Below are 113,755 nucleotides of genomic sequence, written 5' to 3' on the forward strand. Positions count from 1 at the left end.
GGTTGAAGAAGGACAGGCCCTCCTTCAACCCGGCGGCGGCGTCGGCGGAGAGCTGCTCGCCGGTCTTCACGTCGTAGGCGTCGCCGACCGCGGCGGCCACCGCGTCACGCAACTGCTCGTCCGAGACGCCGGTGGCGGCGGTGGCCACGATGTTGGTGTAGACGTCCGGCTCGCCGAGCATCAGTTCCTGCGCCGCCGGCGTGGTGAACATGATCTCGTTGGCGCCGCCCATGGAGTCCCGGTCGCCGCTGTAGCCGAAGATGCCGACGATGGTGAAGTCCTTGCGCGGCTGGAGGGTGAGCACGCCCACCCGGTCGCCGACGGCCACGTCGGCCGTGGTCGCCAGACCCTTGTTGATCACGATCTCGTCGTCGGTCTGCGGTTCGCGGCCCTCGCGCAGCTGCACCAGGTCGCTCTCGCCGACCCAGTTGCCGCCGAGCTGCGGCGGACCGAACGAGGCGACCACCTTGCCGTTGCTGCCGATCAGTCGGGCACCGTCGGCGGCCACCACACCGGTCGCCTCGGCCACCCCGTCGACCGACTGCACCGTCTGCAGAGCGGCAGCCGGCACCGGCCCGGCGAGCTGCGGGCCCTCGAACTCGTTGCCCTGCACCTTCGGCTTGGCGGCGACGCTGACGTCGACCTCTTCGTAGGCGTCGGCGAAGATCTGGTCGAAGGTGCGACCGAGGGTGTCGGTGAGCACGAACGCACCGGAGACGAACATCACGCCCAGCACCACGGCCAGGCCGGACAACATCAGCCGGACCTTGCGGGCCAGCAGGCTCTTCAGTGTCGCCCGAAACATCAGGGAGCCACCTCGGTCAGGGTGTCCAGCTTCTTCATCGTGTCCAGCACCGTGTCGGCGGTCGGCTCGATCAACTCGGAGACGATCTGCCCGTCGGCCAGAAAGACCACCCGGTCGGCGTACGCGGCGGCGGTCGGGTCGTGGGTGACCATGACGATGGTCTGACCGTGCTCGCGTACCGAGTTGCGCAGGAAGTTCAGCACCTCGGCGCCGGCCCGCGAGTCCAGGTTGCCGGTCGGTTCGTCGGCGAAGATGACCTCGGGGCGGGCCACCAGGGCCCGCGCGCACGCCACCCGCTGCTGCTGGCCGCCGGAGAGCTGCGCCGGCCGGTGGTCGAGCCGGTCGCGCAGCCCGACCGTGTCGATGACGATGTCGTACCAGGCCTGGTCGGGCTTGCGGCCGGCGATGGAGAGCGGCAGCAGGATGTTTTCCTTGGCGGTCAGCGTCGGCAGCAGGTTGAACTGCTGAAAGATGAAGCCGATTTTGTCGCGCCGCAGCTTCGTCAGGCCGGCGTCACCGAGGCCGGTGACCGTGGTGTCGCCGACGTGCACGGTGCCTCGGGTGACCGTGTCCAACCCGGCCAGGCAGTGCATGAGCGTCGACTTGCCGGAGCCCGAGGGGCCCATGATCGCAGTGAACCGTCCGCGCTCGAACTCGGCGCTCACCCCCTGCAGCGCGATGACCTGAGCCTCGCCGCTGCCGTACACCTTCCACACGTCGCTCGCCCGGGCTGCGGCCTCTGCCGACCGGCCTGTCGTAGCGGTCACGTTATAACCTCTCCGTCGCTGTTCAGATCGTGCCGCCCTCCCGTGGATCTCGGCACGAGTTCCATCATCTGCGCCGTGTGCCGGCGATCCCTACGACTCCTGGGGGAGTGGGTGCGGATTTCCGGCTGCGGGTAGTCCCCCACCCGGGGTCAGGGTTATCCCGGATCAGCGCTGTGAGCAGCGACGAAGCTCGTCACCACACGATAGTCCGCGACTCTGGCCCCCGCGAGAGACAACCGTTCTCGGTGCAGACCGTCACGGTAGGTGACGGATGCAACGGTCACGTTACGCCCCCGGCCGGACCAGACCCGACTCGTACGCCAAGACCACCGCCTGCACCCGGTCGCGCAGCCCGAGCTTGGTCAACACGTTCCCGACGTGGGTTTTGATGGTGGTCTCGCTGACCGACAGGGCGCGGGCGATCTCGGCGTTGGACAACCCGCGGGCCACCTGCCCCAGCACCTCCCGTTCCCGGTCGGTGAGCGTGCTCAGCGCCTTCGGCGGTGAGGCTGCGGGATCGGGCAGCACGTCGGCGAAGCGGTCCAGCAGCCGCCGCAGGATGCGGGGGGCCACCACCGCGTCGCCGGCGGCCACGGTATGGATCGCGGTGATCAGATCCTCGGCGGGCACGTCCTTGGACAGGAATCCACTCGCCCCGGCCCGCAGCCCACCCACCACGTACTCGTCGAGTTCGAAGGTGGTCAGGATGAGCACCCGGACCGGCAGCCGGGCGTCGACGATCGCCCGGGTGGCGCTCACCCCGTCCATCCGCGGCATCCGGATGTCCATCAGCACCACGTCGGGCAGCAGCCGGCGGGACAACTCCACCGCCTCCGCGCCGTCGCCGGCCTCCGCCACGATGTCCAGGTCCGGCTCGGCGCCGAGCACCATCCGGAAGCCGGTACGCAGCAACGGCTGGTCGTCGGCGAGCAGGATGCGCACCGGACGGGTCGTCGACGGCGTCGGATCGGTCATCTCATCCTCCGGGGTCAGGGTGCCGCAAAGCGGGTCTCGGGCAGTGGTTCGACCGGAATGCGCGCGTACACCCGGTAGCCGCCGCCGGCGCGGGCCCCGGTCCGCAGGACACCACCGTAGAGGGCGACCCGCTCACGCATCCCCACCAGGCCGTGCCCGACCCGCTGCCGGTCCGGTGACGGCCCTCGACCGGTGTCGGTGATCTCCACCTCGACGGCGTCACCGGGGTAGCTGACGTGCACCTGCGCGGTGGCCCGGCCAGCGTGCTTGAGGGCGTTGGTCAGTGCTTCCTGCACGATCCGGTACACGGTCAACGCCACGCCCTGCTCCACCGGCCCCGGCGTGCCGGTCACCGCGAAGGTTACCGGCAACCCGGCCTCGCGGACCTGTTCGACGAGCATCTCGATGCCGGCGAGACCGGGCTGGGGGGCCAGGTCGGCGGCCGGCTCGGCCTCGGTGCGCAGCACGTCCAGCAGCCGCCGCAGCTCCCGCAGGGTGGCCCGGCTGGTCTCCTCGATGGTGGCGACCGCCTCGTCGGCGGCCTTGGGATCGCGGGGCAGCACCCGCCGGACCCCGGTGGCCAGCACCCCCATCACGCTGACGTGGTGGGCCACCACGTCGTGCAGTTCCCGGGCGATGCGTCGCCGCTCGTCGGCGACCGCCTGCTCGGCGAGGGCGCGCTGGTTGGCCTCGGCGACCCGGGCCCGTTCCCGCAGCGCCGCCGTGGTGGACCGGCGGGCGTGCACCGTACGGCCCACGGAGAACGACACGATCCCGACCAGCAGGTTGTTCGCCACCACGTACGCCGCGCCGACCTGCGGCAGACCCTCGGTGGGCAGCAGGGGCGCCAGCACCGCCACCGGCACCCACAGTGCCACCGCGGTCGCCAGCGCCGGGCGTATCGGCTGGCAGGCGGCCACGGTGTAGGTGAGCACGACCAGGGTGAGGCCCTGGGTGGCCGGCACCACCTCGATCACGACCGGCAGGGCCAGCGACGCCAGCGCGGCCAGCACGGCGAGCCACGGCGCGATCCGCCGCAACAGCACGGGGCTGGCACAGAGCAGGCTCCAGCCCAGCGCCTCCGGCAGCGACCGGGGCCAGAACTCCCGGGGGGACAGCAGGGTGAACAGCGCCTCACCCAGCACCAGCCCGACGGTCAACAACGCGTCGCCGGCCAGCGGGCGTGCCCGTAGCCACTGCCTCAGCTGCCTACCCATGCCACGACGCTAGCCGCCCATGCCGGCGAGAGATCATCTCGGATGGTGAGCTGCCTCTCCTTCCTGAGGAGGAGAGCTACTCGTCCGCGCCCGGGGTGGCGGGGCGGGTGCGGGCGTCGCGCAGCGGATCCGCGCCGGGCAGGTGCTCGGGGAAGGGCGGCGGGGTGCCGCCGTAGCTCGGGCAGAGCGCCTGGTGGCTGCACCAGTCGCAGAGCCGGCTCGGCCGGGGCCGGAAGTCCTGGGCGGCGGTGGCCTGCTCGATCGCCCGCCACAGCGCCACCACCGTGCGTTCGAAGCGCACCAACTCCTCGGCGTCCGGGGTGTAGTCGCACACCTCGGCGTCGCGTAGATAGAGCAGCCGCAGCACCCGGGGCACCACGCCCCGGGTGCGCCAGAGCACCAGCGCGTAGAACTTGAGCTGGAACAACGCCCGCGCCTCGAACGCCTCGCGGGGCGCACCACCGGTCTTGTAGTCCACCACCCGCAGCGCGCCGTCGGGGGCGACGTCGAGCCGGTCGAGGTAGCCGCGGATGAGCAACTCCTCGTCGATCACGGCGGAGATCAGGCTCTCCCGTTCGGCCGGCTCCAGTCGACGCGGATCCTCCACCGAGAAGTAGCCCTCCAGCAGGGTCGCCGCCGAGCGCAGGAACTCGACCGCGTCGACCGTGCCGTCGTCGGTGAACAGTCCGGCCAGTTCCGGCTGCTCGGTGACCAGCCGGTCCCACTGCGGTGCGACGAGGTCACCGGCCGCCTGCGGGGTGCGCCCGGCCGCCGGCAGGTCGAACAACCGCTCCAGCACCGCGTGCACAAGCGTGCCGCGCGCCTGCTCGACGGTGGGCCGCTCGGGCAGCCGGTCGATGCTGCGGAACCGGTAGAGCAGCGGGCAGGTCTTGAAATCCGCGGCGCGTGAGGGTGACAGCGAGGCCCGCACCGTTGGCGGCAACGGGGTCGAAGTCGGAGCCTGTTGGGCGATCACCGGATCCGCGGTCATGCCGTGGAAGACTAGGGCACCGGTACGACAGGGCGGCCGCCGCCGCACCGAAGGTGATCTCCCGCCGCGTAGCATCGGCTCGGTGGAGCAGAGCAGGCAGTCACGGCCGGGTCGGCGTCCCGGCCTGCAGGTCGGTCGGGTCTTCGGGGTGCCGCTGTACCTGAACGCCTCGATCCTGCTGCTGGCCGTGTTGATCATCGTGCTCTACGGCGAACTTGCCGGCCAGCGACTGGCGCTCTCGCCGACCCTCGGCTACCTGGTCGGCGCCGGCTTCGTGGTCTCGCTGCTCGGCTCGGTGCTGGCCCACGAACTCGGCCACGCGCTCACCGCACGACACTTCGGCATCGGTGTGCGGGGGATCACCCTCGAACTGCTCGGCGGGTACACCGAGATGGACCGGGACGCGCCGTCGCCCCGGGTGGACCTGCTGGTGTCGCTGGCCGGGCCGGCGGTCTCCGCGCTGCTCGGCGTGGCCGCCGTCGCCGCGACCGTGGCGCTGCCCGACCGCACCGTGGCCCACCAGCTCGCCTTCCAACTGGCGGTGAGCAACGTCATCGTCGCCGTGTTCAACAGCCTGCCCGGGCTGCCGTTGGACGGCGGGCGGGCGTTGCGGGCGGTCATCTGGGCGGTCACCCGGGACCGGCACCGGGCCACCGAGGTGGCCGGCTGGGTCGGCCGGGTCCTCGCCGTGGCCACCGTGGCGCTTGTCGGCCTGCTCTACGCCGCCGACCTGCTGAGCCTGCTGGCGCTGCCGCTGACCGCCCTGGTCGCGCTCACCATCTGGCACGGCGCCGGACAGTCGATCCGGTTGGCCCGGATCGGCCGGCGACTGCCCCTGATCGACCTGGCCCGGCTGGCCCGGCCGGTGTTCGCCGTACCCACCGCCACCCCGCTGGCCGAGGCCCAGCGCCGGGCCGACGAGTCGGCCCCGGACCGGCCGGTGGCGCTGCTGGTGACCGACGCCGCGGGCCGACCGGTGGCGGTGGTCGATCCGGCCGCGGCGGCGGCGGTGCCGCCGCACCGCCGGCCCTGGCTCGCCGTGGACGCGGTCGCCCGCGCGGTCGCCGACCTGCCGCGCATGTCGGTGGCCACGGACGGGGAACGGGTGCTGGAGACGGTGCAGGCCCACCCGGGCGCGCAGTACCTCGTGACGGCAGGCGAAGATGTCGTCGGCATTCTGCACATCGCGGATCTGGCGCACCTGCTCGAACCTCACCGGAAGATGAACACGTGACCGTGACCCACTCCCACCCGGCGACCCCGGGCGACGCCGTGCCCGCCGAGACCCCGGAGCTGCCCCCGGTGCACCGTGGGCCGTTCCGGCCCGGTGACCGGGTGCAGCTGACCGACCCCAAGGGCCGGATGCACACGGTCACCCTGGAGCCGGGCAAGCAGTTCCACACCCACCGGGGCATCCTGGCGCACGACGAGCTGATCGGGCTGCCCGACGGCAGCGTGGTCACCACCTCCGGCGGGGGTACGGCCTTCCTGGCGCTGCGTCCGCTGCTGTCGGACTACGTGCTGTCCATGCCCCGTGGCGCCCAGGTGATCTACCCCAAGGACTCGGCGCAGATCGTCGCCATGGGCGACATCTTCCCCGGCGCCAAGGTGCTCGAGGCCGGCGCCGGCTCCGGCGCGCTGAGCTGCTCGCTGCTGCGCGCGGTCGGCACCAGCGGCGAACTGCACTCCTACGAGCTGCGCGACGACTTCGCCCAGATCGCCCGGCGCAACGTGGAGGCGTTCTTCAACGGGCCGCACCCCGCGTGGCACCTGCACGTCGGTGACGTCGGCGAGTGCACCGAGACGGGTTTCGACCGCATCATCCTGGACATGCTGGCCCCGTGGGAGAACCTCGACATGGTCGAACGGGCGTTGCTGCCCGGCGGGGTCCTCATCGGCTACGTCGCGACCACTCCGCAGCTGTCCGAGCTGGTTGAGGCGCTGCGGGAACGGGGCGGCTGGACCGAGCCGCGGGCCTGGGAGTCGCTGGTGCGCGACTGGCACGCCGAAGGGCTCGCGGTGCGACCCGACCACCGGATGATCGCGCACACCGCGTTCCTCGTCTCCGCGCGTAAGCTCGCCCCCGGAGTGACCGCGCCGCCGCGCCGACGCAAGCCCAGCAAGGGCACCGAGGCGTACGTGCAGCGCCGGCAGGCGCTACGCGAGGCGGAGGCGGCCCGACAGGCGAGTACGGCGTCGCAGACGCAACCGGACACGACGCAGGAGACGGGCAGGCCGTGACGGCGGAATGGGGCGGCTGGCAGTGAACGGGCTGAACCTGGATGCGGGTTGGCGGTGGCCGGGGGTGGCCGCATGAGTCGGCCCGGGTTCGGCGGCGGCGACCTGCCGGCGGTCTTCCCCGACTGGTCGCCCTACACCGACCTCGAATCGGCGGCGCGGGCGTACCTGCGTGACCCGGACGTCGCGCTGGAGGCGCTCGGCGGTGTGCTGCGGGGGGCCTCGGTGCTCGGCTTCACCCTGGAACGCTTCGTCAACGAGGTAAACGGGGTGTGGCAGGAGGTCGTCGTCTGCGACGGCAGTCGGCTGGTGCTCTGGCACGGCGAGGACGTGCCGCCGGGGGAGGGCCCGCCCGGGTCGATGACCTCGTCGCTGCGGGTGGTGCCGGTCTCCTCGGTCACCGAGGTCGGCTGCCGCCGCCGGCTGTTCCGGCACGACAACGGTGAGATCCGGGTCGACAGCATCGACGTGTACCTGCTGCTGACCTCGCTCGACGAGACCCCGCCCAGCGAGGAGACGGCCGGCGGGCCACGCCACGACGCGCTGCGCTTCGGCAAGACCCTCGACGACGGCGGCGCCGGGCAGATCGCCCGGCTGGAGGAGTTCGCCCGCCTGGTCGCCTCGGTGGTCGGCCGCCCGCTGCTGTGAGTGGTCGGTCGCCCGCTGCGGTACGGCGGGCGGCGGGCTCAGTCCTCGGCGTCGGGGCCGGCCACCTCCACGCCGTCGCTGGCGCGGACGACGTGGATGCACTCGCCCGGGCACTCCCGCGCCGAGTCGATCACCTCGAGGCGCAGGTGCTCCGGTACGCCGACGCGGGCGCCCGGGGCCTGCTGGAGCTCACCGTCGGGGCCCTTGACGTACGCCAGGCCGTCGACGTCGAACTCGAATACCTCGGGCGCGTACTGCACGCACAGCCCGTCGCCCGTGCACAGATCCTGGTCCACCCAGACCTGCACCTCGTCGGTCGCGACCTCGGCCACCGGTGCACCCCCCATGTTCTCGCGTCCCACCCCCCGACGGTACCCGAATGCCCGTACCCGCCCGCCAACCCACCCTTGGCGATCAAGCTTCGGTGACGGGCGCGTTGCGGAGGACCGAATCGGGCTCATAGCGGCTAGTGTTAGGTCAGAACGTTCAAGCCCCCCGGGGAGGTGGGACGTGGCACGCAGCGACGACGCGGACTCGCGCGCCGCACGGTGGGAGAAGGAGGCCCACGATCTCTCCACGCAGGTCGCGTTCCTTCAAGAGGAACTCGCTCTGGTGCGGCGCAAGTTGACCGAAAGCCCCCGACACGTGCGGCAGCTCGAAGAGCGACTGTCCGCCACCCAGGCGCAGTTGGCGCGGCTGACCGAGAACAACGAGCGGCTCGTGAGCACCCTCAAGGAGGCTCGCGCGCAGATCGTGACGCTCAAGGAGGAGATCGACCGGCTGGCCCAGCCACCCAGTGGCTACGGCGTCTTCCTGGCCAGACACGACGACGGCACGGTGGATGTCTTCACCGGCGGGCGCAAGCTGCGCGTGGCCGTCTCGCCCTCGCTCGACGTGGGTGAACTCCAGCGCGGCCAGGAGGTCCTGCTCAACGACGCGCTCAACATCGTGGACGCGTTCGGCTACGAGCGGGTCGGCGAGGTGGTCATGCTCAAGGAGATCCTGGCGGGCCCCGAAGGCGCGCCGGGTGACCGGGCACTGGTGGTCTCGCACTCCGACGAGGAACGGATCGTGCACCTCGCCGAGACATTGATCGGCAGTGCGATCCGGGCCGGCGACTCGCTCATGATCGAACCGCGTTCGGCGTACGCGTACGAGCGGATTCCCAAGAGCGAGGTCGAGGAGCTGGTGCTGGAGGAGGTGCCCGACGTCGACTACAGCGACATCGGTGGCCTGCACTCCCAGATCGAGCAGATCCGTGACGCGGTGGAACTGCCGTTCCTGCACGCGGACCTGTTCCGTGAGCACCAGTTGCGTCCGCCGAAGGGCATCCTGCTCTACGGCCCGCCCGGCTGCGGCAAGACGCTGATCGCCAAGGCGGTGGCCAACTCGCTGGCGAAGAAGATCGCCGAGCGGCGGGGCGAGGAGAAGCACACCAGCTTCTTCCTCAACATCAAGGGCCCGGAGCTGCTCAACAAGTACGTCGGCGAGACCGAGCGGCACATCCGGCTGATCTTCCAGCGGGCCCGGGAGAAGGCCGGCGAGGGCACGCCGGTCATCGTCTTCTTCGACGAGATGGACTCGGTCTTCCGGACCCGTGGCTCCGGTGTCTCCTCCGACGTGGAGAACACCATCGTGCCGCAGCTGCTCAGCGAGATCGACGGCGTGGAGGGCCTGGAGAACGTCATCGTCATCGGCGCCTCCAACCGGGAAGACATGATCGACCCGGCGATCCTGCGTCCGGGGCGACTCGACGTCAAGATCAAGATTGAGCGTCCGGACGCCGAGGCGGCCAAGGACATCTTCTCCAAGTACATCCTCTCCGGTCTGCCGCTGCACGCCGACGACCTGGCCGAACACGGCGGAGACGCCCAGGCCACCGTCGCCGCGATGATCGACGCGGTGGTCCTGCGGATGTACTCCGAGACGGAGGAGAACCGCTTCCTGGAAGTCACCTACGCCAACGGTGACAAGGAAGTCCTGTACTTCAAGGACTTCAACTCCGGCGCGATGATCCAGAACATCGTCGACCGGGGCAAGAAGATGGCCATCAAGGAGTTCCTCACCTCCGGCCGCAAAGGGCTGCGTCTGCAGCACCTGCTCGACGCCTGCGTCGACGAGTTCCGCGAGAACGAGGACCTGCCCAACACCACCAACCCCGACGACTGGGCCCGCATCTCCGGCAAGAAGGGCGAGCGGATCGTCTACATCCGTACGCTCGTCTCCGGGGGCAAGGGCACCGAGGCCGGTCGCTCCATCGAGACCGCCAGCAACACCGGCCAGTACCTCTGACCGCTACCCGCAGGGCCCGTGACGGTGTCGTCACGGGCCCTGCGTCTGCGTGCGGCACCGCGCCACGTCCCGCACAAGTCGGGCGGCACGGCTAGACTCCGGACAACTCTCCTCGTATGCAAGGATTTCGCGTGCCCGCCGAGCAGCACACCGTGGCCCCGCTGATCGTCCCGAGTCTGACCGCCAGCCCTGGCGAGCCGTACCGTCGATGGAACCTCGCCGTGCTGGCCGCGCTGCCGGCGGCCTGGCTGCTGCCGCTCGCCGCGGTCGCCCTCGACGCCCGCTGGGTCTTGCCCCCGCTGGTGCTGCTCGCCACCGCCAGCCTGCTGCGCGGCGGCCGTACCCTGCTCGACCGGCTGTTGCTGGCCACCATCCTGCTGGTCTGCCTCACCACCGCGGCCGGTCTGCTCTTCGCGGTCTGGCCCTGGGGGATGAACCCGGTGGCGGTCAGCGGCACCGCCCTCACCGCCCTCGTGCTGACCGCCCTGATCACCGGGCGGCGTCCCACCCTGCCGCGCCCGGCCTGGCCCGACCTGCTGCCCGTCATCGGCACCACCGGCCTGCTCTGGTATCTCGCCCAACCCCTGCTGCGCGCCGGCGACCTGGGCGGCCGGCTGAGCATCCTCCACCGAGGTGAGGACTACCTGCGGCACCTGAGCCTGGTCGACGTCATCGGTCGGCACGGCGGCTACCTCTTCGTCGACCCCGCCGCCGTCCGCGACGACCTGTTCTCCGCACTCGTGCACTACCCGCAGGGCTGGCACCTGCTCGTCGCCCTGCTCGACAGCCACCGCACCCCGCCCGGCGGTGGGCCGGCCGGCGCAGCCGCCGTGGAGCCGTTCCTCTGGTGGAACTTCGCCACCTTCGGGCTGCTGGTCCTCGTCCTGCTCTGGGCCGCACAGCGGCTCCCCGGCCCGCTGCACCCGCTGAGCCGCCTCGTGCTGACCGTCGTGGTCGGCGCACTCGTGCTCGGCAGCCAGATGCCCCGGATGCTGGTCTCCGGATACCCCACCGAGACGCTCGGACTGACCCTCACCATCGTGCTCGCCGTGCTCGTCGCCCGGCCGGTCGGCGCACCCCGGGAACACTTCCTGCTGCTCGGTGCCCTGCTCGTCGGCATCGGCTACAGCTACTACCTGTTCCTGCCCGCCGCCGCACTCCTCGCCCTCGGGTCGCTGCTGGCGCGGCGTCGCGAAGTACGCCGACTGCGCGGCACCACGCTCGTCGTCGGCCTGGCCACCGCCGTGCTCGCCCCGGTGCCGATCCTGCTCGGCGTGTTCCGTGCCAACCAGACCGAGTCGCTGGCCGCCACCGTCGGGCCGGACCTGACCGAGACCTGGCTCGCCCTCGGCGGCCTCGGCGTGTTCGTGGTGCCCGCCCTGCTGGTGCACGCGGTACGACGCGGGCGGGCCGATCCGGCCTGGCGACGCTGGCTGTTCGCGCTGCTGGTCAGCGTGGTGCTCACCCTGGCCATCGGTCAGGCCAGCATCAGCGTCGGTGGTCAGGCCGGCTACTACTTCAACAAGGCCGGTCACCTCACCACCGTGCTGCTCATCATCGGCACCGCCGCGGTGGTGCGACTGCTGCCGGTGCCGCCCCGGGGCCGTCCGCTGCACACGGCCGTGGCCGGTCTCACCGCCGTCACGGTCGCCGCCGCCACCGTCTGGTTCGCCGGGGTCACCGGCGGGCAGCGCAGCCTGCTCGTCGTCACCCCGCAGAGCTGGGCGCAGCGCTGGGTCCACCAGGACCTCGACCGACCCGGCCGGGCCACCGCCGTGTGCGAGCAGGTCCTCCAGCGCTACCCGGCCGCCGACGGTGTCACCACGCTCATCCTCGACCGCCGGCCGTACCAGTCCTACCTGGCGAACATCTGCGTCTCCACGCTGCAGGGCACCACCGCCCAGACCGAGGCCGGCATCTACGAGATGGTCTTCGTCGAACCGGGCCGGACCTGGCAGATGCTGCACCGCGTACCCGGTGAGATCCGGCTGGTGGCGGTCACCGACGGGGCCCGGGTACGGACCAACCGGATCCTGCGCGCCGTGCCTGAACTGGCCGCAAGGGTGAGCATGGAGACGATGATCATTGATGATCCGCCGAGCTGATCCCCGCGACTTGCGACGCACCGACCACCACGGCAGGCCCCCGTGCGCTCACATGCCGACTACGCTCGGATGTGACGGGGATCGGTCGGGCAAGCGAAGCGGGTAGGTCGATGAGCGTAAGACGGATCATGGGCACCGAAGTCGAGTACGGCATCTCCGTGCCCGGTCAGGCCGGGGCCAACCCGATGGTCACCTCGTCCCAGGTGGTGAACGCCTACGGCGCCCGCCCGGAACTGAACCGGGGCGGTCGGGCGCGCTGGGACTACGAGGAGGAATCGCCACTGCGCGACGCCCGGGGCTTCACCTACTCCGGTGCGGTGTACGACCCGGCCGAGGCGCTCGCCGACGAGGATCTCGGGCTGGCCAACGTCATTCTCACCAACGGGGCTCGGCTCTACGTGGACCACGCCCACCCCGAATACTCCACTCCGGAGGTCACCAACCCGCGTGACGTGGTCCGCTGGGACAAGGCGGGGGAGCGGGTGATGGCGGAGGCCGCGCGTCGGGCCGCCACCATTCCCGGCACCGCACCGATCCACCTCTACAAGAACAACACCGACAACAAGGGCGCCAGCTACGGCGCGCACGAGAACTACCTGATGCGCCGGCAGACGCCGTTCGCCGACATCGTGGCGTACCTGACCCCGTTCTTCGTGACCCGTCAGATCGTCTGCGGCGCCGGCCGGGTCGGCATCGGGCAGGACGGCGGCCAGAACGGCTTCCAGATCTCCCAGCGAGCCGACTTCTTCGAGGTCGAGGTGGGGCTGGAGACCACCCTGAAGCGGCCGATCATCAACACCCGGGACGAGCCGCACGCCGACGCCGACAAGTACCGCCGGCTGCATGTCATCATCGGCGACGCCAACCTCTCGGAGATCTCCACGTACCTCAAGGTCGGCACCACCGCGCTGATCCTGACGATGATCGAGGAGAAGGCGCTCGGCGCGGACCTCGGCATCGCCGACCCGGTTGGTGAGCTGCGTGCCGTCAGCCACGACCCGTCGCTGACCCACCGGATGCGGTTGCGCGACGGCCGCCGGCTCACCGCGCTGGACGTGCAGTGGGCCTACCTGGAGCGGGTACGCGCCTTCGTCGAGGACCGCTACGGCAGCGACGTCGACGAACAGACCGCCGACGTGCTGGACCGCTGGGAGTCCGTGCTGGACCGTCTCGGCCGCGACGTGATGCTCTGCGCCGACGAACTCGACTGGGTGGCCAAGCTGCGATTGTTGGAGGGCTACCGGGAGCGGGAGAAGCTCGCCTGGGGTTCGCACAAGCTGCAACTGGTCGACCTTCAGTACTCCGACGTGCGCCCGGAGAAGGGGCTCTACCACCGGCTGGTCTCCCGGGGCGCGATGAAGACGCTGCTCAGCGACGAGGAGAGTCGCTCGGCGATGACCGAGCCGCCGGAGGACACCCGCGCCTACTTCCGGGGCCGCTGCCTGGCGCAGTACGCCTCCGAGGTGGTCGCCGCCAGCTGGGACTCGGTCATCTTCGACGTCGGCCGGGAGTCGCTGGTGCGGGTGCCGATGATGGAGCCGGAGCGCGGCACCAGGGCGCATGTCGGGGCGCTGTTCGACAGGTGCGCCAGCGCCAAGGACCTGCTGGAGAGCCTGACCGGCGGCTGAGTGGCCGATCCTCGGTGTGGTTGTCGCCGTGTGCGGTTTCCGTACCGGCGCGCGTGAGGGATTCGTCGCTCCCGCGAGGTAAGTTCATCGCAGGGAGATCGTGGAGGAGGCAACAGTGGCCACTCGTGACAGCGGCGGTCAGTCGCAGTCGGGCAAGTCCCGCCAGGGCGAAGAGGTCGAGGACGTCACCGTCGAGGCGAACCCGGAGGTCGCCGAGCGGCACGCCGAGATCACCGAGGACGTCGACGACCTGCTCGACGAGATCGACTCCGTCCTTGAGGAAAACGCCGAAGAGTTCGTGAGGGGGTATGTCCAGAAAGGGGGAGAGTGAGGCATATGTCCGATTCTCCGCCTGGGGCGGACAAGACCTGCCCTCAGTGCCAGCGTTCGTTGCCGCGAACAGAGTTTCACCGTAACCGCCGCCGTGTGGACGGTCTTGCCTATTACTGCAAGGCGTGCGCGACCATCCGGTCGGAGACCAGCCGACGCAAGCGTGGCATTGCTCCGGCGCGACGACCGGCGGTACCCGTGGGACAGGGCCTGAAGTGGTGTCCCGACTGCGAGCAGATCAAGTCGCTGGACGATTTTCCGAGCACCAGCCGGAAGGCCAGCGGCCGACACAGCTACTGCAAGCCCTGCCACAACGCGCGAGGCAAGGAGACCGCTCAGCGGCTCTACGGTGGGACCCGCGAGTACCACCTGCGGCGTCGCTACGGCATCGGGCAGGCGGAGTTCGACGAGCTGTTGGCCGAGCAGGGTGGGGTTTGCGGGGTGTGCGGTGACCCCGATCCGGAACATGTGGACCACGATCATGCCACCGGGTGGGTGCGCGGGATACTCTGCTTCAACTGCAACGGTGGTCTTGGCCAGTTCCGTGACAGTCCCATGAGGCTGGCCAGGGCCATCACGTATCTGAGAGGAACCACGTGGCAGCGGGTTTTGATCCATCCGGGCGTCTACCAGATGTGTTCACCAACGCGGGGACGTCCTCCTTCACGTCGTTTCTGAGCAAGGTGGCCCCCGAGATGCTGCCCGGCCGCCGGCCGCTGCCCCCGGGCATGGCCGCCGACCTGGCCCCACACGCCACCACGATCGTGGCCATCTCCGCGGCCGGTGGCGTCGTGATGGCCGGCGACCGGCGGGCCACCATGGGCAACCTGATCGCCCAGCGGGACATCGAGAAGGTGCACCCGGCCGACGCGTACTCGCTGGTGGGCATCGCCGGCACCGCCGGCATCGGCATCGAGCTGATGCGACTGTTCCAGGTGGAGTTGGAGCACTACGAGAAGATCGAGGGCGCCATGCTCTCGCTCGACGGCAAGGCCAATCGTCTCGCCTCGATGATCCGGGGCAACCTCGGCGCCGCGATGCAGGGGCTGGCGGTGATCCCGCTGTTCGCCGGGTTCGACCTGGCCGCCAAGGACCCGGCCCGGGCCGGTCGGATCTTCAGCTTCGACGTCACCGGCGGCCCGTACGAGGAGACCGGCTACGACGCGATCGGCTCGGGTTCGCTGTTCGCCCGGTCGGCGTTGAAGAAGCGGTTCCGGGCCGGCCTGTCGATCGACGACGCGGTGCGGTTGGCGGTGGAGGCGCTCTACGACGCCGCCGACGACGACACCGCCACCGGTGGCCCGGACCTGACCCGGCGGATCTACCCGGTGGTGATGACCGCGACGGCGGAGGGGACGCACCGGCTGACCGACGCGGAGACGTCGGCGATCGCCGAGAGCGTCGTCGCCGGCCGGATGGAAAACCCGGGCGGCTGAGCCGGTCCCGCAATCCCACCTGATCGCAGTTGCCCAGCACAGCGCCTGAAGGAGAGCCGCCGCCGTGGCCATGCAGTTCTACGCCTCGCCCGAACAGATCATGCGCGACCGTTCCGAGTTGGCCCGCAAGGGCATCGCCCGGGGACGCAGCGCGGTGGTCCTGAGCTACGCCGGCGGGGTCCTCTTCGTTGCGGAGAATCTCTCCAGCACCCTGCACAAGGTCAGTGAGATCTACGACCGCATCGGGTTCGCCGCGGTCGGCAAGTACAACGAGTTCGAGAACCTGCGCCGCGCCGGGGTGCGGATGGCCGACCTGAACGGCCTCAGCTACGACCGGCGCGACGTCACCGGCCTGGCCCTGGCCAACGCGTACGCGCAGACCCTCGGCGCCATCTTCACCGAACAGTCCAAGCCGTTCGAGGTGGAGATCTGCGTGGCCGAGGTGGGGGCCACGCCGGAGGAGGACTCGCTGTACCGGCTCACCTACGACGGCTCGGTCAACGACGAGCCCGGCCGGATGGCGATGGGTGGCCAGTCCGAGGCGATCGCCGGGGTGCTGAAGTCGCACCACCAGCCGGACATGTCGCTCGGCGACGCGGTCAAGGTGGCGGTGCAGGCGCTGAGCAGCGTCGGTGGTGAGGGCGGTGCCGCCCGGACGATAGCCGCCAACCAGCTGGAGGTGGCGGTCCTGGACCGCAGCCGGGTGGGGCGTACCTTCCGGCGAATCACCGGCGCGGCGCTGACCGCGCTGCTCGACGGCAGCGCGGCGGGTGAGGCCGCCGACGAGGACCGGGCGAAGACCCCGACGACGCCGACCGAGGAGGCCCACAAGCCGACCACCTCGGCGGGCTCGGCCGACCTGGAGGACAAGCCCGGCAACCCGTCCGAGGCCTGACCCCACCCCGGTCCGGCCGATCCGACTCGGCCCGACCACGCTCTGCGCGGCGCTCGGCAGCTTTTCGCTGCCGAGCGCCGCACCCTTTGTCGGTCCACCTGCCCGGCCCAACACCCACCGAGACCCACTCTGTACGCCTGACCCGACCCCTCCACGCGACTCGGCCTCCACGCGACTCGACTCGCCCCCCACGCGCTGCATGTACGGACAGCGCCGGCTCGAGGGGTGAGCTTCACGAGCGGCGTCCACACTGCTCCCGGAGCCCTTTGCTCTGCTTCAACCCACGCACCTATCTCGCGTCGGAGTTGATGCGTGGGTTGAAGCAGAGCAAAGCGCGCGGAAGTTGTGCGTCGGGTGAAGCAGAGCAGGGCCGCGGGAGAGTTGTGCGTCGGGTGAAGCAGAGCAAAGGGCGCGAGGGGAGGCAGGGCGGGCGGGTGGGGGGTGGTGTGGCGAGCCGCTCGGTTCAACCGATGGCCGGCCCGGCCCGGGCCGCGCCGCGCTCGGGTCGGGCATGGGGGGGCGGGTTGGGTCAGGAACGGGCGAGCAGGGGGCGGACCAGGGTCCACCAGGCGGCGGCGATCGCGTTGAACACGCCCATTCCGGGTGGGGCGTCCACGTTCGACGGTGCCACCCGGGCGGTGATCAGGTGGGCGAGGGTGCCGTCGCCGACTGTGCGTTCGGACTGGAGTTGGCGGCGGCGGGTGCGTACCCAGGTGCGGTGCTGCCACAGCCAGGCCCAGCCGCGTACCTTCTGTCGGCCCCAGCCGCCGGCGAGGGCGGCGGCGAGCATGGCGGCCTCGGTGAGCAGCAGCATCGGTGCCAGCAGCGCCAGGGTCCGTCCCTGGTACGCGGTGAGCAGGGTGATCAGCCGGTTGCGTTCCACCAGGTAGAGCTTGAGGGCGTTGCGGGAGAACTCGTAGTGGTGGCGGACCACCGCGTCGGGCACGTACTCCAGCCGTAGGCCACGGTGCCACAGCCGGAGGCTGAGTTCGGTGTCCTCGTGGTAGGCGAAGTACTCGGTGGCGAAGCCGCCCAACTCCTCCCAGCGTTCCCGGCTGATCACGAAGCAGCAGCCGCTGAGCGACGGTACGGCGGTGCGGCGAGCGTGGGCGGTGGCCGGCTCGCCGTTGCCGCCGGCCCAGGACAGGCCGGTGAAGTGCAGCGGGTTGCCGGAGGTGTTGATCAGCTCGGGGTTGTCGGCGAGGCGGATGGAGGCCATCGCGGCACCCACGCCGGGCTCGGCGGCCACCGCGGTGACCTTGGCGAGGGCGTCGGGGGCGACCACCGCGTCGGAGTTGACGAAGGCCAGCCAGTCGCCGCCGGCCTCGGCGGCGCCGAGGTTGCAGCCGCCGGAGAAGCCGGTGTTCTGCTCCGGGCGGATCACCCGTACGCCGGGCAGGCCCTTGACCACGTCGATGCCGTCGCTGGTGCACCCGTTGTCGACCACGATCAGCTCCACGTCGACTCCGGTGCTGGCCAGCACCGCCTGTGCGGCGTCGACCAGCCAGGGTTCGGGGCCGTAGGCGAGCATCACCGCGGTCACTCGGGCCGGGCTCATCGGACACCTCCGGGGGCGGTCGCGGGCAGCGTCACCGCGACGGGTGGGTTCGGATCGGACTGACGACGGCGGCGCAGCAGGGCGAGCATGACGGCGGCGACCACCACCGAGCCCACGGTGTAGCCGAGTTCGACCCGCAGGGCGACCGACAGCGGGGCCAGGGTCGCGGCGGCCAGCGCGGCGACGCCGAGGGTCCAGGCCACCGCCTGGGCGCGGTGCCGGTCGCGGGCCAGCAGCGCCTGGCCGAGCACCATCGCCCACAGGTACGCCTGGGTGGCCACGGCGAGCCAGGCGAAGTCGCCGTGGCCGAGGATCGCCGGCGCGTCGAAGAGGGCGGTTACGAGCCAGGGCCCGAGCAGCACGGTCAGCACTCCGCCGCCGACGCCCAGGGCGGTGACGACCGCCAGGGCGCGCCGCAGCAGACCGCCGAAGGCCGCCTTGTCGTCGGTGGCGGCGGCGGTGGACAGGCCGGGTAGCAGCGCGGCCTGCATCGAGCCGAAGACGAACAGCGGGATGCGGACCAGCACCAGCGCCGACAGCAGCGCGCCGGCGGTGGCGACGTCGTCCGGGGCCAGCAGCCGTACGTTGATCACACCGACGTTGACCACGACCTGCGACAACAGGCTGGAGACGGTGAGCAGGGCCAGTCCGCGCAGCAGCGGCGGCCAGGGCATCGGCGTCCCGCCCCCGACGGCGCGGGCCACCGGCGGGGCGGTGAGGGCGACCGCCAGCAGCGGCGCGGCGACCAGCACGAGGGCGTACGCCACGGGAGAGTCGACTCCGGCCGCGGCGAGGGCGGTGACCCCGCCGATGCGCAGCCCACCGTCGAGCCCGAGCTGGCTGCCGTACCAGGTGAACTGGCCCAGCCCGGCGAGCACCCCACGGGTGGTGTGCGCCAGCGCCAGCGCGACAAGCGCGCCGACCAGCGTGGCCACCATGGCGCGGTCGCCGTCGAAGAGGCGCTCGGCGAGGGTGTCCGTGGCGGCGGTGACGGCCAGGACGAGCAGGGTGAGCACGGCGGCGGCGACGGTCGCGCCCCGCGCCAGCACCGGGCCCGGTGGCAGGTCACGGGTACGCCGGGCGGCGACCAGCCGGGCGACCTCCTGCTCGACCGGCAGGAACACGCCGATGCCGACGGTGAAGACGATCGACCAGAGCACCGACAGCGACGAGTAGTCGCCGGGGGTGAGGGTGTGCCCGGCCACGGCCAGATGCACGTACGAGGCCACCCCCACCAGGGCCAGCCCGGCCCCGACGGGGACGGTGCCGGGTGGGACGAGGCGGAGCAGTCGGCGGATCACCGGCGGATGAGCGCCAGGGTGAGGACCGCCAGCGCCCGCCCGAGGTAGATCATCGCCTTGGCGGGGGAGTGGCTGGGGGTGCCGGCCATCCGTCGTCGCATCGCCACCGGGACCTGCTGGATGCGGTAGCCGCGGCGGGCGGCGTGCACAAGCGTCTCGACCGTGTCGCCGAGGTACTCCGCCGGGTACCAGCGGGCGAACATCTCGATCATGCGGCGGTTGGCGGCGCGGAACCCGGAGGTGGTGTCGGTCAGGGTGGTGCCGGCCAGGCCGGACAGCACCATCGACAGCATGCCCATCGCCCAGCGGCGCGGTCCGCGTACGGCGTAGTCGCCCTCCCCGGCGAACCGGGCCCCGATGACCAGGTCGTAGTCGTCGAGCAGGTCCACCAGCTTCGGCACGTACCGGGGGTCGTGCTGTCCGTCGGCGTCGATCTGCACCGCGACGTCGTAGTCGTGGTCGTGGGCGTAGCGGTAGCCCAGCCGCATCGCCCCGCCGACCCCGAGGTTGTACGGCAGCCGGGCGACGCGGGCACCGGCGGCGGCGGCGACGGCGGCGGTACGGTCGGCCGATCCGTCGTCGACGACCAGCACGTCCACGCCGGGCAGCTCGCCTCGGATCTCGCGGACCACGTCGGCGATCGAACCGGCCTCGTTGAGCGCCGGGATGATGACGAGCAGTCGTTTGCCGTTAACCATCGCGGCTCACCAGTTCCTGCCGGTCGGCCCGTTCCGCCCGGTCGGCCTCGACCTCGGCGCGGAGCAGGGCGAACTCCTCGGCCAATGTCCGGGTCTCCTCCTCCAGGGCGCTGACCTCCCAGCTGAGGTGGATGCAGACCAGCAGCAGGAAGACGATGCCGAGGAAGAGCACCAGAGAGACGCCGGAGGCCACGCCGACCAGGTCGGCCACGCCGTCGAGCAGCCGGGGGAACAGCGACAGCGGGATCACCACGAACAGCAGCCCGAGCCAGAGCATGCCGTACTTCTCCCGCAGCTGCCGCCGGCGCAACAGCTCGACGATCGTGGCCAGCAGGACGAGTCCGGTCAGGCCGGTGACCAGGGTGAGCTTCATGCGACCTTCCACGGGGAGGGTGGAGCGGCGGGGGCGAACGCTTCGGTCAGCGTGGTGTGCCAGTCCGGCAGGGGGGACAGGCCGGCCTCGGTCCATCGGCCGTGCCGCAGCACACTGTACGCCGGTCGCGCGGCCGGACGCGGAAACCGACTGCTGGTGGTGGGTCGGATCCGGTCGGGGTCGAGCCCGTGCAGGGCGAACACCGCCCGGGCCAGGCCGTACCAGGTGGTCTCGCCGGTGCAGGTGCCGTGCCAGATGCCGGGCCGCGCCCGGCCGTCCCGGGCCGCCTCGGCGAGCCTGACCAACTGCTCCGCCAGCGCGTACGACCAGGTGGGTTGGCCGCGCTGGTCGTCGACGACGTCGAGGAAGTCGCGCTGTTGCGCCAGGCCGAGCATGGTGGTGACGAAGTTGCGGTCGTGGGTGCCGTACAGCCAGGCGGTACGCACCACGTGGCCACGGTCGGGCAGCAACCGGCGCACGGCCTGTTCCCCGACCAGCTTGCTGCGACCGTACGCGTTGACCGGGGCGGTCGGCGCGTCCTCCGGGTAGGGGGTGTCGGCGTCACCGGCGAAGACGTAGTCGGTGGAGACGTGCAGCAGGTATGCGCCGTGGGTGGCGCACGCGGTGGCGAGATGGGCCACGGCGGCGCCGTTGACCGCGGTCGCCGCCGCCTCGTCCTGCTCGGCGCCGTCGACGTCGGTCCACGCGGCGGCGTTGAGCACCACGTCGTGGCCGGCCACCGCGTCGGCGACGGCGGCCGCGTCGGTGACGTCGAGTTGGGTGCGGGTGACGGCCGTCACCGTGTGGTCGGGGTGACCGGCGAGCACCTCGACGGCGTCCCGCCCGAGCATCCCGCCGGCACCGGTCACCAGGAATCTCATCCGGCCGACGCCTTCCGCAGCGGCTCCCACCAGGAGCGGTTGTCGCGGTACCAGTCGACGGTGTCGGCGAGCCCGTCGTCGAGACCGACGGTGGGCGCGTACCCGAGCTCCTTGTTGATCTTGTTGATGTCCAGCGAGTAGCGGCGATCGTGGCCCTTGCGGTCGGCGACCAGGGTGACCCGGTCCCAGTCCGCGCCGCACGCCTGCAGCAGCCGGCCGGTCAGCTCCTTGTTGGTCAACTCCGTGCCACCGCCGATGTGATAGACCTCGCCGGCCCGCCCGCCCTGCTGGACCATCGCCACGCCCCGACAGTGGTCGTGCACGTGCAGCCAGTCCCGCACGTTGCCGCCGTCGCCGTACAGCGGCACGGTCCGGCCGTCGAGCAGATTTGTCACGAACAGCGGAATGACCTTCTCGGGGTACTGGTAGGGGCCGTAGTTGTTGGAGCAGCGGGTCACCACCACGTCCAGCCCGTGGGTGCGGTGGTAGGCCAGGGCGAGCAGGTCGGAGCCGGCCTTCGAGGCCGAGTACGGCGAGTTCGGCGCCAACGGCCAGTCCTCGGTCCACGAGCCCTCGGCGATCGAGCCGTACACCTCGTCGGTGGAGACGTGCACGAATCGACGCACCCCGTGCCGCAGCGCGGCGTCGAGCAGTGTCTGCGTACCCAGCACGTTGGTGCAGACGAACGGCCCGGCGCCGGAGATCGAACGGTCGACGTGCGACTCGGCGGCGAAATGCACGATGACGTCTTGCCCCGCGACGACCTCGTCGACAACCTCGGCGTGACGGATGTCACCGTGTACGAACCGAAGCCGGGGATCGTCCGCCACCGGTGCCAGGTTGGCCCGGTTGCCCGAGTAGGTGAGCGCGTCGAGCACCGTCACCTGGGACGGCTGGATCGGGGGCACCCCCTCGGCGCTGCCCCCGGGCGCGCCCAGCAGCATGCGCACGTACTCCGAACCGATGAAGCCGGCGCCGCCGGTGACCAGGATCCTCACGGGTCCGGAAGTCTACGCGAAACACCCGCATTCGCCTCCGCTCGCGCCCGCGTGCCGGTTGCGGCACCTGTCGGTACGCTCCCCAGGTGCGTGGAATATTGCTGGCCGGTGGCACCGGATCGCGGCTGTGGCCGATCACCCGGGCGGTGTCGAAGCAGCTGATGCCGGTCTTCGACAAGCCGATGATCTACTACCCGCTCTCCACCCTGGTGATGTCCGGGGTGCGCGAGATCCTGGTGATCACCACGCCGGATGAGCAGGCCCAGTTCCAGCGACTGCTCGGCGACGGCAGCCAGTTCGGGCTGCGGCTGGAGTACGTCGCCCAGCCCCGACCGGAGGGCATCGCCCAGGCGTTCGTGCTCGGCGCGGACTTCATCGGCGACGAGGGGGTGGCGCTGATCCTCGGCGACAACATCTTCCACGGCGTCGGTCTCGGTCGACAGCTCGCCGCCGCCGGTGACCCGGTCGGCGGACGGATCTTCGCCTACCCGGTGGCGAACCCGCAGGCGTACGGGGTGGTGCACTTCGCCCCGGACGGCCGGGTGCTGTCGATCGAGGAGAAGCCGGACCAGCCCCGGTCCCGGTACGCGGTGCCCGGCCTGTACTTCTACGACAACCGGGTGGTGGAGATCGCGCGTGGCCTCACTCCCAGCAGCCGGGGCGAGCTGGAGATCACCGCGGTCAACGAGGCGTACCGCCGCTGGGGTGAGCTGTCGGTGACCGTCCTGGACCGGGGCACCGCGTGGCTGGACACCGGCACCTTCACCTCGCTGATGCAGGCCGCCGAGTTCGTCCGGGTGATCGAGGAACGGCAGGGCATGAAGATCGGCTGTATCGAGGAGGTCGTCTGGCGGGCCGGGCTCATCGACGACGACCAGTTGCGGGCCCTGGCCGAGCCGCTGACCAAGAGCGGGTACGGCGACTACCTGCTCGACCTGCTCGCCGGTGAGCGTCACGAGCTGATCAGCCCGGGAGAGGTGCGATGAAGCTGCGACAGTTGGGCATCGAGGGCGCCTGGGAGATCACGCCACAGCAGCACGGCGACTCCCGGGGACTGTTCCTGGAGTGGTACCGCTTCGACCGGCTCGCCGAGGAGGTCGGTCATCCGCTGCGGCTGGCCCAGGGCAACCTGTCGGTCTCCGCCCGCCACGTGGTGCGCGGCATCCACTTCGCCGACGTGCCACCCGGCCAGGCGAAGTACGTGACGTGTGTGCGCGGCGCGGTCCTGGACGTGGTGGTGGACCTGCGCGTCGGCTCGCCCACCTTCGGCCAGTGGGAGAGCGTGCGCCTCGACGACGTGGACCGGCGGGCGGTCTACCTCGCCGAAGGGCTCGGCCACGGCTTCTGCGCGCTGACCGACGACGCCACCCTGAGCTACCTCTGCTCGACCACCTACAACCCGACGGCCGAGCATGCGGTGCATCCGCTGGACGAGGAGCTGGGCATCGAGTGGCCGACCGGCGCACCGCTGCTGTCCGCCCGCGACGCCGCCGCGCCGAACCTGGCGCAGGTGCGCGCGGCAGGTCTGCTGCCGGAGTACGAGACGTGCCGACGGTACGCCGCCGAGCTGGACGCCGAGGCGCCCGACGGGTGCTGACGTCGCGAACGCGGCAAGCGTACGTGTCACGACAGTGACGAATCGGGGCTCCGTACGGCTAATGTCTCATCATGGAACGGCGAATCTTCGGTCTGGAGACCGAGTACGGCGTCACCTGCACCTACCGCGGACAGCGCAGGCTGTCCCCCGACGAGGTTGCCCGGTACCTCTTCCGCCGGGTCGTGTCCTGGGGCCGGTCGAGCAACGTCTTCCTGCGTAACGGCGCTCGGCTCTACCTGGACGTCGGCTCGCACCCGGAGTACGCCACCCCGGAATGCGACTCGGTGATCGACCTGGTGGCCCACGACCGGGCCGGTGAGCGCATCCTGGAAGGGCTGCTCATCGACGCGGAGAAGCGGCTGCACGACGAGGGCATCGCTGGCGAGATCTACCTGTTCAAGAACAACACCGACTCGGCCGGCAACTCGTACGGCTGCCACGAGAACTACCTGGTCTCCCGGCACGGGGAGTTCGGCCGGCTGGCCGACGTGTTGATCCCGTTCCTGGTCACCCGGCAGTTGATCTGTGGCGCGGGCAAGGTGCTGCAGACTCCACGGGGCGCGGTGTACTGCCTGTCGCAGCGCGCCGAGCACATCTGGGAGGGGGTCTCCTCGGCCACCACCCGCAGCCGTCCGATCATCAACACCCGCGACGAGCCGCACGCCGACGCCGAGCGGTACCGCCGGCTGCACGTCATCGTCGGCGACTCCAACATGAACGAGGTCACCACGCTGCTGAAGGTCGGCAGCGCCGACATCGTGCTGCGGATGATCGAGGCCGGGGTGGTGATGCGCGACCTCACCCTGGAGAACCCGATCCGGGCCATCCGGGAGGTGTCGCACGACATCACCGGCCGGCGGAAGGTGCGGCTGGCCTCGGGCAAGGAGATCAGCGCCCTGGAGATCCAGCAGGAGTACCTGGCCAAGGCGACCGAGTTCGTCGAGCGCCGGGGCGGCGACCAGACCGCCAAGCGGGTGGTCGAGCTGTGGGGCCGGGTGCTGCGGGCGGTGGAGACCGGCGACCTGGAACCGGTCTCCCGGGAGATCGACTGGGTGACCAAGCTGCGGCTGATCGAGCGCTACCAGCGCAAGCACGACCTGCCGCTGTCGCATGCCCGGGTGGCGCAGATGGATCTCGCCTACCACGACCTGCGTCGGGGTCGGGGCCTCTACGCCCTGATGGAGCGGCGCGGCGACGTGGACCGGGTGGCCACCGACCCGGAGATCTTCGAGGCGAAGGAGACGCCGCCCCAGACCACCCGGGCCCGGCTGCGCGGGGAGTTCATCCGGCACGCCCAGGAGAAGCGGCGGGACTTCACCGTCGACTGGGTGCACCTGAAGCTCAACGACCAGGCGCAACGCACCGTGCTCTGCAAGGACCCGTTCCGGGCGTACGACGAGCGGGTCGAGCGGCTGATCGCCAGCATGTGACCGGCTGCACCGGGCCCGTCCGCTCCGGACGGGCCCGGGTAGGCTGGCCGGACCATGTTTCCTTCCGAACCTCCCACCCCCGGCGCCCAGCGGCAGGGCTGGCTCGAACGCCGTCGCGACAAGGTCCGCGCCGAGATCGAGCGCAATCGCCGAGGCGAGTACACCGTCCCGACCTGGGTGCTGGCGGCCGCGCTGGCACTGATCGTCGGCGCCTGGCTCGCCTTGATCATCCTCGCCTGAGGTGTAAGGAAGGGCACCTTGTTAACGCCTGCGGTAGAGCAGGGGCCCCCTTTTAACACGTACGCCCGGTCAGCTCAGGCCGTGCCGCTGCCGAGCAGGCGGGCGGCGTGCCGACCGGCCGCGGCGGCGGCCAGGAAGTAGGCGTGATCGGCGTCGAGCCCGCGGCCCATCGTCGACAGCGGCACCGGACTGCGCCGTAGCGCGGCGTCCAGCCCGGCGGTGTCCACCCGCAGCACGGTGTGCCGGTCGACGAGCGGCGTCAGCGCGGCGTCGACCTCGGCGGCCAGCGCCGGGTCCAGACCGTCGGGGACCACCAGCTCCGCGCGGGCCAGCGCCACCCGGCCGTACGCGGTCAGGCTGTGATGCGACACGCCACGGTGCCTCGGCCGAGGGTCGGCGTCGGAGATGCGCAGTGAGCCGACCGGCCGGCCGCCCAGCGTGGCGACCGCGTTGACCGCCTCGCCCACCGCCACGCCGGAGAAGCCCCACCGGGTACCGGTGCCCAGGTTGCCCGGGCCCTGCGCCACCACCGCCACGTCGGCGTGCAGCACGTGCCGGGCGGCGAGCAGACCGCTGTGCAGCGTCGACGCTTCCAGGTCACCGCCGAACGCCTGCCCGACGCTGATCGTGCCGACCAACTCGTCGCGCAGGGCGGACAGCGTCCGGGAGAACCAGGCGGGCAGCGCCCCACCGTCGGTGAGCAGGTACGCCACCCGGGCCTGCGGGGCGTCGGCGCGGATGCCGGCGAGGATGGCCGGCAGCGCCGAGTGCAGGTCGGCGGTCACCACCGGCAGGCCGCCCAGATCCTCGGCGGTGGCCAGCACCTCGTGATGCGGTGACGCCTCCTCGTCGACGCCGAGCAGGATCGGCTGCAGCGGGGTGTACCGGGCCTTCACCAGATGGCCGGCGTCGCGACTGTCGAGTGCCTGCGGCGGATCCGGCGGCAGCCGGTCCGGCACCGCCACGACCAGGGCGTACCCGCCGGTGCCCAACCCCATCAGCAGCGCCCCGGCGTTGAGCAGCACCCGGTCGCCCACCTCCGGCACGCCCACCAGCTCCGGGTACGCCAACGCCCGCATCGACGTCCCGTCGACGAGCGTGACATCCAACTCCACGGCCCCCGCCCACCGCCGCCGTACCCCCGCCACCGTCCCCACCCGCCACCGCACCATGCCCCGCACGCTAACCCACCCCACCCCACCCCTCCGCCACCCCACCCCACCCCACCCCACCCCACCCCCACGCCCCGCCACCCCACTCCCACGCCCCGCCACGCCCGTCCACCACCCCGTCGATCTTGCACTTATGGTCGGGGCATAACGTGTCAAAAGGGGTGAATCGGCGACCGAAAGTGCAAGATCGGCGGGGTTGGATGAGGGAGGGGGTTGAGGTGTCGGCGGGGGTGCATGGGTGGGGCGGGTTGGCTGCTAGCGTCTACGGGGTGTCGCGCAGCCGCACCGAACGCCTGGTCAACCTGGTGATCTGTCTGCTGTCTACGCGGCGGTTCCTGACCGCCGCGCAGATCGCCGCGACCGTGCCCGGTTACGAGCACGATCCGGACGATGCCCGTGAGCACGAGGCGTTCCAGCGCAAGTTCGAGCGGGACAAGGCCGAGCTGCGGGAGTTGGGCGTGCCGCTGGAGACCGGCACGGCGAGCGCCTTCGACACGGAGCCGGGATATCGGATCGCCCGCAGGGAGTACGCCCTTCCGGAGATTCCACTCAAACCCGACGAGGCCGCCGCGGTGGGCATCGCCGCCCGGCTGTGGCAGCACGCGGGGTTGGCGGCCGCCGCGTCGTCCGGCCTGGCGAAGCTTCGCGCGGCCGGCGTCGACGTGGACCCCCATGCCACCCTCGGGCTCGAACCGATGGTCAACGTCGATCCGGCGTTCGCGCCGCTGACCGCCGCCGCCCGGGACCGGCGCGAGGTCCGCTTCGACTACCGGGTACCGGACCGGGACGCACCCGATCACCGTCGACTCCAGCCGTGGGGCGTGGTCTGCTGGCGGGGACGCTGGTACGTGGTCGGCCACGACCTGGATCGTGACGCCACCCGCTGTTTCCGGCTGTCCCGGGTGGTCGGCCAGGTGCGCGCCACGGGTACGCCGGGCGCCTATCAGCCGCCCGTCGGTGTCGACCTGATCAGCCACGTGGCCCGCTGGTCCGGCCCGACCGAACACGCCGGACGGGCCACCGTGCTGGTCGCCCCCGGGCGGGCCGCCGGGCTACGTCGGGTGGCTGTCGAGGCGACTCTCGGGCCGGAGGCGGACCGCCTGGTCCTGCCGTACACCGACGTGGACCTGATCGCCGGTCACCTGGTCGGCTACGGACCCGAGGTGCGGGTGCTGGACCCACCGGAGGTGCGCGACGCGGTCATTCAGCGCCTCAAGGAGATCGCCGCCCACCACGACCTCCCGCCCGCCGTCCCGGTACGCGCGAGGAGTGAGCTTGCGAGCCCGGCAGTCGCGAACGGAAGGTTGAGCCGGTGAGCGCGAAGGCTGGCACGCGGACCTCGGCCGACCGGTTGGCGCGGCTGCTCAACCTGGTGCCGTACCTGCTCGCCCGGCCCGGCATCGAGATCGCCGAGGCGGCCGGCGATCTCGGGGTGACCGAGCGGCAGCTGCGGGAGGACCTGGAGCTGCTCTGGGTGTGCGGTCTGCCGGGCTACGGTCCGGGCGACCTCATCGACATGGCCTTCGACGGCGACCGGGTGACCATCACCTACGACGCGGGTATCGACCGGCCGCTGCGGCTCACTCCGGACGAGGCGCTCGCCCTGGTCGTCGCGCTGCGGATGCTGGCCGAGACGCCCGGGGTGGCCAACCGGGAGGCCGTCGAGCGGGCCCTCGCGAAGATCGAGGATGCCGGCGGTGACCTGGTGGCGGCGCCGGTCGAGGTGCGGTTGCCCGGTGACGCCCGCCGGGTCGAGCAGTTGCGGGCCGCGGTGGAGGGTGGGCGCGCGTTGCGCATCACCTACTACACGCGGGCGCGCGACGAGACCACCGAGCGGGTGATCGACCCGCTGCGGATGCTGATGGCAGGTGGTCGGGCGTACGTCGAGGCGTGGTGTCGGCGGGCCGAGGCGGTACGGCTGTTCCGGGCCGACCGCATCGACGCGGTCACCGAGTTGGACGAGCCGGCCGTGGTGCCGCCGCAGGCCCGCCCCCAGGATCTCAGCGAGGGCGTGTTCCGCCCCTCGCCGGATCTGCCGTTGATCACGTTGCGGATCGGTCGGGGCGAGCGGTGGATCACCGAGTACTACCCGTGCGAGCGGGTGGAGTCCGACGGCGAGCGGTGGGTGGTCTCGTTGCGGGTCACCGACCTCGGCTGGGCCCGGCGGTTCGTGCTGGGCCTGGGTTCGGAGGTCACCGTGCTGGCTCCGGCGGAGCTGGCCGAGCAGGTCCGGGACACGGCGGTGGCGGCCCTGGAGGCGTACGCGACGCCGGTGCTGCCCGGCGCGGACCCGGCGGCGACGGTGCCCAGGCAGTAGGCTGACGCCGTGCTGAAGTGGATCGTGCTCGCGCTGGTGCTGGTGCCGTTGGTCGTCCTCGCGCTGGTGGTCCGTCCGCTGCTCGCCCGGTTGCCGCAGCTGCGTCGGGCCGCGGTGCGCCTGCAACGGCGGGCCGACGAGGCGACGGCGTTGCGGGTGGCCGCGGAGAGCCTCCAGCAGCGGGCCGAAGGATTGCAGGGGCGGCTGGAGACGACCCAGCGTCGCCTCGCCGTGATCAGGGCCCGCCGAGGCGACTGAGCTGGGGTGCTGTGGATGTGGGCCGCCACGCCGATCGTCAGCGCAGCGGGACCGGCTTTCCGGTGCGAAGATCGGAGTCAACTAGTTGACGAGACACTTGCGGGTGGCTGAGACTTCACCCGCCGGAACGGATCCACCACCGCCCCGGTGGGTGGCAACAGCCCGTGTCGCACGTACGATGGGCTGCGGAACCACCCCCATTGACACAAGCGACTGGAGCTTCACATGGGTGCCCTCAGGCCCTGGCACATCGCCGTACTCGTGGTCGTGATGATCCTGCTCTTCGGCGCGAAGCGGCTCCCGGACGCGGCGCGTTCCCTGGGCCGCTCGCTGCGCATCATCAAGGCCGAGACCAAGAGCCTGGCTGACGACGACGACCGCGACCTGGCCGGTAAGGCCGACGCTCAGGCCGGCTACCAGCCGCTCCCGCCGCAGCCCCCGCAGCAGCAGCCGTACCAGGGCACGGTGCAGCAGCCGGTCGTCGACCCGGTGCAGCGCGTCCGCGACAACTGAGCGACGGGCCCGACCACCGTGGCCTTCGCCCTGCGTAAGCGTGGCCCGAGCCAGTTCGAACGGGCCGCCGACGGCTCGATGACGCTCGTCGAGCACTTCCGCGAGCTGCGTACCCGACTGTTCCGGGCGTCGCTGGCGATCGTGGTCGGGCTGATCGTCGGTTACCTGCTCGCTCAGCCGGCCTTCGACCTGCTGGCCCAGCCGTACTGCCGGCTGCCCGGCATGACTGTCGACGGCGAGTGTCAACAGTTCCTGATGCTCGCGCCCGCCGACGGCTTCATCCTCAAACTCAAGCTGGCGCTCTGGATCGGGCTCATCGTCGGTGCCCCGGTCTGGTTGTTCCAGCTGTGGGCGTTCATCGCGCCCGGCCTGCACCGGCACGAGCGCAAGTGGGCGTACGTCTTCGTCACGATCGCGGCGCCGCTGTTCGCCGCCGGCGCGGTGCTCGCCTACTTCGTGGTCGACAAGGGCCTGGCCTTCCTGATGGAGGCCGGCGTCACCGGCACCGATCAGCAGCTCGAGGTGACCCGCTACATCAGCTTCGTCACCACCATGATCCTGCTGTTCGGGGTGGCCTTCGAGTTCCCGCTCACCCTGCTGATGCTCAACTTCACCGGGGTGGTCAGCGCCAAGCGGCTGCTGAGCTGGTGGCGGGTGGTGGTGTTCATCTGCTTCGCGTTCGCGGCGGTGGCCACGCCCGACCCGGGTCCGTTCGGGATGACGCTGCTGGCGCTCTGCCTCAGCCTGCTCTACTTCATCGCGGTCGGGGTGGCGTTCCTCAACGACCGGCGCAAGGGTCGCGGCAAGGAGGTCTACGCCGGCATCGGCGACGACGAGGCCTCCCCGCTGGAGGTCGACCGCGAGCAGGTGGCGGCGGGACAGCCGGTGGAGGCGGTCAGCCCGATCGAGGCACCGGAGCCGGTCGCCGCACCGAAGCCGATCGAGCGGCGCTACGACGACGTGACCTGACGGTCGTCGAGGTGGCCCGTCCGCGCGAGTGATGCCGCGGGCGGGTCGCCGTGTCGTTGGCGGCCCTCCGCCGCGGCGGGCTCCTAGCGCATGGCGTGTTGGCTGTCAGCGATGGAGTCGGTAATCCGTCATCGGGCCTACTCGGCGCAACGGGCGGGTAATAACGCCTTAACGATGTGTTGTCGCACTTCGACGAGGAAGGTCGTTGCCACGTGCGCCGTACGTTGCGTTATCGCTCGCCGACTTGACCTGCTCGTGCACGGGTGACGCGACCGGCTCGACCGCGTGCGTCCCGGCCGTGTGGTGGTGGGCCCTGGCATGGCGGAGGGTCAGCGTGGCTGCCCGCGCGTCCGTCGGTGCCGCCCGCCTCGTCACGGCGCCCGTGCCCTGCGAAGAATCCGGCCTACCGCTGTGCCGCCCATGGGAGTCCCATCAGCGGGACCCCGATGGCGGCGGGTGTGTTTCCCGATCGGAGCCAGGCATTGATTCGCGTCGTCGTCGCCGAGGAGATGAGTCTGCTGCGCAGCGCGCTCTGCGTCGCGCTGTCGAGCGAGGATGAGATCGAGGTGGTGGCCCAGGTCGCCCGGGCGTTGGAGCTGTCCGACGTCCTGCGACGGCACCGCCCCGACGTCGTACTGGTCGACTTGGCCTCGGAGGTCGCGCCGTCGGTCGAGGTGGTCGCCGAGATCGCGGGTGCGGCACCCGACGCCGCGGTGCTGGCGATGGGCCGCCGGTGGAGTCCGGCGGTGGTCGGGGAGCTGTTGGCGGCCGGCGCGCACGGGCTGATCGGCATGGATGCGCCGGTGGAGGCGCTGGTCGGGGCGGTACGGGAGGTGGCGACGGGCGGACGGGTGATAGACGCGGAGGTCGCGGTGACCGCGCTGCTGCCCCCGGGCAGCCCGCTGACCCGTCGGGAGGCGGAGGTGCTACGGGCCGCCGCCGAAGGGCTGCCGCTCAAGGAGATCGCCCGCCGGCTGTTCCTGGCGCACGGCACGGTGCGTAACCACCTGTCCGCGGTGATGCGCAAGACGGGCACCCGCAACCGGATGGAGGCGGTATGGCAGGCCCGCCGCCACGGCTGGATCTAGGCCCGAGACGCCGTCGCCCCGTACCGGCCGGTACGTGTTTGAATGCTGACGGTTCGTGATCCGCCTGGCGATTTCCGGGAAGGTCCACCGTGATCCGTACCCTGCTTGCCCTCGACGGTGCTCTGGTCCGTGGCGCGCTCTCCCTCGTGCTCACCGCCGAGGCGGACATCAGTGTGGTGGCGGAGGTGGACCGGGGGGACGGCCTGGCTCGGCTGATCAGGGCCCGGCGTCCCGATGTGGCGGTCATCGACCTCGACCTGGTCGGCACGGCCAACGTCGCGGGATGGTGTCCGTTGCTGGTGCTCGTCGACCAACGCCGGGCACGCCGCCTGCACCGGGTGCTGGTGCCGGGGCGTCCCCTCGGCATCCTCGGCAGGGATGTCGCCCCGCACCGGGTGCTGGACGGGCTCCGGCGGCTCGCACGCGGGGAGTCGGTGATCGATGTCGACCTGGTGATGGCGGCGTTGACCCGGGGGAGTCCGCTCACCTCCCGGGAGACCCAGATCCTCGATCTGACCGCAGCGGGCGCTCCGGTCGCGGAGGTCGCCCGGGCGCTCGGCCTCGCGCCGGGCACGGTACGCAATCATCTCGGTCGGATCACCCGCAAGGTCGGTGCCCGCACCAGGGTGGAAGCGGTCCGGGTGGCCCACGAGGCGGGCTGGATCTGACCTCAGGTGACGCTTTACGGCTGGGATGCGAGCGACTACGACGTCGGCCGGGGTCTGACGACCGGCCGGATCCGCGATGCCCGCGCGGCGGGAATCTCCTTCATGACGTACAAGGGCACGGAGCAGTCCGCCGCCGGCACCTTCCACAGCCAGTACTACGGCGTCATGCTGACCGCCGCAAAGGACGCCGGCATTCCCTTCCTCGGCATGTACGTCGTGGTGCACTCCCAGGTCACCGCCGAGGAGCAGGCCACCACGGCCATCGACTACGCCGACGACCACACACCTGGTGGCGCGCGGCCGGTTCTTCTGGCAGATCGACCTGGAACGCTGGCCGACGGACGACGTGCCGTCGACGGTCGGTGTCGCGGTCGCCCGGGAGTTGAGCGCACGCACCGACCGTCGGGTCGTCATGTACGCCTCACGGGGTCAGTACGGCTCGAACGAGTTGGGCAGCTATCCACGGTGGAACGCCAACTACCCCTATCAGGTGGCGGAGGACTTCAAGGCCGCGTATGAGCATGGTGCTGTTCCGGCTTCCCAGCTGACGCCGACCGCCGGGCCGCCAGCCTGCCGCGCCGCTGGGCCAGCAGCTTGCCGGGCTGCCTGGTTGCCGGAGCGACGGGCGGTCGGCGGTCATGTCCGGGTGAGCGGCCGGTGGGCCGGGATCGTCAGTTCCTGCCAGTGGCCGACCAGTTCCCGGTAGGTGGGCGAGCGGCGCAACAGTTCCTCGTGGCTTCCGGCCAGTGGCCGGTCGTCGTCGAACACCAGCACCCGACGGGCGCGGATCGCCGAACTGATCCGGTGTGCGATAACCACCAGGCTGCCGGGGCGGCGGGCGAACGCCTCTTCCACCGTGGCCTCCAGCGTCGGGTCGAGGTGGCACGTCGCCTCGTCGAGGATGACCAACGGTGCCGGGGCGAGGTAGGCCCGGACCGCGGCGATGAGCTGCCGTTCCCCGGCCGAGAGACGGCCGGGCTCGACCTCGGCCGCCAGGCCGCCGAGGCGCTCGACCAGCGGCCCGGCCCCGAGCGCGTCCACAGCGGCCGCCACGGTCGCCTGGTCGGCGTCCGGGCGCAGGTACCGCAGGTTGTCGGCGAGGGTGCCGGAGCGGACGTACGCCTCCTGCGGCACCAGCACCCGCAGCCGGGCCAGTGTCTCCGGCGCGACGGCGGCGACCGGCGTGTCGGCCAGGTGCACGCTGCCGGAATCCGGCGGCACCAGCCCGGCGATCAGCGCGGCCAGGGTGGATTTGCCGGCGCCGCTCGGCCCGACCACGGCCAGGTGCTCACCGCCGGCCACGGTCAGGGTGAAGTCGGCGAGGACCGGCCGGGCGTGCGGACCGTACCGGAAGGTCAGCCCGCGGACCCGCACCGCCGGCACCACACCGCCGTCCGCCGTCGCACCACCCGCCGTGCCGCCACCCGCCGTGCCGCCACCCGCCGTGCCGCCACCCGCCGTGGCGGCGGTTCGACCGGCGGCGGCGCTCGGGTCGGTCGGCGGGCAGCCGCGCAGGATCCGGTCGAGGGTGACGGCGTAGCGCAGGCCGCCGCCCCCTACGCCCTGCACCAGGGCGTGCAGGGCGGGTTGCAGCCCGGTGGTGACGTAGACCAGCGCGCCCAGTACCGCACCCGTGCTGAGGCCGCGCCCCACCAGCCACGGCGCGGCCAGCAGCAGGACCACCACCGGCAGCCAGCCGCCCAGCCCGAGACTGAGGGAGCGCAGCGCCGCCATCCGGGCCAGTGTCCGTTCGGCGTCGGCCTGTGCCACGACCCGCCGGTCGACCGCGGCCACGACCCGCTCCTGCCCACCGCAGGCGGTCACGTCACGATGCCCGGTCAGCGCGGCGGCCGCCGATCGGCCGAGTTCCTCACCGGCCGCCACCTGGGCGCGCTGGTGGGCGACCATCGACGGCAGGGCCGCCGCGAACACGGTCAGCCCGAGCACCAGCGGCGCGGCCACCGCCGCGGCCAGCGGTGGCGACAGGGCGAGCAGGCCGAGCAGCGCCGCGCCGGCGCTGAACAGGAAACCGCGGACCACCAGCAGCAGCCCACCGAAGGTGTCCCGCACCACCTCCACCTGCTGGGTCAGTCGGGCCACGGCGGCGCTGTCCGGGCGACCACCGGCCCGGGTGGCCTCGCGCAGCGCACCGTCGACCACCCGGGCGGCCAACTCGTCGCGGTACGGCTCCACCACGGCACCGAGACTGCGGTACACCCGCCCGGTGGCGACCGCCCCGACCAGTACGGCGACGGCCAGCCCGGCCAGCCACGCCAGGCCGGTACCGAACTCACCGGCCAGGAAACCCCGGTCGACCGCGCGGGCCACGATCAGGCCGCTGAGCAGCGCTGGCAGTGACTCGGCCACCGACCAGGCGGCCAGTCGCCCCAGCGGGCGGCGGCGGGCCCGCAGGGCATCCCAGGTGGTGCGGCGTACGCCGGTCATCGGAGGTCACCGCCGGGGGTGAAGACCGCGCGGTAGTCCGGGTCGGCCCACAGCCGGCGATGCGGCCCCACGGCCCGTACCCGACCGCCGTCGAGCCAGGCGACCAGGTCGGCTGTGGCCGCCGTCGCCGCACGGTGGGTCACCACCAGCCGGGTACGACCGCCGACCCCCTCGGTCACCGCTCGGCTGATCCGGTGCTCGGTGGCGGTGTCCAGGCTGGACGTGGCGTCGTCGAGGATCAGCAGCCGCTGCGCCGGGAACGCGCGGGCCAACCCGAGGCGCTGTGCCTCACCGCCGGACAGCGGCGCGTCGGTCAGCCGGGTGCGGAACCCGTCGGGCAGGCGGGCCACCACGTCGGCCACCTGGGCGGCCCGTGCCACGGCCAGCACCTCGGCGGTCGCCGGGGCGGCACCGGCGGGCGGGCCGGCCGACTCGTCGGGCAGGGCGAGACCGATCGCGTCATGCACCGTCTCGCCGACCAGGACCGGACGGTCGAACGCCTGCCCGATACCCCGGCGCAGCGCTTGCGGGCTCAACCGGTGCAGCGGCACCCCGTCCAGCAACACCTCACCGGCGTCCGGGTCGTGCAGTCGGCCCGCCACGGCGGCCAGGGTCGACTTGCCGACGCCGGAACGCCCGACGACGGCGAGCGTGGCACCGGCCGGCACCAGCAGGTCGATGTCCCGCAGCACCGGCCGCCCGTCCGCGCCGTGTACGCCGACCCCGCGCATTCGCAGTTCGCCCTGGCCGGACGGCAGTGGCTCGTCGCCGTACCGGCGGGTCGGGTGGGCCAGGGGTTCGGCGATCCGGTTGGCCGCCGCCCTCGCGCGTACCAGCCGGTTGAGCGTGGCCAGCACCGCGCCCAGTCCGGCGCCGAGGGCCGCGTACTGCATCGCGGCGACCAGTTGCCCGGGGGTGAGCCAGCCGGCGGTGAGCGCGTACCCGCCGACGGCCACGACGGCCGCCTGCAACAGCGGACCCACGGCTGCGGTACGGGCGCTCGCCCGCGCCAGTAGCCGCCAGCCGAGCAGCCCGTACCCGCGCAGTTCCGGTAGTGCGCTCAGCACCCGGTCGCGTTCCTGGTCGACGGTGGCCGCGGCGGCGATGGTGCGGGCCCCACCGAGCGCCTCCAGCAGCCGCCCGGCGATGGCGCCCAGCACGCGCTGGTATCCGGTCACGGCGGCGGAGGCGTCGGTGACGAAGGCCCGCATGAGCACCGCGAGCACCGCCAGCCCGCCGAGGAGGGTGAGCCCCAGCAGCGGCTCGATCAGGGTGAGCGCCACGACGCTGCCCACCGGGGGCAGCAGCGCGACGACCCCGAACACCACGGCAGTCCCGGCCTGCCCGGCGTCGGTGGCCTGACCGACGAGCCGGCCGACCAGGTCACCCACCGGGTAGCGGCGCACGGTGCGGACGTCGCAGGCGAACAGATGGCGCAGCAGCCGCCGGCGCAGCAGGGCGGTGGCCCGGGCCGCGCCGTAGCCGGCGGCGACGTCACCGAGGATGTCGGTGGTCAGGAGGATCGCGACGAGCGCGCAGGCGACGGCCGGCCACCAGGAGGCCGTACCGCCCACGGCGGCGTCGACGGCGAAGCCGAGGGACGCCGGCAGGGCCAGTTCGGCGGCGGCGCCGATGAGCGCCACCATGGTGAGCAGGACGGTCCAACCGCCGCCGTCACGGACCACCCGGCGCAGCAGCCGGTCGGGGCCGGTCGGTGTCGGCATCGGACCTCCCGCGAGACAGACGTGCGGCCCTGGGCGGGTACATCGCCCCGCCCAGGGCCTCGCGTGGCGACCCGTCAGTTGCAGGTCGTGACGGACAGCGAGCTGTCGCCGCAGAGCAGCAGGCTCGCCCGGCTGCCACCGCCGGTGCGGTCGGCGGGGGCCATCTCCAGGCCCTGGAGGTCGAGAAGCGCCATGTCGTGTCACCTCCTCCCGTGCTTGTCGGGTTGGTCGGTTCCCCTCGCATCGGCGAGGGTGTCGGTGGCGCCCGTCAGGGGCGCGAGGAACGGCAGCGTCACCGCCGTGTCGGGTCGGGCGGCGGCCAGTGCCAGCAGGACGCCGGCGGTGCCGGTGCCGAGGTCCATGGACAGCCGCAACAGCTGCTCACCGGGGAAGGCGATCCCGTCGGCGTACGGCAGGGCGTGCCAGGCGAGGCGTTCCACCTGTGCCGCCAGCTCCGTGGCCAGCTGCGGATCGTCCGGGTACGCCGCGAGGTAGGCGACGATGCCCGCCCGTCCGGCGAAGAGGCCGGACTGCGCGTAGAACGGGGATCGGGCGGCCCGACGGACACCGGCGCTCGCCTCGGCGAGCCGCTCGTCGGCGCGGTGCCGCAGGTACTGGTCGAGCACCAGTCCGATGCCGACACTGCCCTGCCCCAGGTACGGCATGGTGCGCCAGCCCTCGTTGACCTCCAGCGCGCCGTCCGGGCGTACCACACAACGGTGCAGGTCCTGCCGCAGCGCGGTGGCGGCGTGCTCCAGCAACTGGGGATCGCCGGTCAGCTCGTACAGCCGTATCAGCATCAGGGCCGGTCCGGTACGGCCGCGCAGCAGTCCCGCGTACGGGTGCCGGCCGCCGCTGACGTCGGACTCCGGGGCGTCGGCGAGTTGCGCGATCACCCGGTCGGCGGCCCGCCAGGCGGCGTCGCGGAGGGTGGTCTCGCCGGTGCGTCCGGCCAGCTCGGCGAGGTTGAGCGCGATCCCGGACAGGCCACCGGCCAGACTGTGGTCCAGCCCGTCCCACGGTTGCCGTAGGCAGATGTCGAGCACGTCGAGGGCGTCCTGCCGGCGATCCAACAGCTCCAGGGCGTACGCGACGCCGTGCAGGCCGTCGTAGAAACCGCAGCGGGTGCCGGAGGCGGGCGAGGTGGCCTGGCGTACCAGCCACCGTTCGTGTTCCGGCTGGCGTCCGGCGCCGCTGACGTGCAGCGCGTACAGGACTCCGGCGGCGCCGTGGGCGAGGTTGAGCCCGCCGCTGCGGAACTGCTCGATGTCGCCGGGGAAGAGTCGGTCGTCGCGCTCCGGTGTCGCGCTGGCCAGGATCGCCCGGGCCAGTCGGTCGCGGTGCGACGGCCCGACGTCGACGGTGAGGTCGGCTCGGTGTTCCGCCGCTGCCGGGCTCTCGCCGGTGATCTCCTCGACAGCGGCGTCCAGGAGTGCTCCGGGCACCGGGAACCGGGCGGCGATCACGTCCGCGAGGTGTGCGGTCTTGGCCGGTGCCAGCCGGAACAGTTGGGTCAGCGGCAGGAACAGGGCCAGGCGCAGGCAGGCCAGGGCGTAGTGGTCGACAGCGGGACCGCTGCGGTCGCGGGGTGCGGCGAAGCCCTGGTTGCGCAGGCCGGGCCGGCGATGCCCGTCGATCGGGGCGGCGACTTCGAAGTCGACCAGGGCGATCCGGTCGTCCGGGCGGACCATCACGTTGAACAGGTGCAGGTCGCCGTAGACGAGGCCGCGTTCGTGGATGGCCCGGACGACCTCCTCGACCTGCCGGTGGATGTCCAACGCCCAGCGCGTGTAGGCGGCGCGGTCGGTGTCGGTGGCATCGGCGTCGATGAGCGGGTACCTGTCGACGAGCACCTTGTTCAGCGCCCGGCCCTCGATGAACTCCAGGGCCAGGAACCGGTGCTCGCCGAGGGTGAACTCGTCGTGCACCCGGGGCACCTGCGGGAGGTCGGCGAGTCGACGCAGCGCCGCTGCCTCGCGGCTGAGGCGGGCCACCGCGTCGGTGCCGTCGGCGTCCAGACCGGCGTACGGTCGTGCCTCCTTGAGCACCACCTGCGTGTCGGTGCGCAGGTCCCGGCCGATGTAGAGGCCACCGCCGTTGGAGAAGTGGATGACCTTCTCGATCCGGTACGGCACCTCGTCGGTGCTTGTGGCGTTGCGGGCGGCCAGGTGCGGCGCGAGGAAGTCGGGCAGCGTCACCCAGGACGGTACGTGGAAGACCGGGTCGCGGCGGTCGGGCACCAGGGCGCCGTTGTCGTCCTCGATCGCCGGGACGACCTGGCCGTCAGCGGAGTGGCAGTAGCGGGCGGCGAAGCCGCCGTAGCGTACGTACACCGGGCCTGAGCCGTAGCGCAGATCGCTCAGGATGTACGGACCGGACTCGCCGGCGAGCAGCTCGTCGAGTTCCTTGCAGACCAGTTCCAGTTCGGCGTCGTCGTGCGGGTAGACGGTGACGAACTTGCCGCTGGCCGCCCGGGAGGCGTACTTGGAGTTGCGCAGCAGCAGGGTGCGAGGGCCGCGGAGGAACTTGAACGACAGGCCACGCGGGACGCAGTAGTCCCAGATCGCGTCCAGCACCCGTTCGGCGTTGTCCAGGGTCGCCGACACGTGGATCTTCCAGCCCTGCTGCGGCAACGAGCCGCCGTCCGGGGCGTAGATCAGCCAGTCGTCGAGCGGCTCGGTGCGCCAACCGTCGGGCAGGGGCCGCCGGGCCGCCGCGAAGGTGGGCTCTGCGGTGGCGTTGCCCAGCGAGTCGTAGAAGTGCCGGTCGGCGGCGCAGTAGCTGTCGTAGCGATCGTCCACCGTGACCACTCCCTCCGCTGATCGGCTGAGCCCTCGGTCTTGCTGGCTGATATGAGTTTGTCTATTCGGCCTATGGCGCTTCCAGTGTGATCAGTCATGACGTGAGGTGTGTGCCACACTCTTGGCCGTGACAAATGTCAGGCAGGTCCCGGGCGGCGGCGGTTGGCGCGACCGCCCGCGGTGCGGGCCGACGCGACCGAGCGCCCGGGTCGTGCGCGCCGGCGGCGAAGAGGCCGCCGACCTGCGTCTGACAGCGAGGGCCCAGCCGCAGCCGGTACGGGTACGGCGTACGCCGTGACACCTGACGATCCCCCCGCAGCCGCCGATCAGCCAGCCGCTGTGACACCTGGCGATCACCGCCCAGCCGCAGGTCGGCCGGTCGCCGTACTGGCCAACCCCACCGCTGGTCGAGGACGGCACCGGCGACTGCTACCCGAGGTGCTGGACCGCCTGTCGGCGGGTGGACGCCCGGTGCGAGTGCTGGACGCGTACACCCGTGGCCAGGCCGAGGCGGTCTGCCACGAGGCGGTGGCCGACGGGGCGGCGGCGCTGGTCGCGGTGGGCGGCGACGGCACCGTGCACGTGGCCCTGCAGGCGGTGGCCGGCACCCGGGTGCCGTTCGGCGCGGTCCCGGCCGGCACCGGCAACGACTTCGCCGTCGAGACCGGCTTCCCGGCCGATCCACTGACGGCCGTGGACACCATCGCGACGGCGCTGCGGGACGGCCGTTCCCGCCCCGTCGACCTCGCCCGGATCACCACGGCGACCGGCGAACACCGTTGGTTCGGCGCCGTGCTCGCGGCCGGCTTCGACGCGATCGTCAACGAACGGGCCAACCGGATGCGCTGGCCGCGCGGCCCGCGCCGGTACGACCTGGCGATCCTGGTGGAGTTGGCCCGGTTGCGCCCGCGCCGCTACACGCTGCGCCTCGACGGGGAAACCCACGAGTTGGACGCCGCGCTGGTGGCCGTCGGCAACTGTGCGTCCTACGGCGGCGGCATGCGAATCTGCCCGGACGCCGACCCGACCGACGGACTGCTCGACATCGTCGTGGGCGGGCGGTTCAACCGGCGCATGCTGATCCGCGAGAAGCCGAACATCTACCACGGCACCCACATCCACCACCCGCTGGTACGCAGCTACCGAGCGCGCACCGTCGAGCTCGCCGCACCCGACATCACCACCTACGCCGACGGCGAGCGCTGCCTCCCCCTCCCGATCACCATCACCGCCATCCCCTCCGCCCTCCACCTCCTCCTCCCCTAACCACCCACCCCACCCCCGCCGCAGCCCACCCACCCTCCCCACCCGCGCGCCCCTCCCAGCCCTGCCCCGCGATCTTGCACTTTCGGTCGGGGAATAACGGGCGTATGCCCTATATCGGCGACCAGAAGTGCAAGGTCGCGGGGGCGGTCCAAGGTCGCGGGGGCGGTGGGAGCGGTGGGGGTGGTGGGGGTGGGGGGGTTACAGGGTGGTGAGGGGGAGGATGGAGCCTAGGCCGTTGGGGTGGCCTACGTCGGCGGTCGGGAGTACCAGCGCGGCGCAGCCGGCTGCCACGGCTCCCGCGTCGGCGGGGGTGTCGCCGACCATGAGGGCGTGCTCCGGGTCGACGCCGAGCATGCCGCAGGCGCGCCAGAAGATCGCCGGGTCCGGCTTGCAGCGACCCACCTCGTACGAGAGGACGAAGGCGTCGACCAGGTCGGCGAGGCCCCAGGCGGCGAAGTGGGGGCGGATGTCGAAGCCGATGTTGCTGACCACGGCCACCCGTACGCCGGCCGCCCGCAGGGCCGCCAGGGTGGGAGCGGTGTCCGGGTACGGTACCCAGCCTTCGGGCGTCAGCACCCGCTCGTAGAGGGCGTCGGCGAAGCCGTCGATGCCCGCGTCGACCGTGGCGGCCAGCCCGGTGTACGCGCCCCGGTGGGCGTGCTCGTAGAGATCCCGGTCGGCCCACAGCTCGGCCAGTTGCGGTGGCACCCGGGCGGGCAGTGGCCCGCCGGCCCGACCTGCGGTGAGCAGCCGGTCGGCCAGCGAGGTGGCCCGGACCCGGTCAAGATCCACGCCACACGTGGCGGCGGCGGCCAGGACCCACTCGCGCGGCTCCTCCACCTGGGCGAGCGTGCCGTGGAAGTCGAGCAGCACCGCCTCCACCGGACGGCGGGACGGGGTCGGCTGGACGTCGCGTACGGAGTCGGTCGGTTCGGCATGATCCGGCACGTGCTGCACCCTACCGACCCCCTCCGACCCGGCTGCCGGTCGGCCTTGCCGGGTACCTGTCAGGCGTACGGACTAATCTTGAGAACATGTCGAGCCCCGCCGAGCGGTACGCCGCGGCGCGCCGCCGGGCCGCCCAGGCCTCACAGTTCCCGGCGCTGGAAGAATTCACCTCTGACATCGGGTTCGATCTTGACGATTTCCAGCGTGAGGCGTGTCAGGCGCTGGAGCGGGGCAGCGGCGTGCTGGTGTGCGCGCCCACCGGCGCCGGCAAGACCGTGGTCGGCGAGTTCGCCGTACACCTGGCGTTGCGCGGCACGCCCGGGCAGCCGGTGCCGACCGACGGCGCGCGACGCAAGTGTTTCTACACCACGCCGATCAAGGCGCTGTCCAACCAGAAGTACCACGATCTGGTCGACCGCTACGGCGCCGCGCAGGTCGGGCTGCTCACCGGCGACAACGCCATCAACGGCGACGCCCCGGTGGTGGTGATGACCACCGAGGTGCTGCGCAACATGCTCTACGCCGGCTCGGCCACCCTTGAGGGCCTGGCGTACGTGGTGATGGACGAGGTCCACTACCTCGCCGACCGGTTCCGGGGCGGGGTGTGGGAGGAGGTCATCATCCACCTGCCCGCCTCGGTCACCCTGGTGTCGCTGTCGGCGACCGTGTCCAACGCGGAGGAGTTCGCCGACTGGCTGATCACCGTGCGGGGCGAGACCACGGTGGTGGTCAGCGAGCACCGGCCGGTGCCGCTGTGGCAGCACATGCTGGTCGGCAAGCGGATGTTCGACCTGTTCCACGATGCGGCCGCCGCCCGTAAGCACGATGTGCACCCGGAGTTGCTGCGCTACACCCGGGAGACGGTCCGCCGTCTCGACCTGGGCGAAGGACGCGCCGCCGGCTGGGGCGGGCGGCGGGGACCGCGCTGGCGTGGGCCGTCGCGGCCGGACATCGTCGAGCGGCTGGACCGCGAAGGGCTGCTGCCGGCGATCCTGTTCATCTTCAGCCGGGCCGGTTGCGCCGCGGCCGTGCAGCAGTGCCTGGCCGCCGGGCTGCGACTCACCTCGCCCGAGGAACGGGCCGAGATCCGTCGGGTGGTGGAGTCCCGGGTGACCGCCATCCCCGGCGAGGACCTGTCGGTGCTGGGCTACTGGGAATGGCTCGACGGCCTGGAGCGTGGGCTGGCCAGCCACCACGCCGGGATGCTGCCGGTGTTCAAGGAGGTCGTCGAGGAGCTGTTCGTCCGAGGGCTGGTCAAGGCGGTCTTCGCCACCGAGACCCTGGCCCTGGGCATCAACATGCCGGCCCGCTGCGTGGTGCTGGAGCGCCTGGTCAAATACAACGGCGAGGCGCACGTCGACCTGACGCCGGGGGAGTACACCCAGCTCACCGGGCGGGCCGGGCGGCGGGGCATCGACGTGGAAGGGCACGCCGTCGTGGTGTGGTCCCCGGAAACCGACCCCCGGCACGTGGCGGGTCTGGCGTCGACCCGCACGTACCCGCTGCGGTCCAGCTTCCGGCCCTCGTACAACATGGCGGTCAACCTGGTCGGCAGCGTCGGCGCCGACCCGGCCCGCGCGTTGCTGGAGTCCTCGTTCGCCCAGTTCCAGGCGGACCGGTCGGTGGTCGGCCTGGCCCGGCAGGTGCAGCGCAACACCGAAACCATCGAGGCGTACGGCGTGGAGGCGGAGTGCCACCACGGTGACTTCGACGAGTACTTCGCGCTGCGGGTGTCCATCGCCGACCGGGAGCGGGCGCTCGCCCGGCAGGGCCAGAGCCAGCGCCGGGCGGCGGCGGTGGCCGCGTTGGAGCGGCTGCGTGTCGGTGACGTGATCCGGGTGCCGTCGGGTCGGCGCGCCGGCCTGGCCGTGGTGCTCGACCCGGCCGCCGGTGGGTTCAGCGAGCCGCGTCCGCTGGTGCTGACCCAGGATCGCTGGGCCGGGCGGATCAGCCCCGGCGATTTCACCACGCCGGCCGAGGTGCTGGCCCGCATCCGGGTGCCCAAGCACTTCAACCCCCGCAACCCGGCGGCCCGTCGTGACCTGGCGGCGCAGGTCAGCGGCACCGGCCTGGACCGGCACAGCCGTCGAGGCGCCCGGGGCCGGCAGTCGGGCGAGGACCACCAGCTCACCCAGTTGCGGGCCGAGTTGCGGCGACACCCCTGTCACGCCTGCCCGGAGCGGGAGGAGCACGCCCGTTGGGCGGAGCGTCGCCGCCGGTTGGAGCGTGACACCGAGGAGTTGCGTGAGCGGGTGGCCGGTCGGACGGGATCGCTGGCGCGTACCTTCGACCGGATCGTCGCCCTGCTCACCACCCGGGGCTATCTCACCGCCGAGGGCGAGGTGACCGACGCCGGGCGGATGCTGGGTCGGATCTGGACCGAGGCCGACCTGCTGGTGGCGGAGTGCCTACGTCGGGGGGTCTGGGACGGGCTGTCGCCGGCCGAACTGGCCGCCGCGGTCTCGGTGGTGGTCTTCGAGGCCCGGCGTGACGTCGACGAACGGGCGTCCCTGCCGCGCGGTCCGGTCGCCGAGGCGGTCGACGCGACGTTGAAGCTGTGGAGCGAGATCGAGGCCGACGAGGCCGCCCGTGGTCTGACCGTCACCCGCGAGCCGGATCTGGGTTTCGCCTGGCCGATCTACCGGTGGGCCCGGGGCGAGGCGCTGGCCAAGGTGCTGGCCAGTGGACACGAACTCGACGGCGAGATGCCGGCCGGTGACTTCGTCCGCTGGGCTCGTCAGGTGGTGGACCTGCTCGGTCAGGTCGCCGACTCCGGTGGTGCCGCGGCGGAGCTTCGGGCCACCGCCCGGCAGGCGATCGGTGTCGTCAACCGGGGTGTGCTCGCCTACCACGCGCCGGCCTGATCCGCTTCGTCACTCACCGTAAGGTTGAGTCGGGCTGGCGGTGAGGTCACCGAACGGCAACGGTTCGCATCCGACAACTGTTCCTATTGTGCCTGGTGAACGCTTCCCTGATCATTCTACCGGCGCGTAATCCGCGTGCCGGTGGAAGCTCTGGGGGGAGCCGTCGTGGCGGAAATCAATCACTTTGAGTACGGATGGATCACACCCGCCCTCAGCTACGCGCTGTCGGTTCTGGGGTCCGTTCTCGGGCTGATCTGTGCGGGCCGGATCCGTACCGCGTCGAGTGCCGGCCAGCGGGCCTGGTGGGGAATTCTCGCGGCCTGGGCCATCGGCGGCACCGCCATCTGGACGATGCACTTCATGGCGATGCTCGGCTTCGCCGTGAGCGGCTCCCGGATCAGGTACGACGTGCCGGTCACCGTTGTCAGCGCGTTGCTCGCGGTGGTGGCGGTGGGTATCGGGCTGGCCATCGTCGGCACCGGTCGGCTGTCGGCGGTACGGGTGCTCGCCGGTGGGCTGTTCACCGGTGCCGGGGTGGCGGCGATGCACTACACCGGCATGGCCGCGATGCGGCTCAACGGCGAACTCGGGTACGACCCCACCCGGGTCGCGCTCTCCGTGCTGATCGCCGTGGTCGCCGCCACCGCCGCGCTGTGGCTCGCGATGACGGTACGTCGCGGCGTGGCGATCTTCGCGTCGGCGCTGGTGATGGGCGTGGCGGTCAACGGTATGCACTTCACCGGGATGAGCGCCCTGTCGGTGCACCTGCACGAGCGGCGGGGGGAGGTCGCCGGCGCGGAGGCGGGCAGCCTGCTGATCCCGATCGTACTGCTCGTGATCTTCGGCGTGGTGGGGTTGGTCTACGCGCTGCTCGCGGCGCCCACCGACGAGGACCGGGCCGCCGCGGCCTACCTGGCCGCCCGCCGGGCCCCGGCAGCCGACCCGGTCGGCGTCGACTCGCCGGACCCGGTCGGGTTGCGTGCCCGCTCGACCCTGGCCCGCCCCGGTGCCCAGTTCCCGTCCCGCCGGGACCACCCGCCGCGCTGACCCGCGCGCACCGATCTGCGCGGTCCCTCATGGACGGTGGCGGAAAGTGTCGTACCCGGTACCCATCATGTATTCATGGCTGTCCCCGCCCTCACCCCGCGCAACACCCCACCGCGCTCGCTGCCGCTGCGCGAGGCGCGCACCCGACTGAGTCAGCTCGTCGCGATGGCGGAGCTGACCGACACCGTCACCGTGGTCACCCGCGACGGTGACTCCCGGCCGGTCGCCGCGATCGTGCCGGCCGACGCTGCCCGCAGCGCCGCGCAGGCTCGTGCCGACGCCGGCCGGCTCGCCGAGGTCACCGCGGGTTGGTCCCGTCGCCTCGAAGCGCAGCGTGAGCAGGCCGGTCGCCGACACGCCGCCGAGCTGCGCGCGATGCGGGCGGCGCTGGCCGAGGTGTGGGCCGCGTTGGAGCGCCGGGCCGCGCCGGGCGACGCCGAGCTGGCCCGGCTGCGCGCCGGACACGCCGACCTGCTCGACGGCTGATCGTCCTGCGTCGCCTCGACACGCATCTCGCTTGGGTAACTGTGGGTCACCCGGTGGTGCTGGTCGGCCACAATAGACCCTCACGATGGGCGTAGCCGGGGGTGACGATGAGCGGATCCGAAGCATCGAGCGGCGCGCCCGCGAGCTCCGGTCCCACGCCCCGGATGCGGTGGCTGCGCCTCGCCGCGCTGCTCGTGCTGCTGGTGGTGGCCGCGGTCACGGTGGTGCGGGTGGTCAGTGTGACCGGCCCGCCCAGTCGTGACCAGTTGCGGGAACGAGCCGGGCTCACCGGCAAGCAGGAGCTGCTGATCGGGGTCAAGGACGATCAGCCGGGCGTGTCGCAGCTGCTGGAGAACGGCGCGTTCGTGGGCTTCGACATCGAGATCGCCTACATGATCGCCGAGGATCTCGGTTTCGACGCGCCACGGGTGCGGTTTCTGCCCATCGAGAGCGAGGACCGGGCCCGTCGGCAGGCCCGCACTCCGGACGGCCGCTTCGTCACCGTCGATCTGGTCATCGCCTCGTACAGCATCACCGAGGATCGCCGACGCCAGGGTGTGGTCTTCTCCGCGCCCTACCTGCAGACCGAGCAGTCGGTGGTCACCCGCGCCGACAGCAAGCTGGCACCGACCACGTTCGCCGATCTCGCCGGCCGCAAGGTCTGCACGTTGGCGACCTCGACGGCCGAGCAGAACCTGGCTGCGGCCGGTGCGCAGGCCCACGGCCGCAACCGGATCAGCCAGTGCATCCAGGAGCTGTACGACGGCACGATCGACGCGGTCACCACCGACGCGGCGGTGCTGGCCGGATTCGTGGCTCCGCCCCTCGCCGAGCAGGCACCGCCGGTCACGAAGCTGACGAACCCCAAGCCGTTGCGTCACTTCGACATCGGTGCCGACGGTGATGAACTGTGGGGGGTCAACACCGGCCCCGATCCGGCCATGCGTGACCTGGTCAATCTCTCTCTGGAAGAGGCGCGCAACGGCCGTAACGGCAAGCGGTGGCGGACGGCCTTCGACCGCTACTTCGGCTACTCCCAGAAGTACAACGATCAGCAGCAGGTTGCGGTTGACCAGCAGCCACCGCCCGGCCCGGCGGACAAGGTGGAGGTGCGGCAGTGGCCATGGGAGAGGTCCGCCTGGCGGCACCCGAACCAACCACGGCCGGGCCTGTCGGCCGCCGCCGTCCGGGTGCGCGCCAGACGCAGCAGTGGCTGCTGACCCTGCTGCCGGCATTCCCGGTACTGCTGCTGGTGCTGCGGTTGTGGCGGCTCAGTCGACAGGACATGTCGACAATGCTGCTGCTGGTGCAGTACGTCAGTCCGCTCGGGCTGCTCAGCGCACTGCTCATCGCGCTGGTCTGGGCGGTACCGCTGGTGGTGCTGGTGCCGGTCGTGCTCGGTCGACTGTTGCAGGTCAGCGCCCCGCAGCGGTTCGACCCGGAGCGCTCGCTGCTGGCGTACGCCGCCGCGCGTACGCCGGGTTGGGTGCTGGTCGTGGCGGCGGCGCTCGCCGCCCTCACCTGGCAGCTGCGGTTCCTGCCCGGGCTGGTGATGATGCTGGTCTGGCTGGTCGCCCTGCACACCCGCAGCCGCTACCCGGATCGACCGCGACTGCTGCTGGCCACCGGCCTGATCCTGCCGGTCGTCGTGGCGGCGGCCAGCTACGCCTGGCTCGCACCGGCCATCCGGTCGGCCGTCGGACACGGCGAGCTGGCCACGGCCCTGCTGCTGGCGCTCCCGCCCGCCGGTGCGCTGGTGTTGACCGGCCCGGTGCCGGCGCGGATGGCCCCGGCGGTGACCCGGACGGTCATCTACGCCGTCGGCGGGCTGCTGCCGTTGCTGACGGGAGCGGTGTTCCTGCGCGTCCCGTTGCTGCCTGCGGTGGCCGTCGAGGTCGGTGAGCCGCAGACCCAGGAGGTGGTGCTGGGCGAGGCGGTGACGGTGACCGACCGGATGACAATCGTGCTGAGCCGCTCCGGCGAGGTCCGCTTCCTGCCCAACGACGAGGTGCGGGCGCAGGTGCTCTGCCCGGACGCCGACCGGGTGCCGAGCAGCCGGGTCACCGTCGCCCGATGGCCGGTGGAGGACACCGCGCTGGAATGGCTCATGCCGCGTCGACCGGTGGGCCCGCCCGATCCGCGCTGCGGCGGTCTGGTGCCGTTGCCGGCGCCCTCGCCGTCAGCTGGGCCGTGACCGCCCCTTGAGACGACGGCCCAACTCGCGGGCGATCTCCCGGTCCGCGTCGCGGGCGGCGAGCGCCTGACGCTTGTCGTACGATTTGCGGCCCTTGGCCACGGCGAGTTCGACCTTGGCCCAGCCGTCGGAGAAGTACATCGACAGTGGCACCAGGGTGAACCCGCCCTCCCGGATCTGCGCCAGGATCCGGTCGATCTCCACTCGGCGCAGCAGCAGCTTGCGGGTCCGGCGGGGAGCGTGGTTGGTCCAACTGCCGTAGCCGTACTCGGCGATGTGCAGGCCGTACAGCATGATCTCCCCGTCGCGTTCCTGGGCGAAGGCGTCGACAAGCGAGACGCGGCCGGCCCGCAGCGACTTGACCTCCGTGCCGGCCAGCACGATCCCGGCCTCGTACGTCTTGAGGATGGTGTAGTCGTGCCGGGCCTTGCGGTTCGATGCGACAAAGGTCCGCTCGCCACTGCGGGAGGTGCTCACCCGGCGAAGGATATCCGCCGTCGGTGGAACCGACGTCGCCGAGCGCCCTGCTCAGGGCAGCCGGTTGCGCAGCCGGTCGGCCAGATCCGTCACCGCGGCCCGGAACCGGGGATCGGCCTCGCCGGGCCAGTGCCCGATGATCTGTGGTGGCACGCTGTCGCCGGGCGGGGGAACCACGTCGACCGGGTCACGGAGGCGTCGATCGACGGTGCCCGGTGGCCCGGGCAGCACCGGATCCCGGCCCGGGCGGTGCGGTGAGAAGACCCAACCGCCGATCGGGTCGGTGTCGCGCCACAGGTTCAGCCACCGCCAGTTCACCCGCCTGCCCACATCGAGCAGCACCTGCTCGTTGACGTACGCGGGGAACAGTCGCCCGTACAGCCGGCGCAGTGGGGACCCGTACGTGAGCAGGGCCAGGTGGCCGCAGACCTCACGGGGCAGTTGCAGCACCGTGGCGGCGAGCAGCACCGCGCCGTGGCTGTGCCCGGTCAGCAGGACGCCGTGACCCTGCTCGGTGAGGTAGGTGATCCGTCGGCTCAGCTCCGGCACCGCCCGTTCGGCGTAGCAGGGCGGAGCGAACGGGTGTGCCGCCCGGGGCCAGAAGGTGCCCAGGTCCCACAGCACCCCGACGTACCGGCGGAACTCGGCCGTGCGGTAGGCGAAGATGCCGCCGATGAGCAGGGCGAGCACCACGGCCGCGATGAGGAAGCTGCCCACCTGGATGCCGAAGTTGGTCGCCGCCTCCGGTATCCCGGTCAGTTGCTCGACGACGTGGCCGGGGGCGAGTTGCAACATTCCGAGCAGGATGGTGGGTAACCCCGCGCCGACCACACCGGCGTAGATCACCGCGAGGGTCTCCAGACGTTCGGTGAACCGTGCTCGGGCGATGGTGTGTTCGACCTGCTGCAGCCGGTGCCGGGCTGCGGCGGGGGCATGGGGGAAGTCGCGGGCCACGGTGGCCCGGGCGCTGTTGATCCGTACGGACCGACTCGCCAGGTTCAGCACCACCGCGCCCACCAGGACGGTCACCGCCGCCAGCAGGAACACGAAGATCGCCCATTTGAAGCCGAGCGGCGCGGAGACGGTGCGTTCGTCGTCGGCCCGGGCACGGCGATTGAGCAGATCCGCGACCCGGAAGACGAGGTCTGCGGTGAGGGCGAGCGCCAGACCGGTCGCGGTGGCGGCGATGACCGGTGCGCCGAGCCCCTGCAACGGTCCCGATCCGAGCCCGTCACAGCCGAATCCACGCCGCGACTCCTCCGGGTCGATGCCCCCGCCGCGCGCCCGGCCCGCCACGCTCACCTTGTCGCGTAGTTGACCACGGGTGGCGAGGGCCGCCACGCCGAGGGTGAGCAGCAGGGCCGTCTGCGCGAGGATGACCAGGCCGACCATCACGCTGTATCCGGGCAACCCCACCGCCGATCGCCAGGGTGTCGGGTCGACCGCCACCACGACCAGGACCATTACGGTGAGCACGCAGGCAGCGGTGCGCAGAAAGGAACAGAACCGGTCAGCCCGTCCGCTGTCCGGGGCGTCGATCCACCGCTGGACGCAGAGCATCGTGACGCAGGCACCGAGTATCGCGGTCGCCACGACGGTGAGAGCGACACTCGGCGCCGACGTGCCGGCGAAGCAACGGGCGATGAGCAGGCCGATGCTCAGGGTGGCGAAGCCGGCGGCGACGTGCAGCGAACGCAGGCGACCCACCAGCGGCGCGCCGTCCCACTGACCCACCGCGCTGAGTGCGTGGGGCTTCGACTCGTTGGTCGCCCGGTGGAAGGCGTCGAAGTTGTGCCCCGGTCGTGTGCCGAGCCGCCAGACGAGCCCGAGGGCGGCGGCCGGTGCCAGGGCGAGCACCGACAGGCGTAGGCCGGTGGGTCGTCCGCTGAGCCAGGACAACCACGGCCGGTTCGCCGTGCAGAACGGGTTCGACATGCACCGGACGGCGATCAGGTCCAGTGCCACCCCCATCGTGGCGAGCACGTACAGCATGGTGAGGGTGAGGGCGAGCAGCCGGCAGGTCGCCTTGATCCCCGCGCCCGAGGTGCCCTGGGTCGCCGGTCGCATCCAGATGGCGACGTTGCAGAGCATGAACGGCAACAGGAACATCAGCGACAAGGTCCGGACCGTCGTCCCGGAGGGCAGATCGCTCCACCGGTACGCCTCCAGGGTCACCCCGGCCGGGCCCTTGGCATCCGGATAGTCCGGATGCGGCCGGTAGAAGCCCCCGCTGCCGTCCCCGGCGACCTGGTAGCTGTGCGGACGGTTCAGGATCTGCTCGGCCCCGGCGCCGGACACACCATGGACCCGCAGTTCCACGACATCGACGTGGGCCTGCGGTCCGCTTGTCATTCGTCCCCCGGGGTCGTCTCCGCCGGTCGGGCGTGGCGGAACCCGACCGAACCGCTGCGGGTGCGGCGTCGCCGTCTACCCGCGCCGTCGCCGGTCACGCCTGCGGCATGGGTGGACGTTGTGCCGGACGGGATTGCCGGTGATGCGGCGGGCCCCGACGAACGGGTACGGACAAGGGCTTGAAAACCTAGTTTCCCGGTAGGAATATAGGCCTACTTCATCGGTGCTTCCGCCGTCGGCGGGCGGTCCGCCCCGTCGATCTGTCGAAAGAGACGATCATGACCAAGCTGGAACCCCAACCGTCACCCACCGCACCCGAAAGCCGGTTCTCCATCAACGAGGACTGGGCCGCCACCATCCTGGGTCTCGCTCTGCTCTGCCTGGTCCTGGCCGGTGCGATCCCCGCTGGGCTGGTGCCCTGATGGCCACCGAGGCAACCCGAGGTGCCGCCCAGACCGCGCCGCAGGCCGGGCTCCTCGCCCCGCCGCCGCGAGACCGCAGGTTCTGGGCCTGGACGGCCGCCGGCCTGCTGGTGGTCGTGCTCCTCGCCGCGCTCACCCGCTATCTCGAACAGCAGGTGCCCGAGTGGGCGGCCGGCACGGCGCTGGAGGATGTCGCGGCGGCGATCGAATATCCCGTCTACGCCATCGTGCTCGGTCTGCTCGGCAATCTGGTGGTCACGCTGACCGGGTTACACGACCGCATCGCCGCCGCATTCCGTACCGAGTTCTTCATCAAGACCGGCCTGGTGCTGCTCGGTGCCTCGATCAATCTGGCGGTGATCGCCAGTGCCGCCGGGCCCGCCATCGCCCAGGCGCTCCTGTTGATCTCCGGCGTGTTCCTGTTCACCTGGTGGCTGGCCGGGCGGCTCGGCCTGGACGACAAGCTGCGCGCCCTGCTCGCCTCCGCGGTGTCGATCTGCGGAGTCAGCGCCGCCATCGCCGCCGCCGGGGCGGTCCGCGCCCGTCGTGAACAACTCGCCTACACGGCGAGCCTGGTGATCGTCTTTGCCCTTCCGTCGATCTTCCTGCTGCCCTGGTTGGCCGACGTGCTCGGGCTGTCACCGGCGGTGGCCGGTGCCTGGATCGGCGGCAACATCGACACCACCGCGGCGGTCACCGCGGCCGGGGCGCTGGCCGGCGAGGACGCACTCCAGATCGCCAGCATCGTCAAGGTCACCCAGAACGCGTTGATGGGCGTGGTGGCGGTGGCGCTCACCGCGTACTTCGCCCTGCACGTCGAACGGCGGCCCGGGTCGGCCCGGCCAGGGCTGGGTGAACTGTGGCGCCGCTTTCCGAAGTTCGTCCTCGGCTTCGTCGCGGCGTCGGTGATCGCCACCTGGTACCTGAAGGCGGTCGGCGCCGACGGCAAGGCCACCATCGCGATCGTCAACGACCTGCGGACCTGGTTCTTCATCCTGGCGTTCGTCAGCATCGGCCTGGAGGTCCGGGTGGCGGCGCTGCGGCAGGCCGGCTGGCGTCCCATCGCGGTGTTCGGTGCTGCCACCGTGTTCAACCTGGTTCTCGCGCTCGGCCTGGCCTCGCTGTTGTTCGCCGGGTTCACCCTCAGCTGAGAGGCGGCACCGGCGCGCGGCCGGGGACCGGACGACGGTTCCCGGCCGCGCGCCGGTCCTCACAGGGCGGGTACGCCGAGGCGGTCGAGCAGCCGGCGGCGCAGCGCGCCGAAGGCCGGATCGTCGGGGGAGCGGGTGGGCCCGAGGTCAACCGGCAGTTCCTCGGCGATGACACCGGCTTCCAGGACGAGCAGGCGGTCGGCGAGCAGCAGTGCCTCCTCCACGTCGTGCGTGACCAACAGCGCGGCGAAGCCGTGTTCGGCCCGCAGCCGGCGCAGCAGGCCCTGCATCCGCAGCCGGGTGAGCGCGTCGAGCGCGCCGAACGGCTCGTCGAGCAGCAGCAGGTCCGGCTCGCGGACCAGCGCCCGCGCGACCGCCACCCGCTGCGCCTGCCCGCCGGAGAGTTCGGCGGGCCAGGCCCGGTGCCGCTCGGCGAGGCCGACCTCGGCCAGCGCCCGGGCGACCCGCTCGGCCACGTCCGGACCGCTCAGACCGAGCGCGACGTTGTCCGCCACCCGTTTCCACGGCAGCAGACGGTGTTCCTGGAACACCACCGCCGCCCGGCCGCGCAACGTGATCTCGCCGGTGGCCTCGTCGTCGAGGCCGGCGAGCACCCGCAGCAGGGTGCTCTTGCCGGAGCCGCTGCCGCCGAGCAGGGCGACCACTTCCCCCGGTGTGATGCGCAGATCCACGCCGGTCAGCACCGTGGTGGCACCGAACCGGCGGCGTACGCCGGTCGCGGTGAGCAGTGGCCCGGTCAGCTGGCTCGAAGTCCGCGACGCCATGTCAGCGTCCTCCTCTCCACGATCCGGATCGCGACGTCGGACAGCAGGCCGAGCAGGGCGTACACGAGCAGGCCGAGGACCACCACGTCGGTCTGACTGAATTCACGGGCCTCCATCATCAGGAAGCCGATGCCGGTCTGGGCGTTGACCTGCTCGCCGACCACGAGGCTGAGCCAGGCCGCGCCGATGGCCAGCCGCAGGCCGAGGAAGAGCGCGGGCAGCGCGCCCAGCAGCACCACGTGTCGCAGCCGGGCGAGCGCTCCCAGCCCGCAGGTGCGGGCCGCCTCGACCAGCCGTTCGTCGATGTCCCGGATGCCGGCGTAGGTGTTGAAGTAGAGCGGAAAGAACGCGCCCAGGGCGACCAGACTGATCTTCAGCGACTCGCCGATGCCGACCCAGATGATCAGCAGCGGCACCAACCCGAGGTGGGGCAGCATCCGGGCCATCTGCACCGGCGGGTCGACCAGGTCGTCGCCGATGCGCAGCAGCCCGGCGAGCGCGCCGAGCAGGACGGCGAGTCCGCCGCCGATGAGCAACCCGACGCCGGCCCGGGTGAGCGAGTCGAGCAGGTGGGTCAGCAGGGTGCCGTCGCGGGTCAGTCGCCAACCGGTGGCCAGCACCGCGCTGGGTGCGGGCAGCTTCTCCGCGGCCAGCACCCCGGACCGGGCCGCCAGTTCCCACCCGAGGACCAGCAGCAGCGGGGTGGTCGACCGACGCCAGGCCAGGCCGCGTCCGGGCCGTGCGGGCCCGCCCGGTGCGGTGGCCGGGGCGGTGACAGGTGCGGGCCGTACGGCGGTCGCCCGGGTCACTCGAACACCTCGCTGAATCGCCCGTCGATCCGGGCCCGGATGTCCACGGTGCCGGGGATCAGGTCGAGGGTGGTGAACCCGTCGGCAATGGCCTGCAACTCGTCGCCGACGGCCGGGGTGACCGGTGCCAGCGCGCGGGCGCTGCGGGCCAGCGCCCGGCTGGTGACGTCCTCGGGGATCTTCAGTTCCGGGGCGAGCACCGCGGCGCGTTCGGTGGGGTTGGCGATACCCCAGTCGGTGACCGTGCGGTAGGTGCGCAGGAACGCCTCGATCTGCGGGGACTTGTTCGTCAACGCGTCCGGGTGGGCCAGCACGTACTCGCGGTTGCTGGCCAGGCCGGTGGCGTCGGCGAGGATCCGTACCCCGGGTCGTTCGGCGAGGGCGAAGTAGGGGTCCCAGATGATCCAGGCGTCGACCTGCCCGTTGTCGAAGGCGGGCCGGGCCTCGGCGGGCTTGAGGTACTTGACGTTGATGTCCGACAACGTCAGGTTGTTGGCCTCCAGCAGGCGGACCAGCAGCCAGTGCACGTTGGAGCCCTTGTTGAGCGCCACCGTACGGCCCTTGAGGTCGGCGAAGGTGCGCAGGCCGGAGTCCTCCTTGACGAGTACGGCCTCGCCCTGCGGGACCGGTTCCGAGGTCCCGATGATCTGGAACGGGATCCGGCCGGCGGCGGCGAAGATCGGCGGTGCCTCTCCGGTCTGGCCGATGTCGATGGAGCCGGCCTTGAGCGCCTCGGTCAGCGCCGGTCCGCTCTCGAACAGCGACCACTCGGCGTCCGGCGCTTCACCTCGGGCCTTGACCAGGCTCAGCCCGCCGAAACGCTGGTAGCCGATGCGCAGTCGGGGCGTGTCGTCGCTGCCGGCCGGATCGTCGGCGCAGCCGGTCAGCGCCCCGACGGCGACCAGGGTGAGCACCGTCAGGGCGGCGGTGACGACGCGGGAACGGCGCGGGGCAGGGGTACGCATGAGCACTCCTCGACGGCGAAAAGGGGTCCCGTGGACATCGATGAGGTCCAGCGGCGACAGCAGCCTACTAACTCGATAGGTTTTATGGGTAGTCTGTTCGCGTGGTCGTTCCCGAGCGCGTCGAGGACGGCCGGTCGGAGCAGCCAACCCGCGCCCGGAGGATCGAGCCATGTTGACCTTCCACTGGTTCCTGCCCACGTACGGCGACAGCCGGGACATCGTGGGCGGCGGTCACGGCGTGCCGGTGGGCAGAGCCGGTGGCTCCCGTCCGCCGACCGTCGCCTATCTGGGCCAGATCGCCCGTACGGCCGAGCAGTTGGGCTTCGTCGGCGCCCTCACGCCCACCGGCGCCTGGTGCGAGGACGCCTGGCTGAGCACCGCCATGCTGACCGAGGTCACCGAGCGGCTGAAGTTCCTGGTGGCCTTCCGCCCGGGCCTGCTCTCACCGACCCTGGCGGCGCAGATGGGCGCCACCTTCCAGCGCCTCTCCGGTGGGCGGCTGCTGGTCAACGTGGTCACCGGTGGCGAGGCCCACGAGCAGCGCGCCTACGGCGACTTCCTGGACAAGGACGCCCGGTACGCCCGTACCGACGAGTTCCTGACGGTGGTGCGGGCGCTGTGGGGCGGTGCGACGGTCGACCACGACGGGCCGTACCTGCGGGTCGAACGGGCGCGACTGGCCCGGCTGCCCGACCCGGTGCCGCCGGTCTACTTCGGAGGGTCGTCGGCCGCTGCCGGTCCGGTCGCCGCCCGGCACAGCGACGTCTACCTCACCTGGGGTGAGCCGCCCGCGCAGGTGGCCGCGAAGCTCGACTGGATCCGAGGGCTGGCCGCCGAAGCCGGACGCGACGTCCGGTTCGGCATCCGGCTGCACGTCATCGCCCGCGACACCAGCGAGGACGCGTGGGCGCAGGCCCGCCGGCTGCTCGACGGCATCGCCGACGCCGACATCCGGGCCGCCCAGGAAGGGCTGCGTCGCAGCGAGTCGGAGGGGCAGCGCCGGATGCTCGACCTGCACGGCGGGTCCCGCGACGGCCTGGAGGTCTCGCCGAACCTCTGGGCCGGCGTCGGGCTGGTCCGCGGCGGCGCGGGCACCGCCCTGGTGGGCAGCCACACCGAGGTGGCCGACCGGATCGCCGAGTACCACGCCCTCGGCATCGACGAGTTCGTCCTGTCCGGACAGCCACATCTGGAGGAGGCATACTGGTTCGGCGAGGGAGTGCTGCCGGTGCTGGGTGAGCGTGGCCTGTGGCGGCACCCGGCCCGACCGGCGGTGACCGTGCCCGAACCCACCGGCATCCCGTTCGCCACCCCACCGGTGCCGGCGGGGCGCGGCTAGGGAGTCGTCACGCGGAACCGGGCGGGTCAGCCGGCGTGGCGGGCGAAGAAGTCGGCAAGCACCTCGGTGTGCGTGGAGAAGGCCAACTCGGTCGGCCGGGTCAGCACCAACCATTCGGTGGCCTCCGCCGTGGGCGCGGAGGCGGGCAGCTCCTCGATCGGGCGCGCCGGCAGTTCACCGAAGACGAGCAGGGTGCCGCCCGCCGGCGCGTTCTGCACCGCGACGAGGTCGACCTGGTCCGGGTCGGCGACCAGCCCGGTCTCCTCCCGCAGTTCGCGCACCAGCGCCTGCGCCCACCGCTCGCCGTACTCGATGAAGCCGCCGGGTAGGGCGAGCAGCCCACGGGCGGGCTCGATGGCACGCCGCACGGCCACCACACCGATACCGTCCGGGGTGAGCACCGGCAGCAGTGCCACCGCGACGGGCAGCGGATTGCGCCACACCGTCTGACCGCAGTTCGCGCAGAGCCGGGGCCAACCGGCCTCCGCGGGATATGCCGTGCCGCAGTACGAGCAGTGCGAATGGGCCACTCCGGTCATGTCGATGCACGTTACGCCCCGCCCGCCCGTGGTCGCCGGCCCGGGTCGGGGTCGACCGTCCGGTGTGGTCAGGTGGTGATGCGGGCGTTGCCGATCGCGTCCATCCGCCCCCACCGTCCGGGGATGTCGAGCAACTCGATCCGGCCGAAACGCTGCGGGATGGCGGGGTGGACCACCAGGTGTTCGCCGTACGGTTCGAGGCCGAGCAGGGTGCGCAGCAGCAGGAAGGTCGAGCCGGTCGCGGAGGCCTGCGGGCTGTTCGCCGCCGGATACGGCACGGGATAGCGGGTCAGAGCCCGTTCGTAGCCGGCGAACGACTCCGGCATCCGCCCGCCGAAGTGCTGGGCGGCGTCGATGACGCCCTCGGCGATGATCCCGGCCTCGGCGACGAAGCCGTACCGGCGCAGCCCGGCGGCGATCAACGCGTTGTCGAACGGCCACACCGTGCCCAGGTGATAGCCGAGCGGGTTGTACCTGGCCTGTCCGGTGCCCAGCGTCCGCACTCCCCAGCCGGAGAACATCTGGGGCCCGAGCAGGTGTCGGGCCACCGCCGGGGCCCGGGACTCGTCGACGATGCCACTCCACAGCAGGTGGCCCATGTTCGAGGCGAGGGCGTCGACGTGGTCGCCGTCCGGGCCGAGCGCCAGCGCGAAGTACTCGCCCTGCTCGATCCAGAAGTCCCGGTTGAACCGCTGCTTGAGCTCCTCGGCCTGCCGTTCCAGGCGGTCGGCGTACGCCGGGTCACCCCAGAACTCACGGGCCAGCCGGGCCCCACGACGTCGGGCGTCGTACGCGTAACCCTGCAGTTCGCAGGTGGCGCGGGGCAGTCCCGGCAGCCGGCCGTCGCGGTAGCAGATCGCCTCCGGCGAGTCCTTCCAGCAGTGGTTCATGGCACCGCTGTTCTCGTTGCGCCGCCGGTACCAGAGGTAGCCGTCGCCGCGGATGTCGCCGTACTCGTCGATCCAGTGCAGGGCCGCGCGGGCGGCCTCCTCCAGGTCGCGGACCAGTTGGCCGTCGCCGGTCCACCGCTCGTACTCGTCGAGCAGTACGACGAACAGCGGCGTGACGTCCGCGCCGCCGAAGTACGGGGACTGGGGTCGCTCCTCGAAGGCCGCCAACTCCCCGTACCGGAACTCGTTGAGGATCTTCCCGGGTTCCTCGTCCCGGAAGTCGTCGAGCACCGTGCCCTGGTCCAGGGCGAGCAGCCGGAGCGTGGTGGCGGCCGTGCGGGGGACGAAGGGCAGGGTCTGGTAGCAGGTGAGGATGGCGTCGCGGCCCACGATGGTGGCCGACCAGGGCAGGCCGGCGGTGAGCATCGTCTCGTGCGGCATCGCGAGCGGGGCGAATCGCAGGCCGGCCAGGTCGGTCAGGCCGCGTCGATAGGTCGTGGTCAGCGGTTGCCAGTCACAGTGCAGTCGGGGCGCGTCGGCCAGCCACCGGCTCAGGTCGTGGCGCAACTGGGTGCCGACCTGGCCGTGCGTGTGCCCCAACTGTTCGCGTACGTCGGCACCGTCCGGGCGGAGCACCAGGCTCCGGACGGTCAGGGTCGTGCTCCACCGCCCCTGTCGGTCGACCTGTATCCGGTAGGTCATCCCCTGGTTGTCGACAGCTGCCGGTTCGGTCGTCGAGACCTCGGTGGCGCGGTGGAACCGTTCCCGCCGGTAGCCGAGCCGCAACCGGTCCTCGAACACCTCCCGATATCCGCGCAACCGCGTCGCCCGCGGCCAGACCACGTTGTAGATCGGCGCGAAGTCGCTGTCGATGTCGATGCGTAACACGTACTCGGCCGGCTCGCAGGTGTGGTTGAGCACGGTGAGGCGTTCGGTGAAGCTGCTGTCGGAGATCCACCGGTCCCGGATGATCGAGACCTTCGCGTCGACGTAGTGCGTCGGGTTGCCGGGGACCAGGAACAAGCGGATCTCGTAGTAGCTCGGCTCGTGGATCGCCAGCGGGTGCAACTGCTCGCCGTCGAGGGTCAGCCGCCAGGTGGACAGGAAGCGGGTGTCGAAGACGAAGAACCCGCTCGGGCTGGGCGGGTCGAAGGTCATGTCCCCGTTGTCCTCGCTGAGCGCGAAGATGTTGCCGTCGAGGATGCGTACCATCCGCTTCATGCGGGTTCCCGATCGTCCGCCGACGGCAGCATCGCCGCGACCCGCGGATGGCGGGCCCCCTTCGGCGGGGCGAAGAGGCGCTCCAACATGATCACGAAACGGAACTCGCCGTCCGCGGTGAAGTCGTTGCGCAGCCAGGCGGACAAGGGCTTGATCTCCCCGTGCGCCATCCGGAGGAACAACGTCTCGTCGGCGCCGATCACCGTGTCGGCTTCCACCGCGCCGCCCTGGGACACGGTGATCCGGCCCTGGTCGATGGTGACCAGCCAGTGATCCACTCCGCGGGGGTGGGCGAGATCGAAGCGCACGCTGCCGGAGACCTTCCGGAGCATCCGACCACCGCTGTGGGTGAGGTCGTCGAAAAACGCCCGAACCGACTCCGACATCGCACCAACTCCAAGGGTCCCGTCCGGCGACGATCGGCAGCGAAGGACCGAATCCGCGCGAACGGTCGGTCGGGTGGAGCGCAGACCCCGCCGCTGTTTGTCACTTTAGCGGCTTTGATCCTGGTACGAGCCCTCCTCGGCCGGGCCGTCGGCTCCGGCGGCCAGGTCCTCGATATTGCCGTTGGTTTGCCCTGCGAATGCGTCTATGGTGGTTCGATGTACCCCGTCGCGCTGATGAACCGCGTCGCCGTCGTCACGGCGACGCCGGTGCTGGCTGCGGCGGTTCGCACGGTCTGGGTTTCCGGGCAGGTTGGTCACGGCCAGCCGAGCCCCGCAGGCCGGAGCCCTCCAGGAATCGTCCAACCCACCGGACGACCAAGGGCGAAGCCAAAGGCTTCGGCCCTTTTCTATTTTCCAGGAGAGGGATCCGACATGAGCACCGACACGTTCGACCAGAAGTGGCTGACCGACCTCAGGACGACGTTGACGCACGAGTTCGAAGCGCAGACCGCGCGGCTGACCGAGTTGACCGCTGACACCGGCGACCCGGCCGAGGCACACACCAACGCCGCGTTGATCGCCGCCACCCGCCAGAGCCTGGCCCAGATCACCGACGCGTTGCGACGGATGAGCAGCGGAAGCTACGGCGACTGCGAGAAGTGTGGCACGGCCATCCCGCGTGAGCGCTTGGAGATCCTGCCGCAGGCCCGCTTCTGCGTGCCCTGCCAGCAGAAGCAGAACGGCTGACCCGGCACGGGCTGCCGGACCGGATCACCGGTGCGGCAGCCCGCCGTCGCCAGTTGCGGTGCCCTCCGCCCGGGTGGGGTCGGTCGGGCCCGAGATCAGTGGGGCGGTGACCGTGGCGGTCATGCCATCGCTGCGGTGGGTGAGGGTCAACGCTCCGGTCAGCTGATGAGCCAACCAGAGCCCGCGACCGCCCGGGGTGTCGGTGGCCGGCCGTTGCACGGTCAGGCCGAGCCCGCCGGGCCCGTGGTCGCTCACCTCGCAGACCAGGCGGTCGGGGTACCGGAGCAGTTCGAGACGGCCCCGGCCGCCCCCGTGCAGCACGGCGTTGGTGACCAGTTCGTGGACGGCCAGGACGAGATCCTCGGCCGCGTCGCCGCGCAGACCGGCGGCGGCGATCCGCGCGGCGAGCAGGTGTCGCAGCGCGGTCACCGTCTGCCCGGTGAACGACAGCGAGAGTAATGAGTCGACCTCGTCACCGCCGGATGAGGCGCCGTCCGGGCCGCTGGCATCCGGTCGGTCGAGGTTGCTCATGCTGGCAGATTACGTCGTCCGGCGACATCCGCACCCGTTGCCCGACGGCAAGCTCCTGCGAGCGGACGGTTCGGCGACGCTTCGCGGCCCGATGCGCCGGTCGGGTGCGGCGGGCGTCGCGGTGGCCGCCGTGCCCTGGTCGTGCTTTGCTCTGCTTCAATCCGTTGCCACGCTCCGCCACCACAGTCGGATGCGGCGTGGCCGGACCGCGCCCGTAGTGGCCAGGGGCGCGACGAGCATGACAAGGAGATCCGGACATGGCTGACTTCGTCGGCGCCGTCGACCAGGGCACCACCAGCACCCGCTTCATGATCTTCGACCATGGCGGCAACGAGGTGGGTCGCCACCAGCTGGAACACCAGCAGATCCTGCCGCGGGCCGGCTGGGTGGAGCACAACCCGCTGGAGATCTGGGAACGGACCCAGACGGTGGTGCGTACCGCGTTGAACACGCACAGCCTGGCCGCCTCCGACCTGGTCGCGCTCGGCGTGACGAACCAGCGGGAGACCACGGTGGTGTGGAACCGGCGCACCGGCCGGCCGTACTACAACGCCATCGTCTGGCAGGACACCCGTACCGACCGGATCGCCGCGGCCCTGGACCGCGACGGTCGCGGTGAGATCATCCGGCGCAAGGCCGGGCTGCCACCGGCGACCTACTTCTCCGGCGGGAAGATCCAGTGGATCCTGGAGAACGTCGACGGGGTGCGGGCCGCGGCCGAACGCGGCGAGGCGATCTTCGGCAACACCGACACCTGGCTGCTGTGGCATCTCACCGGCGGCACCGACGGCGGTGTGCACCTCACCGACCCCACGAACGCCAGCCGCACCATGTTGATGAACCTGGAGACCCTCGACTGGGACGACGAGCTGCTGTCGTTCTTCGACATTCCCCGCGCGATGCTGCCCCGGATCGTCGCGTCGTCGGACCCACACGCCTACGGCACCACCGCGTCGGGCGGTCCGTTCGCCGGCACGGTCCGGATCACCGGCGACCTGGGTGATCAGCAGGCCGCCACCGTCGGGCAGGTCTGCTTCGCGCCGGGCGAGGCCAAGAACACCTACGGTACGGGCAACTTCATGCTGCTCAACACCGGTACGGAGATCGTCCGCTCGGAGTCGGGACTGCTCACCACCGTCTGCTACCAGTTCGCCGGCGAACAGCCGGTGTACGCGCTGGAGGGCAGCATCGCCGTCACCGGTTCCGCCGTGCAGTGGCTGCGCGATCAGTTGAAGATCATCAGGACCGCCGCGCAGAGCGAGGACCTCGCCCGGCAGGTCGACGACAACGGCGGGGTCTACTTCGTACCGGCCTTCTCCGGCCTGTTCGCCCCGTACTGGCGCGCCGACGCCCGAGGGGCCATCGTCGGGCTGTCCCGCTACAACACCGACGCCCACCTCGCCCGGGCCGCGCTGGAGGCGATCTGCTACCAGAGCCGGGACGTGGCCGAGGCCATGGCGCAGGACTCCGGGGTGGCCGTGGAGTGTCTCAAGGTCGACGGTGGGGTCACCGTGAACGAGTTGTGCATGCAGTTGCAGGCGGACATCCTCGGTGTGCCGGTCAGCCGGCCGACAGTCGCCGAGACGACGGCGCTGGGCGCCGCGTACGCCGCCGGGCTGGCCGTCGGCTTCTGGAAGGACACCGACGAGTTGCGGGACAACTGGAACGAGAGCCGCCGGTGGCACCCGTCCTGGTCGGCGCAGCAACGCGCGGCCGGGTACGCGGGCTGGCAGAAGGCGGTCGGGCGCACGCTCGACTGGGTGGACGTGGAGTGACCTCACCTCCCGGTGCCGGTCGCCGGCGGGGCGCGCCCACTGACGGGCCGTTGCCGGGCATATCCGGCCGATGTGGCTTAACATCCCCGATGTCGGGCACGGGGGCCAGGCGTGGAGAGGGGCAGCCATGCGGGTCACGCGCGCGATCGTGGCGATCGTCGTCGTACTGTCGGCCGGGGTGTTGGCGGGATCGGCGAACGCGGCCGCGTCGTCACCGTTCACCGTGGTCAACGGATCCATCCAGCCGGCCACCGGGACACCGGAGCCGGCGTCGGGCACCCATGCCACCCTGTGGCGCAACACCAGCTACGCGCTGACCACAGTGCAGGGCGCAGGGACGCTGGTGGTGGGCGCGATCGGCGACCACTGCGAGGGGTGGCCCACGATCCGGGTGAGCGTGGGCGGCACCCCGGTCGGCGAGGTGGACGTGGTCAGCGCCACCGACTACGGCGCCTACCAGGTCGGCGCGCCGCTGCCCGCGGGGCAGCACACCGTCCGGATCGACCTGGTCAACGACCGCTACACCGGCGCGTGCGACCGTAACGTCCACCTGGCGTACGTCCGGACCGAGGCGACGCCGCCGACCGACACCAGGTTCAGCTTCGCGGTCGTCCCGGACACCCAGGAGGAGGTGCTGGACGCTGCGGACAACCGGTTTCGGCAGCGGATCGACTGGCTGGTGGCGCAGCGCAACGCGCTGGATCTGCGCTTCGTCACGCACTCCGGGGATGTGATCAACTACGACACCTCGGACCACGTCCAGTACGTGCGGGCGAGCAACGCGCTGCGCCCGCTGGAGCAGGCCGGGGTGCCGTACACGTTGGCCATCGGCAACCACGACGGGCAGGTCTTCGGCCCGGACGGCAAGCCACGCAGCCCGGCCGGGCCGCTGCTGCGCGACACCGCCGTGTTCAACAGGTACTTCACCGCCGCGCGTTTCGGGTCGGTGCAGGGCCAGTTCGAGGCGGGCAAGGTCGACAACGCGTACGCCACCTACACGGCCGGGGGAGTGCACTGGCTGGTGCTGACCCTGGAGTTGTGGCCCCGGCGGGCGGCGGTCACCTGGGCGCAGCAGGTGGTCGCCGCGCACCCGCGCCACAACGTCGTCCTGGTCACCCACCACTACCTGGAGAGCGACGCGAGCATCGGGCAGAGCGCCGGATTCGGTGCCAGCAGCCCGCAGTACGTCTTCGACAACCTGGTGCGGCGCTATCCCAACATCCGGTTCGTCTTCTCCGGGCACACCGGCACGGCGGCGTCGCGGGTGGACACCGGTGTGAACGGCAACCGGATCTACTCGTTCCTCCAGACCTTCCACTCCAAGCGGACCAATCCGGTCCGGCTGGTCGAGATCGACACGGCGGCGGACTCGCTGCGCACCTGGATCTACGCGCCGCACACCACCGAGAACTTCCCGGCGCACGAGCGCCGGTACACCGGTCTCGGTCTGGTGCGCTGATCCCGCGACCCGCGTCGCAAAACTATCTCGATACTGTCTCGTTATTGTCCGACGAATTGAGATGCCGGTAGAGGGTCGCCCGGGACACGCCGCAGGCGGCGGCGATCTCGTCGATGGAATGCGTACCTGCCGCATGCATCCGGCGGGCCGCCAGCAGCTGCTCCGGGCCCATCGAGCGGGGGCGGCCGGGCCGCCGCCGGCCCACCGCCCCGACCGCCGGCTCGTCGTCGTCGCCCCGGGAATCGGCGGCGGCGGGTTCGTCGGCGAGCAGACGGCGTACGCCGTCGAGCATGTCCGCGCGCAGCACCGGCGCGGGCACCTCCATGAGGAACACCACCGGGTCGCTGCACATCGCGATCGCCTGCACCGCGCGGACCCGGTCCCGTCGGCTCGGGTCGGGGCCGGCGAGGATCTGGTTGGCCCGCATCGCGATGCGCAGCAGCCGCTGGTAGGTGCTGCCCTGGTCGACAAGCGCGAGGTCGTGCAGGAGCAGACCGAGACGGCCGCGGTGTTCGAGCATGGTGTCCACCCAGCCCTCCAGCAGCGTCCACCTCGCCGGCCCGGGCGGCAGCGACTCGGCGGCGTCGACAAGCCTCTCCAGGTCGCCGACCATCGGTTCGGCCAGGGCGGTGAGCAGGTGCCCCTTGCTGGGAAAGTGGTAGAGGATCGCGGCCTTGGTCAGCCCGAGCCGTTCGGCGATGCGGCGCAACGAGGTGCGCTGGTAGCCGTGCACGGTGAACAGGTCGAACGCGGCGCGCAGGATCCTCTCGCGGGTGCCGTCGGTCTCCGCCAAGGTCATGCCGTCGAGGGTAGCCGCTCCTGACCGGCGGTCGGACAGACTCGCATCGAGCCCTTACCATCGGTCAGTGCAGTGAGTCGTGTTCGGTGCGGCGGGAGGCCCCCATGTCCGTGATAGCCATCGACAACCTGGTCAAGACCTTCGGCAGCGTACGCGCCCTCGACGGGCTGGATCTGCGGGTGGAACCGGGGGAGGTGCACGGCTTCCTCGGCCCCAACGGCTCCGGCAAGTCCACCACCATCCGGATCCTGCTCGGCCTGCTGCGTCGCGACTCCGGGCAGGTACGGGTCCTCGACGGCGACCCGTGGCGCGACGCGGTGGCGCTGCACCGGCGGCTGGCGTACGTGCCCGGCGACGTCAACCTCTGGCCCAACCTCTCCGGCGGCGAGGCGATCGACCTGTTCGGCGCCCTGCGTGGCGGCCTCGACGAACGCCGCCGCGACGAGCTGCTGCATCGCTTCGAACTGGACCCCACGAAGAAGTGCCGTACCTACTCCAAGGGCAACCGGCAGAAGGTCGCCATCGTCGCCGCCTTCGCCTCCGACGTCGAGCTGTACGTCCTGGACGAACCGACCTCCGGCCTCGACCCGCTGATGGAGGCGGTGTTCCAGGAGGAGGTCCGCGAACTCACCGCCGGCGGTGCCAGCGTGCTGCTCTCCAGTCACGTGCTGGCCGAGGTCGAGGCGCTCTGCGACCGGGTCAGCATCATCCGGGAGGGGCGGATCGTGGAGTCCGGCAGCCTCACCGAGCTGCGGCACCTGGCCCGCACCACGGTCACCGTCGAGACCGTACGCCCGCTGACCGGGGTGGCCGAGCTGCCGGGGGTGCACGAGGTTCGCGCCGTCGACGGGCGGGTCCGGTTGGAGGTCGAGCCGGCGCACCTCGACACGCTGCTGGCTCACCTGCTCCGCTTCCAGGTCCGGGCCCTGACCAGCGCGCCGCCCACCCTGGAGGAGTTGTTCCTGCGCCACTACGGCGACACCGTCACCGACGGCGGTGCCCGATGAGCACCCTCACCGGCACCGGTCGGCTGGCCCGGCTCGCCGTGCGCCGCGACCGGGTCCGGCTGGGCATCTGGGTGCTCGGCACCCCCCTGATCGGGTACGCCATCGCCGAGAGCGTCGCCGGGCTCTACCCCGACGCGCAGACCCGCCTCGGCTACGCCGAGACCGCGATCACCAGCGTGGTCGCCCGGGCCTTCAACGGTCCGATCGCCGGCACGGACATCGGTGCCGTGGTGGTCACCGAGTCGTACCTGACCCTGGCTCTGCTCGCCGCCCTGCTCAGCACCTTCGCGGTGACCCGGCACACCCGGCAGAACGAGGAGACCGGGCGGGCGGAACTGCTCGGTGCCGCGCCGGTCGGGCGGTACGCCCTGCTCACCGCCGCCCTGGTCGTGGTGGTGGGTGCCAACGTGCTGGCCGCCGGGCTGCTCGCCCTGGCCCTGGCCGGCACCGGCCTGCCGGTCGCCGGATCGGTGGCCGCCGCGGCGGCGGTCGGCGGGGTGGGTGTCGCCTTCTCCGGCGTCGCCGCCGTCACCGCCCAGCTCACCGTCACCTCGCGCGGCGCGAACGCCCTCGCCGCCGCCACGGTCGGTGTCGCGTTCCTGCTGCGTGCCGCCGGTGACGTGCTCGGTGAGCGGGCCGCCGCCGCGACCCGCCTGGACAGCGCGTGGCCGGTGTGGCTGTCCCCGCTGGGCTGGGGCACCCAGGTCCGGGCCTTCGGTCCGGAACGCTTGTGGGCGCTGGCCCTGCCGGTGGCCCTGCTGGTCGCCTGCGTCGCCGTGGCCTACCTGCTGGCCGAGCGTCGGGACGTCGGCGCGGGCCTGCTCGCCGCCCGTCGCGGGCCGGCCCGGGCCGCGTCCGGGCTGCTCAGCCCCGCCGGGTTGACCTGGCGGCTGCACCGGGGGGCGTTGGCCGGTTGGGCGGTCGCGGTGACGATTCTCGGTCTCGCCATGGGCGCGGCCGGGCACGAGGTCGACGCCATGATCGCGGAGAACCCGCAGGCGGCCGAGGTGATCGCCCAGCTCGGCGGCGGTGCCGAACTGGTCGACGCGTACCTGGCCGCGATGCTCGGGATCTTCGCACTGACCATCGGCGCGTACGTGGTGCAGGCGCTGCTGCGGACCCGCACCGACGAGTCCGACGGCATCCTGGAGGCGCTGCTCGCCACGGCGGTCAGCCGTACCCGATGGCTCGGCACGCAGGTCCTCGGCGCGGTCCTCGGCGCGTCGGTGCTGGTGTTGCTGGCCGGGATCACCACGGGCCTCGGATACGGCGTGGCCGACGGTGATCCGGTCGGCTGGACGGTCGACCTGGCCGGGGCGGCGCTGCTGCGGCTACCGGCGCTGCTGGTGGTCGCCGGGGTGGTCACCGCGCTGTTCGGCACGCTGCCGCGCTTGTCGGTCGGGCTGAGCTGGGCGTCGCTGATCGTCTTCCTGCTGCTCGGCCAGCTCGGTACGGTGCTCGACCTGCCGCAGGCCGCCCTCAACCTGTCCCCGTACACGCACGTGCCGTCCGTACCCGCCGCCGACGCGACCGTACCGCCGCTGCTCGCCCTCACCGCCGTGGCGGTGGTGCTGCTGGCCGTCGGACTGGCCGCCTTCCGCCACCGCGACACCCCACGGTGACCAGGTCTTCTCGTGTGCGCTCCCGCCGATGCCCACCGCGCGTCGGCGGGTCGGTGCGGCGAGGCTCACTAGACTCGATGAGGTGGGACGAGGACGCTCAGGCCACGGCACGGGCGGTCCGGGCATGCGCGACCTGCTCACCCCGATCGAGACGGCCGTCCACCAGGGACACCAGGACGAGGCCCTGCGTCGGCTGGCGGCCGTCCCGGCGGACCTGCCGCTACCCGCGGGGTTGGCCTGGCGGCTCGGTGTGCTGCTGCACCAGCAGGGCCGGTTCGACGCGGCCGACGCCTGCTATCGCCGCGTCGACCTCGACCTCGACGACCAGGACCCGTCGACGCTGGCCGACCGCGCCCAGGTCCTCGCCGGCTGGGCCGCGACCCGCTGGGCTCAGGGCGACCAGGCGCGTACCCGGCAGTTGGCCACCGATGCGGTCGCCGTCGCCGAACGCAGCGGCGACGACGCGGCGGTGGCGGCGGCCTACCTGGCACAGGCGCTGGCCGCGTTCGGCGACGGCGACCGCGCGGGAAACGAGCACGCGTACGCCCAGGCCCTGGCGGCAGCCGAACGCGCCGGCGACTTCGGGCAGCAACTGCGGATCCGGTGCAATGTCGGGTCGCGGCTGGTCGAGGAGGGACACTACCGACCGGCCATCGAGGAACTCGACGAGGCGGTCCGGCTCGGCGAACTGCTCGGCCAGCAGATGCTGCTCGCGTTGGCGCTGCACAACCGCGCGGAAGCGTGGCTCGGCCTGGGTGACCTGCATCGTGCCCGCAGCGACGCGGACAAGGCGCTGGCCCGGTGGCAGCGGGCCGGTTCCCCGCTGGCTGCCTTCGGGCTGACGCTCACCGCCCGAGTGCACCGGGTCCGGGGGGCGAACCACCAGGCGGTGGCCGCCTACCGGGCGGCGCTGGCCATGGGAGAACCGGACGGCAACGCGCAGGTGCTGGTGGAGGCGTGCGCCGGGCTCGCCCGGCTCAGCTACGCCGACGACCCGCAGGCGGCGGCCCGCCACACCGAGCGGGCCCTGTCGCTGCCCAGTTCCGCCGGCCCCACCGTCGCCGAACTGGCCGCCGGCTGGGTCGCCCTCTGCTCCGGAGACCCGCACACCGCCCTGCGGTACGGCGAACAGGTCCGCGCCGAGGCCGGTCGCCGGCGGGACACGGCGGGCCTGGCCGAGGCCATGGAACTCGTCACCCTCGCCGCCCACCGCGCCAACCCCGAGGCGACCTCGCCCCGGACGGTACGCCGGCTGCTCGCCGACCTGGTCGAGGCGGCGACGATCTGGGCCGAGCTCGGCAACGAGTTCGCGCTCGCCACCAACGCCCTGCTCCAGGCCCGGCTCACCGGTGACCTGGTCGCGGAGCGGATCGCGTACGAGCGGCTGCGCCGCATCGGCGTACAGGAAGGTGGCTGGCATGTCGCCGGACCGTTGGCGGCGATCGGGCCGGCACCGGTGCCCGAGGTGGAGGTGCAGATCCTGGGCCAGTTCGCGGTGCGGCTGGCCGGCGTGGCGGTGCCGGTCGGCAGTTGGCAGTCCCGCAAGGCGCGCGATCTGCTGCACATGGTGGCCGCGCAGCTCGGCAGACCGGTGGCCCGCGACGCGCTGGCCGTCGCGCTGTGGCCGCAGGCCCGCGTCGAGGTCGCGCTGCGCCGCCTGTCGGTGCTGATCTCGACCGTACGGGGTGTGCTCGACCCGGGTCGGCGACATCCGGCGGACCGTTACCTGATCACCGACTCGGCCACCGTGCAGCTGAGGACGGCACATGTGGTGGTGGACGCGTGGCGTTTCCACGACGCGGCCCGGGCGGCAGTCGTCGCCGACACCGCGAGCCCGCCACCGACCGGCACCGCCGCCGACGACCGGTTGCTGAGCCAGCTGGAGACGGTGGTGGCCATGTACGCCGGTGATCTCCGCACCGACGACGAGGTCGTCGGTGCGGCGGTCCAGCGGCCCCGGGCGCTGCTGTCCGCGCTGCACCGCGAGGTGACCCACCGGCTGGCGAGGCGGTATCTGCACCTGGACCGGGCCGACGCGGCGATCGGCTGGTACCTGCGGCTGGTCGGCGAGGACGGTTACGACGAGCCGGCCCACCTCGGCCTGATCGCCGCGCTGTCGGCCGCCGGACGGCACGGTGAGGCCAACCGGCGCCATCAGGAGTACGTCGTGCGGATGGCCGAGATCGGTGTCGAGCCGGCCGCGGCCGCGCTACCGGATCGGGCTCGCCTGAACAATTCCTGAACCGCCCCCGAAGACCGCCGAGCAGACTGCTCGGTGTCCGGACACGACCGTGGTGGACCCGACGTGGCGGGTGCCGCGACCGTGGCGATGCCGGAGGCAGACGGGGGTGGTCGGCGTGTTCAGGTCGAAGGAGAAGACGATGGGACGGGTTCGAGGGCTGCTTGTCGTGCTCGCGGCCGGGCTCATGCTGACCGGCTGTGCCGGCGGAACGGACGACGGCACCGCCTCGGGTGGGGCAGCCGCGACCAGCGAGGCCGACGGCGGGCAGGCGTCGGACCAGGGCAGCGGCGGAAAGGACACCGGGTCGGGTGACGGGGACCGCTGGTGCGACGCGGTGCAGGCGTTCAGCACCTCGATGGACCCGCTGTTCACCGAGAGCGCGGGCAAGGCCGAGCTGGATCAGGCCCGTACCCGGCTGAAGGAGTTGAAGGCGGCGGCACCAGCCGAGATCAAGTCCGACGTGACGACGCTCGGCGAGTTCTACGCCGCGGTCATCGACGCCTCCGGCAAGAGCATGCCCGAGGATCCGGCGGCGTGGGCCCGCGTCGGCCAGACCACCGAGGGGCTCAAGACGGCGATGCCGCCGGTGTCGGACTACACCATGAAGCGTTGCCCTGAGTTCGACGGGCAGCTGCCGACGGGGCAGTGACGACGGCCCCCGGGCTGCTCAGAGCACCTGGGATCAGAGCACTTGGGATCAGAGCACCTGGGAGAGGAAGCGGCGCAGGCGCGGGTGCTGCGCCGCTTCGAAGATCGCGGCCGGCGGTCCGGCCTCCAGCACCACCCCGGCGTCCATGAACGCGACCGTGTCGGCGACCTCCCGGGCGAAACCCATCTCGTGGGTCACCACGACCATGGTCATGCCCTGCGCCGACAGGTCCGCCATCAACGTCAGGACACCCTTGACCAGTTCCGGATCCAGCGCCGAGGTGGCCTCGTCGAAGAGCATCACCTGCGGCTGCATGGCCAGTGCGCGGGCGATGGCGACACGTTGCTGCTGGCCACCGGACAGGTGTGCCGGGCGGGCGTCGGCCTTGGCGGCCAGCCCCACCCGGTCCAGGTGTTCGCGGGCCACCGCTGCCGCCTCGTCCTCGCCGAGCTTGCGGATGCGCCGCAGCGCGAGGGTGATGTTGCGCAGCACGCTCATGTGCGGGAAGAGGTTGAACTGCTGGAAGACCATGCCGACCCGCTGCCGCAGGGCGTCCGGGTCGTCGCGCAGCACACTGCGTCCGTCCAGCAGCACGTCGCCGCGGTCCGGTTCGAGCAGCCGGTTGACGGTCCGCAGCAGGGTGGACTTGCCCGACCCGGAGGGGCCGATCACGCAGGCGGTCGCCCCCCGGGCCACGTCCAGGTCCACCCCGCGCAGCACCTGGTGACGCCCGAAGGCCAGGTGCACGTCGCGCAGGCTCAGGCTGACCGAGTCGCTCATCGTTGGTTCCCTCCGGCGGCGCCGGGCAGCGCCAGGTCGAGGTCGTCGGGGTCGTCGTCGGCCGGGCCGGTGGCCGGTCGGCCGTGCCGCAGTCGCCTGTCGATCCAGTTGACGACGTGGGTCAGCGGGACCGTCAGCGCCAGGTAGAAGAGCCCGGCCAGCAGCAGCGCCGACTGGTTGCCGGTGTTGGCGGCGTAGTCCTGCCCGATCCGGAACAGTTCCCGCTGGCTGGCCAGCAGCCCGAGGAAGTAGACCAGGCTGGAGTCCTTGATCAGGGCGATCAGCTGGTTCACCCAGGCCGGCAGGATCCGCCGGATGCCCTGCGGAATGATCACCCGGCGCATCGCCTCGCCCCAGGAGAAGCCGAGCGCGCGGGCCGCCTCCAGCTGGGTGGCCTCCACCGACTGGATGCCGGAGCGGAAGATCTCCCCGATGTACGCCGACGCGATCAGCGACAGCGCCAGGATGCCCAGCGGGTACGGGTTGGGCCCCCACACCTGCATGCCGAGCGGGGCCAGGCCGACCCCGATCAGCAGGATCGTCGCCGCGGCCGGCAGGCCCCGGAAGACGTCGGTGTAGACCCGTGCCGGCCACCTCAGCCAGCGGGTTCGCGAGATGCCCGCGACGGCCAGCACGATGCCAAGCGCCGAGCCGAGCAGGGCGGCGGTGACCGCCAGGATCAGCGTGTTCGGCAACCCGACAGTGATCATTTCGGGTAGCGCCTCGCGCATCGACTCCCAGTCGAAGAACGTCTCCCACAGGGTGCGCAACGGATCCACGGGTCAACCTCCGCCCTGCTAGCTGGTCGTACCGGTCAGGAAGCGGCCGAGGGGGCCGCCGACGGGACGGTCACGGTGCCGCTGCCGGGAGCGAAGTCGGCCGGGATCGCCCGACCCGGGTAGTACTGCTCGTTGAGCCGGGTCCAGGTGCCGTCGGCGATGACCTCGTCGAGGGCCTTGTTCAGCGCCTCGCGCAGCGCGTCGTTGCCCTTGGCGAAGGCGTACGCCGTCGGGGCCGGGCTGAGTTCCTTCGCCGCCACGGTGATCTTGCCGCCGCTGTCGGCGGCGGTCTTCTCACCGATCTCGGCCGGGGAGATCCAGGCGTCCGCGGTGCCCGCCTTGAGCTGGTTGAGCCCGCTGTTGTAGTCGGGCACCCGTACCGGGTCGAGGCCCTTGGTGGTGGCGTAGTCGTCCTGGACGGTGCCCTGCACGACCACCACCCGCTTGCCGGCCAGCTCGTCGAAGCTGCTCAGGGTCGAGCCGGCGGGCACGTTGAGACCGAGGTAGCCGAAGTCGTAGCCGTTGCCGAAGTCGACTGTCTTCTTTCGCGCCTCGGTGATGGTGATCGAGGAACTGCCGATGTCGAACTTGCGGTTGTTGACCTGGGCGAGCAGACCGGAGAAGTCGGTGCCGACGAACTCGACCTTCAGCCCGAGCTTGTCGGCGGCGGCGACCAGCAGATCGTTGTCGAAGCCGGTGAACTTGCCGTCCTTGAGGTACACGTTCGGCGGCGCGTCGGTGAGCGTGCCGGCCCGCAGCACCCCCGGCTGGAGCAGGTTGTACGGGTTGTCGGCCTCGCCGGCCGAGTCAGAGCCGCAGGCGGTAAGCGTGACGGCGGCGAGGACTGCGGCGACGCCGACGGCGGCGGCCCGGGTCAGGGCAGGAACGATTCGCACAGGTGTCTCCTGGATGAACGACGGCGGGCACGGACGTGCCGCACCGACGGTCCGTCGTGCGACGGACCGCTGGGATGAACCGATGGCAGAGGGGGAGTTGATCAGGTCACCCGAGGCCCGCAGGCTCGGCGACCGGCAGCGACGCGGTCAGCTACACGCGGCGCTGCAGACCCGCATCATGTCGACGTGGCGACGTTGGGTCAGATCGAGGCAGGCCGCCACGGGAGCGGATCGACTGCGGTACGACATGGGTCTCCCTCAAGGTCGTGATGACCTGGAAACCAGGCCACGCTTGCACCGGTGGTTGCAACCGGTGCCTGGTCCTCACCCGGGGCACCCCTGCGCGGACGAGGGTTGCCGGCCAGCAAGCCGGGGCTTCACGCTGGCACTCATGACCTGCGGCCGAGGCTAGCAGCAGGGGACGGGTCGGCGTCCACTCGATATGACGGCCCTCACGCCCAGGCCATCGCGGTGGTGCGGCAGGTAGCCGTTCGGTGAGCCGGAGTCCGTCAGGCGGGTTCGACTGCGGCGTCGGGCGTAGCGCCGGTGGCCCGCCGGCGCTCGCGAACCGACAGGCGACGTGCCAGTACCGTGGCGCCGGCCAGCGCGGCGAGCACCATGACGACTTCGACGACCAGCACCTCCGGTGCGGTGCTGTAGTCGGTGGACCAGGCGTACGCCATGGTGATCGGGGTGACGACGATGCCGGCCGCCGGCAGCAGCAGGCTCATCAGCAGGGCGGTTCTCCGGATCTGGGGCAGGTCGCGCAGCCGGAGCCGAACCGCGGTGACCGCCCCGGCCACCACCACGGCGGCCGGCACGCCGTAGTAGACGACTACTGCGACCTGGACCGGGATCTCGATCGAACGGGGGATGTCGATCAAATGGACGAGCAGCGGATACAGCGCTGTGAAGATGCCAGCGCCGAGCAGGCTGCCGAGCAGGGCACCGGCCAACGCGGTCAGCAGGAGACGGTGGTATTCCGGGCGTACCCGCCGGACAGCGGCCTCGTCGGCGAGCCGTCGGGCGAAGCCGGCCACGTCACCGCCGACCAACTGCATCGGGTCGCCCCCGTCGGCGGCCGCGGCGGCCAGATCGAGGCGCAGGTCGGCGGCGAGTACCCGACGATCGGCCGAACTGACGCCGTAGGCCCGCCACGCACGGTCGGCCTCGGACAGGACGCTGTCGATGGTCTCCACGGTCAACTCCTGGGCGGGCTGTGGTCGGTCGGGACGAGGATGGCGTCGACGGTGCCGGCGAAGCGGGTCCACTGGTTCTGCCAGGCATCGAGGCGAGCGCGTCCGGCCCTGGTCAGCGCGTACACCTTGCGGGGTGGGCCGGTCGGACTGATCTGCTGTTCGTCGGCGACGAGGCCGAGGCGGCGCATCCGGGTCAGCAGCGGATAGAGGGTGCCGTAGCTGATCGTGCTGAAGCCGGCCGACTCCATCCGCCGCACCAGCTCGTAACCGTGGGCGGGTTCGCGGGACAGCAGCGCCAGCAGGCACATGTCCAGCACGCCGCGCAGAAGCTGGGTCTGACGGTCGTTGTCGTCGGTGGGTTGGCCTTCTGCCACTACCATGCGAGGCATAATACCGCGCTATTTGGTGTCGCGATATACCGAAGTTGGTACGGGTGTTGCCGACGGCGGCGTGATCCCTTACGGTCGGCTCAGCGGTGGGCGGTGCGGTCCGCATCCGAGAAGACACCGTCGGTGCCTCGCCAGGTGGGCCGGGAGGGTGGAACTCCCGAGGCCCGCACACGTGGCGGGACCCGACGGGCGAGCCCCGAACCGTGGGACGGCGCGTCGAGGCGTCGCAGCCGGCGGTTGACGGGCGCGGACACCCACCGGGAGCCACCCTTGTATCTCACTCCCCATGAGCAGGATCGTCTGCTCGTCCACGTGGCGGCCGACGTCGCCCGGCGCCGCCGCGAACGCGGCCTGCGCCTGAACTATCCCGAAGCCGTCGCGGTGATCACCGCCTTCCTGCTCGAAGGTGCCCGCGACGGGCGCTCCGTGGTCGACCTGATGTCCGCCGGTCGTACCGTGCTGACCCGCGAGGACGTGCAGGACGGCATCCCCGAGTTGCTGGGGGAGGTGCAGGTGGAGGCGACGTTCCCGGACGGCACCAAGTTGGTGACGGTGCACCACCCGATCCCGTGATCCCGGGGGAGATCCTGCTGGCCGCCGACCCGGTGGAGATCAACGCCGGGCGGCCGGTGACCACGCTGCTGGTGGTCAACACCGGCGACCGGCCGGTGCAGGTCGGCTCGCACTACCACTTCGCCGAGGCCAACCCCGCGCTGGAATTCGACCGGGACATCGCCTGGGGGCAGCGGCTGGCCGTACCGGCGGGCACCTCGGTGCGTTTCGAACCAGGGGTCAGTCGCAGTGTCGACCTGGTGCCGTTGGCCGGTGCCCGGATCGTGCCCGGCCTGCGCGGCGAGTGCGGCGGGGCACTGGACACCGGGCCGGAGGGAGCGGCATGAGCATCGTCGAGCGAAACCGTTATGTCGCGCTGTACGGGCCGACCACAGGTGACCGGATCCGGTTGGCCGACACGAACCTGCTCATCCAGGTCGAACACGACCACTGCGTCGGCGGCGACGAGGCGGTCTTCGGCGGCGGCAAGGTGATCCGCGAGTCGATGGGCCAGTCCCGGGCCACCCGGGCCGAGGGTGCCCTGGACACCGTCATCACGGGTGCCGTGGTGCTGGACCACTGGGGTGTGGTCAAGGCCGACGTGGGGCTGCGCGACGGGCGGATCGTGGCGCTGGGCCGGGCCGGCAACCCGGACACCATGGACGGGGTGCACCCCGACCTGGTGATCGGCCCGGCCACCGAGGTCATCGCCGGCAACGGTCGCATCCTCACCGCCGGAGCGGTCGACACCCACGTGCACTTCATCTGCCCGCAGATCGTCACCGAGGCCCTCGCCGGCGGGGTCACCACCCTGGTCGGCGGCGGCACCGGGCCGGCCGAGGGCACCCGCGCCACCACCGTCACCCCGAACGCCTGGCACCTGGCCCGGATGCACGAGGCCCTCGACACGTTCCCGGTCAACGTGCTGCTGCTCGGCAAGGGCAACACGGTCTCCACCGAGGCGCTGTGGGAGCAGCTGCGGGCCGGGGCCGGCGGATTCAAGCTGCACGAGGACTGGGGCACCACCCCGGCGGCCATCGCCGCCTGCCTGCGGGTCGCGGACGCCTCGGGCGTGCAGGTGTCCATCCACACCGACACCCTCAACGAGGCCGGGTTCGTCGCCGACACGCTGCGGGCGATCGGCGGGCGGGCCATCCACTCGTACCACACCGAGGGGGCCGGGGGTGGGCACGCGCCGGACATCATCACCGTCGCCGGGGAACCGAACGTGCTGCCGTCGTCGACCAACCCGACCCGCCCGTACACCCGCAACACCCTCGCCGAGCACCTCGACATGCTGATGGTCTGTCACCACCTGAACCCGGCCGTACCGGAGGACCTGGCCTTCGCCGAGAGCCGGATCCGGCCGTCCACCATGGCCGCCGAGGACCTGCTGCACGACCTCGGGGCGATCTCCATCATCGGCTCGGACTCGCAGGCCATGGGCCGGGTCGGGGAGGTCGTGCTGCGCACCTGGCAGAGCGCGCACGTGATGAAGGCCCGGGTGGGGGCGCTGCCGGGTGACGGCGCCGCCGACAACCACCGGGCCCGGCGGTACGTGGCGAAGTACACCATCTGCGCGGCGATGGCCAACGGCCTCGACCACGAGATCGGGTCGGTGGAGCCGGGCAAGCTCGCCGACCTGGTGCTCTGGGAGCCGGCCTTCTTCGGCGTACGACCGCACCTGGTCATCAAGGGCGGCATGATCGCGTACGCCCAGATGGGCGATGCGAACGCCTCGATCCCGACTCCGCAGCCGATGCTGCCGCGGCCGATGTTCGGCGCCTACGGCGGTGCGGCGGCGGTGACCAGCCTGGCGTTCGTGGCCCCGGCGGCGCTGGAGGCCGGGCTGCGTCTCGACGTACGCCGCCGGGTGGTGCCGGTGGCCGACGTGCGTTCGCGTGGCAAGGCGGACCTGCCGGAGAACAACGCCCTGCCGCGCATCGAGGTCGACCCGGACACCTTCACCGTCCGCATCGACGGCGAGGTGGTCGAGCCGGACCCGGTGACCGAACTGCCCATGGCCCAGCGGTACTTCCTGTTCTGATGGCCGCAACGACGATTGCGCTGCTGGTCGCCGACGGGCGGTTCCCGGCCGGGGCGCACGCCCACTCGTCCGGTCTGGAGGCGGCCGTCGCGGCCGGACGGGTGACCGACCTGGCCACGCTGGACGAGTACCTGCGCGGCCGGCTGACCACCGCCGGCCTGGTCGCGGCGGCATTCGCGGCAGCCGCCCGCCAGGCGGCCGGCCCGCCGCCGGGATCGGATGGTGTCCACGATCGACGGTTGACGCTCGCCCAGCTCGACGCGGAACTGGATGCCCGTACGGCCTCGCCGGCGCAGCGGGCGGTGTCCCGTCGGCAGGGCCGTGCGCTGCTGCGGGCCGGTCGGGAGATCTGGCCCGCCGCGACCTTCGACGACCTGCCCGCCACACCGGGCGGCCCGCACCAACCGCTCGCGCTCGGTCTGGTCGGGGCCGCCGCCGGCCTCGATGCGGCACAGGTCGCCACGGTGGCCGTGCACGCCACGGTGACCGGGTCGGCAAGCGCCGCCGTACGCCTGCTCGGCCTCGATCCGTACCAGGTGCAGGCCCTGCTGGTGCGGCTCGCCGACGCCTGCGACGCGACCGCGACCCGCGCGGCGCGGGCCGCCGAACTACCACCGCGGCGGCTGCCCGCCGCCGCCGCGCCACTGGCCGACATCCACGCCGAAGCTCATGCCACCTGGGAGGTGCGTCTCTTTGCGTCCTGACATCACGCACGACGAGTCTGTTCCCCACACCCACCCCGAACCGGGGGTCGACCCGCACGCCCCGCTGCCCACCGCCGTCCGGGCGCTGCGGGTCGGCATCGGTGGCCCGGTCGGCTCGGGCAAGACCGCCCTGGTCGCCGCGCTGTGCCGGGCGTTCGCCGACGAACTGCGTCTCGGTGTGGTGACCAACGACATCTACACCACCGAGGACGCCGACTTCCTCAAGCGGGCCGGGGTGCTCGACCCGGCCCGGATCCGCGCGGTGGAGACCGGCTGCTGCCCGCACACCGCCATCCGTGACGACATCGGCGCGAACCTCGACGCGGTCGACGAACTGGCCGAGGCGCTGGGCCCGCTGGACCTGGTGCTTGTCGAGAGCGGCGGCGACAACCTGACCGCGACCTTCAGCCGCGGGCTGGTCGACCGGCAGATCTTCGTGGTCGACGTGGCCGGCGGGGACAAGGTGCCACGCAAGGGTGGTCCGGGGGTGACCGCCGCCGACCTGCTGGTGATCAACAAGACGGATCTGGCGCCGATGGTCGGCGCGGACCTGTCCGTGATGGACCGCGACGCCCGGGCCCGGCGCGGCAGCCTGCCCACGGTGTTCCAGTCCATCACCGAGGATCCCCTCGCCACCCAGGTCGCCGCGTGGATCCGGCACGAACTGGTCCACCACCGCGCCACCGGCCTCGAATCCGGGCCCAGCGCCGGCACCCGGGCGGCGGTTCCCGCCGGGCAGGCCTGATGCGGGCCACCGCCCGGCTGGTGGCCCGTGCCGACCGGCACGGCCGCACCACCCTGGCCGAGCTACGCGGCGAGAGCCCTCTGCTGCTGCGCCAGGTCCCCGGCCCGGGCGGTGGCGTCACGGTGTACGTCGTCGGCGGTGCGGCCGGTCCGCTCGCCGGCGACGACCTGCGGCTCGACGTCGAGGTCGGCCCGGGTGCGGTGGTACGCGTCCAGACGGTCGCCGCCTCCATAGCGCTGCCGGGCCGCCCCGGCGCGGTCTCCCGGATGCTGGTGCGGGCGACCGTCGCGGCGGAGGCCGTCCTGCACTGGCTGCCGGAGCAACTGGTCGCCGCGGCCGGCTGCGCGCACATCGCCGACGCCCAGGTGGAGGTCGCCGAAGGCGGCACCCTGCACTGGCGGGACGAGTTGATCTGCGGCCGGCACCGCGAGCAGCCAGGTCACGCCGAGATCAACACCTGGGTGGACCTGGCCGGTCGGCCGCTGTTGCGCCAGTCGTTGACGGTCGGACCCCAGGCACCCGGCTGGGCCGGCCCGGCGGTCCTCGGTGGCGCACCGGCAACCGGCTCGCTGCTGGTTCTCGACCCCACCCGACCCCCCGAGTCGCCGGTGGTACGCGGCACCCTGGCCCGGCTGCCGCTGGCCGGCGGACCGGCGACCCTGTGGACCGCCACCGCGCCCGACGCACACACTTTGCGGTCGTATCTTGAGCCGGACAATCCTGAGAATAGCCTCACTGCGACGGCCGGGCGGGATTCGGCCGGGCGGGATTCGGCCGGGCGGGATTCGGCCGGGGGAGGGGAGCGCGAGGTTGTCCGGACTGGGTGAGGTCGTCGCCGAGCGGCGCATCGTGGTCATCGACCCCGAAGGTGTCACCTCGGAGCTGGTGGTCCGCCTCGGGAAGCCGTATCCGGATCCGTTGTCGCACCACGGCGACTGGGGCTGCCCGTTCCAGGTCGAAGGGCTGGGTGAGGATTCGGTGCAGACCGCGTACGGAGTGGATTCCCTCCAAGCGCTGCTGCTGGCCGCGTACCGGGTCCGGCTGCTGCTGGCCGAACATGCCGAGCAGACCTCGGCCCGGCTGGACTGGCTGGGACAGCCGGACTTCGGCCTGCTTGTCGACCCAGGCCCGGCCGGGCCACCCGCCGGCCCGGGTTGACCGGCCGGTCCCCGGTAATCCGGTTGGCCCCGATGTCACCGGTGGCTAGCGTGCCGGTGCATGGACCTGCCGCGACAATTCGTCATCCGCGAGGGTGACCTGCGCATCCTCAACCCCTTCGACGCGGAGAAGCTGGCCACCCTGGGGCGGGCGCTGAAACTCGCCCCGGGCACCTCGATCCTCGACCTGTGCAGCGGAAAGGGTGAGCTGCTCTGCACCTGGGCCCGCGACCACGGGGTGGTCGGTACCGGCGTGGACATCAGCACCGCCTTCACCGCCGCCGCCCGGCAGCGAGCCACCGAACTGGGGGTGGCGGAACAGGTCCGCTTCGTGCACGGAGACGCCGCCGCGTACGAGGGCGAGGCACTGGTCGACGTGGCGGCCTGTGTCGGTGCCACCTGGATCGGCGACGGTGTTCCCGGCACCCTGGAGATCCTGGCCCGGCGGCTACGGCCCGGCGGGATGGCGCTGGTCGGTGAGCCGTACTGGCGGATCGAGCCACCGGACCAGGCGACCGTCGAGGGCTGCGACATCACCAACCGGGACGACTTCCAGGACCTGCCCGGCCTGGTCGGGCTCTTCGGTGAGCAGGGCTGGGACCTGGTCGAGATGGTGCTGGCCGACCAGGACAGCTGGGACCGCTACGCGGCGGCCCACTGGCTCAACCTGCGCCGCTGGCTGGACGACAACCCGGACGACCCGCTCGCCGGCGAACTGCGGCAGGAGTTGACCGAGGATCCGTTGCGCCACGTGCGCTATCGCCGCGACCATCTGGGCTGGGGCGTCTTCGCCCTGATCCGCCGCTGATCCGCCGTGACTGCGGCGATCGCTGCCACGGCGGCATCAGGTGCCGGCACGACCGCCAGCCCGGCTTCGTCGACGGTGGCAAGCCACCGACGCCTTTCGTCTGACGGTCACCTCACCCAGGCGGCTGGCCGGGGACCGAGGGAGACGAACGGTGCCGTCGCGTGCGCAGCCAGCTCCTGATCCCGTACACGCATGCAACGGTCAGAAGGAGGAGGGCCGGCCAGATCAGGTGCACCCAGATACCGCCGAGCAGGAACGCGGCACCGAGCAGGGCCTGACCGCCACTCTCCACCAGCACCAGCCGGCTGTCCCTGCCGCTGTGATCACGGGCCTCTGAACCACCGCGAAGCAGCAGGGTGGCGCCGCGCCACAGGCCGAGCCCTCCGGACATCAGGAGTAGCCAGCCTCCCAGCAACGTCAGCCAGCTTGGCATCCGTGGCTCCCTCGTCGTTCCTGCCGTGCGCGATCGACAGTAGGTCATAGCGCGGCGGCCAGGCGTAGGGAACGTTCTCTGACGATCTCCTGCGATTCCCGAGCCCACGCTGCCGCCCACCCCGACAGCGGGCAACGAATCGCCCCCCCACCCCCACCCCCACCCCCACCCACCCCCGCCCTCGCCCGCCCCACCCCCGCCCCCGCGATCTTGCACTTTTGGTCCCGACGAAAGCCTCATAAGGCCGCATATCGGCGACCGTAAGTGCAAGATCGCGGGGGCGGGGGCGGGGCGCGGGTGGGGGTGAGGGCGGGGCGCGGGTGGGGGTGAGGGCGGGGGCGGGGCGCGGGTGGGGGTGGGGGTGAGGGTGGGGGCGGGGTGGGGATCGCCTGGCGGGGCGGGTGGGGTGGGTGGGTTAGGCGGGGGTGGGGTGGGGGTGGGGGGTCAGGCGGGTGATGAGGGCGGTCAGGTGGGTGGCGAGGGTGATGTCGTCCACTGTGCTGAGTGCGGCCAGGTTGGTCTGGATCAGCATGGAGAGGCGTTCGTGCTCGCGGCGGCCTCGGGCGGTCAGGTAGGCCCGGATGCGGCGGCGGTCGATCGGGTCGACCCGACGGAAGACCAGGTTGCGGTCGACGAGTTGGTCGACCAGCTTGGTCAGGGTGCCCGGCGGCAGGGACGCCTCGGCGGCCACTTCGCTCATCGGGTGGCCCAGGCCGTCGGCCAGCAGGCAGAGCACCCGCCAGGCCTCAATGCTGAGCGCCTCGTCGGCCAGCAGCCCGCCGACCCGGCGGGAGAGCAGCCGTTCGGCGCGGGTGAGCAGGGGCAGCAGGTCGGCTGCGGAGCCGGGATGGTCTGACATGGCACTCCCGCCTTGGGGTTGCCGCGTCATCGTACCGAGACGTCCCGCTTGTTGGGGAGGTCTGGTCACCAGGATCGGCGGCGGTCACCATGTGTTCATGTCCGGGCCGGCGTCGGGGATCGGGAGTCCGCGGGCGGCGCAGAGCGTCGCCGCCGGGACGTCCTGGCTCACCGTCGACCGAGGCGTGGTCAGTATCGCGTTGGTGTACCCGATGCGCGGGCCGGCCGGCATGTTCGGCCCGAGCTGCGAGCTCTGTGCCCAACTCGCCGTCGAGGAGGTCAACAACCGGGGCGGGGTGCTCGGTCGGGAGCTGCGACTGGTGCCGGTGGACGGTGGGGCGCCGCCGGCCGAGGTGGCCGCCGAGGTCGAGGCGCTGGTGTCGGTCGGTGCGGTGCAGGGCGTCACCGGTTGGCACATCTCCTCGGTCCGTCAGGCGGTGGCACCGCGCATCGCGCACCGGGTGCCGTACGTCTACACCGCCCTGTACGAGGGCGGTGAGCGTACCGAAGGGGTCTTCCTGACCAGCGAGACCCCGGATGCGCAGCTGTTGCCGGCGATGCGGGTGCTCGCCACCGACGTGGGGGTGCGGCGCTGGTTCGTGGTCGGCAACGACTACGTCTGGCCCCGGCGGACCACGCAGGCCGCCTACCGGTACGCGCAGCGCACTGGCGGCCGGGTGGTCGGGCATCATTTCCTGCCGCTGGAGACCCACGACTACGCCGAGGTGTTGCGGCGCATCGAGCGCAGCGACGCCGACGCGGTGCTGATGCTGCTGGTCGGTGCGGACGCGGTGCGCTTCAACCGGGCGTTCGCCCGTTCCGGGCTGGATCAGCGCTGTCTGCGGCTGAGCACGCTGATGGACGAGAACATGCTGCTGGCCAGCGGGGTGGCCGGCACCCGAGGGCTGTTCAGTACGGCCGGTTTCTTCGCCGGCCTGGTCACTCCGGAGAATCTGGACTTCCACGGCGCGTTCGCCCGCCGCTTCGGGTTGGAGGCGCCGCCGCTGGGCAGCCTCGGCGAGTCCTGTTACGAGGGGGTCATGCTGCTGGCCGCGCTCATCGCCAAGGCCGGCACGCTGGACGTCCGGGCGGTGGAGGCGTCCGCGGACGTGGTGTCGTACGACGGACCGCGTGGCGAGTTGCGGCTGCGGCGGCGGCACGTGCGGCAGCGCATCTACCTGGCCGAGGCCGACGGTCTGGATTTCACAGTCGTCGCCGAACTCTGACCCGCGGCAGTGTGATCGCGCGGCATCGATCACGGCGTGACCCGACCGTGCCTTGACACGCCCGGGAAGCGGCCACATAAGATACTTCCTGCGTGAAGTATCCGGTGCCGAGCCGGATGTCGCCAACCGCTCGACGGCAGTCTGATAATTGCCGTCCACTGCGGCTGATAATCGTATGCCGGTTTCCTGTGCGTCCTTTTGTGGCGGCAGGTCCCGGCATTTTCTGTGTCCGCTGCACCGGCCGTTACGCGGTAGCGGAAACAGTCTATTGAGGATCGGGAAACATCCGCGCAATGAAGCGGATCGAAGCTTTCCCTGCCCGATATCCGAATCGGTGCCCGGTCGGCGTCCACCCGCCCGTCGGGCGCCGCGATGTTCCACCGGACCGCACCGCAATCGCAGCTCGACACCTTCGCTCGGGACCGGCGTTCGTTTCCGGGCTACTGACTCGACGCTTCACGTGCGACGCAGGGAGATTTGATGACACTGTTCCGGGGACGACGCATCCTGGCGGGTGCCATGACCCTGGTCGCCGCGGCCGCGCTGGCCGCGTGCGGCAGCAAGACCACCGACGAGAAGACCTCCGCCGGCGTCACCGCCGACACCTCCGGCGACACCGTCAAGGTGGGCCTGCTCAACTCCCTGTCCGGCACGATGGCCATCAGTGAGGTGACCGTCCGCGACTCGATCATGCTGGCGATCGAGGAGATCAACGCGGCCGGCGGGGTACTCGGCAAGAAGATCCAACCCGTGGGTGAGGACGGTGCCTCCGACTGGCCGACCTTCGCCGAAAAGGCCGAGAAACTGATCCGCGAGGACCGGGTGGCCGCCGTCTTCGGCTGCTGGACCTCGGCCAGCCGAAAGGCCGTCAAGCCGGTGTTCGAGAAGCACAAGGCGCTGCTGTTCTACCCGGTGCAGTACGAGGGACTGGAGCAGTCGCCGTACATCTTCTACACCGGAGCGACGACCAACCAGCAGATCGTTCCCGGCCTGGACTACCTCAAGGCACAGGGCGCCAAGTCGCTCTACCTGGTCGGTTCCGACTACGTCTTCCCGCGCACCGCGAACAAAATCATCAAGGCGTACGCCGAGGCCAACGGAATGACTGTGCTGGGGGAGGACTACGCCCCGCTCGGCTCCACCGAGTTCGGCACGATCACCAACAAGGTGAAGTCCTCCGGTGCGGACGCGGTCTTCAACACCCTCAACGGGGACAGCAATGTCGCCTTCTTCAAGGAGTACAAGTCCGCCGGGCTGACCGCCACCAGCATGCCGGTGGTGTCGGTGTCGATCGCCGAGGAGGAGGTCAAGAGCATCGGCACCCAGTACTTGGAGGGTCAGTTGACCGCCTGGAACTACTACCAGACCACGCCGGGTGCGGCGAACGAGAAGTTCGTCGCCGCGTACAAGGCCAAGTACGGGGCGGACAAGCCGACGAGCGACCCGATGGAGGCCGCCTACGTCTCGGTCTACCTCTGGAAGGCGATGGTGGAGAAGGCCGGCACCTTCGAGGTGGAGCAGGTCCGGCAGGCCTCCGACGGCATCACCTTCGAGGCGCCCGAGGGTCTGGTCACCGTGGACGGCGCGACCCAGCACATCGCCAAGACCGCCCGCGTCGGCAAGGTCGGCCCGGACGGCCTGATCACCGAGGTGTGGAACTCGGGCAAGCCGATCACCCCGGACCCGTACCTCAAGAGCTACCCGTGGGCCGGTGGCCTGAGCTAGCCGGCACCCCGGTTCGGGCGGGACCTCACGGTTCCGCCCGAACCGCCCCACCAGCAGTACGGAGTACCCACCGTGACAGTTCTCATCGGCCAACTCTTCACCGGCGTCAGCATCGGAGCGGTGCTGCTGCTCATCGCGCTCGGCCTGGCCCTCACGTTCGGCCAGATGGGCGTGATCAACATGGCGCACGGCGAGTTCATCATGGCCGGCGCGTACACCACCTTTGTCCTGCAACAGGTCATCACGGCGGCCGGCTGGTCACTGCTGATCGCCCTGCCGGTGGCCTTCGTGGTGGCCGGCGCGATGGGTGTGCTGCTGGAGTTCCTGCTGATCCGCCGCCTCTACGCCCGCCCCCTGGACACCCTGCTGGTCACCTGGGGGGTGTCGCTGATCCTGCAACAGCTGGCCCGCGACATCTTCGGCAGCCCCAACGTGCAGACCCGGGCCCCCGAACTGCTCACCGGCAACATTGCGCTGCCCGGCGGGATCACCGTCGCCAACAACCGGCTGTTCATCCTGGCACTGGCCGGCGGCGCCGTCGTCGCGCTGACCGTCGCGTTGCGCATCACCCCGCTGGGCCGCCGGATCCGGGCCGTGGTGCAGAACCGTGACCTGGCCGCCGTCTCCGGCATCGCCACCGCCCGGGTCGACCGGATGACCTTCTTCATCGGCTCCGGCCTGGCCGGCATCGCCGGTGTCGCCCTCACCCTGCTCGGCCCGATCGGCCCCACCATGGGCACCAACCTGATCATCGATGCCTTCCTGGTGGTCGTGGTCGGCGGGATCGGTCAGCTCAAGGGCACCGTGATCGTCGCCTTCGCCCTGGGCGTGCTCCAGGCCACCGGCGAGTACCTGACCACCCTCAGCGTCGCCAAGGTGATGGTCTTCGTCGCCATCGTCGCGTTCCTCCAGTGGCGGCCCCAGGGCATGTTCACCCTGCGAACCCGGAGCCTGGCATGACCACCGTCGCCCGTGATTCCCGTACCGTCGTCGACCCCGCGCCGCCGCCGGCCAAGCCGGCGGCCGGGCCGTCGCGGCACCGCTTCCGCGCCGTAACCGGCTTCGCCTTCGGCGCCGCGCTGTTGTTCGCCGTGGCACCGCTGGTGCTGTCGGACTTCCGGCTCTCCCTGCTGGCCAAGTACCTCTGCGTGGCGATGGTCGCGGTCGGTATCGGCCTGGCCTGGGGGCGCGGCGGCATGCTCGCCCTCGGCCAGGGCGTCTTCTTCGGCCTCGGCGGCTACGCGATGGCCATGCACCTCAAGCTCGCCGACGCGGGACCGGGCAACATGCCCGACTTCATGCTGCTGTACGGGCAACTCGACGAGTTGCCACTGTGGTGGCGACCCTTCGCCAGCCCCTGGTTCGCCCTGCCCGCCACGGTGCTGCTGCCGATGGCGGTGGCGTTCGTGCTCGGCTCGCTGGTGTTCCGCCGTCGGGTCCGCGGTGCGTACTTCGCCATCCTGAGTCAGGCCCTCGCCGCCGCCATGGTGATCCTGCTGATCGGCCAGCAGGGCACCACCGGCGGCACCAACGGGCTCACCGACATCCAGGGCTTCTTCGGCTACGACCTGGACGACCCGGTCAATCAGCGGATGGTCTACTTCATCATCGCCGGCACCCTGCTGGCGCTGCTGGTCCTGGCCCGGCACCTGATGCAGTGCCGCTACGGCGAACTGCTGGTGGCCGTACGCGACGGCGAGGAGAGGGTCCGTTTCCTCGGGTACGACCCGGCAGCAGTGAAACTCGTCGCGTACGTGGTGGCCGCCGGCATGGCCGGGCTGGCCGGTGCGCTGTTCGTGCCCGCGGTCGGCATCATCTCCCCGGCCCTGATCGGGATCGTCCCGTCCATCGAGTTCGTCATCGGGGTGGCCGTCGGTGGACGGGCCACCCTGCTCGGGCCGGTGCTCGGCGCGGTGGCGGTGGCCTGGGCGCGTACCGCCCTGTCGGAACGGTTTCCGGGCGGCTGGACGTACCTGCAGGGGCTGTTGTTCGTGGTGGTGGTGGCGTTCCTGCCCGGCGGCCTGGCCTCGCTTATCGGCCTGGCCCGCCGCGGCGACGGTGAGCGGTGGTTCGGCCGGCTGCGGCGGACCCGCCGCACGGAAGGGCAGGCGTCGTGACGGAACAACTACCCGGACTCTACGTACGGGATCTGCGGGTCAGCTTCGACGGCTTCACCGCGGTCGACGGGGTGAGCCTCGACGTGGCGCCGGGGGACATCCGATTCCTGATCGGCCCCAACGGTGCCGGCAAGACCACCCTGGTCGACGCGGTGACCGGGCTGGTCAAGGCCACCGGCTCGGTACGCTTCGACGACCGGGAACTGCTCGGCCGCCCGGTGCACCGGATCAGTCGCCTCGGGGTGGGGCGTACCTTCCAGACCTCCACGGTCTTCGAGGAACTCACCGTCCTGCAGAACCTCGACATCGCGGCCGGCGCCCGGCGCGGCTGGGCGACCCTGCTGCGTCGCCGGCACGGCATCCCCGACGAGGTGGCCGAGGCTCTGGAGGTGATCGGCCTGGCGGGCCGGGCCGACCAGCTCGCCGGCACCCTCGCCCACGGTCAGAAGCAGTGGCTGGAGATCGGCATGCTGCTCGTGCAGGACGCCCGGCTGCTGCTGCTCGACGAGCCGGTGGCCGGGATGAGCCACGAGGAACGCGACGCCACCGGTGAGCTGTTGGAGCAGGTCAGCCGGGACCGGACGGTGGTGGTCATCGAGCACGACATGGACTTCCTGCGCCGGTTCGCGCGGACGGTCACCGTGCTGCACGCCGGCCGGGTGCTCAGCGAGGGCAGCGTCGCCCAGGTGCAGGCCGACCCCCGCGTGCAGGAGGTCTACCTCGGCCACCCGGTCGACGCCGGTCCGACCCCTCTGGAGGCATGATGTTCAGTCTGCGTGGCGTGCACGCCGGCTACGGCCGCAGCCGGGTGCTGCACGGCGTCGACGTCCAGGTGCCCGGCGACGGGGTCGCCACGGTGCTCGGGCACAACGGCGCCGGCAAGTCCACCCTGCTGCGGGTCGCCGCCGGGCTGCTGCGGCCCACCGCCGGTCAGGTCGAGTGGGACGGTGAGGACATCACCCGGCTCGCCCCGCACCAGCGGGTCGCCCGGGGTATCGCGTACGTGCCGCAGGGGCAGCAGTGTTTCCCGCACCTGACGGCGGCGGAGAACCTGCGCCTGGTCGCCGACGGCCGCCGCGACGGTGCGGCGGCCACCGCCGAGGTGCTGGACCTGTTCCCGGCACTGCAACCGCTGCTGCGTCGGCGGGCCGGGCTGCTCTCCGGCGGGCAACGCCAGCAACTGGCCATCGCCCGGGCGCTGATCACCCGACCCCGGTTGCTGATGCTCGACGAGCCGACCGAGGGCATCCAACCGTCGGTGGTGGCCGAGATCCAGGACCGGATCGTGGCGTTGATCGCGCAGACCGGGTTCAGCGTGCTGCTGGTCGAGCAGCATCTCGGGTTCGCGTTGCGGGTCGCCGACCGCTACCACGTGCTGGAGTCCGGCCGGGTCACCTCCGCGGGCGAGGGTGGCGGCGACGCGGAGCTCACCGTGCGGGAGGCGCTCGCCGTGTAGCGGCGGCGGTTGATCGACTCCGTGTCGGTGGTGTCACCGCCGAAACGGCGTGCCTCCACTTCCGCTGCTGGCGACGACCGCATAAGGTGTCGATGGAAGCGCTCCCACGGCCTCGGGCAGGGCCGTTGTGTCGACGTTCCTCATCACCCACCACAGAGGAAGTCGCATGTCCGCACGGAGAAAAATCCAGGCCGTCGCCACCGCGGCTGCGGTGCTGCTCGGCCTGGCTGCCGCCGCGCCCGCCGCAACGGCGGCACCCACGGCTGACGCCGTGACGAGCGCCGCCGTCCCGGCCAACGACTGGCTGCGTACCGACGGCAACAAGATCGTCGACGAGGCCGGCAACCAGGTCTGGCTGACCGGCGCCAACTGGTTCGGCTTCAACGCCACCGAACGGGTCTTCCACGGTCTGTGGTCGGCCAACATCGAGAACATCACCCGCCAGATGGCCCAGCGCGGCATCAACATCGTCCGGGTGCCCATCTCCACTCAGCTGCTGCTGGAGTGGAAGGCCGGCCAGGCGATCCGGCCGAACGTCAACACGTACGTCAACCCGGAGCTGGAGGGCATGAACAACCTCCAGGTCTTCGACTACTGGTTGCAACTGTGCGAGAAGTACGGCCTCAAGGTCATGCTCGACGTGCACAGCGCCGAGGCCGACAACTCCGGGCACACCTACCCCGTGTGGTGGAAGGGCACCGTCACCTTGGAGCTGTTCTACCAGGGCTGGGAATGGGTGACCACCCGCTACCGCACCAACGACACCATCGTCGCGATGGACATCAAGAACGAGCCGCACGGCACCCCCAACGACCCGCAGCGGGCCAAGTGGGACTCCAGCACCGACCAGGACAACTTCAAGTACGCCTGCGAGACGGCGGGCAAGCGGATCCTGGCCATCAACCCGAACCTGCTGATCCTCTGCGAAGGCATCGAGGTCTACCCGCGTCCCGGCGCCACCTGGAACTCGCCCAACACCAACCCGGACCGCAGCCCCAACTACTTCTACAACTGGTGGGGCGGCAACCTGCGCGGCGTCGCCGAGCACCCGGTCAACCTGGGCGCGCACCAGGACCAGCTGGTCTACTCGCCGCACGACTACGGGCCGCTGGTGTTCGAGCAGCCCTGGTTCGCCGGTGACTTCGACAAGGAGTCGCTGACCAACGACGTGTGGCGACCGAACTGGTTCTACATCCACGAACAGAACATCGCCCCGCTGCTGATCGGTGAGTGGGGCGGACGGCTGGGCCAGGACGCCCGGCAGGACCGCTGGATGGCCGCGCTGCGCGACCTGATGATCGACAACGGCATCCACCACACCTTCTGGTGCCTCAACCCCAACTCCGGTGACACCGGTGGTCTGCTGCTCGACGACTGGACCAGCTGGGACGAGACGAAGTACAACCAGATGCTCAAGCCGGCGCTGTGGCAGCACAACGGCAAGTTCGTCGGCCTGGACCACCAGGTACGCCTCGGTGGCGCCGGCGCCACCACCGGCATCAGCCTCGCCGAGCGCTACGCCGACGGCACCGACCCGGTGGACACCACCGCGCCGACCGCCCCGGGCCAGCCCACGGCCACCGAGGTGACCGCCACCGCCGCCACGCTGAACTGGGCCGCCGCCACCGACAACGTGGGTGTCACCGCGTACGAGGTGCTGCGGACCACCAGCGGCTCCGGTGGGGCCAGCGTGGTCACGGTCTCCGGCACCAGCTACCGGGCCACCAACCTGACCGCCTCGACCAGCTACACCTTCACGGTGCGGGCACGCGATGCGGCAGGCAACATCTCGGCGGCCTCGCCGCCGTTGACCCTGACCACACCGGCCGACAACGGCGGTGGTGGCGATCAGGGCTGCGCCGCGACGTACCGGGTGGTCAACTCCTGGCAGGGCGGCTACCAGGCGGAGGTGACCGTACGCAATTCCGGCACCGCGGCGATCGGCGGCTGGACGGTCAACTGGACCGCCCCGGCCGGCACCACCATCTCGTCACTGTGGAACGGCAGGTTGACCACGTCCGGCACCTCGGTGACGGTGCGAAACGAGCCGTACAACGGGCAACTGGCCGCCTCGGCCAGCACCACCTTCGGGCTGACCGGCAACGGATCGGGCGTGCCGACCGGGCTGAGCTGCGTCGCGTCCTGACGCGACCGGCGCGCACCCCTGCCCCATCCGCCCGGCGGGTGGGGCAGGGGCCGTCCGGATCACGTGATCCGGACGGCCCCGCGCGGCCCGGGCCTGGGATGGGCCGCGTCTAGGCCAGCCGGATGGCGTCACCGTCGACTGTGACGTTCGCGGCCGGCAGCGGGGCACGTGCCGGTCCACTGCGTACCGAGCCGTCGGCGATGTCGAAGACGCTGTTGTGGCAGGCGCAGGTGATGGCGCCGTTGTCGACCGAGGTGACCGTGCAGCCCTGGTGGGTGCAGGTGGCCGAGAACGCCTTGATGGTGCCCTCGGTGGGCTGGGTGACCACCACCCCGGCCGAGGCGAAGATCGCTCCACCGCCGACCGGAATGTCGGCGAGCGTGGCCAGCGCCGGTGGGCCCGGCTCGTCGTCCGGCGCACCGGATCCGCCGGGAGCGGGACTGCCCCCGCCGGGGGCGGCGCTAACCCCGGCCGGGGCGGTGTTGCCGCCCGGTGCGGCGGGTGGTGGGGCGGCCGCCGGCTGGCCGTACGTCGCGCAGCCGGTCAGCGCGGCCACTCCCGCCGCGCCGGTGCCGGCCAACAGGGCCCGTCGCGACCGGCAACAGCCGGCCTGCTCGTGGTTCATCGTGGCTGCTCCGCCCTCTCGAAGATCAGAACTGGATGCCGAAGGTGGTGAAGTACCACACCGACGAGGTCAGGAAGATGCCGATCAGGGCGACGAAGACCACCCCACCGACCACCGGCAGCACCCAACCGGCGAGACCGCGTTTGGGCAGGGTGAGCATCTTGGTGGCGAACGCGCCGAAGAAGAAGCAACCCAGCAGGGAGTGCAGCAGCGTACGGGTGTCGTAGCCGTCGAAGCCGAGCGCGTACAGACAGTGCACCGCGACCGGTACGGTCAGCAGGAAGGCGATCCGCCCCGACCAGCGGTGCGCGGCATCGGCCCAGGACGGGGAGAACCCGCCGAGCCGGCCCCACATCGACAGCGCGGACAGCAGCTGGATGACGGCGAAGAACGCCGCCCCGGTGCCCAGCCACACCTTCACCGTCAGCGGTGACGAGAAGCCGGCCACGTTGACCGCGATGCCGGTCGGGGTGTGGTTGCGGCCGTAGACGCCCAACGCCACCGCCACGCCCGCCCCGACCAGCAGCGGCACCATCATCGACGGCCGCCGTCGCGGCGCCGGTGCCGCGCCGAACTCGCGGATCACCTCGACGTCGGGCTCCGGCGGGCGGCGGGGCACCGTACGCACGTTGCCCTGCCGGTGCTGGGACATCACCGCGCTCCGGGGATGACCGGCTCGGCGACGATGGTGACTCCGTTGACCACTGTGCTGTTGAAGGCCGGGTCCAGCGGCGGCGCGGGGATCGGCTTGCCGTTCCAGGTGACGATGCCGATCTGCGTACCGTCGGGCAGCATGATCCAGCCGCCGTCGATGCCGGCCTTGCGGACCTCGTCGGTCGCGCGGTAGATCGCCGGGTCGGTGCCCGCGCCGGACTTGGTCTCCGCCTCGTCGACCGTCTCGCTGTCCGGCCGGGCGGTGAACTTCCAGCGCCGTACGCCGACGATCATCTCGCCGCTGGCGCTGTCACCCCGGATGATGCCGGTCAGCTTGGCGTCCTTGCCGGTCAGTTCGATCTTTCCGTCGCGGACCGTGCCGGACAGCCACACCTCCATGCTCCGGCCGTCGCAGACGTACGCCTCGGCCTTGCCGCCGGAGACCGTGATGGCGATGGTGGCGCCGTTCTCCAGCTGGCCGATCCAGTTCTGCTCGACCGAGGAGACGTCGACGCCGTCCGGCGACTCCTCCGGCTCGTCGGGCGGGGAGACTCCCGGCTGGCGGCTGTCCTCCGGATCGGGTTGCTCGTCGTCCACCGGAGCCTCGTCGTCGACGTCCGCCTCGTCCTGCGGCGGCGCGGCGACTGCCGGTGGGGCGTTCTCGCCGGTGGGCTGGGTGCGCGGCGGTGATGCCTGCGCACTCATCGTGAACAGCACGGCAGCCGTCACCGCCCCCGACAGGAGGGTGAGCAACGGGGTCAGGCGCTTCATGGGCCACTCCCTTCGCCATCAGGTACGGCATCGGAAGTGGATCGGTTCAACACCGGCTGGAAAACCTCTTCGCCGTGCGGCGGTACCCCGGGCCGGGCCGCCCCACCCGACCGGTGGCCAGGGCTCAGACGGTGAGCCGGGTGGCCGGGCGGCGGCCGGCGGTGGCGTTTCGGGGCGCCCTGGTCCGCACCCGGCCGGCCTCGGCCGGCGTCACGTCGACCCGTACCGGGTCGCCGGTGGCGGTGGTCTGGGCACGCAGCTGGGTGAGGGCCTCGTCGAGGCTGGCGAAGATCGGGAAGACGCCGTCGAGCTTCATCGTGTGCAGCACGGTACGGATGAAGCGCGACGGGGCGGCCAGGCAGAGCCGCTCGCCGCGCTCGCGGACCTCCCGGTGCGCGCGGACCAGCAGGCCCAGCCCGACCGAGTCGATGACCTGGACCCGTGCCAGGTCCACCACGACAGTCCCGGCCAGGCTGGCGGCCGCGCGCAACGCGGCACGCAGCGCCTCGCCGGACTCCGCGCCGATGACGGCGTCGCTGCTGAGCACCGTGACCTCGTGACCCTGCCCGTCGGCGCCGGCCGCGGGCTCGCCGGCACCGAGCCGGTCGGGGCCGCCGTTCGTGGTGGCGCCCGGCGGCAGGGTGCTGCACCGTGGGCAGCGGTGCGGACCGGTGGCGAACGGGGAGCCGCTCCAGCCGTGATCGGAAACCAGCGTCCAGACGACCTCGGCATCGGGCAGCACGCAGGCCATGCCGGTGGTGGTCTCGCCGCACGTGTCGCAGATCAGGGTCATCAGGTTGTCGTCCGGTACGACGGTCATCCTGTTTCCTCTCCGGTGCTGGCGGTGCGGGGGCGGAACGGGACGGGACTCGGGGCGGACGGCCGCTGAGCCGTCGCCGGGTCGGCTCAGCGGGAGTCTGAGTGTTCCTTGCTGGCGGTGGCGAGCACGATCACCACGCCGATCGTGGCCAGACCGGCTTGCACGATCAGCGCCAGCAGATTGAGCTCACGTGCGCCGACGAGCCAGGCGCTGATGGCGCCGAGCAGCGCGGCGGCGGCGCCGATGGTCATGGTGAGCCACAGCGGGACACCGGGACGGCCGGGAACGACGAGCCGGCCGAGCGCCCCGACGGTGAGACCGACGGCGACGGCTGCGGCGATCCCGGGAATGGTCATGCTGCTCCTCGTCCTGGCGGTGGCGGTGTTCGCCGGGTCAGCTGCGTACGGTGACGGCCGCCCGGCCGTACACCGTCGGATGACCGGCGGCACTCACGGCCGCGTCACTGGATACAGCCCCAGGGGCGGTGGTCACGGCCGACGGTGCCGCGCCGTCGACGTGCACCGGCAGGATCTGGTCCAGCCGGGCGGTCTGCAGAATGCGGGCGATGCGCGGATTGGGATTGCGTACCGACAGCACTCCGCCGATGCGCAGCATCCGGCGGTGCACGTCGAGCAGCAGCCCGATGCCCGCCGCGTCGATGTGCCGACAGTCGGAAAGATCGACCACGACCTGGCCGGGGTGCAGGGTGAGCAGTCGGTCGAACACCGTGCCGGTCTCCGGCAGGCAGGCCAGGTCGAACTCGGTGATGGCCACCTCCACCAGCGGCACGGTGCACTCGGGGCGTCGTGGCGTGGTCACGTCGCTGCCCCCTCTCCGGCGGTCCCCAGGTGGCTCTCACCCTGCCCAGCGGGGTTGGCAGGCACTGCGCGGACGTATGACAGTTGCGTGACAAAACACCCTGGAGGCGGTGGTGGTTGGCCGGTCGGCGGGCGCTTGGGGATGATTCCCGGTATGACAGCGGTACTGGTGATCGAGGACGACGACCGCATCCGACTGGCGCTGTTGCTCGCTCTGGAGGACGAGGGTTACGAGGCGCACGGTGCGGCCACCGCCGAGGAGGGCCTGCGGGCGCAGCGCCGTAGCCCGGCCGACTACGTCCTGGTCGACCTGATGCTGCCCGGAATCGACGGCTTCGAGTGCATCCGTCAGCTGCGGCGCGACGACGACGTGCCGATCGTGGTGGTCAGCGCCCGCGACGACACCCACGACATCGTCGCCGCGCTGGAGGCCGGCGCCGACGACTACGTGGTCAAACCGGTGGCGATAAAGGAGCTGACGGCTCGGCTGCGGGCCCTGCGGCGGCGGGCCCGCACGGTGACCCCGGTGGAGGAGCCGGTGCCCGTGCTCGTCTTCGGCGAGCTGGAGGTCAGCCCCGAGGCCGGAGAGGTACGCCGGGCGGGTGCGCCGGTGGCGGTCACCCGTACCGAGTTCCGGCTGCTCTGCGAGTTGGCCGAGCACGCCGGGCGGGTGCTGTCCCGCCAGCAGCTGCTCAGCCGGGTCTGGGGGTACGACAGCGGCGACGAGCGGCTGGTCGACGTGCACGTGGGCCGGCTGCGGCAGAAGATCGAAGCCGACCCGGCCAACCCGAAACACCTGGTCACCCTGCGCGGGCTCGGCTACAAGTTGCAACGATGAGACGGCTCGGACTTCGTGCCCGGGTCACCGCGGCCTTCGCCGTCGGTGCCCTGCTGCTGTCGGCCTCGATGGCCCTGGTGTCCTACGAGCTGACCCGCCGTACGCTGCTCGACGAGCGGGAACGCACCGTGCTGCGGGCCGCCTACTACGACGCGGCCGTGGTGCGCGCCGGACTCGACACCGAGAACCCGGACGCGGGGGAGGCCCTGCGTACGCTGGACACCGGCACCGGCCGGCGGGCGGTGCTGCATCTCAACGGCGACTGGTACGGCCGGGCCGCCGACAACGGCCTGACCGCGGCGATCCCGGCGCGACTGCGGGAACTGGTCAGCGCGGGGGAGCCGGCGGTGCAACGCATCCGCGTCGACGACCAGCCGGTCCTGCTGGTCGGCGTGCCGCTGTCGGAGTCGGCGTCGTTCTACGAGATCGCCTCGCTGCGGGAGCTGGAGCAGACCTTCCAGGTCCTGGCGCTGGCCCTGACCGCCGTCGCGATCATGGTGGCCGGCTCGGGCGCCGCGCTGGGCTGGTACGCCACCCGGCACGGGCTGCGTCCGCTCACCGCCGTCGCGGACGCCGCCGAGCGGATCGCCGCCGGTGACTTCACCACCCGGCTGGCACCCGACACCGATCCGGACCTGACCCGGCTGTCGACCTCCTTCAACCGGATGGTCGACGAGTTGGCCCAGCGCATCGACCGGGACCGGCGCTTCGCCGCCGACGTCAGCCACGAGCTGCGGTCACCGCTGCAGACGCTCGCCGCGGCGGCCAGCGTGCTGTCCCGGCGTCGGGACAACCAGGACGAGCGGACCGCCACCGCGGCCCGGCTGGTGGCCGACGAGATCGACCGTTTCCAGCAGCTGGTCAACGACCTGCTGGATCTGGCCCGCAGCGACCAGTCGGTGCACCGGCAACCGGTGGACGTGGCCGAGCTGGCCCGACAGGTCTGCCGGGACCGGGACCTGCCGGAGACGATGGTGCGGCTGACCGAGGACACCCCCGCGACCTGGCGGGTGGACCGGCGTCGGGTGGCGCAGGTGCTGACCAACCTGCTCGACAACGCCGAACGCTACGGCGCGGGGCCGGTCGCGGTGCTGCTGTCGCGTACCGGCGACACCGGGGTCATCGAGGTGGACGACGACGGACCGGGGGTGCCGGTGGAGGACCGTGAGGCGATCTTCGACCGTTTCGTCCGTGGCCGGGCGGCCCACTACCGCGGCGGCGGCGACGGCACCGGCCTCGGGCTCGCCCTGGTCGCCCAGCACGCGGCTGCCCACGGTGGCAGCGCCTCGGTCAGCGACCGCCCGGAGGGCGGCGCCCGGTTCCGGATCACCCTGCCCGGGAGCGTGTCATGATCGGCGCCCGACGCGTCCCGGTCGTCGTGGCGGCTGTCGTACTCGCCCTGGTCGCGGCGTGCGGGGTGCCGGGCGAGGACCGACCCCGTGCGGTCACCCCACCGCCCGGCCCGTTCCCGCCGACCGCGACCGCCGCGCCGACCACCGCCGAGACCGGCGCGGTGACCGAGGTGCTCTACTTCTCCCGCGAGGACCGGTTGGTGCCGGTGATCCGTCGGATAGACGAGGTGCCCACCGTCGACGTGCAGATGCGGGACCTGCTGGCCGGGCCGACCCACACCGAACGCGACGACGGGCTGACCAACGCCCTGACCGGCGCGCTCAGCAACGCCGAGGTGGAACTCGTCGACGGGCAGGCCCGGGTCACGGTCACGCCGACGGTCGCCGACACCGGTCGTACCGACGAGATGCTCGCCTACGGGCAGATCGTCTGTACGCTCACCGCCCGCGCCGACGTCGACGCGGTGATCTTCCTACGCGACGGCGCGCCGTTGAGCGTCCCCCGGGGAGACCACTCGCTGTCGTCGGACCCGCTCACCGCCGCCGACTACGCGGTCCTGATCACTCTTCGGTGACCGGTCCATGACGGACGTCACGCGGAAGCGTGACGGTTGCGACACAAACCGTCGGTGACGGGGCTCCGGCGTTTGCCCTTCGGGTCGGCCGGGGCACCACATCCGGCGAGGTAATCGTTCGGAAGGACAGGCTCTCGTGGAAATCACCGGCTTCTTCACCGCCATCATCATCGGTCTGATCATCGGTGCGCTCGGCCGCCTCGTCGTGCCGGGACGTCAGCGCATCCCGATCCTGTTGACCCTGGCGATCGGCGTCGTCGCCGCGCTCCTCGGCACACTCGTCGCCGGCGTGCTCGGCGTGGACGACACCCGTGGCATCGACTGGATCGAGCTGTTCATCCAGATCGCCTTCGCTGCGGTCGGTGTCTCGCTGCTCGCCAGGACGTACGGCCGCCGTCGCTGACCCGTTCGTCTGCCGGCCCGTCCCCGCTGTCGCAGGGGCGGGCCGGTGTCGTGCCCGCGGAGGCGGACCGGCCCCGCACGCGGACAGCGACGGCTCGTATTCTTTCCGCGAGTCGTCGTGGCTGACGAGCGAAGAAGGGGAAAGGTGTGAACGACCGGACTGAGACGTTGGAGTTCCAGGCCGAGGCCCGTCAGCTGCTCCAGCTGATGGTCCACTCGATCTACTCGAACAAGGACGTGTTTCTTCGCGAGCTGATCTCGAACGCCTCCGACGCGTTGGACAAACTGCGGCTGGCGGCGCTGCGCGACAAGGATCTCGCCGTCGACACCGATGACCTGCACATCACCATCGAGGTCGACCGGGACGCCCGCACCCTCACCGTGCGGGACAACGGCATCGGGATGACCCGTGACGAGGTCGTCTCCGTCATCGGCACGATCGCCAAGTCCGGCACCGCCGAGCTGCTGCGCCAACTGCGCGAGGCCCAGGACGCGGGCGCCTCCCAGGAGCTGATCGGGCAGTTCGGGGTCGGCTTCTACGCGGCGTTCATGGTCGCCGACTCCGTCGAGTTGACCACCCGGCGGGCCGGCGAGAGCGGTGGCACCCGGTGGGAGTCCAGCGGCGAGGGCACGTACACCATCGCCGCGCTCGACGACGCGCCGCAGGGTACGGCGGTGACGCTGCACCTCAAGCCGGCCGACGCCGAGGACAACCTGCACGACTACACCGCCGAGTGGACGATCCGCGAGATCGTCAAGCGGTACTCCGACTTCATCGCCCACCCGATCCGGATGGACGTCGAGCGTCCCGGCACCGACGGCGCCGAGGCCACCACCGAGACGGTGACGCTCAACTCGATGAAGGCGTTGTGGGCGCGTCCCCGGGGCGAGGTCGAGCCCGCCGAGTACCACGAGTTCTACAAGCACATCGGCCACGACTGGGCCGACCCGCTGGAAACCATCCACATGCGCGGTGAGGGCACCTTCGAGTACGAAGCCCTGCTGTTCATCCCGTCGCACGCGCCGATCGACCTGTTCTCCCCGCAGGGCCGTCGCGGCGTGCAGTTGTACGTCAAGCGCGTCTTCATCATGGACGACTGCGACGCGCTGATGCCCAACTACCTGCGCTTCGTCAAGGGTGTGGTGGACGCCCACGACCTGTCGCTGAACATCTCCCGGGAGATCCTTCAGCAGGACCGGCAGATCCGGGCCGTACGCCGTCGGCTGGTCAAGAAGGTGCTGGCCACCGTCAAGGACCTCAAGACCGAGCACCCCGAGCGGTACCGCACCTTCTGGACCGAGTTCGGCGCCGCCGTCAAGGAAGGCCTGATCGACGACACCGACAACCGGGACACCCTGCTGGAGGTCCTGTCGGCGGCCTCCACCCACGACCCGGCGGAGCTGACCGACCTGGCCGGCTATGTCAGCCGGATGAAGGACGGACAGAGCGACATCTACTACGCCACCGGCGAGAACCGGGCCACCATCGAGAACTCCCCGCACATGGAGGCGTTCCGGGCCAAGGGCTACGAGGTGCTGCTGCTCACCGATCCGGTCGACGAGGTCTGGGTGGAGCGGGTCGGCAGCTACGACGGCAGGACGCTGCGCTCGATCGCCAAGGGCGAGGTGGACCTGGACACCGAGGAGGAGCGCACCGAGGCCGAGGCGGAGCGGGAACGCCAGCGCACCGAGTACGCCGACCTGCTCACCTGGATGGGCGGCGTGCTCGCCGACTCGGTCCGGGAGGTACGCCTGTCGTCGCGGTTGACCACCTCGCCGGCCTGCGTGGTCGGTGACGCCCACGACCTGACTCCGACGCTGGAGAAGATGTACCGGGCGATGGGTCAGGAGCTGCCGAAGGTCAAGCGGATCCTGGAGATCAACCCGGGGCATCCGCTGGTGACCGGGCTGCGCAAGGCGTACGAGCAGGACGGTGCCAACGACTCCCTGGCGGAGACCGCCGAGCTGCTGTACGGCACGGCGCTGCTCGCCGAGGGCGGTGACCTGGCCGACCCGTCGCGGTTCGCCCGGATCCTCGCCGACCGCCTCGCCCGCACCCTGTAGCCGCCGGGTTTTCTGCGGACCGAGCGTCCGGTTCGGGGTCGGGTGGCGACGGTGTGGCGGTACACCTACCCGACCCCGAACCGGACGGCCTGCGAGCGGCGATGGACCGCCGGCCTCGACTCGGTTCGGCCCGTGGCGGCACTTCCACTGTGAACTACGCGTAAGTCATCCGTCCACTATGGACCTTTTACCTGCTTCACCCTGCGATTTCCAGCCGGCCGGTGAATAGGTCGTCACCGGTTAGCGTCCACACAGGACTGAGAAACGAACCGGCCCGCTCCGACGGGCGCGACTTTGCCGTCCGCTTGCCCGTTGTCGGCGACATTGGCACACACGTACGGTTACGACGCCAGCCGCCCCGGGTGACCAGTCAGACGAAGTCAGGGCAGTCGCAGCAGGGCTGGCGGAACCGAAATCCATGCCATGTAGTAACGAAAGTTGGACAATATGAGGCGTTTTGTAGCGGTATTGGCGGTCTTCGCGATTGCCGCAACGGGATGTGCGCAGGACGAGACGTCCAGCTCGCCGGCGTCCACGCCGACCGCATCGACGAGTTCGGCATCCCCCGCCGCGGCATCCCCCACCGCTGCCTCGTCCGCGGCGGCGGCGATCGACACGTCCATCAACGAGAAGCCGGTGGACGGCTCCGATCCCGCTGCCGTGAAGACGGTCGACGTCAAGGCGCAGCCGGCGGCGCAGCTCCCCGCCGCCGCATCGGGGTACTACAAGCTCAAGACGGTGTTCCGCGGCGAGGACGAGTGCCTGGAAGGCAACCGGATCGACGGCAACTCGACCCTCGCCGGCGCCGCGTTCCAGGACACCTGTCAGGACGTGGACGGGCAGGCGTGGAGCTTCACCAAGCGCCCCGGACGGCTACTACACGCTGCGGACGAAGTTCCTCGGCGAGGAGAAGTGCCTGGAAGGTAACCAGGTCGCCGGCAAGGTTCTCGGCGGGGCCGCCTTCCTCGACACCTGTCAAGAGGTCACCGGCCAGCAGTGGAAGCTGGTCAAGGCCGGTGACAACCTCTTCCGGCTCCAGACGAAGTTCCGGGAGAAGGAAGGCGAATGCCTGGAAGGCAACCGACTCGCGCCGGAGTCCGTCCTGAAGGGCGCGGCGTTCATGGACAAGTGCCAGAACGTCACCGGCCAACTCTGGTACGTCACCGCGATCCCGGCCTGACGCCGTTGCCTTGACCGGCGGAGCCCGGACCGCGGTCCGGGCTCCGCCGCGCTGTGATGCCGGCCGGCGCCGCAGGTCCGGGCCGCGCAGGCGGGGCCTTTCAGGTGGGCGTGATCCGCCGGGCCTCGGCCGAGACCTCCGCAGGGTACGGCGGGTCGGCGTCGAGGATGCGGTGGGCGATGCCGGTCCGCAGCGCGGCCAGCGTGATGCCACCCGTGCCGTCCGCGACGACGTGGTCGGGGTCGACCTCGGCGAGGGCGGCCACCACGATCGCGTAGATCTCCCGTACGGCATCCTGGGGTGGGGTCTGCAGCGCCATCGTCAGCTCGCCGGAGGTGATCCGGCTGCGCAGACGGGTGTCCCAGAGGTGGACGAAGTGTGCGATGTCGGCGACGAGGGCGAGGTCACCGAGTTGTCGAGCCTCGGCGGTGACGACGGCCAGCCAGCGCCAGGGCCGATCGATGCCAAGGTCGCCGGTCTGGTGGATCAGGCGGACGTTGCGCATCAGTTGATCGAGATCGGCGACGCCCCCACCGGCCTGGACCACCGCCGTACCGGCCGTGCACATCCGGTCGTCGTCGCCGAGGCCGGCGAGGAAGGCGCGGACCACCTGCCGCGCGGCCGCCAGGTCGCCCGGTGCCAGGGTGGGTGGTGGTGGCGGATACGGCAGGTCCGGCGGTGGTTGCTGCGGCAACTGCCTGCGCCGTCTGAAGATGCCCATGTGACCACTCCGTCTCGTCTCCGGTCTGCCGCCCACTCGTGGTGGGAACAGGAAGTCTGACGGCGGGTGCCGGTCTGGACACCCACCGTTCTGTCGATAGTCAGTGGATCATTGGATGCTCCCTAGTCGATCTCCGGGTGCTACCGTCCCAGATGGACGAAGCCGTGCCACCGCACCATCGGAGAGCCCAGGTGACCGACGCATCCCCGCTCAGCGCAGCCATCCGGAGCGACATACCCCACTCCGCTCGACTGTGGAACTACCTGCTCGGCGGCAAGGACAACTTCGCCGCCGACCGGGAGGCCGCCCAGCAGGTGCTGGCCTACATGCCGGAGCTGGTGCAGTCGGCCCGGTTCAACCGTGAGTTCCTCGGCCGGGCGGTGCGACACCTCGTCGCGGAGGCAGGCGTACGGCAGTTCCTCGACATCGGCACCGGCCTGCCCACCGCGAACAACACCCACGAGGTGGCCCAGTCGGTCGCCCCGGAGACGCGGGTCGTCTACGTCGACAACGACCCGATGGTGCTGGTGCACGCGCGTGCCCTGCTCACCAGCGACCCGCAGGGCGCGACCGACTACATCGACGCCGACGTGCGCCAGCCCGACCACATCCTCACCGAGGCCCGGCGCACCCTGGACTTCACCCGGCCGGTGGCGGTCATGCTGCTCGGCATCCTGAACTTCGTGGTCGACGACGCCGAGGCCACCCGGATCGTGCGACGCCTGGTCGAGGCGTTGCCCGTCGGCGGGTACCTGGTCATCTCCCACCCCACCCGGGAGGTCAACCCCGAGGCGGTGGATCGGGCGATGGACTCGTGGCGGGCCGGTGGCGGTGCGGCGATGGCCGTGCGTACCCCGGCGGAGATCGCCGCTTTCGTCGACGGTCTGGAGATCCTCGAACCCGGCCTGGTCACCTGCTCCCAGTGGCGGCCGGACGGTAACGACACCACGCCCGTCTCCGAGTACGCCGTGGTCGCCCGCAAGACCAACTGAATTCCGCCGTACGACTCAGGCCCCGGTCGGCACCGGCTGCGGTGACCGCGCGCCGGCCCGACCGGACCGGGGCCGACCCGGCCGGGAGCGGCGGCCGATGGCCACGGCGGCAGTGAGGCAGACGGCGGCGGCGAGGACGAGCGGCGGGCGGGCACCCAGCAGTACGGCGGCGGCACCGAGCGGCGTGGCCAGCGCGATCGGCCCGAACATGATCGTGTTGGCGGTCGCGGAGGCGCGGCCCAGCAGGTCGTCGGGGCTGTGTGTCTGGACCGCGGTGACGGCGGCGACGAGCGTCCAGGGCAGGCCGACACCGGCCACCACCGAGGCGGCGAGCACCGCAGGCCACCACGGTACGCAGCGGCCCAGGCAGCTCGCCGCGAACAGGGCCGTGCCGACGACGGCCACGGTGGTCGGGCTGAACCGGGTGATCAGCCGACCGACGACCAGCCCGCCGGCGACCGAACCGGCGCCCTGCGCGCTGAGCAGCACGCCGAGGAAGGTCGCCGGTAGGCCCAGTTCGACGGTGACGATCTCGTACCCGGCGGCGGTGGTGAGGGCCTGCATGCCGATCGCGGTCGCGGCGAGGCCCACCGTACGCCGGATCGACGCCGAGCCGGTCAGGACAGCGAGACCGGCGCGAGCGGCACCACGTCGCCTCGCGGTTGTCGCCTCGGTCGCGCTCAGGCGTAACGCCGCGTACCCGACCGCCACCAGCAGGGGCAGGACGGCGGCGAGCAGCGCGACGAGGTGTCCACCCCGCCAGGCGTACAGGCCGGCCCCGGCCAGCGGGGCGACGAGTTTGACCCCCTCCTGGGCGCTGGACCGCCAACCGTTGACGTGCCCGAGTTCGGCGGGGGAGAGGGCGGCCGGCAGGATGGCGCTTTCGCCGGCGTCGATGACGACGTACGCGACGCCGTACACCGCGCAGACGGTGAACAGCAGCCACAACTGCGCGGGACCGTGCACCGCCAACAAGGTGGGCAGCACGGCGGCCAGGGTCAGGTTCGTCGCGATCAGCAGCCCTCGGCGGGGCAGCCGGTCGACCAGGGCGCCCAGCCACGGTCCGGCGAGCGTGGGGGCGTACACGCAGAGCCCGGCGAGCGCGGCGAGCCCGCTGGACCCGGTCAGGTCGAGAATCCAGATGCCGGCGACCAGCGCCATCGCGCTGCCGCCGAAACCGGACAACACGGAGATGGTCACGAACAGGGCCGCGTTGCGCCGCACCACGCCTCCAGGGTTGAGTCAACCTGACTCACAGCCTCGATTCTGAGTCGAGTGGAGGCAAGACTGCTGCCACCCTGTCAATGCAACATTGACAGGGTGGCACGCAGTTCGGCGGTGATGAGGCAGACCGGTCCGGGCAGTTCATGCCCGGCGGCGGTGAGATCGGCGGCGACGTGCCGGGCCAGATCATGGAGCGCACCGGGTTCGGCGTCCAGGGCGAGCAGGACGGTGTGCCGGGTCAGGTTGGCGCCGGGAAACCTGCCGTCCCACCGGCGGTCCGCCTCGATCCAGCGGTGCAGCCCGGCGAGCGCGGTGCGTAACCCGGTGACGTCGCCCGGCCAGCGCCGGTCGGCCGCCGCGCGGCGAGCCCGACGGCCGGCGGCGAGCCGCTGACGCCGTTGCTCGGCGGCCTGGCGGCTGCTCAGGCCGAGCGCCCCGGCTACCTGGTGCCAGGTCGCTCCGGCCTGCCGGGCCTGGTCGATGAGATCCAGTTCCGCCTCGTCCAGGCGGTCGCGGGCCGCCGGTATCCCGGCGAGACGGTCCAGCGGGTCAGGCACCCGTCAACGCTACATTGACAACGCCGGACCCTTCGCGCCCCGGGAGCGGCGCTGTCGGCGGTGGGGCGCCGCCCCCGTGAGCGGCGCATCCGGGGTTAAGAAAGGTCAGGCGGCGGCGGAGTCGCCGCGTGACTGCTCGCCCTGCCAGCCCGGCAGCGTGAACGGCGCGGGGTAGGTGGTCCGCTCGGCAGTCCGGGTCTGCTGCGTCGAGCCGCCCTGTGCCAGGCTGAGCGCCCGCTGTGCCTGCTCCCAGGGCCCGCAGGGCCAGTCCTGTCCGGCGCAGAGCAGGTGGGCGCAGCCGCCGTCCTCCGCCGGAGCGTGCGCCTCGGCGACGTCCAGGGCGAGCCGCCACAGCAGTGGATCGGTCACCTCATCCGGGCGGTCATAGGTGTGGCTGGGCCGATTGCCGGCATTGTCGGACACGGGTGGTCCCCCCTTGCACTCAAGCTTCCTTGCTCTTGCCTCTCCAGTCTGCACGCAGGTCAAACACTTGACCCTGGACGGTTGGCCGAGGTGGGGGTGATCACCCGCCCATACTTCGGGACGATTGACAGATGACCTTCGGAGCGTGAAAGTTGTGCGCAACCTGATCACTCCTAACGGTCCGGTGTGTGACGCTGCGTAGTCGGTGATGCGGGCAGCGTCTACATCGGATGCCTCGCCGCGCTGCCCGCACGAGTAGAGCGCGGCCGAGGCGCATGCCTAACCCCCACCGCACACCGAGAAGGGGCTACGAGCCTCATGTCCGAATTCCGTACCAGTGCCCGGTGGCGACGCCGGGTACCCATGGCGGCCGCGCTGGCGGCCGGCACCGCGGTGCTGCTGCTGGTCAACCCGGCAGCCGCCGTCGTGCCACAGACCGCCACCACCGGAGTCAGCGAAGTGCCTGAGGACCTCGGCCGGCTGGCCGACGAGCAGGCCAACGTGGTCGAGGTGCTGCTGGCCGACAAGGACGAGTTGGATGCGCTGGTGGCCACCGGCGTCGACCTCGACCACCACGTCCACCAGAGCGAGGACGGCATCGTCGTCCACGCGGTGGTGACCGGTAACGAGGTGGCCGCTCTGACCGCCGCCGGATTCACCTTCGGCGAGGTGCTGCACACCCCGTCCGACTCCGCGGCGCGAATCGCCGAGCGCGAGGCGACCATCGCCGCGCACCTGGCCGAGAACGAGGAGTTCATGGAGGGCGCCGGGTTTGCCGCTCGCGCCGCCGCCTCCGACGTCAAGATCATCCGTGCTGACTACTACACCAACGGCACCAGCCAGGTGCTGTCGGTGGAGGCGAAGTGGGCGCAGGGTCAGAACGCCAACAACGCCCTCACCGTCCAGCGGGACAGCGGGCCGGGCACCGAGATGGGCTCCGGCGGTACGCAGAACATCACCCGCTTCGTCGACGCCGGGGTCTACATGTACCACCGGGGCGCGTCGAACGTGACGAGCAAGCCGGAGTACGTGCAGATCACCAGCCCCACCGGTGACATCGCGGTGGCCAAGGTCAAGGAGTGGCTGCCGATCTCCGGTGACGCTCCCGAGGGCCCGGGCTACCAGAAGGACTTCGTCAACAGCTACCTGACCCCCACGGAGCTGTACGACCGGATCCACACCCTGGCCGCGCAGTACCCGGCCATCTCCGAGATCGTCGAGCTGCCGCACAAGACCAACGGCTACCGGCGCAAGGCACAGGCCGTGCTCGGCAGCGCCAACGCCAACCGGGTCGGCGTCGACTCGCTGGCCTGGGGCCACGAGGGTGGCAACGACATCTCGGTCGAACTGGTCAACCCCGGTGCCGCCGACTCGGCGCTGACGGTGACCGTCACCGGCAACGACGTGCGGGTCAGCCTGGCCACCGACGCCTCCGGCGCGGTCACCAGCACCGCCGCGCAGGTCGCCGCCGCGCTCAACGCGGAGGCGGGCACGCTGCTCAAGGCGTACACCTATCGGGGTAACGAGGGCGCCGGTGTGGTCGCGCCGGCCGCGCCGACCAAGCTGTCGGACGGCCTCTCCGCGCCGGAGTCGGTCTCCCGCGAGCCGCACTCCGTCTACGCCATCCGGATCGGCAAGCACCGCGACGGCTCCAAGCTCGGCGTCCTGGCCTACGCCCAGGAACACGCCCGTGAGTGGGTGCCGCCGCTGGTGACCATCGAGACCGCCGAGCGGCTGCTGCGCAACTACGAGAACGACGCCAACACCCGCGATCTGATCGACAACCTGGACATCTGGATCGCGCCGTCGATCAACCCGGACGGCGGGCACTACTCGTTCTACGACTTCAACTCGCAGCGTAAGAACATGACCAACCACTGCACGCCGGAGACGAACGGGGACTTCCTCGGCCGTACCTCCTGGGGTGTGGACAACAACCGCAACTACACCGAGTACAGCCTCTTCGACGGCTACTCGGGCGCCTCGGCCAGCTGCACCAGCGGCACGTACGCCGGGCCGAGCGAGCTGTCGGAGCCGGAGAACAAGAACGTCGACTGGCTGGCCTCTCGGGGCAACATCAAGTTCTCGATGAACCTGCACTCCTCGGGCAACTACTTCATGTGGTCGCCCGGCGCCTACGCGACCCCGGGCCGGATCTCGGCGCCGCGGCCGACGCTGGCCGAGGAGTCGCTGTTCTGGGGTGCCTCGTCGCGGATCCTCACCGCCATCAAGCGGCACCGCAACCTGGCCGTCACCCCGGCGCGGACCGGCCCGATCGCCGACGTGCTCTACTCGGCGGCCGGCAACTCCGGTGACATGCTCTGGTACAAGTACGGCATCTACGCCTGGAACTTCGAGGTCGGCACGTCCTTCCAGCCGGCGTGGGCATCGGCCAAGGAAGAGACCATGGAGTTCTCCAACGGTCTGGTCGAGATGCTGCGGGTCGCCCGCGACTACGACACCGACACGGCGGCACCGACCAGCACGATCACCGTCGAGCCGAGCGCCACGCCCGGCATGGTCGACGTCACCTTCGACACCAGCGAGCCGGCGGCGGTCTTCTACACCGTCGACGGCAGCCGGCCCACTCTGGAGTCGACCCTCTACGGCTCGGCCGGCGTCCGGGAGGGCGGGGAGACCCTGACCCTGCCGAACGGCACCACCGTGAACTGGTTCTCGGTGGACTCGAAGGGCAACGTCGAGAACGGCTACGTGCCCGACGGCACCGGCACCAACCACAACACGACGAAGGCCTGGGACCCGGAGGCACTGCGGGTCACGGTGACCACCCAGGTGCGGTGTGTGGCCGGCAAGGCGTACGTCGCGGTGCAGGCGCACAACCAGAACGACGCGGCGGTCAGCATCTCCCTGGAGAGCACCTACGGCACCAAGGCCGCCGTCAACGTCGCGCCGGGCGCGAGCACCTTCCAGCAGTTCAACACCCGGGCCGGCACGGTCTCGGCCGGCTCCGCTTCGGCTCACGCCACCGGCACGCTCGGCGGCGAGACGGTGACCACCACCGTCACCGGGGAGTACGCGGCCGTCAACTGCGCCGACCCGCGGCCCGCCCAGTAACTGACAAGCGACGACGGAGAAATTGATGAACACATGGAGTCGTAAGCGGCTGCTGGCCGCCGGTGCGTCCGGTGCCCTGCTGGCCGGGGTGGTGGCGGTGGGTTCGCCTGCCTTCGCTGAGCCGGGTGACGAGGCCGGGGTGGAGGTGACCGTCGAGATCGAGGAGATTCGGGAGCCGGGTGTCCTGGCGATGACGGTGGCCGCCGATTCGGTGTTGTTGTCGGAGGACGGGTCGACGCTGCTGGTCCGCCAGTTCACCGGCAACCTGCCGACGGTGACGGTCACCGACACCCGTACGGCCGACGAGGTGCCCGAGGGTGCCGCGTGGGCGGTGCTGGGTAGCGCGACCGATTTCGTCGGTGACGCGGATCAGGCGCCGATCGGTGCCGGTCACCTGGGTTGGAAGCCGAAGCTGATCGATGGTGGGGACACCGGTCTGGTCAGTGAGGGTGAAGAGGTCGTCACGGTGTTGGACGAGCCGACGCAGCCGGGTAACAACGTGGGTCTGGTGGACCAGGAACTGCTGGTCTCGACCTTCGATTCGGGTGCGGTGACTCCTGGCGAGTACACGGTTGATGCGGATCTGTTCCTGCGGACTCCGGCGGATGTCGAGGCTGGTGCGTACACCTCGACGCTGACCCTGTCCCTGTTCGAGTAAGAAACCGACGGTGCGGGCCACCCCGACGGGTGGCCCGCACCCCGGTGCTGCGACACCGCCGGTGCCGTACGGCCGACATCGAGACAGCTTCGCCCGGGTCCCGACGCGGCCCGCAGCAGCGCCCGCCATGATGAGACGGTGAAAATCCTGTCCATCCAGTCCTCGGTCGCCTACGGCTACGTCGGCAACTCCGCCGCCGTGTTTCCGCTGCAACGACTCGGGCACGAGGTCTGGCCGGTACTGACCGTGCACTTCTCCAACCACACCGGGTACGGCGCGTGGCGCGGGCCGCTGCTGGCCCCGGCCGACGTCGCCGAGGTGATCGCCGGCATCGCCGACCGGGGCGTCCTCGGCGACGCCGACGCGATCCTCTCCGGCTACCAGGGCGACCCGGCGATGGGCGCGGTGATCCTCGACGCGGTGAGCCTGGTCAAGACCGCCAACCCGGACGCCGTCTACTGCTGCGACCCGGTCATGGGTGACGTGGGCCGGGGCATGTTCGTCCGGCCGGGCATCCCGGAGTACCTGCGCGACGTGGTGGTGCCCCGAGCCGACATCGTCACCCCGAACCAGTTCGAGTTGGAGTTCCTCGCCGGCCGTCGGACCGACTCGGTGGTGGATCTGCTGGCCGCCGTCGACATCGTCCGGGCGAGCGGGCCACGGCACGTCCTGGTCACCAGCGTGCTGCACGGTGCCGTACCGGCGGGATCGCTGGACGTGGTGGCGGTCTCCGACGAGGGCGCCTGGGCGGTGACCACCCCGCTGCTGCCGATCAACCCGAACGGCGGCGGCGACGTCACCGCCGCGCTCTACCTCGCGCACCTTCGGATCAGCGGCTCGCCGGCCATCGCGCTGGAACGGACCACCGCCTCGATCTTCGCCGTGCTGGAGGCGACCCTGGCCGCCGGCACCCGCGAACTCCAGCTGATCGCCGCCCAGGAGGCGATCGCCCACCCGCCGAACCGGTTCCCGGCCCGCCGCCTGCGCTAGACCGGCCGCGCCGCACAGGTCGCACCGGCGCTGCTCACGCCGGAGGCCACCTCCAGGGATGGGAGGTGGCCTCCGAACGATCAAGCGGGCGGACCGCCACCGCCCGACCCAGCCGGGTGGTGGTCACCCCGGCGGAACAGGTCCGGTCGGTGGCGGCCGATCAACACCTAGCGGCAGGAGTTCAGCACGCCCACCACGCCGACACCCGGGTTCTTCAGCGGCAGCTTGGTCGACGAGGCCGGGCAACGCGGCACGGTCACGTCGTAGATGCCGCGGCCGAAGGTGGCGGCGGTCAGCTGCCGGCTTGGCTCGTGGTAACGCAGGTACATCACCGGAGCCTGCGGCAGGTTCTTGCCGAGGGCGGCCCACTCCCCGCCGTTCCAGGCGGAGAGGAAGACACCGACGTCGGTGCCGACCACCAGCAGACCGTCGGCGGTCGGGACGATCGAGTTGACCGGCGCATCGGGCAGGCCCTGCCCGATGTTGATCCAGGTCTGCCCACCGTCGCGGGTCATCAGCACGTGTGCCCGGTTGCTACCCGAACGGAAGGCGGAGAAGGTCGCGTACGCGATGTTGGCGTCCTTCGGGTTGACCGCGATCCGGGTGACCCAGGTGCCCGGCAGCTTGGCCTGGTCGACCTCGTTCCAGGTGGCGCCGAGGTCACGGGTCCACCAGACCTTGCCCTCGTCGGTGCCCACGTACAGGGTGTTGCTGTCACTGGGCGCGACGGCGACCGTGGTGATCGTGCCCCACGGGTAGCCGGACGGGTCGTTCGGGCCACCGTTGGTCAGGTCGGGGCTGATCGGGGTCCAGGTACGACCGTTGTCCGTCGACCGGTTCACGATGTTGCCGGCGTAGTACATGACGTTCGGGTCGTTCGGGTCGAACAGCAGCGGGGTGAGCCAGTTGCGCCGCTGCGAGGTGGTCTGGCCGGTACCGATGTTCTGCCGCGGCGTGCCGCCGGCGTTCTCCGAGCGGTAGCAGGCACCGTACTGGCTGCACCCGAAGACGATGTTCGGGTTCTCCGGGTGGATGATGGTCTGCAGACCGTCACCACAGCCGATGGCGTTCCACGGGCCGAGGCGGCCGTTGTAGCCGCGGTTGCAGCCGTTGTCCTGGGCGCCGGCGACCTTGAGGGTCGGGTCGGTCTCCGCCACATCGACCGTGTAGAACTGCGTGTACCGCTCGTCGGTGGCCTTCACCCAGGCGCGGGCACCGTTCTCCTCGGAACGGTAGAGGCCACCGTCGTTGCCGAGGTAGACCCGGCCCGGCACCTTCGAGTCCCAGCGCATGACGTGCTGGTCGGCGTGCACGCCGCCCACGGACGAGAAGCTCTGCGCGCCGTTGGTGGAGCGCATCAGGTTCACACCCATCAGGAACAGGTGGTCGGCGTTGGCCGGGTCGACCCAGATCTTGCCGAACCACCAGCTGAACGTCGACTGCGACGCCTGGTTGGTGCTGATCGGCATCTGCGTCCAGGTGTCGCCGCCGTTGTCCGAGCGGTAGAAGGCCCGGAACGGGCCGATGGCGGTGCCCACGTACGCGTAGAGGCGCTGCGGGTTGTTGGGCGCCACGGCCAGGCCCCAGCGGCCCTGGTCGGCGTCGGTGGGCAGCCCGTTGGTCATCCGCTGCCAGGTCTCGCCGCCGTCGTCGGAGCGCCAGAGGCTGGAACCGGGGCCACCGTAGGTGCGCTGGTGCGGCTCCCGCAGGTGGTCCCACATCGCGGCGTACACCCGGTCGGGGTTGCTCGGGTCGATGATGACCTCGGTGGCGCCGGTTCTGGGGTTCGGCGGGGCGAGCACCTGCCGCCAGCTGTCACCGCCGTTCTCGCTGAGGTAGACGCCGCGCTCGCCGCCGGGGACGAAGAGGTTGCCGCTGGCCGCCGCGAAGATCCGGTCCTCGTTGGTCGGGTCGATGGCGAGCCGGCCGATGGCGTGGCTGTCGGTCAGACCGACCCGCTTCCAGGACTCACCGCGGTCGGTGGAGCGGTAGATGCCGTCACCGCCGAAGGTGATCGAACCGCCGCCGGGCTGCGCCTCACCGCTGCCGGCGAACAGGACGCCGTCGCTGGTCATGGCCAGCGCACCGATGGGCTGGGCCCAGTCGTCCGGCCAGGCCGGGGTGAAGACGTTGCCGGCGTCGCTGGACTTCCACACGCCACCGGAGGCGGCGGCGATGAACAGCTGGTCCGGCACCTGCGGGTCGATGGCGATGTCGACGACCCGGCCACCGATGTTCAGCGGCCCGAAGAAGTCCCACTTCTGGTCGCCGAGCTTGCGGTAGCTGTTCTTGGTGCGGACGGCGAGCTGGTTGGCCTGGCTCCGGGCGTTTGCGTACTTGGTGACCGACAGGCTGGTGCTGCCGTCACTCAACCGCTGGGCGGTCATCCACTCGTCCGGCACCTCCATCGGGCCGGTGGGCAGGTTGGTGGCCAGCGACGGCGCAGCGGGGGGTGGGCTGGACGACGCGGCCAACGCGACCGTGGCGAGCAGCCCGACCACAGCTGTCGCCGCCAGTCCGCGATAGCGTCTCGCAGACGTAAGTCTCATGGGGGTTTCTCCTGATCCGGACGCGAACGGTCCTTCCTGCGCACGCTAGATCGCTGGTCGATGCACGTCACCGAGCATCTGTCGGGAGAACACCCCGTCCGGTTAGGACAGATGTAGGGACGTCATCCGCCGCTGCGGAACTCGGGCAGACCGGCGTCCTCGGAGTCCGGCCCCACCACGACGGTCAGGCTGGAGCCGTCGGCACACAGAGCCGAGGCACGCAGGTACATCCGCCGGGCCTCGGTCCGGGCCAACACCTCGGTCTCGAAGATCTCGTCCTCCACGCGCAGCACGTCGATGTCCGTGCGCTGCTCGTAGTGCGCGCGAACGTCCAGTGGAGACATCCGCAGAGTCGCCTCCACGGTGGTCAGCACGCCCTGCTGCACCACGGCGGTGACCCGCGAACCCTCGGGCAGGGCCAGACCCGGCACGTCGGCGTCGACCTCCGGGTCGTCGTCGATCGGCACCCGGTCGCAGCTGGGCAGATTCGCCAACAGGTCACGCCCGCCGCCGGACGGTGCCGCCGAGCCGTCACCACAGGCGGCCAGCAGCGGGAGGACGACGACGGTGGCGGCCAGTACCCGCAATCTCATCGCAGCAGGATGCCAGCTCATCGCAGCACCCGCCAGCGTCGTACGGCCAGCAGCAGCACGATGATGATCACGGCAGTGATCAGCATCAACAGGATGGTGACGAGTGAGCCGTACGCGAAGCCGGAGAACTCGAAGACCTGGTCGAAGATGTACACCGGCAGGTACAGGGTGGCGTTTGCGGGTCGACCGTCGGTGAGCACGTACGCCGGCACGAAGTTGACCTGGAGGGTGAGGATGATGTCCCGTACCGCCAGCAGCACCAGCACCGGGGCGAGCAACGGCAGGGTGAGCCGCCGCAGCTGACCGAACGGGCCGCAGCCCTCCAACGCCGCCGCCTCGTACAGCCGGCCGTTGAGCAGCCGGCGGGCGGCGAGCACCACCACGAAGCCCTCACCGATGGGGAAGGCCAGCATCAACACCACCCCGATGCGGGCGGTGGTCGGGTCGGCGAGCCAGTTGTAGCCCTGGTGACCGAACAGCCCGAGAAGCTGGTTCAGCGGCCCGTACAACGGGTTGAGCACCCACAGGAACAGCACCGCCAGGGCCACGTCGGGGATGACGGTGGGCAGGTAGACGGCGGTGCGGAACCAGCGTCCGCCCGGACGGGGAGCGGCGAGCAGCAGACCGAGCCCCACCGCGGCGACGAACCGTACCGGCACGGCGAGCGCCACGTGGAACAGGGAGGCTTCCATGCTGTCGAGCAGGAACCGGTCGTCGAGCATCCGACGGATGTTGTCCAGCCCGATGAACTGCGGATCCCGGGTCAGGCCCGTGTGGTCGGTGAACGCGTACCCGAGGTTGAGCAGCGCCGGCACCGCGACCAGCAGCGCCACCGCGATGGCGTACGGGGCGAGGAACGCCCAACCGGTCAGGGGCCGTCGGGGACGGCTCATCGTCGTCGGCCGGTGGTCGCGTCGAACCGGTGCAGCCGATCGGCGCGCAGCCGCACCTCGTCTCCGCCAGCCACGCCGGGGCGAGGGCCGGTGCGCACGATCAGCCGGGTGCCGTCCGGGCAGCGGGTCGACAGGTTCGCCTCGCTGCCCAGCGACTCCACCGCCTCGACGGTGGCGGTGACCGGCCCGGCGTCGTCGAGGGCCAGATCCTCCGGCCGTACGCCGATGGTCAGGGTGGCGTCGCCGCCGAGCACTCCGCCGCCGGGTACCAGGTTCATCGGCGGGCTGCCGAGGAACCCGGCGACGAACGTGTCGGCCGGCTCGTCGTACACCTGCTGGGGTGGGCCGACCTGGCGGATCTGCCCGTCGGCCAGCACCACCACCCGGTCGCCGAGGGTCATCGCCTCGTGCTGGTCGTGGGTGACGTGGATGGTGGTGGTGCGCAGTTCCCGGTGCAGGGCCAGCAGGTCGGTGCGGGTGGCGAAGCGCAGCGGACCGTCCAGGCTGGCCAGTGGCTCGTCGAGCAGGTAGACGCTCGGGTCGCGCAACAACGCCCGGGCCAGCGCCACCCGTTGACGCTGGCCGCCGGACATCTGGTCGGGGTAGCGGTCCAGCAGGCCGTCGATGCCGAGCC

Annotated in this window: 113 protein-coding genes, 1 pseudogene and 1 riboswitch (2 of these 115 cut by a window edge); of the genes and pseudogenes, 63 read left to right on the top strand and 51 right to left on the bottom strand. The window is 71.3% G+C overall.

Translation table 11 applies throughout. From position 1 onward, the window contains the following. The 5 genes from EG812_RS04505 to EG812_RS04525 all read right to left on the bottom strand — a co-directional run. Positions 1-805, bottom strand: the beginning of a protein-coding gene (locus EG812_RS04505) for an ABC transporter permease (protein ID WP_013734331.1). The gene continues 1,751 nt to the left of window position 1, outside the view; only the first 805 of its 2,556 coding nucleotides appear in the window; it begins with the start codon at positions 803-805; its stop codon lies off the left edge, out of view. Next, a complete protein-coding gene (locus EG812_RS04510; protein WP_043721187.1) occupies positions 805-1,572 on the bottom strand; it encodes an ABC transporter ATP-binding protein in 768 nt (255 codons plus the stop codon). The genes EG812_RS04505 and EG812_RS04510 overlap by 1 nt, the downstream gene beginning before the upstream one ends. 285 nt (positions 1,573-1,857) lie before the next feature. Next, positions 1,858-2,547 carry a response regulator gene (locus EG812_RS04515; protein ID WP_102659824.1) on the bottom strand — a complete coding sequence of 230 codons (690 nt, stop codon included), beginning with the start codon at positions 2,545-2,547 and terminating at the stop codon, positions 1,858-1,860. Positions 2,548-2,561: 14 nt separating this feature from the next. After that, complete coding sequence (locus tag EG812_RS04520) at positions 2,562-3,764, bottom strand: sensor histidine kinase (protein ID WP_126710813.1); 1,203 nt, start codon at positions 3,762-3,764, stop codon at positions 2,562-2,564. 76 nt (positions 3,765-3,840) lie between these two features. Continuing rightward, on the bottom strand, positions 3,841-4,755 hold the full coding sequence (locus EG812_RS04525; RefSeq protein WP_126710814.1) for a RecB family exonuclease: 915 nt from the start codon (positions 4,753-4,755) through the stop codon (positions 3,841-3,843). A gap of 82 nt (positions 4,756-4,837) precedes the next feature. On the opposite strand from EG812_RS04525, the gene EG812_RS04530 reads away from it, so the two are divergent. From EG812_RS04530 to EG812_RS04540, 3 genes are all read left to right on the top strand, one after another. Continuing rightward, a complete protein-coding gene (locus EG812_RS04530) occupies positions 4,838-5,989 on the top strand; it encodes a M50 family metallopeptidase (RefSeq protein WP_233579375.1) in 1,152 nt (383 codons plus the stop codon). Then, complete coding sequence (locus EG812_RS04535; protein WP_502697173.1) at positions 5,986-6,996, top strand: tRNA (adenine-N1)-methyltransferase; 1,011 nt, start codon at positions 5,986-5,988, stop codon at positions 6,994-6,996. Before EG812_RS04530 ends, EG812_RS04535 begins: the two co-directional genes overlap by 4 nt. A 72-nt stretch (positions 6,997-7,068) precedes the next feature. Beyond that, positions 7,069-7,641: a hypothetical protein gene (locus EG812_RS04540; RefSeq protein WP_013734324.1), complete on the top strand. Its 573-nt coding sequence runs from the start codon at positions 7,069-7,071 to the stop codon at positions 7,639-7,641. Positions 7,642-7,679: 38 nt separating this feature from the next. Here the strand turns inward: EG812_RS04540 and EG812_RS04545 are convergent, their stop codons facing one another. Then, positions 7,680-7,973 carry a ferredoxin gene (locus tag EG812_RS04545; protein ID WP_013734323.1) on the bottom strand — a complete coding sequence of 98 codons (294 nt, stop codon included), beginning with the start codon at positions 7,971-7,973 and terminating at the stop codon, positions 7,680-7,682. 178 nt (positions 7,974-8,151) lie between these two features. Between EG812_RS04545 and arc the strand changes: the two genes are divergently transcribed. The 7 genes from arc to prcA all read left to right on the top strand — a co-directional run bounded on the left by arc (position 8,152) and on the right by prcA (position 16,327). Further along, complete coding sequence (gene arc, locus EG812_RS04550; RefSeq protein ID WP_013734322.1) at positions 8,152-9,933, top strand: proteasome ATPase; 1,782 nt, start codon at positions 8,152-8,154, stop codon at positions 9,931-9,933. Positions 9,934-10,064: 131 nt separating this feature from the next. Beyond that, positions 10,065-12,038 carry a hypothetical protein gene (locus tag EG812_RS04555; protein WP_126710815.1) on the top strand — a complete coding sequence of 658 codons (1,974 nt, stop codon included), beginning with the start codon at positions 10,065-10,067 and terminating at the stop codon, positions 12,036-12,038. Positions 12,039-12,148: 110 nt separating this feature from the next. Beyond that, a complete protein-coding gene (gene dop / locus EG812_RS04560; RefSeq protein WP_013734320.1) occupies positions 12,149-13,666 on the top strand; it encodes a depupylase/deamidase Dop in 1,518 nt (505 codons plus the stop codon). Between the two features lie 115 nt (positions 13,667-13,781). Then, positions 13,782-13,997, top strand: coding sequence for a ubiquitin-like protein Pup (locus tag EG812_RS04565; protein ID WP_092380345.1), 216 nt, complete (start codon positions 13,782-13,784; stop codon positions 13,995-13,997). Between the two features lie 95 nt (positions 13,998-14,092). Further along, complete coding sequence (locus tag EG812_RS04570; protein WP_233579376.1) at positions 14,093-14,674, top strand: endonuclease VII domain-containing protein; 582 nt, start codon at positions 14,093-14,095, stop codon at positions 14,672-14,674. Beyond that, positions 14,593-15,432, top strand: coding sequence for a proteasome subunit beta (prcB, locus tag EG812_RS04575; RefSeq protein ID WP_043721183.1), 840 nt, complete (start codon positions 14,593-14,595; stop codon positions 15,430-15,432). Before EG812_RS04570 ends, prcB begins: the two co-directional genes overlap by 82 nt. 64 nt (positions 15,433-15,496) lie before the next feature. Continuing rightward, positions 15,497-16,327 (top strand): proteasome subunit alpha, encoded by an 831-nt coding sequence (prcA, locus tag EG812_RS04580; protein ID WP_013734317.1) that lies wholly within the window; start codon positions 15,497-15,499, stop codon positions 16,325-16,327. A 529-nt stretch (positions 16,328-16,856) separates the two neighbouring features. Here prcA and EG812_RS04585 read toward each other — a convergent pair. The 6 genes from EG812_RS04585 to rfbB are packed head-to-tail and all read right to left on the bottom strand — an operon-like array spanning position 16,857 to position 22,136. Next, positions 16,857-17,885 carry a glycosyltransferase family 2 protein gene (locus EG812_RS04585; RefSeq protein WP_126710817.1) on the bottom strand — a complete coding sequence of 343 codons (1,029 nt, stop codon included), beginning with the start codon at positions 17,883-17,885 and terminating at the stop codon, positions 16,857-16,859. Continuing rightward, entirely contained in the window at positions 17,882-19,186 is a 1,305-nt protein-coding gene (locus EG812_RS04590) for a lipopolysaccharide biosynthesis protein (RefSeq protein WP_013734315.1), read from the bottom strand. The genes EG812_RS04585 and EG812_RS04590 overlap by 4 nt, the downstream gene beginning before the upstream one ends. Continuing rightward, positions 19,183-19,884, bottom strand: a complete 702-nt coding sequence (locus EG812_RS04595; protein WP_013734314.1) for a glycosyltransferase family 2 protein — start codon at positions 19,882-19,884, stop codon at positions 19,183-19,185. Before EG812_RS04595 ends, EG812_RS04590 begins: the two co-directional genes overlap by 4 nt. Next, on the bottom strand, positions 19,877-20,257 hold the full coding sequence (locus tag EG812_RS04600; RefSeq protein WP_013734313.1) for a DUF2304 domain-containing protein: 381 nt from the start codon (positions 20,255-20,257) through the stop codon (positions 19,877-19,879). Before EG812_RS04600 ends, EG812_RS04595 begins: the two co-directional genes overlap by 8 nt. Then, on the bottom strand, positions 20,254-21,138 hold the full coding sequence (gene rfbD / locus EG812_RS04605) for a dTDP-4-dehydrorhamnose reductase (RefSeq protein WP_126710818.1): 885 nt from the start codon (positions 21,136-21,138) through the stop codon (positions 20,254-20,256). The genes EG812_RS04600 and rfbD overlap by 4 nt, the downstream gene beginning before the upstream one ends. Further along, the gene (rfbB, locus tag EG812_RS04610; protein WP_013734311.1) at positions 21,135-22,136 is read right to left on the bottom strand and encodes a dTDP-glucose 4,6-dehydratase; all 1,002 of its coding nucleotides are present in this window, start codon (positions 22,134-22,136) and stop codon (positions 21,135-21,137) included. The genes rfbD and rfbB overlap by 4 nt, the downstream gene beginning before the upstream one ends. A gap of 86 nt (positions 22,137-22,222) precedes the next feature. On the opposite strand from rfbB, the gene rfbA reads away from it, so the two are divergent. From rfbA to EG812_RS04630, 4 genes are all read left to right on the top strand, one after another. Further along, complete coding sequence (gene rfbA / locus EG812_RS04615) at positions 22,223-23,122, top strand: glucose-1-phosphate thymidylyltransferase RfbA (RefSeq protein WP_043721179.1); 900 nt, start codon at positions 22,223-22,225, stop codon at positions 23,120-23,122. Next, on the top strand, positions 23,119-23,733 hold the full coding sequence (locus EG812_RS04620) for a dTDP-4-dehydrorhamnose 3,5-epimerase family protein (RefSeq protein WP_126710819.1): 615 nt from the start codon (positions 23,119-23,121) through the stop codon (positions 23,731-23,733). Before rfbA ends, EG812_RS04620 begins: the two co-directional genes overlap by 4 nt. Before the next feature lie 71 nt (positions 23,734-23,804). Beyond that, complete coding sequence (pafA, locus tag EG812_RS04625) at positions 23,805-25,163, top strand: Pup--protein ligase (RefSeq protein ID WP_013734308.1); 1,359 nt, start codon at positions 23,805-23,807, stop codon at positions 25,161-25,163. 54 nt (positions 25,164-25,217) lie between these two features. Then, a complete protein-coding gene (locus EG812_RS04630; protein ID WP_013734307.1) occupies positions 25,218-25,403 on the top strand; it encodes a hypothetical protein in 186 nt (61 codons plus the stop codon). 74 nt (positions 25,404-25,477) lie between these two features. On the opposite strand, the gene EG812_RS04635 is transcribed toward EG812_RS04630, so the two are convergent. After that, positions 25,478-26,575, bottom strand: coding sequence for a DUF3866 family protein (locus EG812_RS04635; protein WP_043721173.1), 1,098 nt, complete (start codon positions 26,573-26,575; stop codon positions 25,478-25,480). Positions 26,576-26,844: 269 nt separating this feature from the next. On the opposite strand from EG812_RS04635, the gene EG812_RS04640 reads away from it, so the two are divergent. The 8 genes from EG812_RS04640 to EG812_RS04675 all read left to right on the top strand — a co-directional run bounded on the left by EG812_RS04640 (position 26,845) and on the right by EG812_RS04675 (position 32,907). Beyond that, complete coding sequence (locus tag EG812_RS04640) at positions 26,845-27,891, top strand: helix-turn-helix transcriptional regulator (protein ID WP_013734305.1); 1,047 nt, start codon at positions 26,845-26,847, stop codon at positions 27,889-27,891. Next, entirely contained in the window at positions 27,888-28,892 is a 1,005-nt protein-coding gene (locus EG812_RS04645) for a helix-turn-helix transcriptional regulator (RefSeq protein ID WP_126710820.1), read from the top strand. The genes EG812_RS04640 and EG812_RS04645 overlap by 4 nt, the downstream gene beginning before the upstream one ends. 9 nt (positions 28,893-28,901) lie before the next feature. Beyond that, a complete protein-coding gene (locus EG812_RS04650) occupies positions 28,902-29,150 on the top strand; it encodes a hypothetical protein (protein WP_126710821.1) in 249 nt (82 codons plus the stop codon). A gap of 225 nt (positions 29,151-29,375) precedes the next feature. Beyond that, positions 29,376-29,663, top strand: a complete 288-nt coding sequence (gene tatA / locus EG812_RS04655; protein ID WP_013734302.1) for a Sec-independent protein translocase subunit TatA — start codon at positions 29,376-29,378, stop codon at positions 29,661-29,663. An 18-nt stretch (positions 29,664-29,681) separates the two neighbouring features. Then, positions 29,682-30,632, top strand: a complete 951-nt coding sequence (gene tatC, locus EG812_RS04660; RefSeq protein WP_013734301.1) for a twin-arginine translocase subunit TatC — start codon at positions 29,682-29,684, stop codon at positions 30,630-30,632. A gap of 482 nt (positions 30,633-31,114) precedes the next feature. Further along, positions 31,115-31,720 carry a response regulator transcription factor gene (locus EG812_RS04665; RefSeq protein ID WP_043721166.1) on the top strand — a complete coding sequence of 202 codons (606 nt, stop codon included), beginning with the start codon at positions 31,115-31,117 and terminating at the stop codon, positions 31,718-31,720. Positions 31,721-31,809: 89 nt separating this feature from the next. Next, a complete protein-coding gene (locus EG812_RS04670) occupies positions 31,810-32,388 on the top strand; it encodes a response regulator transcription factor (RefSeq protein ID WP_013734299.1) in 579 nt (192 codons plus the stop codon). A 6-nt stretch (positions 32,389-32,394) separates the two neighbouring features. Next, the gene (locus EG812_RS04675) at positions 32,395-32,907 is read left to right on the top strand and encodes a hypothetical protein (protein WP_232510820.1); all 513 of its coding nucleotides are present in this window, start codon (positions 32,395-32,397) and stop codon (positions 32,905-32,907) included. A 117-nt stretch (positions 32,908-33,024) separates the two neighbouring features. Here EG812_RS04675 and EG812_RS04680 read toward each other — a convergent pair whose 3' ends face one another. The 4 genes from EG812_RS04680 to lanKC form a co-directional block, all read right to left on the bottom strand. After that, on the bottom strand, positions 33,025-34,833 hold the full coding sequence (locus EG812_RS04680; RefSeq protein WP_013734297.1) for an ATP-binding cassette domain-containing protein: 1,809 nt from the start codon (positions 34,831-34,833) through the stop codon (positions 33,025-33,027). After that, positions 34,830-36,557 carry an ABC transporter ATP-binding protein gene (locus EG812_RS04685; RefSeq protein ID WP_013734296.1) on the bottom strand — a complete coding sequence of 576 codons (1,728 nt, stop codon included), beginning with the start codon at positions 36,555-36,557 and terminating at the stop codon, positions 34,830-34,832. Before EG812_RS04685 ends, EG812_RS04680 begins: the two co-directional genes overlap by 4 nt. Positions 36,558-36,631: 74 nt before the next feature. Next, positions 36,632-36,751 (bottom strand): SapB/AmfS family lanthipeptide, encoded by a 120-nt coding sequence (locus EG812_RS04690; protein ID WP_013734295.1) that lies wholly within the window; start codon positions 36,749-36,751, stop codon positions 36,632-36,634. Between the two features lie 6 nt (positions 36,752-36,757). Further along, a complete protein-coding gene (lanKC, locus tag EG812_RS04695; protein WP_043724847.1) occupies positions 36,758-39,358 on the bottom strand; it encodes a class III lanthionine synthetase LanKC in 2,601 nt (866 codons plus the stop codon). Between the two features lie 339 nt (positions 39,359-39,697). On the opposite strand from lanKC, the gene EG812_RS04700 reads away from it, so the two are divergent. Continuing rightward, complete coding sequence (locus tag EG812_RS04700) at positions 39,698-40,624, top strand: diacylglycerol kinase (RefSeq protein ID WP_126710822.1); 927 nt, start codon at positions 39,698-39,700, stop codon at positions 40,622-40,624. Between the two features lie 198 nt (positions 40,625-40,822). On the opposite strand, the gene EG812_RS04710 is transcribed toward EG812_RS04700, so the two are convergent. Beyond that, complete coding sequence (locus tag EG812_RS04710) at positions 40,823-41,572, bottom strand: HAD family hydrolase (RefSeq protein ID WP_502697174.1); 750 nt, start codon at positions 41,570-41,572, stop codon at positions 40,823-40,825. A gap of 86 nt (positions 41,573-41,658) precedes the next feature. On the opposite strand from EG812_RS04710, the gene EG812_RS04715 reads away from it, so the two are divergent. The 5 genes from EG812_RS04715 to EG812_RS04735 all read left to right on the top strand — a co-directional run bounded on the left by EG812_RS04715 (position 41,659) and on the right by EG812_RS04735 (position 48,163). After that, positions 41,659-44,436 carry a DEAD/DEAH box helicase gene (locus tag EG812_RS04715; RefSeq protein WP_126710823.1) on the top strand — a complete coding sequence of 926 codons (2,778 nt, stop codon included), beginning with the start codon at positions 41,659-41,661 and terminating at the stop codon, positions 44,434-44,436. 165 nt (positions 44,437-44,601) lie between these two features. Further along, on the top strand, positions 44,602-45,483 hold the full coding sequence (locus tag EG812_RS04720; RefSeq protein ID WP_013734290.1) for an MHYT domain-containing protein: 882 nt from the start codon (positions 44,602-44,604) through the stop codon (positions 45,481-45,483). A gap of 75 nt (positions 45,484-45,558) precedes the next feature. Beyond that, the gene (locus EG812_RS04725; RefSeq protein ID WP_102659583.1) at positions 45,559-45,969 is read left to right on the top strand and encodes a type II toxin-antitoxin system Phd/YefM family antitoxin; all 411 of its coding nucleotides are present in this window, start codon (positions 45,559-45,561) and stop codon (positions 45,967-45,969) included. Between the two features lie 107 nt (positions 45,970-46,076). After that, positions 46,077-47,189 carry a glutamate ABC transporter substrate-binding protein gene (locus EG812_RS04730; protein WP_233579377.1) on the top strand — a complete coding sequence of 371 codons (1,113 nt, stop codon included), beginning with the start codon at positions 46,077-46,079 and terminating at the stop codon, positions 47,187-47,189. Then, the gene (locus EG812_RS04735) at positions 47,093-48,163 is read left to right on the top strand and encodes a hypothetical protein (protein WP_013734287.1); all 1,071 of its coding nucleotides are present in this window, start codon (positions 47,093-47,095) and stop codon (positions 48,161-48,163) included. Before EG812_RS04730 ends, EG812_RS04735 begins: the two co-directional genes overlap by 97 nt. Here the strand turns inward: EG812_RS04735 and smpB are convergent. Both smpB and EG812_RS04745 read right to left on the bottom strand, forming a co-directional pair. Next, a complete protein-coding gene (gene smpB / locus EG812_RS04740; protein WP_013734286.1) occupies positions 48,149-48,640 on the bottom strand; it encodes an SsrA-binding protein SmpB in 492 nt (163 codons plus the stop codon). The genes EG812_RS04735 and smpB overlap by 15 nt on opposite strands. Positions 48,641-48,691: 51 nt before the next feature. Continuing rightward, entirely contained in the window at positions 48,692-50,992 is a 2,301-nt protein-coding gene (locus EG812_RS04745) for a hypothetical protein (RefSeq protein WP_126710825.1), read from the bottom strand. A 278-nt stretch (positions 50,993-51,270) separates the two neighbouring features. On the opposite strand from EG812_RS04745, the gene EG812_RS29230 reads away from it, so the two are divergent. Next, positions 51,271-51,414 carry a hypothetical protein gene (locus EG812_RS29230; protein WP_013734284.1) on the top strand — a complete coding sequence of 48 codons (144 nt, stop codon included), beginning with the start codon at positions 51,271-51,273 and terminating at the stop codon, positions 51,412-51,414. Then, positions 51,414-52,565 (top strand): YeiH family protein, encoded by a 1,152-nt coding sequence (locus EG812_RS04750; protein WP_013734283.1) that lies wholly within the window; start codon positions 51,414-51,416, stop codon positions 52,563-52,565. The genes EG812_RS29230 and EG812_RS04750 overlap by 1 nt, the downstream gene beginning before the upstream one ends. Positions 52,566-52,624: 59 nt before the next feature. Here the strand turns inward: EG812_RS04750 and EG812_RS04755 are convergent, their stop codons facing one another. Genes EG812_RS04755 through EG812_RS04765 form a run of 3 tightly spaced genes read right to left on the bottom strand, consistent with a single transcriptional unit; the run spans position 52,625 to position 55,124 of the window. Then, positions 52,625-53,350: an ABC transporter ATP-binding protein gene (locus tag EG812_RS04755; RefSeq protein WP_126710826.1), complete on the bottom strand. Its 726-nt coding sequence runs from the start codon at positions 53,348-53,350 to the stop codon at positions 52,625-52,627. Continuing rightward, on the bottom strand, positions 53,323-54,159 hold the full coding sequence (locus EG812_RS04760; protein WP_126710827.1) for an ABC transporter permease subunit: 837 nt from the start codon (positions 54,157-54,159) through the stop codon (positions 53,323-53,325). The genes EG812_RS04755 and EG812_RS04760 overlap by 28 nt, the downstream gene beginning before the upstream one ends. Beyond that, complete coding sequence (locus tag EG812_RS04765; RefSeq protein WP_126710828.1) at positions 54,156-55,124, bottom strand: aliphatic sulfonate ABC transporter substrate-binding protein; 969 nt, start codon at positions 55,122-55,124, stop codon at positions 54,156-54,158. Before EG812_RS04765 ends, EG812_RS04760 begins: the two co-directional genes overlap by 4 nt. 169 nt (positions 55,125-55,293) lie before the next feature. On the opposite strand from EG812_RS04765, the gene EG812_RS04770 reads away from it, so the two are divergent. After that, positions 55,294-56,463, top strand: a complete 1,170-nt coding sequence (locus EG812_RS04770; RefSeq protein WP_126710829.1) for an LLM class flavin-dependent oxidoreductase — start codon at positions 55,294-55,296, stop codon at positions 56,461-56,463. Between the two features lie 26 nt (positions 56,464-56,489). Here EG812_RS04770 and EG812_RS04775 read toward each other — a convergent pair whose 3' ends face one another. The 4 genes from EG812_RS04775 to EG812_RS04790 all read right to left on the bottom strand — a co-directional run bounded on the left by EG812_RS04775 (position 56,490) and on the right by EG812_RS04790 (position 59,817). Continuing rightward, the gene (locus EG812_RS04775) at positions 56,490-57,002 is read right to left on the bottom strand and encodes an NUDIX domain-containing protein (protein WP_043721148.1); all 513 of its coding nucleotides are present in this window, start codon (positions 57,000-57,002) and stop codon (positions 56,490-56,492) included. Between the two features lie 68 nt (positions 57,003-57,070). Continuing rightward, complete coding sequence (locus tag EG812_RS04780; protein WP_126710830.1) at positions 57,071-59,113, bottom strand: amylo-alpha-1,6-glucosidase; 2,043 nt, start codon at positions 59,111-59,113, stop codon at positions 57,071-57,073. Next, on the bottom strand, positions 59,110-59,499 hold the full coding sequence (locus tag EG812_RS04785; RefSeq protein ID WP_013734276.1) for an SCP2 sterol-binding domain-containing protein: 390 nt from the start codon (positions 59,497-59,499) through the stop codon (positions 59,110-59,112). The genes EG812_RS04780 and EG812_RS04785 overlap by 4 nt, the downstream gene beginning before the upstream one ends. A 105-nt stretch (positions 59,500-59,604) precedes the next feature. Continuing rightward, entirely contained in the window at positions 59,605-59,817 is a 213-nt protein-coding gene (locus tag EG812_RS04790) for a hypothetical protein (RefSeq protein ID WP_126710831.1), read from the bottom strand. 114 nt (positions 59,818-59,931) lie between these two features. On the opposite strand from EG812_RS04790, the gene EG812_RS04795 reads away from it, so the two are divergent. Beyond that, positions 59,932-60,246, top strand: a complete 315-nt coding sequence (locus tag EG812_RS04795; RefSeq protein ID WP_013734275.1) for a TraR/DksA family transcriptional regulator — start codon at positions 59,932-59,934, stop codon at positions 60,244-60,246. Positions 60,247-60,270: 24 nt separating this feature from the next. Here the strand turns inward: EG812_RS04795 and EG812_RS04800 are convergent, their stop codons facing one another. Further along, positions 60,271-60,777 (bottom strand): ATP-binding protein, encoded by a 507-nt coding sequence (locus tag EG812_RS04800; protein ID WP_013734274.1) that lies wholly within the window; start codon positions 60,775-60,777, stop codon positions 60,271-60,273. Between the two features lie 257 nt (positions 60,778-61,034). Here EG812_RS04800 and glpK point away from each other — a divergent pair, with 257 nt between their 5' ends. Next, positions 61,035-62,552, top strand: coding sequence for a glycerol kinase GlpK (gene glpK, locus EG812_RS04805; protein ID WP_126710832.1), 1,518 nt, complete (start codon positions 61,035-61,037; stop codon positions 62,550-62,552). 127 nt (positions 62,553-62,679) lie between these two features. After that, a complete protein-coding gene (locus EG812_RS04810; RefSeq protein WP_013734272.1) occupies positions 62,680-64,011 on the top strand; it encodes a carbohydrate-binding domain-containing protein in 1,332 nt (443 codons plus the stop codon). A gap of 22 nt (positions 64,012-64,033) precedes the next feature. Here EG812_RS04810 and EG812_RS04815 read toward each other — a convergent pair whose 3' ends face one another. Further along, on the bottom strand, positions 64,034-64,810 hold the full coding sequence (locus EG812_RS04815; protein WP_126710833.1) for a TetR family transcriptional regulator: 777 nt from the start codon (positions 64,808-64,810) through the stop codon (positions 64,034-64,036). 104 nt (positions 64,811-64,914) lie between these two features. On the opposite strand from EG812_RS04815, the gene EG812_RS04820 reads away from it, so the two are divergent. From EG812_RS04820 to EG812_RS04835, 4 genes are all read left to right on the top strand, one after another. After that, the gene (locus EG812_RS04820) at positions 64,915-65,817 is read left to right on the top strand and encodes an ABC transporter ATP-binding protein (RefSeq protein WP_013734270.1); all 903 of its coding nucleotides are present in this window, start codon (positions 64,915-64,917) and stop codon (positions 65,815-65,817) included. Continuing rightward, positions 65,814-67,439 carry an ABC transporter permease gene (locus tag EG812_RS04825; protein ID WP_126710834.1) on the top strand — a complete coding sequence of 542 codons (1,626 nt, stop codon included), beginning with the start codon at positions 65,814-65,816 and terminating at the stop codon, positions 67,437-67,439. Before EG812_RS04820 ends, EG812_RS04825 begins: the two co-directional genes overlap by 4 nt. 82 nt (positions 67,440-67,521) lie before the next feature. Continuing rightward, positions 67,522-69,681 carry an AfsR/SARP family transcriptional regulator gene (locus tag EG812_RS04830; protein ID WP_126710835.1) on the top strand — a complete coding sequence of 720 codons (2,160 nt, stop codon included), beginning with the start codon at positions 67,522-67,524 and terminating at the stop codon, positions 69,679-69,681. Between the two features lie 139 nt (positions 69,682-69,820). After that, positions 69,821-70,330 carry a hypothetical protein gene (locus EG812_RS04835; protein WP_126710836.1) on the top strand — a complete coding sequence of 170 codons (510 nt, stop codon included), beginning with the start codon at positions 69,821-69,823 and terminating at the stop codon, positions 70,328-70,330. A 48-nt stretch (positions 70,331-70,378) separates the two neighbouring features. Here EG812_RS04835 and EG812_RS04840 read toward each other — a convergent pair whose 3' ends face one another. The 5 genes from EG812_RS04840 to EG812_RS04860 form a co-directional block, all read right to left on the bottom strand. Continuing rightward, entirely contained in the window at positions 70,379-71,110 is a 732-nt protein-coding gene (locus EG812_RS04840; protein WP_126710837.1) for an amino acid ABC transporter ATP-binding protein, read from the bottom strand. Further along, a complete protein-coding gene (locus EG812_RS04845; RefSeq protein WP_013734265.1) occupies positions 71,107-71,889 on the bottom strand; it encodes an amino acid ABC transporter permease in 783 nt (260 codons plus the stop codon). Before EG812_RS04845 ends, EG812_RS04840 begins: the two co-directional genes overlap by 4 nt. Positions 71,890-71,924: 35 nt before the next feature. Beyond that, complete coding sequence (locus EG812_RS04850) at positions 71,925-72,785, bottom strand: ABC transporter substrate-binding protein (protein WP_126710838.1); 861 nt, start codon at positions 72,783-72,785, stop codon at positions 71,925-71,927. Positions 72,786-73,068: 283 nt separating this feature from the next. Then, positions 73,069-73,182, bottom strand: a riboswitch (SAM riboswitch). A 112-nt stretch (positions 73,183-73,294) separates the two neighbouring features. Next, complete coding sequence (locus tag EG812_RS04855; RefSeq protein ID WP_126710839.1) at positions 73,295-73,984, bottom strand: hypothetical protein; 690 nt, start codon at positions 73,982-73,984, stop codon at positions 73,295-73,297. A gap of 2 nt (positions 73,985-73,986) precedes the next feature. After that, positions 73,987-74,364, bottom strand: a complete 378-nt coding sequence (locus EG812_RS04860) for a PadR family transcriptional regulator (RefSeq protein WP_102659556.1) — start codon at positions 74,362-74,364, stop codon at positions 73,987-73,989. 279 nt (positions 74,365-74,643) lie between these two features. On the opposite strand from EG812_RS04860, the gene EG812_RS04865 reads away from it, so the two are divergent. The 8 genes from EG812_RS04865 to EG812_RS04900 are packed head-to-tail and all read left to right on the top strand — an operon-like array spanning position 74,644 to position 80,386. Continuing rightward, complete coding sequence (locus EG812_RS04865) at positions 74,644-74,946, top strand: urease subunit gamma (protein ID WP_013734263.1); 303 nt, start codon at positions 74,644-74,646, stop codon at positions 74,944-74,946. Next, positions 74,943-75,272, top strand: a complete 330-nt coding sequence (locus EG812_RS04870; RefSeq protein WP_126710840.1) for an urease subunit beta — start codon at positions 74,943-74,945, stop codon at positions 75,270-75,272. Before EG812_RS04865 ends, EG812_RS04870 begins: the two co-directional genes overlap by 4 nt. Beyond that, a complete protein-coding gene (locus tag EG812_RS04875; RefSeq protein ID WP_126710841.1) occupies positions 75,269-76,972 on the top strand; it encodes an urease subunit alpha in 1,704 nt (567 codons plus the stop codon). Before EG812_RS04870 ends, EG812_RS04875 begins: the two co-directional genes overlap by 4 nt. Further along, a complete protein-coding gene (locus EG812_RS04880) occupies positions 76,972-77,676 on the top strand; it encodes an urease accessory protein UreF (protein ID WP_126710842.1) in 705 nt (234 codons plus the stop codon). The genes EG812_RS04875 and EG812_RS04880 overlap by 1 nt, the downstream gene beginning before the upstream one ends. Then, on the top strand, positions 77,666-78,421 hold the full coding sequence (gene ureG / locus EG812_RS04885; RefSeq protein WP_126710843.1) for an urease accessory protein UreG: 756 nt from the start codon (positions 77,666-77,668) through the stop codon (positions 78,419-78,421). The genes EG812_RS04880 and ureG overlap by 11 nt, the downstream gene beginning before the upstream one ends. Then, entirely contained in the window at positions 78,421-79,248 is an 828-nt protein-coding gene (locus EG812_RS04890) for an urease accessory protein UreD (protein ID WP_126710844.1), read from the top strand. The genes ureG and EG812_RS04890 overlap by 1 nt, the downstream gene beginning before the upstream one ends. After that, positions 79,232-79,579: a DUF6968 family protein gene (locus tag EG812_RS04895; protein WP_126710845.1), complete on the top strand. Its 348-nt coding sequence runs from the start codon at positions 79,232-79,234 to the stop codon at positions 79,577-79,579. Before EG812_RS04890 ends, EG812_RS04895 begins: the two co-directional genes overlap by 17 nt. Positions 79,580-79,639: 60 nt before the next feature. Beyond that, positions 79,640-80,386, top strand: a complete 747-nt coding sequence (locus tag EG812_RS04900) for an SAM-dependent methyltransferase (RefSeq protein ID WP_013734256.1) — start codon at positions 79,640-79,642, stop codon at positions 80,384-80,386. Between the two features lie 112 nt (positions 80,387-80,498). On the opposite strand, the gene EG812_RS04905 is transcribed toward EG812_RS04900, so the two are convergent. Together EG812_RS04905 and EG812_RS04915 are read right to left on the bottom strand one after the other, a co-directional pair. Next, complete coding sequence (locus EG812_RS04905; RefSeq protein WP_126710846.1) at positions 80,499-80,819, bottom strand: hypothetical protein; 321 nt, start codon at positions 80,817-80,819, stop codon at positions 80,499-80,501. 415 nt (positions 80,820-81,234) lie between these two features. Then, positions 81,235-81,678 carry a MarR family winged helix-turn-helix transcriptional regulator gene (locus EG812_RS04915; RefSeq protein WP_126710847.1) on the bottom strand — a complete coding sequence of 148 codons (444 nt, stop codon included), beginning with the start codon at positions 81,676-81,678 and terminating at the stop codon, positions 81,235-81,237. A 97-nt stretch (positions 81,679-81,775) separates the two neighbouring features. Here EG812_RS04915 and EG812_RS04920 point away from each other — a divergent pair, with 97 nt between their 5' ends. From EG812_RS04920 to EG812_RS04950, 7 genes are all read left to right on the top strand, one after another. Then, positions 81,776-82,903: a substrate-binding domain-containing protein gene (locus EG812_RS04920; RefSeq protein WP_233579378.1), complete on the top strand. Its 1,128-nt coding sequence runs from the start codon at positions 81,776-81,778 to the stop codon at positions 82,901-82,903. A gap of 480 nt (positions 82,904-83,383) precedes the next feature. Then, a complete protein-coding gene (gene urtA / locus EG812_RS04925; RefSeq protein ID WP_126710849.1) occupies positions 83,384-84,628 on the top strand; it encodes an urea ABC transporter substrate-binding protein in 1,245 nt (414 codons plus the stop codon). Positions 84,629-84,700: 72 nt separating this feature from the next. Next, positions 84,701-85,588: an urea ABC transporter permease subunit UrtB gene (urtB, locus tag EG812_RS04930; protein WP_013734251.1), complete on the top strand. Its 888-nt coding sequence runs from the start codon at positions 84,701-84,703 to the stop codon at positions 85,586-85,588. Further along, entirely contained in the window at positions 85,585-86,745 is a 1,161-nt protein-coding gene (urtC, locus tag EG812_RS04935; protein ID WP_126710850.1) for an urea ABC transporter permease subunit UrtC, read from the top strand. The genes urtB and urtC overlap by 4 nt, the downstream gene beginning before the upstream one ends. Continuing rightward, a complete protein-coding gene (urtD, locus tag EG812_RS04940; RefSeq protein WP_013734249.1) occupies positions 86,742-87,509 on the top strand; it encodes an urea ABC transporter ATP-binding protein UrtD in 768 nt (255 codons plus the stop codon). The genes urtC and urtD overlap by 4 nt, the downstream gene beginning before the upstream one ends. Further along, complete coding sequence (gene urtE, locus EG812_RS04945; protein ID WP_013734248.1) at positions 87,509-88,201, top strand: urea ABC transporter ATP-binding subunit UrtE; 693 nt, start codon at positions 87,509-87,511, stop codon at positions 88,199-88,201. Before urtD ends, urtE begins: the two co-directional genes overlap by 1 nt. 166 nt (positions 88,202-88,367) lie before the next feature. Next, complete coding sequence (locus EG812_RS04950; protein ID WP_126710851.1) at positions 88,368-90,347, top strand: cellulase family glycosylhydrolase; 1,980 nt, start codon at positions 88,368-88,370, stop codon at positions 90,345-90,347. 109 nt (positions 90,348-90,456) lie between these two features. Here EG812_RS04950 and EG812_RS04955 read toward each other — a convergent pair whose 3' ends face one another. From EG812_RS04955 to EG812_RS04980, 6 genes and pseudogenes are all read right to left on the bottom strand, one after another. Next, a complete protein-coding gene (locus tag EG812_RS04955) occupies positions 90,457-90,972 on the bottom strand; it encodes a Rieske (2Fe-2S) protein (RefSeq protein WP_126710852.1) in 516 nt (171 codons plus the stop codon). Between the two features lie 25 nt (positions 90,973-90,997). Further along, positions 90,998-91,510, bottom strand: coding sequence for a DUF6529 family protein (locus tag EG812_RS04960; RefSeq protein ID WP_233579411.1), 513 nt, complete (start codon positions 91,508-91,510; stop codon positions 90,998-91,000). A gap of 113 nt (positions 91,511-91,623) precedes the next feature. After that, complete coding sequence (locus EG812_RS04965; RefSeq protein WP_013734244.1) at positions 91,624-92,397, bottom strand: hypothetical protein; 774 nt, start codon at positions 92,395-92,397, stop codon at positions 91,624-91,626. Between the two features lie 259 nt (positions 92,398-92,656). After that, positions 92,657-93,217, bottom strand: a pseudogene (locus EG812_RS04970) (STAS domain-containing protein); the annotation flags it as partial. Positions 93,218-93,303: 86 nt separating this feature from the next. Continuing rightward, positions 93,304-93,573 carry a hypothetical protein gene (locus EG812_RS04975; RefSeq protein ID WP_013734242.1) on the bottom strand — a complete coding sequence of 90 codons (270 nt, stop codon included), beginning with the start codon at positions 93,571-93,573 and terminating at the stop codon, positions 93,304-93,306. A gap of 37 nt (positions 93,574-93,610) precedes the next feature. Beyond that, positions 93,611-94,036: an STAS domain-containing protein gene (locus EG812_RS04980; protein ID WP_013734241.1), complete on the bottom strand. Its 426-nt coding sequence runs from the start codon at positions 94,034-94,036 to the stop codon at positions 93,611-93,613. A 153-nt stretch (positions 94,037-94,189) separates the two neighbouring features. Here EG812_RS04980 and EG812_RS04985 point away from each other — a divergent pair, with 153 nt between their 5' ends. From EG812_RS04985 to htpG, 5 genes are all read left to right on the top strand, one after another. Then, a complete protein-coding gene (locus EG812_RS04985) occupies positions 94,190-94,873 on the top strand; it encodes a response regulator transcription factor (protein WP_013734240.1) in 684 nt (227 codons plus the stop codon). Beyond that, positions 94,870-96,225 (top strand): sensor histidine kinase, encoded by a 1,356-nt coding sequence (locus EG812_RS04990; protein ID WP_013734239.1) that lies wholly within the window; start codon positions 94,870-94,872, stop codon positions 96,223-96,225. Before EG812_RS04985 ends, EG812_RS04990 begins: the two co-directional genes overlap by 4 nt. Then, entirely contained in the window at positions 96,222-96,800 is a 579-nt protein-coding gene (locus EG812_RS04995; protein ID WP_013734238.1) for a GerMN domain-containing protein, read from the top strand. Before EG812_RS04990 ends, EG812_RS04995 begins: the two co-directional genes overlap by 4 nt. Before the next feature lie 136 nt (positions 96,801-96,936). Then, positions 96,937-97,203, top strand: coding sequence for a GlsB/YeaQ/YmgE family stress response membrane protein (locus EG812_RS05000; RefSeq protein WP_013734237.1), 267 nt, complete (start codon positions 96,937-96,939; stop codon positions 97,201-97,203). A gap of 146 nt (positions 97,204-97,349) precedes the next feature. Further along, positions 97,350-99,266, top strand: coding sequence for a molecular chaperone HtpG (gene htpG / locus EG812_RS05005; RefSeq protein ID WP_013734236.1), 1,917 nt, complete (start codon positions 97,350-97,352; stop codon positions 99,264-99,266). Positions 99,267-99,646: 380 nt separating this feature from the next. On the opposite strand, the gene EG812_RS29490 is transcribed toward htpG, so the two are convergent. Next, a complete protein-coding gene (locus EG812_RS29490) occupies positions 99,647-99,889 on the bottom strand; it encodes a hypothetical protein (protein ID WP_158632480.1) in 243 nt (80 codons plus the stop codon). Positions 99,890-99,902: 13 nt separating this feature from the next. Here EG812_RS29490 and EG812_RS29495 point away from each other — a divergent pair, with 13 nt between their 5' ends. Then, entirely contained in the window at positions 99,903-100,193 is a 291-nt protein-coding gene (locus tag EG812_RS29495; protein WP_233579379.1) for a hypothetical protein, read from the top strand. A gap of 353 nt (positions 100,194-100,546) precedes the next feature. On the opposite strand, the gene EG812_RS05020 is transcribed toward EG812_RS29495, so the two are convergent. Next, positions 100,547-101,167, bottom strand: coding sequence for a hypothetical protein (locus EG812_RS05020; RefSeq protein WP_013734234.1), 621 nt, complete (start codon positions 101,165-101,167; stop codon positions 100,547-100,549). A 152-nt stretch (positions 101,168-101,319) separates the two neighbouring features. Between EG812_RS05020 and EG812_RS05025 the strand changes: the two genes are divergently transcribed. Next, on the top strand, positions 101,320-102,159 hold the full coding sequence (locus tag EG812_RS05025; protein ID WP_050814629.1) for an SAM-dependent methyltransferase: 840 nt from the start codon (positions 101,320-101,322) through the stop codon (positions 102,157-102,159). A 15-nt stretch (positions 102,160-102,174) separates the two neighbouring features. Here EG812_RS05025 and EG812_RS05030 read toward each other — a convergent pair whose 3' ends face one another. The 3 genes from EG812_RS05030 to EG812_RS05040 form a co-directional block, all read right to left on the bottom strand. Beyond that, positions 102,175-103,383, bottom strand: a complete 1,209-nt coding sequence (locus EG812_RS05030; RefSeq protein ID WP_233579412.1) for an MFS transporter — start codon at positions 103,381-103,383, stop codon at positions 102,175-102,177. 77 nt (positions 103,384-103,460) lie between these two features. Beyond that, complete coding sequence (locus EG812_RS05035) at positions 103,461-103,940, bottom strand: hypothetical protein (RefSeq protein ID WP_126710855.1); 480 nt, start codon at positions 103,938-103,940, stop codon at positions 103,461-103,463. A gap of 105 nt (positions 103,941-104,045) precedes the next feature. Next, the gene (locus tag EG812_RS05040) at positions 104,046-104,363 is read right to left on the bottom strand and encodes a hypothetical protein (protein WP_126710856.1); all 318 of its coding nucleotides are present in this window, start codon (positions 104,361-104,363) and stop codon (positions 104,046-104,048) included. A gap of 318 nt (positions 104,364-104,681) precedes the next feature. Here EG812_RS05040 and EG812_RS05045 point away from each other — a divergent pair, with 318 nt between their 5' ends. The 3 genes from EG812_RS05045 (at position 104,682) to pdxY (ending at position 109,086) form a co-directional block, all read left to right on the top strand. Beyond that, a complete protein-coding gene (locus EG812_RS05045; protein WP_126710857.1) occupies positions 104,682-107,438 on the top strand; it encodes a M14 family metallopeptidase in 2,757 nt (918 codons plus the stop codon). Positions 107,439-107,463: 25 nt separating this feature from the next. Continuing rightward, positions 107,464-108,096 carry a hypothetical protein gene (locus EG812_RS05050; RefSeq protein ID WP_126710858.1) on the top strand — a complete coding sequence of 211 codons (633 nt, stop codon included), beginning with the start codon at positions 107,464-107,466 and terminating at the stop codon, positions 108,094-108,096. 138 nt (positions 108,097-108,234) lie between these two features. Beyond that, a complete protein-coding gene (gene pdxY / locus EG812_RS05055) occupies positions 108,235-109,086 on the top strand; it encodes a pyridoxal kinase PdxY (protein WP_013734228.1) in 852 nt (283 codons plus the stop codon). Positions 109,087-109,253: 167 nt separating this feature from the next. Here pdxY and EG812_RS05060 read toward each other — a convergent pair whose 3' ends face one another. The 4 genes from EG812_RS05060 to EG812_RS05075 form a co-directional block, all read right to left on the bottom strand. Beyond that, positions 109,254-111,635, bottom strand: a complete 2,382-nt coding sequence (locus EG812_RS05060; protein ID WP_126710859.1) for a WD40/YVTN/BNR-like repeat-containing protein — start codon at positions 111,633-111,635, stop codon at positions 109,254-109,256. A gap of 122 nt (positions 111,636-111,757) precedes the next feature. Further along, entirely contained in the window at positions 111,758-112,228 is a 471-nt protein-coding gene (locus tag EG812_RS05065; protein ID WP_013734226.1) for a hypothetical protein, read from the bottom strand. Positions 112,229-112,245: 17 nt separating this feature from the next. After that, a complete protein-coding gene (locus EG812_RS05070; protein WP_102657338.1) occupies positions 112,246-113,121 on the bottom strand; it encodes a carbohydrate ABC transporter permease in 876 nt (291 codons plus the stop codon). After that, positions 113,118-113,755 carry the 3' portion of an ABC transporter ATP-binding protein gene (locus tag EG812_RS05075; protein WP_126710860.1) on the bottom strand. 361 nt of this gene lie beyond the right edge of the window, so the window shows 638 of its 999 coding nt (coding positions 362-999); its start codon lies beyond the right edge, outside the window — the gene reads right to left on this strand; its stop codon occupies positions 113,118-113,120. The genes EG812_RS05070 and EG812_RS05075 overlap by 4 nt, the downstream gene beginning before the upstream one ends.

The organism is Verrucosispora sp. FIM060022 (assembly GCF_003977705.1).
Taxonomy (GTDB): domain Bacteria; phylum Actinomycetota; class Actinomycetes; order Mycobacteriales; family Micromonosporaceae; genus Micromonospora; species Micromonospora gifhornensis.

Excerpts from the sequence above, each read along its gene's own strand:
- EG812_RS04515 (WP_102659824.1), bottom strand. The coding sequence starts at position 2,547 with ATGACCGATCCGACGCCGTCGACGACCCGTCCGGTGCGCATCCTGCTC.
- EG812_RS04520 (WP_126710813.1), bottom strand. The coding sequence starts at position 3,764 with ATGGGTAGGCAGCTGAGGCAGTGGCTACGGGCACGCCCGCTGGCCGGC.
- EG812_RS04525 (WP_126710814.1), bottom strand. The coding sequence starts at position 4,755 with ATGACCGCGGATCCGGTGATCGCCCAACAGGCTCCGACTTCGACCCCG.
- EG812_RS04540 (WP_013734324.1), top strand. The coding sequence starts at position 7,069 with ATGAGTCGGCCCGGGTTCGGCGGCGGCGACCTGCCGGCGGTCTTCCCC.
- dop (WP_013734320.1), top strand. The coding sequence starts at position 12,149 with ATGAGCGTAAGACGGATCATGGGCACCGAAGTCGAGTACGGCATCTCC.
- EG812_RS04585 (WP_126710817.1), bottom strand. The coding sequence starts at position 17,885 with ATGAGCCCGGCCCGAGTGACCGCGGTGATGCTCGCCTACGGCCCCGAA.
- EG812_RS04595 (WP_013734314.1), bottom strand. The coding sequence starts at position 19,884 with ATGGTTAACGGCAAACGACTGCTCGTCATCATCCCGGCGCTCAACGAG.
- EG812_RS04600 (WP_013734313.1), bottom strand. The coding sequence starts at position 20,257 with ATGAAGCTCACCCTGGTCACCGGCCTGACCGGACTCGTCCTGCTGGCC.
- rfbD (WP_126710818.1), bottom strand. The coding sequence starts at position 21,138 with ATGAGATTCCTGGTGACCGGTGCCGGCGGGATGCTCGGGCGGGACGCC.
- EG812_RS04620 (WP_126710819.1), top strand. The coding sequence starts at position 23,119 with ATGAAGCTGCGACAGTTGGGCATCGAGGGCGCCTGGGAGATCACGCCA.
- pafA (WP_013734308.1), top strand. The coding sequence starts at position 23,805 with ATGGAACGGCGAATCTTCGGTCTGGAGACCGAGTACGGCGTCACCTGC.
- EG812_RS04630 (WP_013734307.1), top strand. The coding sequence starts at position 25,218 with ATGTTTCCTTCCGAACCTCCCACCCCCGGCGCCCAGCGGCAGGGCTGG.
- EG812_RS04635 (WP_043721173.1), bottom strand. The coding sequence starts at position 26,575 with ATGGTGCGGTGGCGGGTGGGGACGGTGGCGGGGGTACGGCGGCGGTGG.
- tatA (WP_013734302.1), top strand. The coding sequence starts at position 29,376 with ATGGGTGCCCTCAGGCCCTGGCACATCGCCGTACTCGTGGTCGTGATG.
- EG812_RS04680 (WP_013734297.1), bottom strand. The coding sequence starts at position 34,833 with ATGACCGGCGTACGCCGCACCACCTGGGATGCCCTGCGGGCCCGCCGC.
- EG812_RS04685 (WP_013734296.1), bottom strand. The coding sequence starts at position 36,557 with ATGCCGACACCGACCGGCCCCGACCGGCTGCTGCGCCGGGTGGTCCGT.
- EG812_RS04690 (WP_013734295.1), bottom strand. The coding sequence starts at position 36,751 with ATGGCGCTTCTCGACCTCCAGGGCCTGGAGATGGCCCCCGCCGACCGC.
- EG812_RS04715 (WP_126710823.1), top strand. The coding sequence starts at position 41,659 with ATGTCGAGCCCCGCCGAGCGGTACGCCGCGGCGCGCCGCCGGGCCGCC.
- EG812_RS04725 (WP_102659583.1), top strand. The coding sequence starts at position 45,559 with ATGGCTGTCCCCGCCCTCACCCCGCGCAACACCCCACCGCGCTCGCTG.
- EG812_RS04730 (WP_233579377.1), top strand. The coding sequence starts at position 46,077 with ATGAGCGGATCCGAAGCATCGAGCGGCGCGCCCGCGAGCTCCGGTCCC.
- EG812_RS04735 (WP_013734287.1), top strand. The coding sequence starts at position 47,093 with ATGGGAGAGGTCCGCCTGGCGGCACCCGAACCAACCACGGCCGGGCCT.
- EG812_RS04745 (WP_126710825.1), bottom strand. The coding sequence starts at position 50,992 with ATGACAAGCGGACCGCAGGCCCACGTCGATGTCGTGGAACTGCGGGTC.
- EG812_RS29230 (WP_013734284.1), top strand. The coding sequence starts at position 51,271 with ATGACCAAGCTGGAACCCCAACCGTCACCCACCGCACCCGAAAGCCGG.
- EG812_RS04750 (WP_013734283.1), top strand. The coding sequence starts at position 51,414 with ATGGCCACCGAGGCAACCCGAGGTGCCGCCCAGACCGCGCCGCAGGCC.
- EG812_RS04755 (WP_126710826.1), bottom strand. The coding sequence starts at position 53,350 with ATGGCGTCGCGGACTTCGAGCCAGCTGACCGGGCCACTGCTCACCGCG.
- EG812_RS04765 (WP_126710828.1), bottom strand. The coding sequence starts at position 55,124 with ATGCGTACCCCTGCCCCGCGCCGTTCCCGCGTCGTCACCGCCGCCCTG.
- EG812_RS04770 (WP_126710829.1), top strand. The coding sequence starts at position 55,294 with ATGTTGACCTTCCACTGGTTCCTGCCCACGTACGGCGACAGCCGGGAC.
- EG812_RS04775 (WP_043721148.1), bottom strand. The coding sequence starts at position 57,002 with ATGACCGGAGTGGCCCATTCGCACTGCTCGTACTGCGGCACGGCATAT.
- EG812_RS04780 (WP_126710830.1), bottom strand. The coding sequence starts at position 59,113 with ATGAAGCGGATGGTACGCATCCTCGACGGCAACATCTTCGCGCTCAGC.
- EG812_RS04785 (WP_013734276.1), bottom strand. The coding sequence starts at position 59,499 with ATGTCGGAGTCGGTTCGGGCGTTTTTCGACGACCTCACCCACAGCGGT.
- EG812_RS04795 (WP_013734275.1), top strand. The coding sequence starts at position 59,932 with ATGAGCACCGACACGTTCGACCAGAAGTGGCTGACCGACCTCAGGACG.
- EG812_RS04800 (WP_013734274.1), bottom strand. The coding sequence starts at position 60,777 with ATGAGCAACCTCGACCGACCGGATGCCAGCGGCCCGGACGGCGCCTCA.
- glpK (WP_126710832.1), top strand. The coding sequence starts at position 61,035 with ATGGCTGACTTCGTCGGCGCCGTCGACCAGGGCACCACCAGCACCCGC.
- EG812_RS04810 (WP_013734272.1), top strand. The coding sequence starts at position 62,680 with ATGCGGGTCACGCGCGCGATCGTGGCGATCGTCGTCGTACTGTCGGCC.
- EG812_RS04815 (WP_126710833.1), bottom strand. The coding sequence starts at position 64,810 with ATGACCTTGGCGGAGACCGACGGCACCCGCGAGAGGATCCTGCGCGCC.
- EG812_RS04820 (WP_013734270.1), top strand. The coding sequence starts at position 64,915 with ATGTCCGTGATAGCCATCGACAACCTGGTCAAGACCTTCGGCAGCGTA.
- EG812_RS04825 (WP_126710834.1), top strand. The coding sequence starts at position 65,814 with ATGAGCACCCTCACCGGCACCGGTCGGCTGGCCCGGCTCGCCGTGCGC.
- EG812_RS04835 (WP_126710836.1), top strand. The coding sequence starts at position 69,821 with ATGGGACGGGTTCGAGGGCTGCTTGTCGTGCTCGCGGCCGGGCTCATG.
- EG812_RS04840 (WP_126710837.1), bottom strand. The coding sequence starts at position 71,110 with ATGAGCGACTCGGTCAGCCTGAGCCTGCGCGACGTGCACCTGGCCTTC.
- EG812_RS04860 (WP_102659556.1), bottom strand. The coding sequence starts at position 74,364 with ATGGTAGTGGCAGAAGGCCAACCCACCGACGACAACGACCGTCAGACC.
- EG812_RS04875 (WP_126710841.1), top strand. The coding sequence starts at position 75,269 with ATGAGCATCGTCGAGCGAAACCGTTATGTCGCGCTGTACGGGCCGACC.
- EG812_RS04880 (WP_126710842.1), top strand. The coding sequence starts at position 76,972 with ATGGCCGCAACGACGATTGCGCTGCTGGTCGCCGACGGGCGGTTCCCG.
- EG812_RS04890 (WP_126710844.1), top strand. The coding sequence starts at position 78,421 with ATGCGGGCCACCGCCCGGCTGGTGGCCCGTGCCGACCGGCACGGCCGC.
- EG812_RS04900 (WP_013734256.1), top strand. The coding sequence starts at position 79,640 with ATGGACCTGCCGCGACAATTCGTCATCCGCGAGGGTGACCTGCGCATC.
- EG812_RS04905 (WP_126710846.1), bottom strand. The coding sequence starts at position 80,819 with ATGCCAAGCTGGCTGACGTTGCTGGGAGGCTGGCTACTCCTGATGTCC.
- EG812_RS04915 (WP_126710847.1), bottom strand. The coding sequence starts at position 81,678 with ATGTCAGACCATCCCGGCTCCGCAGCCGACCTGCTGCCCCTGCTCACC.
- EG812_RS04920 (WP_233579378.1), top strand. The coding sequence starts at position 81,776 with ATGTCCGGGCCGGCGTCGGGGATCGGGAGTCCGCGGGCGGCGCAGAGC.
- urtA (WP_126710849.1), top strand. The coding sequence starts at position 83,384 with ATGACACTGTTCCGGGGACGACGCATCCTGGCGGGTGCCATGACCCTG.
- urtC (WP_126710850.1), top strand. The coding sequence starts at position 85,585 with ATGACCACCGTCGCCCGTGATTCCCGTACCGTCGTCGACCCCGCGCCG.
- urtE (WP_013734248.1), top strand. The coding sequence starts at position 87,509 with ATGTTCAGTCTGCGTGGCGTGCACGCCGGCTACGGCCGCAGCCGGGTG.
- EG812_RS04950 (WP_126710851.1), top strand. The coding sequence starts at position 88,368 with ATGTCCGCACGGAGAAAAATCCAGGCCGTCGCCACCGCGGCTGCGGTG.
- EG812_RS04955 (WP_126710852.1), bottom strand. The coding sequence starts at position 90,972 with ATGAACCACGAGCAGGCCGGCTGTTGCCGGTCGCGACGGGCCCTGTTG.
- EG812_RS04960 (WP_233579411.1), bottom strand. The coding sequence starts at position 91,510 with ATGATGGTGCCGCTGCTGGTCGGGGCGGGCGTGGCGGTGGCGTTGGGC.
- EG812_RS04965 (WP_013734244.1), bottom strand. The coding sequence starts at position 92,397 with ATGAAGCGCCTGACCCCGTTGCTCACCCTCCTGTCGGGGGCGGTGACG.
- EG812_RS04975 (WP_013734242.1), bottom strand. The coding sequence starts at position 93,573 with ATGACCATTCCCGGGATCGCCGCAGCCGTCGCCGTCGGTCTCACCGTC.
- EG812_RS04985 (WP_013734240.1), top strand. The coding sequence starts at position 94,190 with ATGACAGCGGTACTGGTGATCGAGGACGACGACCGCATCCGACTGGCG.
- EG812_RS04990 (WP_013734239.1), top strand. The coding sequence starts at position 94,870 with ATGAGACGGCTCGGACTTCGTGCCCGGGTCACCGCGGCCTTCGCCGTC.
- EG812_RS04995 (WP_013734238.1), top strand. The coding sequence starts at position 96,222 with ATGATCGGCGCCCGACGCGTCCCGGTCGTCGTGGCGGCTGTCGTACTC.
- EG812_RS29490 (WP_158632480.1), bottom strand. The coding sequence starts at position 99,889 with ATGGACGTGTCGATCGCCGCCGCCGCGGACGAGGCAGCGGTGGGGGAT.
- EG812_RS05020 (WP_013734234.1), bottom strand. The coding sequence starts at position 101,167 with ATGGGCATCTTCAGACGGCGCAGGCAGTTGCCGCAGCAACCACCGCCG.
- EG812_RS05025 (WP_050814629.1), top strand. The coding sequence starts at position 101,320 with ATGGACGAAGCCGTGCCACCGCACCATCGGAGAGCCCAGGTGACCGAC.
- EG812_RS05045 (WP_126710857.1), top strand. The coding sequence starts at position 104,682 with ATGTCCGAATTCCGTACCAGTGCCCGGTGGCGACGCCGGGTACCCATG.
- EG812_RS05050 (WP_126710858.1), top strand. The coding sequence starts at position 107,464 with ATGAACACATGGAGTCGTAAGCGGCTGCTGGCCGCCGGTGCGTCCGGT.
- EG812_RS05060 (WP_126710859.1), bottom strand. The coding sequence starts at position 111,635 with ATGAGACTTACGTCTGCGAGACGCTATCGCGGACTGGCGGCGACAGCT.
- EG812_RS05065 (WP_013734226.1), bottom strand. The coding sequence starts at position 112,228 with ATGAGATTGCGGGTACTGGCCGCCACCGTCGTCGTCCTCCCGCTGCTG.
- EG812_RS05070 (WP_102657338.1), bottom strand. The coding sequence starts at position 113,121 with ATGAGCCGTCCCCGACGGCCCCTGACCGGTTGGGCGTTCCTCGCCCCG.